This is a genomic window from Streptomyces sp. NPDC003300 (assembly GCF_040610915.1).
In the GTDB taxonomy this organism is placed as follows: Bacteria; Actinomycetota; Actinomycetes; order Streptomycetales; family Streptomycetaceae; genus Actinacidiphila.
The window spans coordinates 1-113,655 of the sequence record NZ_JBEXNE010000020.1; the positions used below are offsets into that span (position 1 = coordinate 1).

Here is a 113,655-nt window from a genome sequence, read left to right on the forward strand (position 1 = left end):
GGCGGGGGGGCCCGTGGCCCTTTACCCCCCCTCCCCGCCCCACGCCCCCGGGGGCTGGCCCCCCCGCGCCCCCCCGGGGGGGCCCCCCGGGGGGGGGGGGGGGGGGGTGAGCCGGTCTTTTCAGGGGCGCGGGGAACCGCGGACCGGCCGAATGGCTCCCGCGGGTCACCACCGGCCCCAGAGGGGCGGGATCGGTATGTCCTCGGACCACCGGCCCGGCGGGAGCTTGTCGCGCGGTTCCCCGCGCCCCTGAAAACGAGGCACCGCCTCACGTGAGGCGGTGCCTCGCCCCGCACGGGGTACCGCACCTCGCCGGGAGGCGGCATGGCACGATGAACGTCATGTCCGCGTTGACCGATCTCTCGTCGTTCTCGGCGTATCCGATCATTCAGGCGCCGATGGCCGGAGGCGCGTCGAATCCGCAGCTCGCCGCGGCCGTGGGGGCGGCGGGCGGCCTGGGCTTTCTGGCCGCCGGGTACAAGACCTCCGAGGCGATGTACGAGGAGATCCGGCAGGTCCGGCATCTCAGCTCGCACCCGTTCGGGGTGAATCTGTTCATGCCGCAGCCCGCGACGGCCGATCCGTCCGCGGTCGCGGTGTACGCCGAGCAGTTGGCGGGGGAGTCCGCCTGGTACGGGACGCCGCTGGGCGACCCGGACAGCGGGACCGACGACGCGTACGACGCGAAGATCGCGATCCTGCTGGAGGACCCGGTGCCGATGGTGAGCTTCACCTTCGGGTGCCCGGAGCGCTCGGTGCTCGACGCCTTCGCGAAGGCCGGTACGTACACCGTCGTGACGGTCACCTCGCCGTCCGAGGCGCTGGCCGCCCAGTGGTCGGGGGCGGACGCGGTGTGCGTCCAGGGCGTGGAGGCGGGCGGCCACCAGGGCACCCACCGCGACGACCCGCAGCTCGACGGCGCGGGTTTCGGGCTGCTGTCGCTGGTGCCGCAGGTACGCGAGGCCGTGCAGCTGCCGCTGATCGCGGCGGGCGGGCTGATGCGCGGCGGGCAGGTCGCGGCGGTGCTCGCGGCGGGCGCGGACGCGGCGCAGCTCGGCACGGCGTTCCTGGTCTGCCCGGAGTCCGGGGCGAGTCCGCTGCACAAGCGGGCCGTCACCGATCCGGTCTTCGCCCGCACCGAACTGACCCGCGCCTTCTCCGGGCGGCCCGCGCGCGGACTGCTCAACCGCTTCATCCGCGAGCACGGGCCGTACGCGCCGCCCGGGTACCCGCAGATCCACCACCTCACCTCCGGGCTGCGCAAGGCCGCCGCCGCGGCGGGCGATCCGCAGGGCATGGCCCTGTGGGCCGGTCAGGGCCATCGGCTGGCCCGTGACGTCTCCGCCGGGCGCCTGGTCGAACTCCTCGTCGAAGAACTCCACGCCGCCCGGGAGGCGCTCGCATGACGGCCCCCGTCTTCCTCGTCGAACCCGCCGTGCTGGACGGCTCCCCGTCCACCGTCACCCTCACCGGGTCCGAGGGGCGGCACGCGGTCTCCGTGCGCCGCCTCACGCCCGGCGAGGCGATCGTCCTCACGGACGGGGGCGGGCGCGGTGCGTACGGGGTGGTCGCCGCCGTCTCCGGCAAGGACGTGCTCGACGTCGAGGTACGCGAGACGCGGGTCGAACCCGAGCCCGCCGTGCGGATCACCGTCGTCCAGGCGCTGCCCAAGGGGGACCGCGGGGAGCTGGCCGTCGAGACCATGACGGAGGCCGGGGTCGACGCCGTCGTTCCCTGGGCGGCGGCCCGCTGTGTCACCCAGTGGCGCGGTGACCGGGGCGCCAAGGCCCTGGCGAAGTGGCGGTCCACCGCGCGGGAGGCCGCCAAGCAGGCGCGGCGCCTGCGATTTCCCTCCGTGGCGGACCTGATGACGACCCGTCAGGTCGCCGGGCTGTTGGCCGGCGCCGAATTCGCCGGGGTCCTCCATGAGGAGGGCTCGGCCGCGCTGGCCTCCGCCGCGCTGCCCGCGTCCGGGTCCGTCGTGCTCGTCGTCGGGCCGGAAGGCGGGGTCTCCGCCGAGGAGATCGCCACGCTCGCCGCCACTGCCTACCGCCTGGGCCCCACCGTCCTGCGCACCTCCACCGCCGGGGTGGCCGCCGCCTCCGTCCTCCTCGCCCGCACCGGCCGCTGGTCCTGACCTTCCGACCCACCCGGCCTTACGGGCGGGGCAGCCACCCGTAAGGGGAAGGTCCTGCCTTCGGGGGATTTACGGGAGGGCGGTCGCGGGCGGAGGTTGGGGGGATGGGACGAATGGGGACATGGGGAGCCGGGGGGATGGCCGTGACGGCAGCCCTCATGGCGATGACGATCAGCGGATGCGACCCGGCGGACGGGCTGGGGGCGAGCGCGGTGTCGGCGACGACCGACCAGTTGGCGACGCGGGCGCTCAAGAAGGACAACGTTGACGTGAGTTGGCTGTCGTGCAGCGCGACGACGGGCAGGACCGAGGACGACGTCGACTGCCTCGGCCGGACCGACCACGACGAGAAGATCACCGTAAAGGGCACGGTGACCAAGCAGTTGGACGACAAGTGCGTCCAGGGCCACCTGACCGCGGTGGTCGGAAAGAAGACCGTCTTCGACGTACGAGGTCTCGGAAACTGCTCGGCGAAGACATGATCGCCGTCGCTAGGCTGGCGTGGTGACCGACCACGACCAGCACGTGACGCGGCAGCCGCGCCCGAGCGCGCCGCAGCCCTCCTACCTCCGACACCCGCACCCGCACGGCGACTTGCTCGCGTTCGCCGCCGAGGACGACGTGTGGGTCGCGCCGCTGGACGGCGGCCGGGCGTGGCGGGTGAGCGCGGACAACATGCCGGTCGGACGGCCCAGGGTCTCGCCCGACGGCGAGTGGGTGGCGTGGACGTCGACCAGGGACGGGGCGCCCGAGGTGCACGCCGCGCCCCTGGAGGGCGGCCAGGCCAGCCGGTTGACGTACTGGGGCAACGTACGGACGGCCGTGCGGACGTGGACGCCGGACGGCGAGCTGGTCGCGGTCACGCCGTACGGCGAGGCGTCCTCGCGGCGGACATGGGCGCGGGCGGTGCCGCTGGACGGCGGGCCCGCGCGGACCCTGCCGTACGGTCCGGTCGGCGATCTCGCGTACGGCCCGGACGGCGCGGTGCTGATCCAGTCGCCGACGATGAGCAGGGAAGCCGCGCACTGGAAGCGCTACCGCGGCGGCACGGCGGGCAAGTTGTGGATCGACCGTGCGGGCGACGGCGCCTTCGAGCGGGTGCACCAGGACCTCGACGGGAACATCGAGTGCCCGATGTGGGTCGGCGACCGCATCGCGTTCCTGTCCGACCACGAGGGCGCCGGAGCGCTCTATTCGAGCCTGCCCGACGGCACCGGCCTGCGCCGCCACACCCCCGCGGACGGCATCGACGGCTTCTACGCCCGGCAGGCCGCCACCGACGGCGCCCGCGTGGCGTACATGGCCGGGGGCCGCGTCCACCTGCTGGACGATCTGACCGACGCCGACGCGGCACCGCGCGAGATCGAGGTACGCCTCGGCGGCCAGCGCGCCGACCTGCGGCCATACCCCGTACGCGCCGCCCGGTACCTCGGGGACGCGCGCCCCGACCACACCGGCCGGGGCAGCGCCCTGGAGATCCGCGGCACCACGCACTGGCTGACCCACCGCGGCGGCCCGGCACGGGCGTTGGCGGCAGACCCCGGCGTCCGTACCCGGATGCCGCGGGTGTTCGGGCAGGGCGGCGCCGACGGCGAGCAGCAGGTGGTGTGGGTCACCGACGCGGACGGCGAGGACGCCCTGGAGGTCGCCCCCGCCGTCGGCCTGCCGGCCGGCGCCGCGCCGCGCAGGCTCGCCGCGGGCCGCCTGGGCCGGGTGCTGCACATGGAGGTCTCGCCGGACGGGCACCGCATCGCCGTCGCCTCGCACGACGGCCGGGTGCTGCTGGTCGAGACGCAGACCGGCGAGGTGCGCGAGGTGATCGCGGGCGACTCGGGCGACGCGTCCGGCCTCGCCTTCTCGCCCGACTCGGCCTGGCTCGCCTGGTCGCAGCCGGGCCCCGGCGAACTGCGGCAGGTGAAGATCGCCGCCACCGCCGACCTGTCGGTGGCCGACGCGACCCCGCTGCGGTTCAACGACTTCGCGCCCGCCTTCACCGCCGACGGCCGCCACCTGGCGTTCCTGTCCGAGCGCGCCTTCGACCCGGTCTACGACGCGCACGTCTTCGACCTGTCCTTCCCCAACGCCTGCCGCCCGCACCTGATCACGCTGTGCGCGACGACGCCCTCGCCGTTCGGCCCGCAGCGCCACGGCCGCCCGTACGACGCCGACGAGGACGACCAGGACGGCCCGGCCAAGGAGGAGCAGGACGGCGCGGGGAAGGAGAGCGGCGGCGAGGGCAAGAAGGACGACCGGCCGCGTACGCCCGTCACCCGCGTCGACCTGGAGGGCCTGGCCGACCGGATCGTGCCCTTCCCCGTCGAGGCCGGGCACTACTCGGGGCTGCGCGCCGCCAAGGGCGGTGTGCTGTGGCTGCGCCACCCGCTGGTCGGCGCGCTCGGCGCGGCCCTGGCCACCCCGGACGCCCAGCCGCCCAACACCGTGCTGGAGCGGTACGACCTGGCGCAGCTCCGTATCGAGGAGATCGCCGACGACGCCGACGCCTTCGCGGTCACCGGCGACGGCGCCAAGGTGCTGCTCACCAACGGATCGCGGCTGCGGATCACGCCCGCCGACAGCAAGTCCGACGCGGACGACGAGTCCGGCGGCTCCATCACCGTCGACCTGACCCGGGTCCGGGTCACCGTCCGCCCGCAGGACGAGTGGCGGCAGATGTACGACGAGACGCACCGGCTCATGCGCGACAACTTCTGGCGCGCCGACATGGGCGGCGTCGACTGGGCGGCGGCGGGCGAGCGCTACCGGCCGCTGCTCGACCGGATCGCCACCCACGACGACCTGATCGACCTGCTGTGGGAGCTGCACGGCGAGCTGGGCACCTCGCACGCCTACGTCATCCCGTCCGGCGGCCACTTCGACCCGCTGCACCGGCAGGGTCTGCTCGGCGCGGACATCTCCCGTACGGAGGACGGCGGTTGGCGGATCGACCGGGTGCTGCCCGGCGAGTCCTCCGACCCGTACGCCCGCTCCCCGCTGGCCGCGCCGGGCGTCGCCGTCCGCGCGGGCGACCTCCTGCTGGCGGTGGACGGCCACCGGGTCGACCCGGTGACGGGACCGGGGCCGCTGCTGGTCGGCACCGCGGGCAAGCCGGTGGAACTGACCGTCGCCCCCGCCGCGGGCGGCCCCGCACGCCATGTCGTGGCCGTACCGCTCGCCGACGAGGAACCGCTGCGCTACCACGACTGGGTCGCCGACCGCCGCGCCCACGTCCACCGCGCGTCCGGCGGGCGGCTGGGCTATCTGCACGTGCCCGACATGGTCGGCAGCGGCTGGGCGCAGCTCCACCGCGACCTGCGCGTCGAGGTCGCCCGCGAGGGCCTGGTCGTGGACGTCCGCGAGAACCGCGGCGGCCATACGTCGCAGCTCGTCGTGGAGAAGCTGGCCCGCCGGGTCGTCGGCTGGGACCTGCCGCGCGACGCGCACCCGGTCAGCTATCCGCAGGATGCCCCGCGGGGGCCGATTGTGGCTGTCGCCAACGAGTTCTCCGGGTCCGACGGGGATATCGTCAACGCCGCGATTCGGGCTCTCGGCATCGGGCCTGTGGTCGGTACCCGCACCTGGGGCGGGGTCATCGGCATCGACAACCGGTACCACCTGGTCGATGGGACGGCTGTCACGCAGCCGAAGTACGCCTTCTGGTTGGAGGGGTACGGCTGGGGCGTCGAGAACCATGGGGTTGATCCGGACGTCGAGGTTGTTCACGCTCCGCAGGATTCGGTTGGCGGGCGGGATCCGCAGCTTGACACTGCCGTGGGCATGGCGCTTGCCGCGCTGGAGGAGTCTCCGGCCAAGAGGCCGCCGGCGCTGCCGGGTATGGGCGGTTGATCGGGTCGGCGGTGGTTGGCCCTTCGGGCCTGGTTTTGCCCGCCCGCCCACCCGTGCGGGTGTTTGTTCGTCTGCGGGTGCCGCTTGTGCCTGGTCGGTGCCGGGCCGGGGCACCTCCTCGAAATGCGGCTACCTGGTCCCGCGTATCCGGTGCCCTTCTTGTCACCGCATTTCTGCGGGGGCACCCCGGCCCGTCCCCTTCCGGTACGTCGGCGTCCGCCTGCCGGTGGGGGTTGCCGGGGGAGGGGGGCCCAGGAGGGGAGGACCCGAGGTCCCCCTACGCCTCATCTGTCCGTGCCGGTCCGTATGAAGGGAGCCTCGATGTCTCAGCCTGGCGACCGACCCCCGGCGCTGCCGCCCGCTGTCGACTCCATGACGTTGCTCGTCGCGGCCGTCATCGTCCACGACACCGTTGCCGACCGGGTCCTGCTGCTCCAGCGCGGTGAGCGGTCCAAATTCGGCCAGGGCATGTGGGACCTCCCGGTCGGCAAGAGCGACCCGGGGGAGCCGGTCACCGCCACGGCCGTCCGGGAGCTGTACGAGGAGACCGGCCTCACCGTCGACCCCGGCGACCTGACTCTCGCCCACGTCGTGCACGGCGCGTGGGGCGTGGAGTCCCCGGCCGGATTCCTCACCGTGGTCTTCGCCACCCGCACCTGGCACGGCCAGCCGGAGAACCGCGAGCCCGGCAAGCACAGCCAGGTCCGCTGGACGCCCGTCACCGACCTCCCCACCCCCATGGTCCCGTCCACCGACCTCGCCCTCCGCTCCTACCTCGACGGCGGCCTGGCCATCTCCCTCCACGGCTGGCCCCCGACACCCCCACCCGTTCCCCGTCCTCCCTCATAACCCTCCACCCCTCCCCGCCCGGCCCGCACCCCCCGCCTGCCCTGGGCGGACGGCCAGTCGCGCAGGGCCCGGACCCCACCCAGAGGTACCGACGAAATGGGCCTTACCGAGTGACGAAACGCAGGCATGGGCCGGTCGTTGGTGCGGCTCGCCGGTTGCGAGGACTCTTCCCACGTCGTGGCGGGTGGCGATGGTGCTGTTCTTCGAGGCAGGAGGGCGTCCTGGTCCTGGTCGGGTCGGTTTGGGTGCACGGGGCAGCTCGCCGTCGTGGTCGAGCCAGGCCGCCCGTTTCGTGAGGCGGGGATGGAGCCGGTCCCAGGCCCGGGCGGTGGCCTTCCCGTAGAGTCGGGTCTCGGTGACGGTCACCGCGTGTTCCTGGCCCCAGGTGTCGGGCTGTCCGAAGACGAACTCACCACCATGTTTGGGCGGTCGCCCGGCTGTGACCAGTTCCTCCACGACTCGGCGGAGCTGGGCGACCGTGACGGCGCAGACGTCGGCGCCGGGTTCGAGGCGGACCGCGTCCAGAGGTGCGGTCCACGAGGTCCGGCCGCTCTCCAGGGCGACGACGATCGAGTAGCCAGCCGGGGATCATCCGGTGCTCGTCCTTGCCCCGTCCGTAGGTGTGGCAGAACGAACGGTCCGGCGCGGTGCCGGCGTCCGGCCGCAGCCACGGGCTCACGTCCACCGCCAAGATCAGGCGGCCGTCGGCCGCCCGCGGCAGCTCGGCCAACCGCCGTCGCAGCCGGTCCCGTCGACTGCACCGTTGTTCAGCGCGGCATAGGGGGAGCCGTGTCCGCGTCGGTGCTCGGGCGCCAATGACAGGTCCACCAAGGTCTTGACCGGTCCGTCCGTGCACAGCAACGCGTCCGCCAGCTCGAACAGCGCGTCACCCCGCGCGGTGAGGGAGTCGTAGAAATCGCCCCGAAAGCGTGACAGTCTCGCGAATGCCTGCTGGCGGGCGTCCTGGTGGAGCAGACCCGGCACTGCGGCCTCCATGTCGAACCCTGTTCCCCGTAGCTGAGTTCAGGATTATGCGAAGGCCGACCTTTCGTCCGGAGAATCGCCGTTTGGGTGGAAGCCGCCCCTCTTGAAGCGCTCAGGCGCTGACGTCCTCAACCACCTCGCAGTCCCCAGTCGTCCAGGCCCGAATAGATCAGCGCGGTGCGTGCTCTGGGAAAGGAGAGGGATTCAGCCTCACCCGTGTACATCGCCACCAACGATTCGCTTCCCCGCCACCACGTGTCGGCCAGGCCCCGCACCTCTATTACCGGCTCGTAGGCGTCCAGGTCGATGCCGTCGACATCATCGCCCGTGACCTTGGTGATCTGCTTTGCCCACATGGATGCGTGGTGAGTCAGCGCGAGCGACTCCACCCAGCCCTCGACGGTCGCGTGGAGTGGCGTCCAACGGTCCGCATGGATGCCGAATTCATCATTTGGTCCGATCATGAACGAGTAGGGGACGGCGGTACGCTGCGGTCCGGCTTCGAACCACCACCCTTCGGAGGCAGAGCCTTCCGGCGAGTCCGGATCGAAGAACTTGGGGCCGCCGTCGTACTGCGATGCAGGCGGCAGGAGCAGACCGCCCCAACGTTCTTGACACGCCGCCATCCGGTCGATCGTCGCTGCTGGAATAGCTCGCTCCAGCCACCACTGCCTGTGCGCCTCGACGGATCGGAGGTCTACTTTGACGCCGTGCGAGCTGACGAACGACCGGGCGCGTGGCGTCAGGCCATTGGGCACGCTGTTGAAAAGATTAAGGTCCACCAGGGTGACGCTACCGAGCCGCGATACAGGATCCGGGCCCAGGGCCCGCCCGCCAGCAGTAGCGATGCCCACTGGCGTGACCACAACACTCTCGGGCACACCGCAATACCGGTTCGAGCTTCCGGGACACCGACTCGATGATCCCCCGGACATTAAATGGCAAGCTCAGCTTGTTCTTTATGGTCTGAGCCGCTTTGAGAGTGCGTGACACGACTCGTTCAGCTGCTGAGTAGGGTTGTGGTCATGGCCAAGGGGATGGGGCGGCGGCCCAAGGCGGATCTGGACAGCGGCATCGAGGACGTGACGCTGTCCATCCTGGAGTGGCTTGGCGAGCAGGGAGTCGGTGCCATGATCCGGGTCGACGCGGAGCGCATGCGTGACGGTCAGCCGGCGTGGACGTTCGCTGCTTCAGGTGGGCCGCTGGGCGGTGGGATGAGGGCGGACGGGGCCTCGGTCGCCGAGTGCATGGACGTGGCACTGCTTCGATTGCGCGAGGCCGGGCTGGCTGTTCCATTCTGACGTTGTACTCCGTCTCTGAGCTGATCGCGTTCGATGATGCTTTCGGGGCGTCTGGTGGTCTTGCCCACGTCGTAGCGGGTGGTGGGGTGCCGGTTTTTCGAGCCGGGTGGCCTGCCGGGGCCCGGCTGGCTTGGTTTGGGTGCATGCGCCGGGCAAGGCAGGTTCGGGCGGAGGTTCCTGAACCCCCGGCGGACTTGGGCCGGGGTGAGTCGGCCGGGCCCGGCGGGCTTCTCCCAGGGGTGGCGTAAGTCGGCGGCGGCCTCGCGCAGGAGGCGGATCTGGGTGTGGGCGGCGATGATCAGCCAGGTCCAGTGCTCGCCGGCCTCGGGGGTTCGCAGCTTCGGACGGGTCCACCCGAGGGTCTGTTTCATCAGCCTGAGGAGGTGCTCGATGTCGAACCTCCTCAGGAACGCCTGCCAGCGCACGTCGACGTCCTCGCTGTCCAGGCCGGTGGCGGACGACCAGAGCCAGAGCGGGAGTGGGTCGCCTCCGCCGGGCAGGCGGTCGACCTGGAGGCGGATCAATGTGCCTTCGATGACGGGGAGTTCGCCGGTGTAGTCGATCCAGGCGGAGCGGGTGGTCAGACGGGGGTGGATGCGGTCCCAGGCCATCGCGCGGGCGGTGCCGTACCGGTCGGTGACCTGCTCGGTTGCCGCGTCCGGCTCGCCCCAGGTCTCCGGCTTGGCGAAGCGGAGCTCCTTGCCGTGCTTCGGCGGTCGCCCGCCATGGGGGTAGGACAGGGCGTACTTCTTGAGCGAGGGCGTCGGCCGTCGCATGACGCGGTCGGAGCGCATCCGCCCCAGCACCTCGACCGGGAGGCCGGCCAGGAGGTGGGCCATGCGCGGGGCGTCGTAAGCGGCGTCGAAGACGATGAGGATGTCGCGATCGCCGAAGTGCCAGCGGCTTATCTCGATCAGGTCCGTGACGACCCGGCGGAGTTGGGCGGCGGTGACCTCGGCGACGTTGTCCTCGGGTCCGAGACGGACGGCGTCCAGGAGCTGGCACCAAGACGTCCGGCCCGATTCGAGGGCGGCGACGAAGGAGTACGGCCAGCCGGGGATGAACTGGTCCGAGGACCGTCCCACGCCGGTGTTCGGCCGTCAGCGTCCGGCCCGTCCGCGCACAGCACCGCGTCGATCGGTCGGCCCCGCGCGCGGTCAGACAGTCGAAGAAGTCGTTCCGGAAGTGTGATGCCACCGCGTACGCTTCGCGCCGGACATCGTGATGCAACAGACTCATTCCCCCCATGGCCTTCTTACTGGTCAAGTGCCTCTTTGGTCGGAGCACATGATCAGACGGAGGCCGTGTTCACATCCCCAGAATCCCTGTATGAGTGATCACGTTCGGGGCACTGTTCGAGGTCAGACCATAAAGAACAAGCTCAGAGCCTGTTTCCGATCCCGGGTTCGGCTGCCCGGTCCTGAGGCCCAGCGGTGACCTGTGGCGAGGACTCGAAGTCTCACTGCGAGTAGGGTCGCGATCACGACAATAAAAGGTGCGCTGTTCGACGCGTCCGGGACCCTGCTACGGATCGAGTCGGCGTAGAGCTGGCTTCGTGGTGTGCTCGACGACCGTGGCATCGAGGCTTCCGACACGGAGGTGCGCCTGTACGGGGAGCGGCTCGACGTAGCAGGGGCTGTACCTGGCGGCACTCCGCCTCGGGCGGTGCCGGATCAGCTGGCCGCGGTGTGGCAGGCGCGCGACCGCAGCGAGGAGGCGCATCGCGCCGCGTTCACCGGTCTGGCGCGGCAGGCAGAGCTGCCCCGGGTGGGTCTGTACGACGCGCTGTACGGGCGGACGTTCCAGGCCGCCGCGTGGCGGCTCTGTCCGGATGCACTCGACGTGGTGCGGCGCCTGCGTGAACAGGGTGTACGGATCGCGGTCGTCAGCAACGTCGGCTGGGACCGGCGGCCGGTCTTCGACGCGCTCGGCCTCACGCCGGACATCGACGCAAACGTCTTCTCGTACGAGGTGGGCGTGGACAAGCCCGATCCGCGGATCTTCCAGCTCGCCTGCGACCGGCTGGGAGTCGACCCGAGGGGCTGCGGGCTGTGATCGAGATGGTGATGTAACCCTGCCGCGCGCGGCGACTGCGAATGTGAGCCAGCCCAGCGCCCGCGGTGGAACAGTGGGATCAGCCGGGCTCCGGCGAGGTAGTGGTCAACACGCCGACCGGCGTGTTGAAGATGATCAGTCGCGTGAGGCTTTGCGAGAAGCTGGCTGTCCGCTTCCTTGGGAGCTTCGGCGGGTGATGCGCCTGGTCATGAGCGTGATCGCGGCCCAGGTGATCAGCGATTCCGTCGGCCCCGACGATGGTGATCTCGGGACGCATGAGCCGCAGCCGAGAGAGGACTTCCTTGGCCGCGTTGCGGTCGGTCATGTCGGCCGGGGTGGCCATCACGAACACGGTTCCTTTCGCGCCCCCCCAGGTTCGTGTCACACACCGCCGCGAGCAGTAGATCGCGTTCGAACGGCGATCCACCCCCACGACCCACGTCGCCCCGCCCTCCACGCACTCAGCCCGGTCGGCCCCGCTCAACTCCGCGGCCACACGCTTCCGAAACCGCTGATCCTGCCGCCACTTCCTACCGCGGCAGGCCGACGAACGGAACCTCGTCCAAGCTGGAGCCACCGACGGCAACCGTCTCCCGCAGCCCCAGCCCAGGACCCAGAGCTACCCAAAACCGAGGCTCAGACACAAGCGCTAACCTGCGCGGAACTCCATGCGTCGGAGGTCACGTCCCTGCAGGTCAACAAATCTGTCGGGTGTCCGGGACCGCGAGCTTCGCGGACATCCTGCATCGCGGCATGCCCCCACGGTGACGCACCGGCAGCACACTGCGGGCGGGCTACGTCATCAACTCGATGTGCGGATGCTCGGCATTCGCCGTGCAGACGAACAGATGCTGCCGGTAGCCGCTGCCTATCTGGACCCCGGTCGCGTTGTAGCCGCGGTGGCCCGGGTACGGTCCGGCACCGGGGTGGGGGTGCGGAGACCAGCTGTTCCCGGCGTCGTCCCCTTCCTCGAACGTGGCGACGGTCATCAGGACCTCCATACGGGTACCGCACTCGGAGCAGCGTTCCGGGTCGGGGTCGGTGGAGTCCCAGGCGGGCCAGCCGCCGACCTTCCAGCCGGGTGCGTTGGACAGCGCGCAGTCGTAGTACGTGTCCGGGTCCATGTCCTCCTCCGCCGCCTGCGGCACATTCCACTGCCTGATCCGCTCCCGCAGTTCTTCGCTCAGCTCCAGATGGTCGGGATACTCGGTGATCTGCTCCGGTTCGAGCACGCACGGCTCCGGCAGATAGCCGTCGAACTGCACTGCGGGCGGCTCGGGGGGCGTGTCGAGGACGTCGGTGACAGCGGCTGCCGAACGCCAGACGAGCAGGGTCCTGGGCATGATCGGATGATCGAAGGGGCACCACAGCACCTGCAGAAGGTCCTTGCCCTCCGGCGGCCGCAGATCGGGCACGTCGCGTGCGTACAGTTGCGCGACGGGCAGCATCTCTATGGGGCCGTCGTACGACTGAACCGCCAGCCACACTGGACGCGTCCGAGGGGGCCGGATCCGTTCAAGGGCCTCCCGTTCCTCGGCGTTCAGGTCCCGGCCGTACGCGCCGGCGAAGATCCGGCGTTCCTGCCGCAGATCCGCTGGGGACCGGACCGGGTTGACGCCGTCCACCACATGCGGTTCCTCGCAGTACGGCCACGGCTCGTCGGCGGGCCACAGCAGCGGCCCGCCGATCGAGCTGTCGTGCCGCGTCGGCGCACCGGGACGGGGGTGCAGGCGGGTCGCCGCGCGGGCCAGTGGGGCCAGTTCGGGAAAGACCGCGACAACGTCGATCGGCCGTGGCGGAGTGACGGGAGCGACATTCATGGCCGCAATCTTGCCAATCTCCTCTGACAATGGCCTTCGCGGCCCGCCCCGCGAAGAGCTCCGGCACGGGCGCCACCCGGGAGAAGCCCTACCGCCGGTCCGCCGCCGGAAGATGGCCCGCGAACAGGTCCACGATCGCCGCGTGGCTGTCCGTCTTGCGCGCGTGATTCGTCGCCACGTACCACTTCCATTCGGGTGCTATGAGATACCTTGGCGCACCGCAAACCCGGCCGGGAGCTGCATCCACAGAGTTCGGGCTCCCACCCACCCCCTCGGCCCACCCCCGCCGGAGGGTCGGACGCCGACGTACCCGAGGCCACCCACCCCCCTTCCCCGGCCACCCCCACCGGACAGGCGGGCGCCGGCGGACCGGAGGGGTCGGTGCGGGGTGCCCCCGCAGGGGGACGAACGGGCAGGGGCAGAAGCAGGCGCAGGTGGCCGCAGGTTCGTCGCCCGAGGAGGTGCCCCGGGCCGGGACCGACGAGGCACGGGCGGCACCCGCAGACGAAGAAAGCACCCGCACGGGTGGGCGGGCGGGCGGGAAAGACAAGCCGCACAGCGGCGACCCGCAAGCGGCGGATAGCATGCACACGACCCGTATCCGTACGAAAAGGGGGCCGCCACCATGGCGGGAGAGCCGCAGGCCAACTGCCTGTTCTGCAAGATCGTGGCCGGCGAAATCCCCGCGACGATCGTGCGTGAGACCGAGACCACCGTCGCCTTCCGCGACATCAGCCCCCAGGCCCCGACCCACGTCCTGGTGATCCCCCGCGTGCACTACCCGGACGGCGCCGCCCTGGCGGCGGCCGAACCCCTGGTGGCCGCCGACGTGCTGCGCGAGGCGGGCGAGGTCGCGGCGCAGGAGAAGGTCGACACGACGGGCTACCGGATCGTCTTCAACACCGGCCCCGGCGCCGGACAGACCGTCTTCCACGCGCACGCCCACGTGCTCGGCGGGCGCGACCTCCAGCGGCTGGTCTGAGGTCCGGCCTTTGTCGGTACGCGAACTGGTCGTCCTCGGCACCGCCAGCCAGGTGCCGACCCGGCACCGCAATCACAACGGGTACGTCCTGCGCTGGGACGGCGAGGCGATCCTCTTCGATCCCGGCGAGGGCACCCAGCGGCAGATGCTGCACGCGGGCGTCGCGGCGCACGACCTCACCCGGATCTGCGTCACGCACTTCCACGGCGACCACTCGCTGGGCCTGGCGGGTGTGCTCCAGCGGATCAGCCTCGACCGCGTCCCGCACCCGGTCACCGCGCACTACCCGGCCAGCGGGCAGCGCTTCTTCGAGCGGCTGCGGTACGCCACCGCCTACCACGAGGCCGCCGACCTGCGCGAGGAGCCGGTCGCGGCCGACGGGGTGCTCGCGACGACCCCCGCCTTCACGCTGGAGGCGCGCCGGCTCTCCCACCCGGTCGAGTCGTACGGCTACCGGCTCGTCGAACCCGACGGCCGCCGGATGCTCCCCGAGCGGCTGGCCGAGCACGGTGTCGCGGGTCCCGACATCGCCCGGCTGCAACGCGACGGCGGTCTCAACGGCGTCACGCTCGACCAGGTCAGCGAGGTGCGGCGCGGCCAGCGCTTCGCCTTCGTCATGGACACCCGGCTGTGCGACGGGGTCCACGCCCTCGCCGAGGGCTGCGACCTGCTGGTCATCGAGTCGACCTTCCTGGACGAGGACGCGGGACTGGCCGCCGACTACGGCCATCTGACGGCCGGTCAGGCCGCCGCCGTCGCACGGGACGCGGGCGTACGGCACCTCGTCCTCACCCACTTCTCGCAGCGCTACGGCGATCCCGCCGTCTTCGAACGGCAGGCGAGGACGGCCGGTTACCAGGGCGAGCTGACCGTCGCCCACGACCTGATCCGCGTCCCGGTCCCGCGCCGCCGCTGAGCCCGAACCCCCTGAAAGCGAACCCCGCCATGCCCCCCATCCCCAAGGCCGAACTGCACCTGCACATCGAGGGCACCCTGGAGCCCGAGCTGGCCTTCGAGCTCGCCGCGCGCAACCGGGTCGCGCTGCCGTACCCGACGGCCCAGGCGCTGCGGCAGGCGTACTCCTTCACCGACCTCCAGTCCTTCCTCGACCTGTACTACGCGCTGATGGCCGTCCTGCGCACCGAGGAGGACTTCGCCGAGCTGATGGGCGCGTATCTGGCGCGGGCGGCGGAGCAGGGCGTACGGCACGCGGAGGTGTTCTTCGACCCGCAGGCGCACATCGCGCGCGGGGTGCCGATCGGGACGGTCGTGGAGGGCCTGGCCGGGGCGCTGGAGCGCGAGGGGCGGCGGCACGGGATCAGCGGCGGCCTGATCATGTGCTTCCTGCGGGACGAGTCCGAGCGGTCGGCGCTGGACACCTTCGAGGCGGCGCGCCCGTACTTCGGCTCGGGCGCCGGCCCCGGCCTCATCACCGGCGTCGGCCTGGACTCGGCGGAGGTCGGGCACCCGCCCGCGAAGTTCCGCGAGGTGTACGAGCGGGCTGCGGCGGCCGGGCTGCGGCGGGTCGCGCACGCGGGGGAGGAGGGGCCGCCCGCGTACATCGGCGAGGCCCTCGACGTGCTGGGCGTGGAGCGGATCGACCACGGCATCCGCTGCCTTGAGGACCCGGCGCTGGTGGCCAGGCTGGTCCGCGAGCAGGTGCCGCTGACGGTCTGCCCGCTGTCCAACGTCCGCCTGCGCTGCGTCGGTTCACTGGCCGCCCACCCGCTGCCGCGCATGCTCGCGGAGGGCCTGCGCGTCACCGTCAACTCCGACGACCCCGCCTACTTCGGCGGTTACGCGGACGACAACTTCGCGGCGGTGCGCGCCGCCCTCGCTCTCACCGAGGAGGACGAGCGCACCCTGGCCCGCAATTCGTTCCTCGCCGCCTTCCTCGACCACGACGAGCCGCGCAGGGCGGCGTGCCTGGCCGAGGTGGAGGCGTACGCGTTCGGCTGACGCCTCTTCGCGTCCTACGGCAGGAAGTACATCGGGTTCGGCAGCTTGAAGGACTTGTCCGCGTAGCCGCCGGTCAGGTCGCTGTACTGGTCGCCGAAGTTGCCGACGATGTTGTAACCGAGCGACTCGATGTGCTTGCGGGTACCGGACTTGTACTCGATGGTCGTGCACGTCGAGCCGCACGGCAGGTACGACGGCGGGCTGGCCGCGTTCTTCAGGTAGAGGTGCGCGGCGTCGGCGGTCGGCTTGTAGCCGACGGCGGCCAGATTCCGTACGGTGTCGGCGCGTTGGGCCTCCGGGCGGCCGGTGACCCAGAAGACCGTGATGCCCTGGTCCGCCGCCCAGTTGGTCAGCTTCTCCATGCCGAAGACGGCGTCCATGTTCTTGTTCGCGATGTACGCCGAGTTGCTGGCGGGCGTGTAGGCGAAGCCCACCTCCAGCTCGTAGTTGTACGTGTTCAGGCTGGTGTCGTCGACGTCCAGCACGATGGCGGGCTTGGCCGCGTGGCCGCCGCGGCCTCCGTGGCCTCCGTGGCCGACCTCGTGGGCCAGATACTGCTTGGCCTTGGCCTCGATGCCCGCGACCTGCTTGGCGTAGTTGCTGCTCGGCGACGCGAAGTGCTCGCCCGAGGCGTCCACGGTGTCGCCGTAGTACGCCTTGATCTCACTGACCACGTCGGTGAGGTTGGGGATCTGCTTGTCGCTGCGCGGCACGGAATCGTGGGCGCCGGCGACGCCGACTCCGTAGACCGTGGCGCCCAGCGACGCCGCGACCACGGCGACGGCCAAGGTGCGGGTGCGGGCGGAGAGTCGGGCTCGGGGCATGACGGTGCTCCTTCAACGCTCGGTTGGTGCCGGTGAACCTAGACCCGTCGATCCTGGCTGGTCAAGGGAGGTCTACGCGCGTGGCACCGAGCGCGGGTTCCGTCAACTCGTTTCCCTTGAGTTAACCCGCAGTTCAGAGGCCGTTGCGCCGGGCGGCCCGGATCGGCCGGGCGGCCCGGATGGGGCCGGCCGGGCGCCCGCCCGTCAGCGTCGGCCGTCGTCGGGGAGCGCCGCCGCCAGGATTCGCGCCGCGACCGCCGGGGAGTCCACCAGCGGGTGCAGCGCGAGCGCCCGCAGCGCGGCCCGGCGCGAGCCGGTGGCCGCCGCCTCGATCGCCGCCCGCTCCACGGCCTTCAGCTCCAGCATCAGCCCCGCCTGGTGCTCGTCCGGCGCCGCCACCGGCAGTGGCCTCGCCCCGAACGCCCCGACCTCGCACGGCACTTCGACCACGGCCTCCGGGTCGAGGAACGGCACCGCCCCGCCGCCCGGCACATTGAGGATCAGCGTCGTCCGCTCGTCCCGCGCGATGGCCCGCATCAGCGCGAGCGCCACCCGGTCGTAACCGCCGCCGTCCAGATCGTGCGGGTCGCGCTCCCAACCGCCGGACGCGGCACGGCTGTCCGCCATGTACGTCTCCTCGCGCTCCAGCCGGGTCCGCTCCCACAACTCCTGCGCCCGGCCCGGCTGTTCATCGGCCGCGACGAAGAACGCGCTCTGCTGCCGGTCCAGGAACTCACCGCGCGTGGCGTCCGCGGCGCGCACCGCGGCCAGCGACTCGCGCCGGAAGTAGTAGTAGTGCAGATACTCGTTGGGCAGCGAGCCCAGCGCGCCCAGCCACTCGGGGCCGAAGAGCCGGCCCTCCTCGAAGGTGCCGAGCGCCGCCGGGTCGGCCAGCAGGCCCGGCAGCAGGTCCGTACCGTCGACCGTCAACTTCCGCAGCCAGCCGAGGTGGTTGAGGCCCACGTAGTCGTAGCCGAAGCCCGGTCCGTCCGGGTCCGCGCCCGCCGCCCGCGCCGCCCGCCGCACCAGCCCCACCGGCGAGTCGCAGATCCCGATCACCCGCGGGCCCAGCACCCGGCTCATCGCCTCGGTCACCATCCCGGCCGGATTCGTGAAGTTGATGACCCACGCGTCCGGCGCCACCGCCTTGACCCGTTCCGCCACCGCCGTCGCGACCGGCAGCGTCCGCAGCCCGTACAGCACCCCGCCCGCGCCGACCGTCTCCTGGCCCAGCACGCCCTCGGCCAGCGGCGCCCGCTCGTCCGAGACGCGGCCCGCGGTGCCGCCGACGCGGATCGCCGAGAAGACGAACCGCGCTCCGCGCAGGGCGTCGTCCAGGTCCGTCGTCGCCCGCACCGGCGGGCCGCCCGGCATCGTCGCCAGCACCGCCGTGATCACCCGCAGCCGCCGCGGGTCCGTGTCGTACAGCACGACGTCACTGACCGTGGGGTCGTCGAGCAGGGCTCGGTACACGAGGGGGACGCGGAAGCCGCCGCCTCCCAGAATCGTCAGGCGCATGCGCGGTGACCTTCCGTCCTGCCTGGCTGATGTCGTCCCCCGGATCTTCCCCCGGCGGGGGCTCGCCGCGCCCACCGGCCCCGCGGTGCGGCAACCGACATCAGGTGGCGGTACGTGCAGCCCCGGGCGCGGACGCCGTGGCACAGTGACGGGATGGACGACATGCCCGTTCTCGACCCCCTCGGCACGCTCCGCGCGGCGGGCGACCCGGCGACCGACGTCTACCTGACCGGCACCGTGTTCCTGGACATCATCTTCACGGGACTGGACAGCGCGCCCGTACGCGGCACCGAGTCGTGGGCGCGGGGGATGGGTTCGAGCCCCGGCGGGATCGCGAACATGGCGACGGCGCTGGCGAGGCTCGGGCTGCGGACGACGCTGGCGGCGGCGTTCGGGGACGACGTGTACGGCGACTACTGCTGGGACAGCCTGTCGTCGGGCGAGGGCATCGACCTGGCGCCGTCGCGTCGCATCCCCGGCTGGCACTCGCCCGTGACGGTGTCGATGGCGTACGAGGGCGAGCGGACGATGGTCAGCCACGGGCACGAGGCGCCGCCCGCGCAGGAGTCGGTGCCTGCCTGCCCGCCGCCCGCGCGGGCGGCGGTGGCGTCGCTCGGGCACCACGGCAGGGCGGGCGACCAGGAGCGGGACCAGGAGTGGATCGGGGCCGCCGCCGCCTCGGGGACGAAGGTCTTCGCGGACGTCGGCTGGGACGAGACCGGCCGCTGGGACCCGGCAGACCTGGATGGGCTACGGCACTGCGCCGCGTTTCTGCCGAACGCCGAGGAGGCCATGCGGTACACCCGGACGGCCTGCCCGCGCGAGGCCGCCAGGGCCCTGGCCGAACGGGTGCCGCTCGCGGTGGTGACCCTCGGCTCCGAGGGCGCCTTCGCCGTGGACTCCGGCAGCGGAGAGACGGCCGAGGTGCCCGCCCTGATCGTGGAGGCCCTGGACCCCACGGGCGCGGGCGACGTCTTCGTCGCCGGATTCGTGACCGGCACGCTCGCCGCCTGGCCGCTGGCCGACCGGCTGGCCTTCGCGTCGCTGTGCGCGGCGCTGTCCGTGCAGGAGTTCGGCGGCTCGCTGTCCGCGCCCGGCTGGGCCGAGATCGCCGCCTGGTGGCAGCAGACGAAGGCGCGGGCGCGGGCCGCCGCGGACCCGGGCCCCTGCGACCCCGCCTCCCCGCTCGGCCGCTACGCCTTCCTCGACGCCCTGCTGCCCACCGACCCCCGGCCCTGGCCGCTGCGCCGCGCCGTCCCCACCGTCGGCTTCCGCCCCGCCTGAGCCCCGGCCCGCGAGCCGCTCCCCGCACCCCCGCCCGGACCCTCGCCCGCGCCCCTGCCCACGCGGCTCCCCGCGTGGCTCCCCGTGCCCCTTCCGCCGCGGGCACACCGCCAAATCCCCTCGGCGGGCGCGGCGCGGCGTCGTACGCTTGGAACCCCCAGGCCCCTCCGGGCCTGCCGATCAGCAGAAAGCGGGATGAGCAGGCCCTAGCGCCGGCCCATGACTCAGACACCGACCAAGCAGCAGCCGCAGCCGCCGCAGCAGGCGCGCGCCCACTTCGTCGTACCGGCCAAGCACCCCATGGTGACCGTCCTGGGATCGGGAGACGCTCTCCTCCGCGTGATCGAGCAGGCGTTCCCGGCCGTCGACATCCACGTCCGAGGCAACGAGATCAGCGCCGTCGGCGAAGCCCCCGAGGTGGCCCTGGTCCAGCGGCTCTTCGACGAGATGATGCTGGTGCTGCGCACCGGCCAGCCGATGACCGAGGACGGGGTGGAACGCTCCATCGCTATGCTCAGGGCCAACGGCACGGCGGTCGACCCGGACGCGGAGACGCCCGCCCAGGTCCTCACGCAGAACATCCTGTCCAGCCGCGGCCGCACGATCCGCCCCAAGACGCTCAACCAGAAGCGGTACGTGGACGCGATCGACACCCACACCATCGTCTTCGGCATCGGCCCTGCGGGCACCGGCAAGACCTACCTGGCCATGGCCAAGGCCGTCCAGGCCCTCCAGTCCAAGCAGGTCAGCCGGATCATCCTCACCCGCCCCGCGGTCGAGGCCGGCGAACGCCTCGGCTTCCTGCCCGGCACCCTCTACGAGAAGATCGACCCGTACCTGCGCCCGCTCTACGACGCCCTGCACGACATGCTCGACGCCGACTCCATCCCCCGCCTGATGGCAGCGGGCACGATCGAGGTCGCCCCGCTGGCATACATGCGCGGTCGCACGCTCAATGACGCGTTCATCATCCTCGACGAGGCGCAGAACACCAGCGCCGAGCAGATGAAGATGTTCCTCACCCGGCTCGGCTTCGACTCGAAGATCGTCATCACCGGTGACGTGACGCAGGTCGACCTGCCGAACGGGACGAAGAGCGGGCTGCGGCAGATCCAGGACATCCTCACCGATATCGAGGACATCCACTTCTCCCGGCTGACGAGCACGGACGTGGTGCGCCATAAGCTGGTCGGACGCATCGTGGACGCCTACGAGCGCTACGACGACAGCATCGCCGGCGCGACCGGTGCCAACGGAAAGTAACCACTTCACCATCATGGCGATCGACGTCAACAACGAGTCCGGCTGGGAGATCGACGAGCGGGCGGTCCTGGACGCCGCCCGCTACGCCCTTCAGCGCATGCGAATCCACCCGCTCTCCGAACTGTCGGTGATCGTGGTGGACGCCGACGCCATGGAGCAGCTCCACATGCAGTGGATGGACCTGCCGGGGCCGACGGATGTCATGTCCTTCCCGATGGACGAGCTGCGTCCGGGGAAAGAGGACGAGGAGCCGTCGCAGGGGCTGCTCGGCGACATCGTGCTCTGCCCCGAGGTCGCCAAGAAGCAGGCGGAGGAGGCGCCGACGAAGCACTCCATGGACGAGGAGCTGCAACTGCTCACCGTCCACGGCGTCCTCCATCTGCTGGGCTACGACCACGAGGAAGCCGACGAGAAGGCCGAGATGTTCGGTCTGCAGAAGGCCATTCTGGACGGCTGGCGCGACGAGCAAGGGGCCGAGGGCCCGTCGCCCGCGCCCACCACCCACTGACGCCGACGGTGACTTCCGCATGATCGTCTCCGCTGTTGTCCTGGTCGTCGTCGCCTGGCTCGCCGCCTGCGCCGAGACGGCCATCGCCCGCGTGTCCCGCTTCCGCGCCGAGGACGCGCTGCGTTCCGGCCGCAAGGGCGCCGCCAATCTGCTGGCCGTCGCCTCCGACCCGACCCGTTACCTCAATGTCGCCCTGCTGCTGCGGGTCGGCTGCGAGACGGCCGCGGCCGTCCTGATCACCGTCGTGTGCGACCGGCACTTCGACAGCACCTGGGAAGTCCTCGTCGTCGCGATCGGCGTCATGGTGCTCGTGTCGTACGTGGCCGTCGGCGTCTCACCGCGCACCATCGGCCGCCAGCACCCGATGAACACCGCGACCGCCGCCTCGTACGTCCTGCTGCCGCTGGCCCGCGTCATGGGCCCGGTGCCGGGGCTGCTGATCCTGCTGGGCAACGCGGTGACGCCCGGCAAGGGCTTCAAGCGCGGCCCGTTCGCGAGCGAGGCCGAGCTGCGCGCGATGGTGGACCTCGCGGAGTCCGAGTCGCTGATCGAGGACGAGGAGCGCCGGATGGTGCACTCGGTCTTCGAACTGGGTGACACCATCGTCCGCGAGGTGATGGTGCCGCGGCCCGAACTGGTCATGATCGAACGGTTCAAGACGATCCGTCAGGCCATGACGCTGGCGCTGCGCAGCGGCTTCTCCCGTATCCCGGTGACCGGGGAGAGCGAGGACGACGTCGTCGGCTTCGTCTACCTCAAGGACCTGGCGCGCCGGGTGCACATCAACCGGGAGTCGGAGTCCGAGCCGGTCTCGACGCTGATCAGGCCCGCGTCCTTCGTGCCCGACACCAAGAACGCCGGGGACCTGCTGCGCGAGATGCAGCAGGAGCGCAACCACGTGGCCGTGGTGATCGACGAGTACGGCGGGACCGCCGGGATCGTCACCATCGAGGACATCCTGGAGGAGATCGTCGGCGAGATCACCGACGAGTACGACCGCGAGACGCCCCCGGTCGAGGAGTTGGGCGAGGGCTCGTACCGCGTCACGGCCCGCCTGGACATCGGCGACCTCGGTGACCTGTACGGGGTGGAACTCGACGACGACGATGTCGAGACAGTGGGCGGGCTGCTCGCCAAGTCCCTCGGCCGGGTCCCGATCCCCGGTGCCACCACGGTGGTGCCGCTGCCGGAGGACGGGTCGGGCGACCGCGGTACGGCCGCGCTGCGGCTGACGGCCGAGGCGCCCGCGGGCCGCCGCAACCGTATCCACACCGTCCGGGTCGACCCGGTCGCGGAGGTCCCGGCCTCCTGAGACACCCGGGCTCCTGAAACCCCCGGGCCCTGAGATCCCCGGGCTCCTGAGACCCCCGGGCTCCTGAGGACGGTCGGCCCGTCAGGGGCGGGTGCGCTCGGCGAGGAAGCGGCGGGCGTGGGCGAGGAACGCCTTGGCGGCGGGGGACGCGCCCGCGTGCTCCCGCCAGGCGAGCGCCAGCCGGGAGCGGACCGCGGGCCGGGTCAGCGGCAGGACGCGCAGGCCGGGGCGTGAGGCGGCGAGACCGGCCGGCAGGAGCGCGACGCCGAGGCCGCGCTCCGCGAGGGCGGCGAGGACTTCCGGGTTGCCCGCCTCGAAGGCGATCCGGGGCGTGAAGCCCGCCGCCGCGCACGCGGTGTCGACGGCGGCCCGCAGCCCGGTGCCGGTGGGCAGGACGATCAGGGGCCGCCCGTCGAGCGCCTTGACGGGCATGGTCCGGCGCCCGGCCAGCGGGTCGCCGGGCGCGACGGCCGCCACCAGCGCGTCGTCGATGACCGTCTGCGTCCCGATGCCCTCGGGCGGTTCCCCGGCGATCCCGGCGAAGGCCAGGTCGTAGCGCCCGTCGCGCAGCCCGGCCAGCAGCCGGTCCGAGGTGTCCTCGCCGAGCGTGATCTCCACGCCCGGATACGCGTCGTGGAAACCGGCGAGCATCCCCGGCACGTCCATGTCGGCGCCCAGCGAGGTGACGGTGCCGATGGCGACCCGGCCGCGTACCAGCCCGGTCAGCTCCTGCGCCGCCAGCCGCGCCCCGGCGACGGCGTCGAGCGCGGCCCGCGCGTACGGCAGCACCGCGCGCCCGGCCTCGGTGAGCCGCACGGTACGGCCCGAGCGGTCGAACAGCGGCTGCCCCAGCTCCCGTTCGAGCTGTCTGACCTGCGCGCTGATCCCCGGCTGCGCCACGTGCAAGGCGGTCGCCGCCCGGGTGAATCCCGCCTCGTCGGCCACCGTCACGAAGTATTCGAGCTGCCGCAGTTCCATAACCGGACATGCTAGCTCGCAGAAGATCCAGATCTTGGACTTATGGACGGGGGCCGTCGAGAATGGACAGCGGGGGAACCGAGGAGCACACCAGGGAGCGCCACACCATGACCGAGAACCGCGCTTGCGCCACCCACCCGGAGGACATCGCCCGGCTGTTCGTGGAGCGGGTCAACTCCGGTGACCTGGAAGGGATTCTGGAGCTCTTCGAACCGGACGCGGTGGTCGCCTTCCCGATCGACCGCCCGTCGCGGGGCACGGCGGCGCTGCGCGAGCTGTACGCGGGGCTGCTCGCCGCCAAGCCGGTCTTCGAGGTCGAGGAGCCGCTGCCCACCTTGATCAGCGGTGACCTCGCGCTGACCTCCACCCGCCCGAAGGACGGCACGGGCGGCCGGGTCCAGGTCGCCCGCCGCCAGCCGGACGGCCGCTGGCTGCGCGTCCTGGACCGCCCGGAGAGCTGAGCCCTGGCCGCTCAGACCCCGGCTGTACGGCCGCGGCCGAGCCCCACCGCGACCATGACCGCCACCGCGAGCAGCACGGCCGCGTCCACCGCCAGCGCCAGGTGGATACCGGACAGCAGGTGCGCCCGGCTGGACGCCAGCGCGGAGAGCAGCGGGATGCCGACCGTCAGACCGATCTGCTGACTGCTCGTCACCAGTCCGGTGGCCAGGCCCTGTTCGTGGTCCGGCAGTCCGGACGTCGCGGTGATCCCGTACGAGACGATCACCCACAGGTGGCCGACGCACGCCAGCGTGACCCCGGCCATCGCCAGCCACGTGCCGGAGGAGCCGGGGCCGAGCAGGACCAGCACGGCGGTCAGCGCGCCCTGCACCACCAGACCGGCCAGCAGCGTGCCGCGGGTGCCGATCCGGCCGATCACCCGCGCCGCGGTCATCCCCGTGACGGCCGCGGCCACGCCCTGGACACCGAAGACCAGGCCGGTGCGGAACGCCGACAGGCCGCGGATCTCCTGGAGGTAGAGGGTGAGCAGGAAGACCACCGTGCTCATCATCGAGAAGGTGGCGAGCCCGGCCAGATTGCCCCAGGCCACCGTGCGTCGGCGCAGCATCGGCAGCGACACCAGCGGCTCGGCGGCCCGCGACTCCACCGCCACGAAGGCGGCCAGCAGCGCGACGCCCAGCACCAGGGCGGCGATCACGTCGGCGCCGCCGAAGCCGCGCTGCGCGGCCGTGGACAGCGCGTAGATCACCGCGAGCAGCCCGCCGGTCACGGTGACCGCGCCGGGTACGTCGATCCGCGGGCGGCGCGGGTGCCGCGACTCGGTGAGCAGCGCGGGCGCGGCGGCCAGGACGAGGACGCCCGCGGCGGCCAGCAGCGCCATCGTGGACCGCCAGCCGAAGGCGTCGGTGAGCGTGCCGCCCATCACCATGCCGATGGTGAAGCCCAGCGACAGCAGCGTGCCGCTGATCCCCAACGCCCGCTCCCGCAGCGGCCCTTCGGGGAAGGTCGTGGTCAGCAGCGACATGCCGGTCGGCACCACGGCCGCCGCGCCCAGGCCCTGCACGGCCCGCGCGGCCAGGAAGGCCGCCGGGTTCCAGGCGAGGGTGGCCAGCAGCGAGGCGGCGGCGAAGACCGCGAGACCGGTCAGGAACAGCCGGCGCCGCCCGTACAGGTCGGCGATCCGGCCGAAGAGCAGCAGGAATCCGCCGGACGGCAGCGCGAAGGCGGTCACCGCCCACTGGAGATTGGCCCTGCTCATACCGAGGTCGGAGCCGAGGACGGGCAGCGACACGTTCAGGATGGAGAAGTCCAGGGAGATCATGAACTGGGCGGCGCAGAGCACGAGGAGCACCAGCTTGGCGCGTATGCCGAGGTGTTGGGGAGCCGGGGCGCGCAGGGCGCCCGTCGTGCCCGAGGCGGGGCCCGAGGCGGACGTGCTCGAAGAGGCGGGGCCCGAGGCGGACGTGCTCGAAGGGGACGCGGTGGTGTCGGTTGCCATGCGACCACCTTCCGGCGATCCACGGGCCGGTGGGGAGCCGCCCTTTATGCTGGTGGCCGGACCACCAGCCAGGCCGCAGGCCGAGGGGGAGCGAGTGGAACAGACCGTGTCCGCGCCGTTGTCGTCGAAGCCGCACCGCCGCCGGGAACTGCGGGACTTCCTGATGGCCCGCAGGGCCCGGATCTCGCCCGCGCAGGCCGGACTCCCGGACGGCGGCGCCCGGCGCCGCACACCGGGGCTGCGCCGCGAGGAGGTCGCCGTGCTGGCCGGGGTCGGCGCGTCCTGGTACCAGTGGCTCGAACAGGGACGCGACATCACCGTCTCCCCGCAGGTCCTCGACGCGGTCGCGCGCGTGCTGCGCCTGACCGGTCCGGAGCGGCGCCATCTGTACGTGCTCGCCGGGCTCAATCCGCCGCTGCCGGAAGCGGTGCCCGACGCCGACTTCTGCGAGGGGCTCTACCGGCTGATCGAGTCCTGGTCGCCGTTCCCCGCGCACATCATGGACGCCTACTGGAACATCCTGGCGTTCAACGAACCGGCCCGGCAGACCTTCGCCTTCACCGCGCGCGACACCAACTGCCTGGTCAGCTTCTTCACCGACCCCGTCTACCGGGGCCGCGCCGACCGGCACGCGACGCTGGCGGCGACCATCGTCGCCCAGTACCGCGCCGCCGCCTCGGAGTACCCGGACGACGAGGGCTTCCACCGGATCGTCTCCGAACTGGCGGCGGTCAGCACGGAATTCGCCGAGCTGTGGGCGCTCGGCGACGTCCAGCCCAGCGGCCAGCTCGTCAAGGAGCTGAGCCACCCGCTCGTGGGCGACCTCCACTTCGAGAGCACCCAACTGCGCATCCCGGCCCGCCCCGACCTCACCATCGTGATGCACAATCCGCTGCCGGACACCGACACGGCCGCCAAGCTCCAGTGGCTGGCGTCACCGGAGCAGCGGCGCGGGTCGTTCCGCTCGGTGGACGAGCAGGCGAGCTGACCGCGGGGGCCTCAGGATTTCCGGGCCCGCGGGTCCCCCGGACGGGCCCGGATCGCCGGGGTCTCGGGACCTCGGGCTCTCAGGCACTCAGGCTCTCGGGACCTCAGGCACTCAGGCTCTCGGGCTCTCGGGACCTCAGGTGCCGAAGGTGCCGATCATCGAGACCAGGTTGGCGCTGGCCGCCTGGATCGACGTGGCCAGGCTCGTGTCCGCCAGATAGAACCCGAAGGCACCGCAGACGAGAGCGTGGGTCGCCTTCATCGAGCCCTTCCGCTTCAGGAAGAAGGCCGCGACGGCGAGGACGATGACGAAGGGCAGGTGCAGAAGCATCGAATCACCTCAGACGAGGAGGACTGCACGACCCACGCTAAGCGCGGTTCGCTGTCCGCGCATCTTCGGCCACCCAGGGTGACGACACCGGGAGCCACCTCCGCGAAGGCGCGTGCGGCGCGGCGGATAAGGTCGGCGCATGAGCGATGCGACCGTGGACCCGGAAGACCGGAAACTCATCACGTTGGCCCGGTCGGTCCGTGCCCGTAACGGCGCGCCGGAAGGCGCGGCGGTACGGGACGAGATGGGCCGGACCTATGTGGCGGGCCCCGTGGCGCTGGCGTCGCTGAATCTCAGCGCGCTCCAGACGGCGGTGGCGATGGCGGTGGCGAGCGGGGCGACCTCGCTGGAGGCGGCCGTCGTGGTCACGGCGGAGACCGCCGCCGCGGACCGGGACCGCGCCGTCGTCGGGGACCTGGGCGGCCCGGCCACGCCGGTGATCCTCGCGGCCCCGGACGGCACGGTCCGAAGCACGGTCACCGCGGGCTAGGAGTCGAAGGGGCCGTTCGTGATCCGCCGGACAGGCCCTGGGGCCTGTCCGGCGCGGCGGGACGCACCCTAGAGCGCGTCGGGTCCGCGCTCCCCGGTCCTGACCCGTACGGCCGTCTCGACCGGCACCGCCCACACCTTGCCGTCACCGATCTTGCCGGTGCGGGCCGCGGCCACGAGCGTCTCGATGACGGCCTCGACGTCGGCGTCCTCGACCAGCACCTCCACCCGGGCCTTGGGGACGAGGTCGACCCGGTACTCCGCGCCGCGGTAGACCTCGGTGTGGCCGCGCTGGCGCCCGTAGCCGCTGGCCTCGGTGACGGTGAGGCCGTGCACGCCCATCTCCTGGAGTGCGGTCTTCACGTCGTCCAGTTTGAACGGCTTGATGACCGCGGTGACCAGCTTCATCCGAGGGTGCTCCTGTCCGGGACGTGAGCAGCGGCCTTGTGCGCGGGGAGCGACGTGCCGTGCGTCAGTACGCCGTGATCGTAGGCGGTCTCGGCGTGCACGGTCAGGTCGAGGCCGGTCCGTTCCTCCTCCTCGCTCGCCCGGAAGCCCATCAGCCGGTCGATCGCCCGCCCGATGCCGTACGTCACGGCGAAGGCGTACGCCCCGACCGCCGCGACCGCGACGGCCTGTCTGCCGAGCTGGCCGAGGCCGCCGCCGTACAACAGGCCCTCGGGGCCGCCGGTCATGGTGGCGGTGGCGAGCAGGCCGATGAGCAGGGTGCCGACCACGCCGCCGACGAGATGGACGCCGACCACGTCGAGCGAATCGTCCACGCCCCAGCGGAACTTCCAGCTCACGGCGTACGAGCAGAGCACCCCGGCGCAGAGCCCGACGACCAGCGCGCCCACCATGTCGACGCTGCCGCAGGACGGGGTGATGGCGACGAGACCGGCGACCGCGCCGGACGCGGCGCCCAGGGTGGTGGCGTGCCCGTCCCTGCGCTTCTCGACCAGCAGCCAGCCGAGCAGCCCGGCGCAGCCCGCCGCCTGGGTGTTGACGAAGGCGGCGGCGGCCAGGCCGTTGGCGCCGAGCGCGGACCCGGCGTTGAAGCCGAACCAGCCGAACCAGAGCAGGCCCGCGCCGAGCAGCACCAGCGGCAGATTGTGCGGGCGCATCGAGTCCTTGCGGAAGCCGAGCCGGGGCCCGAGCACGATCGCCAGCGCGAGCCCGGAGGAGCCCGAGCACACCTCCACGACGGTGCCGCCCGCGAAGTCCAGCGCGCCCAGTTCGCCGACGATCCACCCGCCGGTGCCGAACACCCAGTGCGCGACGGGTACGTATACGGCCAGCGTCCACACCAGGACGAACACCACCCACGCGCCGAACCGCGCGCGGTCCGCGACGGCGCCGCTGATCAGCGCGGCGGTGACGATCGCGAAGGTGAGCTGGAAGGCGGCGAAGAGCAGGGTCGGCACATGGCCGGTGACGGTCGTCGGGGTGATGCCGTGCATCCCGAGGTGGTCCAGGCCGCCGATCAGGCCGAGGCCGCCCGCGTCGGGGCCGAAGGCGAGGGTGTAACCGGCGGTCAGCCAGACCACGGTGACCAGCGCGATCGACACGAAGCTCATCATGAACATGTTGAGGACGCTCTTGCTGCGGACCATGCCGCCGTAGAAGAGCGCGAGGCCGGGGGTCATCAGCAGGACCAGCGCGGTGGCGGCCAGCAGCCAGGCGGTGTCGCCCGCGTCGACCGCGGGTTGACCGGCGGACAGGAGCAGCACGGGGGAGTCCCTTCCATGGACGGCTGGGGAAGAGCGTCACGGGCGCGTATTTCCGGTTGTGGGCATACGTGTTTCCGCCGTGTTTCGTGTTGCGCGAGGGTTTCCGGCGGATCACCGTGCCGTCACCCGCGGGCCGCCGGAGAAGGGCCCCGGCGGGTGCCGTACGGGCGGGGGCGGGCTCAGGCACCCCCGTCTTCGGGGAGAATGGGCGCATGAGCGCTCGTACCCAGCCCGCAGACACCCCGCACCGGTCCGGTTTCGCCTGTTTCGTCGGCCGCCCCAACGCCGGGAAGTCCACCCTCACGAACGCTCTGGTCGGCCAGAAGGTGGCGATCACCTCCAACCGGCCGCAGACCACCCGGCACACCGTGCGCGGCATCGTGCACCGGCCGGACGCCCAGCTCGTGCTGGTCGACACCCCGGGGCTGCACAAGCCGCGCACGCTGCTCGGCGAGCGGCTCAACGACGTGGTGCGCACCACCTGGTCGGAGGTCGACGTGATCGGCTTCTGCCTGCCCGCCGACCAGAAGCTCGGCCCCGGCGACACCTTCATCGCGCGCGAGCTGGCCGGGATCAAGAAGACGCCGAAGGTCGCCATCGTCACCAAGACCGACCTGGTCGACGGACAGACGCTGCGCGAGCAGCTGCTCGCCGTGGACAAGCTCGGCCGCGACATCGGCATCGAGTGGGCCGAGATCGTGCCGGTCTCCGCGACCGGCGGCGACCAGGTCGAGCTGCTGGCCGACCTGCTGGTGCCGCTGCTGCCGGAGGGCCCGCTGCTCTACCCCGAGGGCGACCTCACCGACGAGCCCGAGCAGGTCATGGTCGCCGAGCTGATCCGCGAGGCCGCGCTCGAAGGCGTACGCGACGAACTGCCGCACTCCATCGCGGTCGTCGTCGAGGAGATGCTGCCGCGCGAGGGCCGCCCCGAGAACCGGCCGCTGCTCGACATCCACGCCAACCTCTACATCGAGCGGCCCAGCCAGAAGGGCATCATCATCGGCCCCAAGGGCGCCCGCCTGAAGGAGGTCGGCATGAAGTCCCGCACCCAGATCGAGGCCCTGCTGGGCACCCCGGTCTTCCTCGACCTCCATGTGAAGGTCGCCAAGGACTGGCAGCGCGACCCGAAGCAGCTCCGCAAGCTCGGCTTCTGACCCGCGGCCGGCTCGCGGTTCGCCGACCGTAGGCCGCCCGCGGCGGGTCAGGTGCGGTCGGCGTCCGCCAGGCGGGTCCTGGCGCTGGGGGCGGGCAGGGGGCTCGCGCCCTTGATCGTGCGGTGCAGGGGCGAGGTCTCGGTGCGCCGGATGCCGGGCAGCTCGGCGACGGGCCCGGTCAGATAGCGGTAGAGCGCGCTGGCGTCCTGGCAGTTCACGGAGGCGTAGACGTTGGCCGTGCCGGTGGTCGCCGCCGCGAAGGCGATCTCGTGGTGGGCGGCGAGCGCCGCCCCCACCTCGGCCAGACGGGCGGGCTCGACCTCCAGCCACAGCCCCGTCCGCAGCGCGGGCTGGAGCGCGCGCCGGTCGAAGTCCAGGTCGTAGTAGAGGACCCCGGCCGCCCGCAGCTCCGACATGCGCCGCCGTACCGTCGTCTGCGACCAGCCGGTGACCTCGGCCAGTTCGGCGGCGGGTGTCCGGCCGTCCACCGCGAGCGCGTCGAGCAGCGGCTGGTCGTCGGGGGCCAGCGGATACGGCGCCGTGCTCTCCGGGGCCGGGGCCTGCGCGTCCGCCACGACCAGCGCCCGCGCCTCGTCCGCGCTCAGCCAGCCCGCCTTGGTCACCGGGCTCAGATCCTGCCCGAAGAAGACGTGCAGCATCGCCTGCGCGGTCACCTGCACCACGCGCGGTGTGCGCGGCAGCTTCTGGAGCAGCAGCGAGTCGTCCCCCTGGGGGAGCGCGGCCTGCACCAGGCAGAAGATCTCGGTGCCGCCCGAGATGAGGCTGACCCAGCGGGTGTCGGTACGCCGGGCCAGCGCCTCGCTGACCGAGGCCGCCGCGTCCGGGGTGCACCGCACCCGTACGAACCACGGCGTCACACCGATCCGGTGCGGGTCGGTCAGGCCCACCACCCGCAGCAGTCCGCTGGAGCGGAGGCGGCCGTAGCGGCGGGCCACGGTCTGGTCGGAGACGCCGAGCACCTCGCCGATCCGGCGGAACGGCGCCCGGCCGTCGATCTGGAGGGCGTGCACGACCCGGTGGTCCAGCTCGTCGAGTCCCTCCAGCATGTCCCATGTCGTGTCGGATTCCATCGGTCAAGGCTAGGAGATGTCGGATTCCACCGCCAAGGTGTCGCTGACTGTGGCGTGGACCGGCCGTCACGGATCGTGGGAACCGCTGCACCCCACGATCCGCACGATCCGCCGGACTCGCGGACCCCATGAGGTCCGTCAGGCCCGCGAGGTCCGCTCCCGAACGGAGTTCCACCCATGCGCAAATGGCTGCCCCTCGTGGCGATCTGCCTGGGCGCCTTCATCCTGCTGGTCGACGTCACCATCGTGAACGTCGCCCTGCCGAGCATGGCGTCCGACCTCGACGCGTCCTTCACCTCCTTGCAGTGGGTGATGGACATCTACGCGCTCGCCCTCGCCGCCCTGCTGATGGTGGCGGGCTCGCTCGCCGACCTCTTCGGACACCGGCGGATCTACGCGGCCGGGCTCGTCGTCTTCGCCCTCGCCTCGCTGGCGGCGGCCCTGTCGCCGAACACCGCCGCGCTGATCACCGCGCGGGCCGTGCAGGGCGTGGGCGGCGCCGCGATGTTCGCCACCTCGGCCGCGCTGGTGTCCGCGACCTACCACGGCCGCGACCGCGGCACCGCCTTCGGCGTCTGGGGCGCGGTCAACGGCGCCGCCGCCGCTGCCGGGCCCATCCTCGGCGGCCTGCTCACCCAGGGCTTCGGCTGGCAGGCGATCTTCCTGGTCAACCTGCCGATCGCGGTCGTCGCCGTCGCGCTCACGCTGAAGGTGCTGCCCGCCGGGCGGCGCGGCGCCGGACGCCTGGACCTGCCGGGCGCCGCCGCCTTCACCCTCGCGGCGGCCTCGCTCACGTACGCGCTGATCCGCGGCGGCGAGCACGGCTGGACCGAGTCGCTGACCCTGACCGCCTTCGCGGTCGCCGCCCTGGCCGTCGTCGGCTTCGTCGTCGCCGAGGCCAGGTCCGCGCACCCCATGCTCGATCTGGCGCTGCTGCGCCGCGCCAGCTTCTCCGGCCTGCTCGGCGGCGCCCTGCTCTACCAGGCGGCGGCCTTCAGCGGCCTGGTCTACCTCTCGCTGTGGCTCCAGAACGTCCTCGGCCTCAGCCCGATCCGCGGCGGTCTGGCCCTGATGCCGCTGGCCGGGGCGTCCTTCCTGGCAGCGGCCGTCGCGGGCCGGCACATGCACCGCGTCGCGCCCCGGCTGCCGATCGCCGGCGGTCTCGTCCTGATCGCGGCGGGCTGCGCGGTGCTGTGGCTGTCCGTGCACGCCTCGTCCGGGCAGTCCGCCCTCTTCGCGGGCCTGGCGGTCGTCGGTGTGGGCGCGGGGCTGGCCACCCCGGTCCTGGTCTCGGCCGCCGTGGAGGCCGTGCCCCCGCAGCGCGCAGGCATGGCGGGCGCCGCCGTCAACACCTTCCGCCAGCTCGGAATGACGCTCGGCATCGCGGTATTCGGCGCCGTCTTCACCTCGCGGCTGCGCGACACGACCGCGGGCGGCGGCTCGCTGCGGGCCGGATACGCCTCGGGCCTGGACCGCATTTCCCTTTACGCGGCGGTCGCCGCGCTGGCCGGAGCCGTGCTCGTCCTGGCCACGCTCCGCCCCGCCGCTGCCGCCTCTGCTCCCGCTCCGGCCGCTGACGGTGACGCCTCGGCCGAGGCTGAGGGAAAGCCCCAGGTCAGCGCGGTGGAGGAGGTCGCCACCGGCCGGAAATGACGGCTGGCGACCGCTTCATCCGATTCACCCGCTTTTGAGTGACCGGCGCCACATATGACGGACACATAAAGTGCCCCCTCTTTCACGCACCGCGACAGAGGGGGCACCCCTTTGTGATCCCCTCGATAGGACGCAGGTCACATACGAAGCCGCTTAGTACACCGCGCCTCCCGTATTGACGGGAAAACGCCTCCTCCCGACCCCGTCTACGAATGCAATCCGTAGACGGGGTCTTTGACCTCTGAATTGCCCGCCTCTAACAATTCACTGGTCCGCTACGGAGGAAGAGGTAATTCCCGAATGCAGCTCCCCACGATCCCGAAGAAGCTCCCTACGTTCACCGCGTTCAACCGGATGCCGAAGAAGCACAAGATCACGGCCGCCGGCGCTGTCGCCGCTGCCGCGGTCGTGCTGACCGTGACCGGTCTGGAAGCGACCGCAGGTGCCGGTTCGGCGACCGCGGCGAGCAACCCGGCCGGGTTCTCGGTCTCCACCGGTACGCAGGTCAAGGACCTGAACGCGCAGACCGGCCTCGCGTCGCAGAAGTCCATCAGGGACGCCGCGCAGAAGAAGACCGACCAGGCCAACGCGGCGAAGAAGGCCGAGGCCGCCAAGCAGGCCGACGCCGCGAAGAAGAAGGCGGACGCCGAGGCCGCCAAGAAGAAGGCCGCGGCCGACGCCGCCGACCGCGCGAAGCAGAAGTCCGCCGCGAACCGCTCGACCAAGCGCGCCCCCGTCGCCGCGCCGAAGAAGGCCGCCGCCGCCACGCCCGTGAAGGCCGCCGCCAAGTCCTACTCGAACAACCTCGACGGCTGGATCAAGCAGTCGCTGGACATCCTGCACTCCAAGGGAATTCCCGCCAGCTACAACGGGATTCACAAGAACATCATCCGCGAGTCCAGCGGTAACCCGAAGGCCATCAACAACTGGGACATCAATGCCCGGAACGGCATTCCCTCCAAGGGCCTGCTCCAGGTGATCGACCCGACCTTCAAGACCTACCACGTGTCCGGTACTTCGTGGGACATCTACGACCCGGTCGCCAACATCACCGCCGCCTGCAACTACGCGGCCGACCGCTACGGCTCGATGGACAACGTGAATTCCGCGTACTGATCGCGCACTTCACCACCCACCGCACCCCGGAAGGGCGGCGAGGCCCCACGGCCCCGCCGCCCTTCCGGCGTCAGCGGCGCCCGCCGGTCGGCCAGGTGCCTAGACGCCCGTGAGAAGCAGCGGGACGGTCACCGGGATTCCAGGTCTTCGGACGGGGGCGGCCTACGCGCCCTCGCCCAGGACCGCCTCGATCAATTCGCGTTGGGCGGGGGTCAGGTGGGGGTCGGCGCAGTGGGCGGTGCGGCCGTCGGCGGTGATGGCGTAGGTGAAGCCGTCGGGGACCGGGGGGCCCGAGGGCGGCGGAGCGGCCAGGACGGCCTCGGCCAGGGAGGTGAGGCGGCCCGCGTCGGGGCGGCCCGCCGTGTCGAGGGCGGCGTGGCGGGGGATGCCCGCGAAGCCGCCGGAGCGGACCACCTCGATACGCATGGGCTGTGTCACGCCTCCTGCGGCTGGCCGGGCTGCTGGCGGGGGACCTCGGCCGCGGGGGCGGCGGCCGGAGCGACGCCCACCCGGGACCAGGACGAGAGCACCGCCTGGTGCTGCTCGCCTTCACCGTAGCGGGCCTTGGCCGCCGCGGCGGTGGCCGCGGCGAAGTCCGCGAACTGGGCGTGCGGCGACAGCGAGCCGCCGGTGAGGGTGTCGTACCAGATCTGCCCGGCCTGCTCCCAGGCGTTGCCGCCCAGCTCGGCCGCCAGGAGGTAGAAGGCGTGGTTGGGGATGCCCGAGTTGATGTGCACGCCGCCGTTGTCGCGCGAGGTGGTGACGTAGCCGTCCATCGTGCCGGGCTGCGGGTCCTTGCCGAGCCGCGGGTCGTCGTAGGCGGTGCCGGGCTCCTTCATCGAGCGCAGCGCGTGGCCGTCGACGCCCGGTGCGAGCAGCCCGGCGCCGATCAGCCAGTCGGCCTGCTCCGTGCTCTGCCCGAGCGTGAACTGCTTGATGAGGCTGCCGAAGACATCGGAGACGGACTCGTTGAGCGCGCCGGACTGCCCGAAATAGTCCAGGTTGGCGCTGTACTGGGTGACGCCGTGCGTCAACTCGTGGCCGATCACGTCCAGCGGAAGGGTGAAGTCCAGGAAGATCTCGCCGTCGCCGTCCCCGAAGACCATCTGCCGGCCGTTCCAGAAGGCGTTGTTGTAGCCCTGGAGGTAGTGGACGCTGGCCACCAGCGGCAGGCCCGCGTCGTCGATCGAGTGACGCCCGTACGCCTTCAGATACGTCTCGAAGGTCGCGCCGAGCGCGTCGTACGCCCGGTTGACGCTCGCGTCCTTGGACGGCTTGGCTCCCTCGGCGCGCACCTTGCGCCCCGGCAGCGTGTCCTGGTGCTTGGCGTCGTGAACGGTCCGTCGCGGCTGGTCGGAGGCGGCGGCCCCGGTGACGGCGGTGGCGCCGATCACCGTGGTCAGGCGGCGCCTGGTGCGTTGCAGCGCGTCCTGCTCCAGGGTGCGGCGAGCGGGTCCCGAGACCCCGGAGTCCTCGGAACGGGACAGCTTGTCGAGCACGTGCGGCGGCACGATCGTGCAGAAGACGGCGTTGGGCGCATGCGTGGCAGTCATGGCGGCAATGTGGCACGCGTCACAGTCGCTGTCACGGGTTGCGACGATGATTGACGAAAAGGAGCGAAGGATCATGGTTTGAGTGGACAGAACCGTGCATCTTGCATGCTGAGAGGATCTTCGTACCGGCTACGTGATTCCGTCCGCCTCGGTTATGGTCGTCCCATCATGCGTTTCGGGCTGCTTCTCCTTAGCTGCCGCGGCGAGGGCCTGTAGTCGTAGGCCGACCCCCTCCCCGCGGAGTTCAGGCGTGCCATCGCCGTCGGCCGACTTTCAGCCGGACCCCCGAGGAGCCAGAGCCCCATGACAACCCCCAATCGCGTCGGCCGTCCCACGCCCATCACCACGGCCACCGCGCGCCAGCGCCCCAGCGTGATGCCGGTCCACAAGTACGGCCACTACGAGGCCGTGGACATCGCCGACCGCACCTGGCCGAACGCCCGCATCACCCAGGCGCCCCGCTGGCTCTCCACGGACCTGCGCGACGGCAACCAGGCGCTGATCGACCCCATGTCGCCCACCCGCAAGCGCGAGATGTTCGACCTGCTGGTCCGCATGGGCTACAAGGAGATCGAGATCGGCTTCCCGTCCTCGGGCCAGACCGACTTCGACTTCGTACGCTCCCTGATCGAGGGCGACGCGATCCCCGAGGACGTGACGGTCTCCGTCCTGACCCAGGCGCGCGAGGAACTGATCGAGCGCACCGTCGAGGCCCTGCGCGGCGTACCCCGCGCCACCGTCCACCTGTACAACGCGACCGCGCCGGTCTTCCGCCGCGTCGTCTTCCGCGGCAGCCGTGACCAGGTCAAGGCGATCGCGGTGGACGGCACCCGGCTGGTGATGGAGTACGCCGAGAAGATCCTGGGCGACGACACCGTCTTCGGCTACCAGTACAGCCCGGAGATCTTCACCGACACCGAGCTGGACTTCGCCCTGGAGGTCTGCGAGGGCGTGATGGACGTCTGGCAGCCCGAGCCGGGCCGCGAGATCATCCTCAACCTGCCCGCCACCGTGGAGCGTTCCACCCCCTCCACGCACGCCGACCGCTTCGAGTGGATGTCGCGGAACCTGTCCCGCCGCGAGTACGTGTGCCTGTCCGCGCACCCGCACAACGACCGCGGTACGGCCGTGGCCGCCGCCGAACTGGCGCTCATGGCCGGCGCGGACCGGGTCGAGGGCTGCCTGTTCGGGCAGGGCGAGCGCACCGGCAACGTCGACCTGGTGACGCTGGGCATGAACCTGTTCAGCCAGGGCGTCGACCCGCAGATCGACTTCTCGCAGATCGACGAGATCCGTCGTACCGCCGAGTACTGCAACCAGATGGAGGTCCACCCGCGCCACCCCTACGCGGGCGACCTGGTCTACACCTCCTTCTCCGGCTCCCACCAGGACGCCATCAAGAAGGGCTTCGAGGCGATGGAGGCCACCGCCGCCGCCGAGGGCAAGACCGTCGACGACATCGAGTGGGCGGTGCCGTACCTGCCGATCGACCCCAAGGACGTCGGCCGCTCGTACGAGGCCGTCATCCGCGTCAACTCGCAGTCCGGCAAGGGCGGCGTCGCGTACGTGCTGAAGAACGGCCACAAGCTGGACCTGCCGCGGCGCATGCAGATCGAGTTCTCCCGGATCATCCAGGCCAAGACCGACAGCGAGGGCGGCGAGGTCACCCCCGCGCAGATCTGGTCGGTCTTCCAGGACGAGTACCTGCCCACCAGCGACAACCCGTGGGGCCGGGTCGCCCTGCGCTCCGCCCAGACGTCCACCTCCAGCGACGGCACCGACGCCCTCACCGTCGAGGCCGTGGTCGACGGCGTCGAGACCACCCTGAGCGGTACGGGCAACGGCCCGATCTCGGCCTTCGTCGACGCGCTGGCCGGGGTGGGCATCGACGCCCGCGTCCTGGACTACTCCGAGCACACCATGAGCGAGGGCGCCTCCGCGCGGGCCGCCTCGTACATCGAGTGCGCGATCGACGGAAAGGTGCTGTGGGGGATCGGCGTCGACCCCAACACCACCCGCGCGTCGTTGCAGGCGCTGGTCTCGGCCGTCAACCGGGCCGCGCGCTGACGGGATTGACCCGGTTCACCCGGTCCGTCCGAGGGGCGAAATCCCCCGGGCGGACCGGTTCGAGCACCCTCGCAAGGCAATTGCCCCTTACGCGGTACTGACTGCGACCGCCGACTGTGGCTAACATCACGGCAGTGCGGCAGCGTTGCCGAACGGCCGGAGGGTGCAGCGTGATGAAGCTGAGGCTGTGTATCTGGGGTGTGCGAACGGCGTGGCACACCGAGGACGACGGTGAGTTCTTCTGCCCTGATTGCGGCGGCGACCGTGCCTACCACCGCAGAACCGGCACCCGCAGACTGACCGTGCTCAATGTGCCGGTCCTGCGCCGGGGCCCCGCGGGCACCGTCATCGAGTGCACCGCCTGCCACCGGCAGTACGCCTCCGACGTCCTGCTGCGGCCCACCACCACCCGCTTCTCCGCGATGCTGCGGGACGCCGTGCACACCATCGCGCTCGCCGTCCTCACCGCGGGCGGCGCCACCGGCCGCCCGGCCCGCGAGGCCGCCGTCGGCGCCGTGCGCTCCGCCGGGTTCTCCGACTGCACCGAGGACCAGTTGCTCGGGCTGCTCGCCGCCATCGTCGCCGACGAGGGCCGGTACGGCGCCTCCGGCTCGGGGGGTGCCCCACTCGGGCCCGACTCCTTCGCCGACGAGGTCGACGGGTGCGGGAGCTGGCTGTCCATCGAGCTCCACGAGGCGCTCGAGCCCCTGGCCGACCACCTCGACCCGCTCGGGCGCGAGCGGGTTCTCCTCCAGGGCGCGCACATCGCCCTCGCCGACGGGCCCTACCTTCCTGCGGAACGCGAAGTCCTCGAAGCCGTCGGCCGCTGTCTCTCCCTGCCCCTCACCGACATCGACCGCCTCCTCGCCGGAGCCGCCGCGGCCCTCTGACCTGCGGTCCGCCCGCGCGTGGGCGCCCTGGCGCGCAGGGCCTGTTCTCAAGGTGCCCCCCCCAGCGCCCCTGGCAGGGCACAGGCCCTGCGTGAAGGGGGGCGTACTCCTGGGGGAGTAGCCCCCGGATCGGTCCTGGGCGGGACGAGGAAGCCGAGCCCGGCGGAGGAAGCTGACGGTAGGAGAAGACCTCGGCTTTCGGAGGAGCCCATGAACGTCACCACACGTCCGTGGGCGGTACCGCGGCTCAGGGCCGTACCGCTGGCCCGTCTGCGCCCCGCCGCGACCCCGTGACCTGGCTCGGCGCACCCCGCGTCCGGGAGGATGGGTCCGTGGCGCTCACCATGGACCTTCTGCGCGCCCCGCGCATCCCGGCGGCGCCGGGACCGCGGGTCGCCCCCGCCGACGTGGCGTTCGCCGCGCTCGTGTTCGCCGTGGAGGCGTTCCTGGCGTGCTGTCTGCCGGAGGAGCCGGCCAGCGGGCGGCCGGACCTGGCGGGCTGGGCGCTGCTGGTGGGCAGCGCGCTGGTGCTGGTGTGGCGGCGGCGTTCGCCGCTGGTGTGCATGCTCGGGATGCTGGCGTTCGTGGCGCCGTACCACTACCTGGAGAACATCCAGGTGGCGCCGATCCCGTCGAGCATGGTGGCGCTGTACGCGCTGGCGGTCGCGGGGCCGCCCGTGCGTACGTTCCTGCTGCTGCCGACGGTGATCGCGCTGATGGCGGCCATCATGTCGACGATCAGCGCGCCGCACGCGGGCACCGACATGCTCAAGAGCGCCGGCTGGATCGTGGCGGTCGCGGTGGCGGGCGAGGTGGTGCGGATGCACCGCAACTACGTGGCCGCGATCGTCGGGCGGGCCGAGCGCGCCGAGCGCACCCGCGAGGAGGAGGCGGCCCGCCGGGTCGCGGAGGAACGGCTGCGGATCGCCCGCGACCTGCACGACCTGCTCGCGCACAGCATCACCCTGATCGGCGTGCAGACGTCGGTGGCCGCGCACATCCTGGTCGCCGACCCCGACCGGCTCGACCGTACGGCGGTGGCCGCCGCGCTCGACACGATCGCCGACACCTGCCGGGAGGCCCGCGCCGAGCTGCGGACCACGCTGCGGGTGCTGCGCGCGGACGGCGACGGCCCGCTGCCCGACCTCGCGGGGATACCGGCCCTCGCCAAGGCCGCCGAGGCGGCGGGGGCCAGGGTGGACCTGGGCGACGCCGTGGGCGTCGCGCCGGTGCCGCCCGCGGTGGGCGCCGCGGCCTTCCGGATCGTCCAGGAGTCGCTCACCAACGCGGTACGGCACGCGGGGGTCCCGAGCCCGCTGATCACCGTACGGGTGGACCGCCGGGAGACGGCCCTGCACCTGCTGATCGAGGACGACGGCTCCTGCGGCGGCCCCGCGCCCGCGAACCGCGCCGAGGGGCGTACCGAGGGCTTCGGCATCGCCGGTATGCGCGAGCGCGCCCGCAGCGTCGGCGGCACCCTCACCGCGGGGCCGCGCCAGGACCGTACGGGCTTCGCGGTCAGCGCCGTGCTGCCGCTCACCGTCGATCACCAGGGAGACCACAGATGACCTCGCCGCCGCCGATCCGCGTGCTGCTCGCCGACGACCAGACGCTGGTGCGGGCCGCGTTCGCGATGCTGGTGGAGTCCGCCCGCGACATGGAGGTGGTCGGGCAGGCGGCGAACGGCCTGGAGGCGGTCGAGCAGGCCCGCAGCGCCCGCGCCGACGTCATCGTGATGGACATCCGCATGCCGGAGCTCGACGGCATCGAGGCCACCCGGCGGATCGCCGCCGACGACGACCTGGCGGGCGTACGCATCCTCGTACTGACCACCTACGACGACGACCAGCACGTGGTGTCGGCGCTGCGCGCGGGCGCGTCCGGCTTCCTGGTCAAGGACACCAGGCCCGCGGAGCTGCTGGACGCGATCCGTACCGTGGCGGCCGGGGACTCGCTGCTGTCGCCCGGCCCCACCGCGCGGCTGATCGCCCGGGTGCTGCGGCTGCCGGACCGGCCGCTGGTCAGCGCCCCGGCCCCGGCCGGGCTCGGCGGGCTGTCCGAGCGCGAGCGCGAAGTCCTCACGCTGGTCGCACGCGGCCTGAACAACGCGGAGACCGGTGAGGCGCTGGGCCTGAGCCCGCTCACCGCCAAGACGCACGTGAGCCGGATCATGGGCAAGCTCGGCGCCCGCGACCGCGCCCAACTCGTCATCACCGCCTACGAGTCCGGCCTGGTCGCGCCCGGCGCCGACCGCTGAGCCGGGGCCCGGCGGCGGCCGGTCGGCCGTCCGTCGCCGTACCGCTCCCGCCGTACGCGAGAATGGGCCCATGAGTCTGTTCCGCGACGACGGCATCGTGCTGCGCACCCAGAAGCTGGGTGAGGCGGACCGGATCATCACGCTGCTCACCCGGCGGCACGGACGGGTACGGGCGGTGGCCCGCGGTGTGCGCAGGACGAAGTCGAAGTTCGGCGCGCGCCTGGAGCCGTTCAGCCACGTCGACGTGCAGTTCTTCGTCCGCGGCGGGGAACTGGTCGGCCGCGGTCTGCCGCTGTGCACACAGGGCGAGACGATCGCGCCGTACGGCGGCTCGATCGTCACCGACTACGACCGCTACACCGCGGGCACCGCGATGCTGGAGACCGCGGAGCGCTTCACCGACCACGAGGGCGAGCCCGCCGTGCAGCAGTATCTGCTGCTGGTCGGCGCGCTGCGGACGCTCGCGGCGGGCGACCACGAGCCGCGGCTGGTGCTCGACGCCTTCCTGCTGCGGTCGCTGGCCGTCAACGGATACGCGCCCAGCTTCGACGACTGCGCCAAATGCGGTATGACCGGTCCCAACCGGTTCTTTTCGGTCGGCGCGGGAGGAGTCGTCTGCGGCGACTGCCGGGTGCCGGGAAGCGTCGTACCCTCACGGGAGTCACTGGAACTGCTCGGCGCGCTGCTGGGCGGCGACTGGGAGACCGCGGACGCCTGCGAGCCGCGCCACTGCCGTGAGGGCAGCGGGCTGGTGGCGGCCTACCTCCAGTGGCACCTGGAGCGCGGACTGCGCTCCCTGCGGTTCGTCGAGAAGACCTGAGCCGAGAAGGCATGAGGAGAAGTACCACCATGGCACGTCACGGGATTCTGGCCCGTTCCCGAAGCTCGTACCGGACACCCGACCCGCACCCGTCGGGGGCGCGTCCGCCGAAGCTCCAGAGCGAGCTGGTGCCCAAGCACGTGGCCGTCGTCATGGACGGCAACGGCCGCTGGGCCAAGGAGCGCGGCCTGCCGCGCACCGAGGGCCACCGGGTCGGCGAGGGCGTCGTCCTGGACGTGCTGAAGGGCTGCCTGGAGATCGGCGTCAAGAACCTCTCGCTGTACGCCTTCTCGACCGAGAACTGGAAGCGCTCGCCCGAGGAGGTGCGCTTCCTGATGAACTTCAACCGGGACGTGATCCGGCGGCGCCGCGACGAGATGGACGAACTCGGCATCCGCATCCGGTGGGTCGGGCGCATGCCCAAGATGTGGAAGTCCGTCGTGCAGGAGCTCCAGGTCGCCCAGGAGCAGACCGTCGACAATGACGCGATGACGCTGTATTTCTGCGTCAACTACGGGGGGCGCGCCGAGATCGCCGATGCGGCGCAGGCCATCGCCCGTGATGTCGCCGACGGGCGGCTCGACCCGTCCAAGGTCAACGAGAAGACCTTCGCCAAGTATCTCTACTACGCCGACATGCCCGACGTGGATCTCTTCCTGCGTCCCAGTGGTGAGCAGCGCACCTCCAACTATCTGCTCTGGCAGAGCAGTTACGCCGAGATGGTCTTCCAGGACGTGCTGTGGCCCGATTTCGACCGGCGCGATCTGTGGCGGGCCTGCGTCGAATACGCCTCGCGCGACCGTCGCTTCGGCGGGGCCATCCCCAACGAGGCCCAGCTCGCCGGCGACCAACGCGCCTAGGGCCTGTCCGGCGGATCACGAACGGCCCCTTCGACCCCTGGCACGCACGCCCGCCGCGTTGCCGGAATACCCGAATAGCTCCGCTATGAGGCTATCCCGGCGCCTTGCGCTCGCACGCGCCAGGCGCCGCCTGGACCGCCCATGATCCGCCGGACAGGCCCTAGCCCCTCCCGGGCGGGGTGACCCGATCCTTCCCGGGGCCGCCCCCGGACGGTTCCTCCGCCCCGGACGGCGGTCCGGCCTTCCCGGCCGCCGGGTGCCCTTGCGCAGGGCCTGCTTTTTTGGGGGCGCGGGGAACTGCGCGACCAGCCACGGCGGTGGCGCGCCGTTGAAAACCGGCCCCAGCGGGGCAGTTGCTGTGTGTTTTCGGGCTGAAAGCCCGGTGGTGGCTGAGCGCGCAGTTCCCCGCGCCCCCAAAGACACGTGGCCGGCGCCCCGGTGGAAGAGCCGTCCGGGGGTCGCGCCCGGGAAAGACCGGCCTACCGCCCCGGTGGAAGAGCCGTCCGGGCGGGGTCGGGGAAGGGCGGGGGACGCCCTTGGGGGTGGGCTAGGGCTGGGGGTGCTCGACGCAGTCGGAGCAGGTGCCGAAGATCTCCATGGTGTGGGCGACATCGGCGAAGCCGTGCTCGGCGGCGACCGCGTCGGCCCACTTCTCGACGGCGGGCCCCTCGACCTCGACGGCCTTGCCGCAGACGCGGCAGACGAGGTGGTGGTGGTGGCCGCCGCCGGAGCAGCGGCGGTAGACGGACTCGCCCTCACCGGTCCGGAGGACATCGATCTCGCCCGCGTCGGCCAGCGACTGAAGGGTCCGGTAGACCGTGGTGAGCCCGACGGAGTCGCCGCGGTGCTTCAGGATGTCGTGCAGATCCTGCGCGCTGCGGAATTCGTCGACCTCCGAGAGAGCGGCCGACACGGCGGCCCGTTGCCGGGTGGAGCGGCCACGTACGGGATGGGTGGTCACCGGTGCCTCCTTCTGGGTCGCTTCGTGCACCTGTCCGGACGGCCCATTGTGCCAGGCCGTTCCGTTCAGGCGGGTACCTCGTCGGCGGCGCCGCGGGCGGCGGGCACCTCCACCTCCAGGGTGCACCGTTCCCGCTCCGCCGCGGCCCGCCTGGCGCGTTTCCTGGCCAGCGGAGTGGCGAGCGCGGTGAGCACGATGAAGAGCCCGATGGTGATCAGGACGATCGTCGCACCGGACGGCACGTCCACGTAGTACGAGGTGACGGTGCCGGACAGTGTCACGGTGACGCCGATGGCCACCGCGCTGACGAAGGTGACCAGGAAGCTGCGGGTGACCTGCTGCGCCGCCGCGACGGGGATCACCATCAGCGCGCTGACCAGCAGCAGCCCGACCACGCGCATCGCGACCGTGACGGTGAGCGCGGCCGTGACCGCGACCAGCAGATTCAGCAGCCGCACCGGCAGCCCGGTGACCCGCGCGAACTCCTCGTCCTGCGACACCGCGAAGAGCTGCCGCCGCAGGCCCACGGTCACCAGCATGACGAAGCCCGCCAGCAGGCACATCGTGGTGATGTCGGACGGCGAGACGGTGGTGATCGAACCGAACAGGTACGTCTCCAGGTTGGCGTTGGAGCCGTTCGGCGCGAGGCTGGTCAGCATCACACCGCCCGCCATGCCGCCGTAGAAGAGCATGGCCAGCGCGATGTCGCCGCGCGTCTTGCCGTACCAGCGGATCAGCTCCATCGCGACGGCGCCCGCCACCGAGACGGCGGTGGCCATCCAGACCGGGTTGGACTGGAGGAGGAAGCCGAGGCCGACGCCGGTCAGCGCGACATGGCCGATACCGTCGCCCATCAGGGCCTGCCGTCGCTGCACGAGGTAGATCCCGATGGCCGGCGCGGTGAGGCCGACCAGCGCGGCGGCGATCAGGGCCCGTTGCATGAAGGCGTAGTCGAGGAATTCCATCAGCTCAGCAGTCCCGTCCTGACCGGCGCGGCCGAGGTGTCCGCGTGCGGGTGTACGTGGTCGTGGCCCGGCAGGGCGTGCTGTCCCAGTGCCCGCGGCGGCGCGCCCTCGTACGTCACGCAGCCGTCGCGCAGCACGACCGCGCGGTCGATCAGCGGTTCCAGCGGCCCCAGTTCGTGCAGGACCAGCAGGACGGTGGTGCCCGCCGCGACCTGGGCGCGCAGGGTCGCCGCGAGGATGCGCTGGCTGTCGAGGTCCACGCCCGCCATCGGCTCGTCCATGATGAGCAGGTCCGGCTCCCCGGCCAGCGCGCGGGCGATCAGCACCCGCTGGTGCTGGCCGCCGGAGAGCGCGTCCACGGAGTCGCCCGCGCGGTCGGTGAGGTCGACGACGGCGATGGCCCGGTCCACGGCCGCCCGGTCGGCGCGGCGCATCGGCCGCAGCCGGGTACGGGCCAGCCGCCCGGCCGAGACCACCTCGCGTACGGTCGCGGGCACGCCGCCTGCCGCCGTGGTGCGCTGCGGCACGTACCCGATCCGCGCCCACTGCCGGAAGCGGCGCAGCGGCGTACCGAACAGCTCCAGCGAGCCGCCGGTCAGCGGCACCTGGCCGATGACCGCGCGCACCGCCGTGGACTTGCCCGAGCCGTTGGCGCCGAGGAGCGCCACGACCTCGCCGCGCCCGACGGTCAGGTCGATGCCGCGCAGCACGGGGCGAGCGCCGAGGGTGGCGGTGGCGCCGCTGAGCGCGATGACCGGGTCCGTGACCGCGCCGGCGTCCCCGGCCGCTTCGACGGCTTGCTGGTCCATGGCGGTGACCTCCGTCACTTCGCGCCGAGCGCCGCGCGCAGGGCCGTCAGATTGCTCCGCTGCACCTGGAAGTAGTCGGTGCCCTTGGACTTGTCGGTGATGCCCTCGATCGGGTCGAGGACGTCGGTGCGCAGCCTCAGGTCGCCCGCGAGGGTCTTCGCGGTGGCGTCGCTGACCAGCGTCTCGAAGAAGACGGTCGACACGTGCTTGCTCTTCACCAGGTCGTGCAGCGCCTTGACCCGCGCCGCGCTGGGCTCGCTCTCCGGGTCGATGCCGTTGATGGCCTCCTCGACCAGCCCGTACCGCTCGGCGAGGTAGCCGAAGGCGGCGTGCGTGGTGACGAAGGTGTCGGAGGCGCGGTTCTTCAGGCCGTCGCGGAATGCGGTGTCCAGGGCGGTGAGCCGGGCGACCAGCGCGTCGGTGTTCTTGCCGTACGCCGCCGCGTTCGCCGGGTCGGCCTGCTCCAGCGCCTTGCCGACGCCCTTGGCGACCTCGGCGTACTTCACCGGGTCCAGCCAGATGTGCGGGTCGGCGCCCGCGCCTTCCTCGCTGCCGCCGCCGGTGCCGTTGTCGCCGGTCGTGTGGTGCGTGCCGTCCACCTCGGTGCCGTGGGACTCCAGCGGGGTCAGCGACGCGGCGTCGACCTTGTGCTTGACGCCGGAGAGCTTCACGGCGTCGTCCACGGCGGGCTGGAGGCCCTTGAGGTAGACGATCACATCGGACTGGCCGAGCCTGCCGGTCTCCTTCGGCGTCAGCTCCAGGTCGTGCGGCTCCACGCCCGGCTTGGTGAGGTCGGTCACCGCGACATGGTCGGCGCCGATCTGCGCCGCCAGGTACTCCAGCGGGTAGAAAGCGGCCGTGACCTTGAGCTTTCCGCCGCTCTTGGAGTCACCCGAGGTGTTCTCGGAGGCGTCGGCACCGGAGCAGGCCGACAGTGCCAGCAGGCCGAGCACGGCCGCGGCGGCGACGGAGACGGCGGATATCGGGCGGCGATGGATGTTCATGACTGTCATTTTCATCTGATGTGGAAACGATTGTCAATATCCGTAGGGCGGGGTCCGCGATCCGCTCCCGGCCGGGTTCCTGGAGCCGGGTTCCGGAACGGATTTGATAAGGGGACCGCACCCGCCGGTAATCTGAGGCAACTGACCGCTTCGTCGTACTGAAGAGAGCACCGTGGCCGCCGACAAGATCGACACCATCGTCAGCCTGAGCAAGCGCCGTGGCTTCGTTTTCCCGAGCAGTGAGATCTACGGCGGCTCCAAGGCCGCCTGGGACTACGGGCCGCTGGGCGTCGAGCTGAAGGAGAACATCAAGCGCCAGTGGTGGCGCGCCATGGTGACCTCCCGTGAGGACGTGGTGGGAATCGACTCGTCGGTGATCCTCGCCCCCGAGGTCTGGGTGGCCTCCGGCCACGTCGCCACGTTCTCCGACCCGCTCACCGAGTGCACCTCCTGTCACAAGCGCTACCGCGCGGACCACCTGGAGGAGGCGTACGAGGCCAAGCACGGCAAGCCCCCGGCCAACGGCCTCGCCGACATCAACTGCCCGCACTGCGGCACCAAGGGCGCCTTCACCGAGCCCAAGCAGTTCTCCGGCATGCTCCAGACCCACCTCGGCCCGACCCAGGACGCGGGCTCGGTGGCGTACCTGCGGCCCGAGACCGCGCAGGGCATCTTCACCAACTTCGCCCAGGTGCAGACCACTTCGCGCAAGAAGCCGCCGTTCGGCATCGCCCAGATGGGCAAGTCGTTCCGCAACGAGATCACGCCGGGCAACTTCATCTTCCGCACCCGCGAGTTCGAGCAGATGGAGATGGAGTTCTTCGTCAAGCCCGGCGAGGACGAGAAGTGGCACGAGTACTGGATGCAGGAGCGCTGGAACTGGTACACGGGCCTGGGCATCCGGGAGGAGAACATCCGGTGGTTCGACCACCCCAAGGAGAAGCTCTCCCACTACTCCAAGCGCACCGCCGACATCGAGTACCGCTTCAACTTCGGCGGCCAGGAGTTCAGTGAGCTGGAGGGCGTCGCCAACCGCACCGACTACGACCTCTCCTCGCACTCCAAGGCGTCCGGCCAGGACCTCTCCTACTTCGACCAGGAGGCGGGCGAGCGCTGGTTCCCGTACGTCATCGAGCCCGCGGCCGGTGTCAACCGCGCGATGCTGGCCTTCATGCTCGACGCGTACAACGAGGACGAGGCGCCCAACGCCAAGGGCGTCATGGAGAAGCGCACCGTGATGCGGCTCGACCCGCGCCTCGCGCCGGTCAAGGTCGCCGTCCTGCCGCTCTCCCGCAACCCCGAGCTGTCCCCGAAGGCCAAGGGCCTGGCCACCGCGCTGCGCGCCAACTGGAACATCGAGTTCGACGACGCGGGCGCCATCGGCCGCCGCTACCGCCGCCAGGACGAGATCGGCACGCCGTTCTGCGTGACCGTCGACTTCGACACGCTCGAGGACAACGCGGTGACGGTCCGCGAGCGCGACACGATGAAGCAGGAGCGCGTGTCGCTCGACCAGGTGGAGACCTACCTGGGCAGCCGACTGCTGGGCTGCTGACGCCGGTTGCACACGGGCGGGGCCGCGCGAGCCGGACGGACCGGATCGCGCGGCCCCGCCCTCGTCGTCCCGTGCGTCAGTCCGCGCGCAGGCCGCGCAGCACCAGCTCGCACACCGCCGTGAACTCGGCGTCGACGCCCGGCAGGGTCCACTCGGCCGCGTGCGCCGGGTCGTGGAAGCGGCAGGTGGCGTCCCAGACGGCGCGGGCGGTGGCCGCCCGGTCGCAGGGGGCGAACTCACCGCGCCTGACGCCGTCCGCGACGATCCCGGCGAGCTGGTCGATCGTCTCCTGCACGTGGCGGCTGACGGCGCCGCTGTTGTCGCGCGCCAACGCCTGGAAGGTGGCGAAGAGTTCCGGGTCGAGCCCGGCCTTGCGCCGCTTGGCCGCGAAGAGTTCGGCGAGCCAGCGCGGCAGCCGCTCGGGCGCCGGCCCGTCCTCCGCGGCGATGTCCGCGAGCGCCGCGTGCGCCTCGGCCAGCCACTTCTGGGTGACCGCCTCGCGCAGTTCCGCCTTGCTGCGGAAGTGCCGGTAGACGCTGCCGTGGCTGACCCCGAGCGCCCGCGCCACATCGACCACCGTGGCCTTCGCGGGGCCGTAGCGGCGCAGCACGTCCTCGGTGGCTTCGAGGACGCGGTCACGGGTCAGGGGCTCCGGCGGCATGGGAGAGGCGGCCTTTCGGCGGGTCGGGACACGGCTTCTGCGACGGCGACGGCCGCCGAGATCGCCGCAGCCGTCGCCGTCCAGTGTGCGGCAGGGCGCCGCCGGCTCAGCGCTCGCTGTCCAGATGGGTCATCTGCCGGGGGTCGTAGCGGGTGCCCGCGACCTCCGCGGCCGGGACGGCCCGCTCGATGTCGGCGATGTCCGCGGCGTCCAGCGTCAGGTCGAGCGCGGAGAGCGCCTCGGTGAGCCGGTCCCTGCGGCGGGCGCCGATCAGCGGCACGATGTCGTCGCCGCGGGACAGCACCCAGGCGATGGCGGCCTGCGCGACCGTGACGCCCTTGCCGTCCGCGACCTCGCGCAGCGCCTCGACCAGGCCGAGGTTGCGCTCCAGATTCTCCCCGGAAAAGCGCGGGTTGTAGCTGCGGAAGTCGCCCGCCTCCGTGCCGCTGCCCCGGGTCCAGTGGCCGCTGAGCAGCCCGCGCGAGAGCACGCCGTACGCCGTCACGCCGATGCCGAGGTCGCGGGCGGTGGGCAGAATCCGGTCCTCGATGCCGCGCGAGAAGAGGCTGTACTCGATCTGGAGATCGGCGATCGGGGCGACGGAGGCGGCCCTGCGCAGCGTCTCCGCGCCGACCTCGGACAGCCCGATGTGCCGGACGTGCCCGGCCTGGACCAGCTCGGCGATCGCGCCGACGGTCTCCTCGATCGGCACGTCCGGGTCGACGCGGGCGATCCGGTAGATGTCGATGTGGTCGGTGCCGAGCCGGTTCAGGGAGTACGCGAGGAAGTTGCGGATCGCGACCGGGCGGCCGTCGTAGCCGCCGAAGCCGCCCTCGACATCGCGCAGCGCGCCGAATTTGACGCTGATGACGGCCTGGCCGCGGCTGCCGGGGCGGGCCCGCAGGGCGTCGCGGATCAGCAGTTCGTTCAGGCCCATGCCGTAGAAGTCGCCGGTGTCGAGCAGGGTCACGCCCGCGTCCAGCGCGGCGTGGATGGTGGCGACGGACTCGGCGTCGTCGGAGGCGCCGTACGCGCCGGACATGCCCATGCAGCCGAGGCCGAGGGCGGAGACGACGGGTCCTGTGGTGCCGAGGGTGCGGGTGCGCATCGGTGGGGGTCCCCTTCGGGGTCGTCGGCGGGACGGGTGTGCGTTCCCACCGTCACATGTGGACTGACAGATATCAACATCTGTCAGTCCACATGTCGTGCGGCCGTGCCCCCGGGGGCCGTCCTCGGCCCGGGGCGGTGGGCCGGTCCTCTCGGGGGCGCGGACCGGGGCCGGTTCGGGGCGGGGACTTCGGGCCGAGGTGCCCGTCGCTAGACGATCCTGCGCGGCAGCCGGGTGCTCAGCGCGACCGTCGCGACCACCGCCGCGAGCTGCGCGACCAGCACCCAGACCAGGGCGTCCCGTACGCCGATCGAACCGGACAGGGTCAGGAACAGCGTGCCGAGAGTGGCCACGCCCAGCGCGAGGCTGGACTGCTGGGTGGTCGCCATCGCGCCGCTGCCGACCCCGGCCTGCGCGGCCGGCACCTCGCTGAGCACGATCCGGAGCACCACCGGCAGGACGAAGCCCTGGCCGAAGCCGATCACGGCCATGCTCGGCGCCAGCTCCGCGATGCTCAGACCCGTGCCGCCGTAGTGGAAGGTCGCGGCCAGCGCCACCAGGCCGACGCCCTGGACCAGCGAGCCCGCGGTCACCACACGGCGGCCGAAGCGGGCCACCATCCGCGGACCGAGCAGCGAGGCGGCGAAGAAGGCGGCGCACAGCGGGGCCAGCGCGGCCCCCGCCTCCAGCGCCCCGAAGCGCAGCCCGTCCTGCATGGCCACCGCCACGACGAACATGAAGCCGCCGAAGCCGAGGCAGAAGGGCACGATGAGCAGCAGACCGCTGCGCACGCTGTGGACGCGCAGCAGCGACGGCGGGATCAGCGGATTGCCGCCGTCGCGCTCACCGCGCCGCTCGACCGCCACGAAGGCCGCCGCAGCGAGCGGGAAGACCGTGAGCAGCACCCACGACCACAGCGGCCAGCCGGCCGCCCGGCCCTCGGTGAGCGGCAGCAGCAGGGTGATCAGCGTGACCGCGAGCAGTGCGGTGCCGGGCTTGTCGATACGGGCCGGGTGCGCGGACCGCGTCTCCGGCACCGACTTCAGCGCCAGCGCCAGCGCGACGGCCGCCACCGGCACGTTCACCAGGAAGATCGCCCGCCAACCGCTGCCCGCGATGTCCGCGGAGACCAGCACGCCGCCGAGCACCTGGCCGACGACGCTGGCGATGCCCGCGGTCGCGCCGTAGTAGCTCAGCGCCTTGCCGCGGGCGCCGCCCGAGGTCGCGGACTGGATGGTGGCCAGCGCCTGCGGCAGCAGCAGCGCGGAGGCGGCGCCCTGGGCGACGCGGGCCGCCACCAGGGTCCAGGCGGAGGGGGCGACACCGCAGGCCAGCGAGGTCACGGCGAATAGGCCGAGGCCCCACAGGAAGAGATTGCGGCGGCCGAACATGTCGCCGAGCCGCCCGCCGAGCACGAGCAGCACCGCGTAGGCGACGCCGTAGCCCGCGACGACCATCTCCAGGACCGCGGGTCCGGCGTGCAGGTCGCGGTCGATGGTGGGCAGGGCCACGTTGACGATGAAGAAGTCCACCATCGGCAGCGCCGCGCCGAGCAGCACGGTCAGCAGGCCGAGGGAGCTCAGGCCGGGGGCCGGGGCGGGGGAGTGCGAGCGGGTGGGGACGGAAGAGTTCCGGGCGGGCGCCCCGATGCGGGTCACGCGGGGGAGCACCTGAGCCCGGGAGGTCATGGTGGGTTCCATTCGGTCGGTCACATGGTCCACACTGGACCCGTTCTCAGGGTGGTACCAGAGAGCGTTTATCCAGGTATACGCACCACCTGGCAACCGGCTGCCGGATCGGGCACTCTGGGAATATGACCGCAGACGCCAGCGCTTTCCCGCCGAGCAGCGTGACCCCGAGCGCGGGCACTGTCGCCCCGGATTCGGGCGCCGTTTCCCCGGATTCGGTCCCCGTTCCCGCGGGGACGGGGACCGTGTCGCCGGACTCGGCCGCCGCCCCGTCGGGTCAGGGGAACGTCTCGCTGGACGTCTCCGGGGCCGATGTGCCCGAGGCCGCCGCCGCGGAGAGCCGCCGCCAGGAGCTGGCGTCCTTTCTGCGCAGCCGCCGGGAGCGGATCTCGCCGGACCAGGTCGGGCTGCCGCCCGGCCGTCGGCGCCGGACGCCCGGACTGCGCCGCGAGGAGGTCGCACAGCTCGCCGCCGTCGGGGTCACCTGGTACACGTGGCTGGAGCAGGCGCGGGAGATCCAGGTCTCCGGGCAGGTCGCCGACGCCATCGCGCGCGCCCTGATGCTCGACCACAACGAGCGCAAGCACCTGTTCACCCTCGCCGGGACCGCCGACCCGCACCCGCACCTGGAATGCCCCGGCATGTCACCCGCGCTGCTCGCCATGGTCGACCAGCTCGCGCCGCTGCCCGCCGCGGTCGTCAACAGCCGGTACGACGTGATCGCGTACAACCGCACCTACGGCCGGCTGGTCAGCGACCTGGACGCGCTGCCCGTCGAGGACCGCAACGTCATGTGGCTGTCGTTCACCGACCCGCTGTGGCGCGAGCGGATGGTCGACCGCGAGGAGAGCATCCGGCTGATGGCCGCCAAATTCCGCGTCTCGATGGCCCAGCACCTGGCGGAGCCCGCCTGGCGCGAGCTGCTCAAGCGGCTCCAGCAGAGCTCGCCCGACTTCCGCGAGATGTGGGAACGGCACGAGGTGCTCCAGCCCGACGGCCACATCAAGCGCTATCTGAACCCCGAAGTCGGCCTGCTCTCCTTCGACTTCACCCACCTGTGGCTCGGCCCGCAGCAGGGCCCCCGCCTGACCACGTACACCCCGGCCGACGACCTCACCCGCGAGCGCCTCAACCGGCTGCACGCGCTGGTCTCCGCGCGGGAGCGGCAGCCGATCGCGGGCTGATCCGCGAGCGAGCCCCGGCCTTCCGGCCGCCGGCTGACCCGCTTTCCGGCCCCCCTTCCGGACCCCCTCCGGCCCCCCGTGCCTCCTCGGCACGGGGGGCCGGACGCGTCTGCAGATTTGGAATATCCACACAGACCCATGCCGGGTGTGGCGTTTCCATAGGGAGCCTATGGGAGGGAATGCCCGCTTCCTGCTCCTCTGAGTGATCTACTCATCACTCTGTGGTCATATGTGGTCGCTCATCGGCCACGGAATGTCTCATTCGGACACTCTTCCTCGCGCAGCCTCTTGTGGCATTGCGTGGATACAGGTATGAATTCCACACGAAGTAAAAGTGAGGTTGGCACGGAAGGGCCCGCGATGAGCGTTAACGGCACATCCGCGCACTTCGCGGAGGAACGTCGGCGAGCGCTGCTCGACCAGCTCAAGGCCAACGGGCGGCTCGAAGTCGTCGCCGCGGCCGACCGGCTGGAGGTGACGTCGGAGACGATCCGCCGCGATCTGGTGCTGCTGGAGCGCCGCGGTCTCGTCCAGCGGGTGCACGGCGGAGCGATCCTCCTCGACCGTGAGCACCTCGTCCCCGACCTCCAGTCGCGCAGGCGGCTGATGGCGGTGGCGAAGGACCTGATCGCCCACGCCGCGGTCAAGCACATGCCCGACGAGGGCGCGGTGATCATCGACGCCGGGACCACCACCGGCCGGATGGCCGAGATATTTCCCGGCGGTCCCTCGCTGGTCGTCATGACCAACAGCCTCCAGGCGGCGATCGCGCTCGCGGGCAAACAAGGACTCAGCGTCCACACCCTCGGCGGCCGCGTCCGGGCCAACACCCTGGCCGAGGTCGACGCCCCCGCGCTCGGCGCCATCGCGCGCGTCCACGTCGACGTCGCCTTCATCGGCACCTACGGGGTCTCGCCCCGGCACGGCTTCTCCACCCCCGACCCGGCCGAGGCCGCGGTCAAGGAGGCGATGATCCGCGCCGCCAAGCGGACCGTCGTCCTCTGCGACAGCAGCAAGATCGGCAAGGACCACTTCGCCCGGTTCGCCGACACCTCCCAGCCCGATCTCCTGATCACCGACGCCGACGCCCCACCGGAACTGCTGCGGGCCCTGGAGACCTCCGGGCTGGCGATCGAAGTGGTTCCGATCCCATGACAAGAGATCCCGCAGACACCGCCGCCACGGCGACGTGTACCACCGCAAAGGAGCGAGGTATGCCTTCCACAGTCCTCACGTCAAGGGCGAGGGCAGCGGTCATCGCTGCCGCGTGCATCGGGCTCGGGCTCGCCACCGCGTGCGCGCCCTCCAACGACGGCTCCGGCGGTGACAGCGGCGCGGCCGACTCCGGGCAGAGCCAGGACGTCAGCCAGTTCGTCACCGCGGTGCAGGCCGCGCAGAAGGGTCCCGAGTCCTTCGCGGGACCGACCGACAAGCCGGTCACCGTGCCCAAGAACATCAAGGTCGCGATCATCCCGTGCGGTGTCGCCATCGGCGGCTGCAACACCCCCGCCGAAGCGGTCAAGGGCATCGTGAAGACCCTCGGCTGGAAGCCCACGATCTACGACGGCCAGTCCAACGCCCGTACCCAGAACAACATGATCCTCAACGCCGTCTCCAACCGGGCCGATGTGATCGCCACGGTCTCCATCGACTCCAAGCTCGTCCAGCAGGGCCTGGAGGCAGCCAAGAAGGCCGGGATTCCGGTGATCTCGATGAACAACGGCACCGGCTCCCCCAACCCCAAGCCCGAACTGGAGCCCGGCCAGATCGACTTCGACCTCGACGTGGCACCCGACTACGGCGCCAACGGCCGGATGCAGGCGGACTGGGTGATCGCCGACTCCAAGGGCACCGCCGTGGTCCAGCCGGTCATCACCAGCGAGTACCTGTCCAACACGGTCACGTACAACGCCTTCGTCGCCGAGATGAAGAAGTGCGCGGCGTGCAAGGTGCTCAAGCCGGTCAACTTCACCACCGACGAGATCGCCTCGGGCGCCCTGGGCACCCGTACCGTCTCGACCCTCCAGCAGCACGCGAACGCCACCTACGTCTACACCGGCTTCGACGCCGCCGCCGCGGCGGAGGTCAACGCGATCAGGCAGGCCGGTCTCGGCGCCAAGGTCAAGCTGGTCAGCGCGGTCGGCGACCCGATCAACCGGCAGTTCATCCGCGAGGGCGACATCCAGGGCGCGACTGTCATCGAGATCCCCTCGCTGTACGGCTACGCGACCGTCGACCAGATGATCCGCACGGTGCAGAAGCAGCCCGCCGTCGAACCGGCCAACGAGGGCGCGATCACGGTCCTGCTCACCAAGGACAACATGATCGGCAACAACGACCAGTGGAAGCTGCCGTTCGACGTCGCCGCCGAGTACCACAAGCTCTGGGGCACGAAGTGACCACCCGGGCAACCGATGAGGTCATGGCGGCGCGCTCGCTGTGCAAGACCTTCGGTGCCACCCAGGCCCTGTGGGACGTCTCACTCGGCCTGGTCCCCGGCGCGGTGCACGCGCTGGCCGGGGCGAACGGCTCGGGCAAGTCCACCCTGATCAAGATCATGAGCGGGGTGTTCGGCCCGGACAGCGGCCACCTGCTGGTGGACGGCGCCCCGCAGGAGTGGTCGTCGCCGATGGACTCCCGCGCGGCGGGCGTCGGCGTCGTCCACCAGGAGGCGCCGCTGGTCGACACGCTCAGGGTCGCGGACTGCGTCGCGCTGCTCGGCGGCTTCGAGGGCGTCCCCGCCCTCGGGCTCAGCCACCGGGCGCTGGTACGGCGCGCGCAGCGGCTGCTCGACGAGCACGAGGTGCCGGTCGACGCCCGTACCACCTGCGCCGAACTCGGCCCCGCCGACCGGGCGATGGTGTCCCTCGCCGTCGCCACCGGACAGGGCAGCCGCATCCTCATCCTCGACGAGGTCACCGCCTCGCTGCGGCAGGACGACGCGGAACAGGTCCTCGGCCTGGTCCGCAGGCTCGCCGACCGGGGCACGGCGGTCCTCATGGTCACCCACCGGATCGGCGAGATCACCCAGTACGCCGACCGCCTCACCGTGCTGGCGGCCGGCCGTACGCAGTACGAGGGACCGTCCGCCGAGGTCAGCGCGGCCCGGATCATCGAGTACATGCTCCCTGAGCAGCGGCTGGCCGCCGAGCAGGCGGCCGGGGCCGGGCACCGCAAGGAGCCCGCCGCCCCCGGCTCCCGCGAGGCGTACGGCGAGGGGGCGCCGCCCGTGGACGGCGCGGACCGGACTCTGATGGAGGTCCGCGGGCTGACCGGCCACCGGCTCGACCCGCTGGACCTCGACATCCGCGCGGGCGAGATCGTCGGCGTCACCGGCCTGCCCGACTCCGGCGTGGACGAACTGCCGTATCTCCTCGCGGGCGGCGTGCCGCCCCGCTCGGGCACCGTCCGCTTGCGGGGGTTCGAACCCACCCGCGCCTGGACCGCTTCCACCGCCCGCAGGCAGGGCGTGGCGCTGCTGCCCAGGGACCGGCTCTCGCACGGCGGCGTCGCCGTCCTGAGCGTCGCCGACAACATCGCGCTCCCCTCGCTGCGCCGCTTCTGGCACCGCGGGTCGGCGCTGCGCGAGGCGATCGGCCGGGTGATCCGCGAACTCGACGTACGGCCGCGCGACCCCTCCGCCTCCCTCGGCAGCCTCAGCGGCGGCAACCAGCAGAAGGTGCTGCTCGGCAAGTGGCTGTCGACCGACCCGAAGGTCCTGGTGCTCGACGAACCGACCAACGGCGTCGACCCGGGCGCGCGGCTCCTGATGTTCGAAGCGGTCAGGAAACGCGTGGACCAGGGCATGGGCGCGGTCCTGTTCTCCTCGGAGTTCGAGCAGCTCACCGCGTACTGCGACCGGATGGTGGTGCTGCGCCCCGGCGCCGGGGCGCAGGAGATCCCCGTCCCCGACAACCCCGTCAAGCTGGCCAGGATCGTGGCGAGTCCACAGGAGGACGGTCCGAGATGAGCAGAGAAGATCTCGACACAGCGAAGCCCGACGCGCTGACCGGGGGCGCCGTGACCGCCGACCGGCAACCGGCCGTCGACCGGCAGCCGATTGCCGGGCGGTCCCACGGCGCCGGCCTCCTGCGTACGATCGGCGAAGCCCTCATCCAGCGCTACGCCCAGATCGTGCTGCTGGTGGTGCTGATCGTGGTGTTCAGCATGGCCACCCCCAACTTCGCCACCCGGCAGAACTGGACCTCGCTGCTGGTCAGCCAGTCCGTGATCGCGCTGATGACGCTGGCGGTGCTCTTCCCGCTGATCGTCGGCGAGTTCGACCTGTCGGTCGGCTATCTGCTCGGCTTCTGCGCGATGCTCGGAGCCTATCTGACCGGCCAGGGCTGGCCGGTGACCGCGGTGTTCCTCGCGATGGCCGGCTGCGGGGTGGTGGCCGGTGCCTGGAACGGTGTGCTCAACGTGGTGTTCGGCATCAACTCGTTCATCGCGACCCTGGGCATGGGAATCGTGCTCTCCGCGATGACCCTGATGCTCAGCAACGGCGCCATCCTCACCACCGTTCCCGGCCTGGCCAAGACCCTCGGCCGCGGCTACGCGGTGCAGGTCGCCTGGGCGGTGTGGATCGTCGCGATCGTGGCCGTCATCTGCTTCTACCTGCTCCAGCACACCCCGGTCGGCGCCCGGCTGTACGCGATCGGCGGCTCCGAGCGCGTGGCGTTCCTGGCCGGTGTGCGCACCGGCCGGTACAAGATCCTCGCCTTCGGCTGCGCCGGCGGGCTGGTCTCGCTGGCCGCCGTGCTCCAGCTCGGCCAGGCCGGTTCCGTGACCCCCAGTCTCGGCCCCGACCTGCTGCTGCCCGCCTACGCCGCCGCGTTCCTGGGCGTCACCACCTACCGTCCGGGCTTCTACAACGTGCCCGGTGTGATCGTCGCGATCCTGCTGCTCGCCGTCGGTTTCAACGGCTTGAGCCTGCTCGGCGTCCCGTTCTGGGTGCAGCCGCTCTTCAACGGCCTCGCCCTGCTGGTCGCCGTCCTCGCCGCGCGCTTCGTCGCCCGCCGCAGGACCGGTGAACGCCGGGGTCCGGCATGACCCGCCCGTCCGGTCGGCCGCTGCCCCACCCCCTCTCGAAAGGACACACGATGACTGACGTCCCCCATCCGCTCCTGGTCCTGGCCATGGACCACCGGGCGGTGATGCGCGGGCTGTTCGGTGACGCGGTGCCGGCCGCCGAACGCCGGGAGGCGTTCGGCCGGGTGAAGGACCTGGCCTTCGACGCGCTGGTCCGCACGATCGCCGAAGGCGGCACCGACCCGGCCAACCTCGGGGTGCTGATAGACGAGGAGTACGGCGAACGGACCATCCCCCGCGTACGGGAGGCCGGTTGCTGTTTGGTGCTGCCCGTCGAGGAGAGCCGGTCCTCGGTCTTCGACATCAACACCGGCGAGTTCGTCCTCACCGGCGGCGACGACTTCGCCGCCCGCCTGGACGCGCTCGGCCCGGACATGGTCAAGGCGCTCATCGTGCACAACCCCGAACTGCCCGCCGGGCGCAGGGCCCGGCAGACCGCCCGCGCCCGCCAGGTGCTCGACTGGTGCCTGGCCAACCGGCGGCCCTTCATGCTGGAGATGCTGGTCCCGCCGACCGACGCGCAGCTCGCCGCGGAAGGCGGCGACAAGGAGTGCTGGCAGCGCGCGCACCACACGGAACTGCTGCTGCGGACGGTCTCGGAGTACCAGGACGCGGGCGTGTGGCCGCACGTGTGGAAGCTGGAACCGCTGGCCGCCGAGGCCGACTACGCGGTGGTCGCCGGCCACTGCCGGGCCGGGGCGCCGTACCCGACCTCCCTGGTGCTGCTCGGCGGCGGCGCGGACATGGACGCGGTGGCGGAGTGGGTGCGGCAGATCCGCGGGGTGGACGGCTACATCGGCTTCGCCATCGGCCGCAGCCTGTGGATCGACGCCTTCGACGGCTATCTCCGCGGGGACCTCGACGAGGAGCAGGTGGTCGCCTCGATCGCCGGCCGGCTGCGACGGCTGGTCACCGCGTACTCCCTCGGAGAGGACGTGCCGAGCGCGGCGCGCTGACCGGACCGTGCCGTGGCCGTACGGACGGGCGCGCGACCGGTAGACAGGACAAAGCGGCGGATTCCGGATCTTCGGCTGAGGAGGCTGTGATGGCAAGGACGGCATGCGTCGTCGGCGTGGACATCGGCACCACCACGGTGAAGGTGTGCGCCACCGACGAGCGCGGCCACGAGCTGGCGGTGGTCAGGGCCGACACCCCGTGGCGGCTCGCCGCCGGGACGACGGTGCTCGGGCACGAGGACCTGTCCGGCGCGCTGGACGGCCTCTTCCGGCAGCTCGCCGACCGCCTGCCCGGCCGCCACGCGCTCGCCGTCGGCTTCGCGGGCATGGCCGAGGCGGGGTACGCGCTCGCCGCCGACGGCACACCCGTCGCACCGGCCGTGGCCTGGTTCGACACCAGCGGGGCGGACGAACTGGCCGCTCTCCTCGCTGAACAGGGCGACGGCTTCACCGCCACCACCGGCCTGCGGCCCACCACCCGCGCCTCGGCCGTCAAGGTGGCGTGGCTGCTGCCCCGGCTGGACGGACGGTCGGCGTCGTCCGCCGGGCCCCGGACGGTTACGTCCACCGCTTCCGGTACGAGGTCCGGCCCGGCCGGGAAGGCCGTGAGCTGGTTGAACGTACCGGAGTGGGCCGCCCATTGGGCGGGCGGCCGGGCCACCGCCGAGTGGTCGCTCGCCGCGCGCAGCGGCTTCATGGACGTCACCGCCCGCGAGTGGTGGAAGCACGGCGTGGACCGGGCGGGGCTCGACCCCGCCGCGATGCCGGAACTGCTGCCCGCCGGGTCGCCCACCGGCACCGCGCGGGCCGGTCTGCCGCTGGTCGGCGGCGCGGTCGTCACCGTCGCGGGCCACGACCACCTGGCGGGCGCGATCGGCGCTGGGGCCGTACACCCCGACGACTGCTTCGACAGCCTCGGCACCGGGGAGGCGCTGATCCGCTCCCGGCCCGCCGCCAAGGACCCCGGCCCGCTGACCCGGGCGGTGGCCGCCGGATTCGAGCGCGGCCCGCACATCGTCCCCGGCCGCGACTACCTCTTCGGCGTCCTCGGCACCGGACGCCTGCTGCGCGCCCTGCTCGACGACCGGCTCGGCGCCGAACGGACCCTCGCCGACGTCGACGCGCTCGGCAGGGCCGCGGCCCGCCTGCCCGCGACCGGCCGCGCGGCCGAATTCGCCGTCACCCTCGGCAGCGCGGCCCGGCCGATGGCCCCGCTCGACCCGGCCGCCGTGGTGGCCGCCCTCCACGGACTGCCGGACGCCGAGGCGTGGGCCGTCCTGGTCGAACTGACCTCCTGGCGCTGCCGCGACGCGATCGGCCTGCTCGACGCGCTCGGCGGCCCCGGCAACGCGCTGATCGCCGCGGGCGGCTGGTACACGTCCGGCTACATCAGGGCCGTCCGCGCCCGCGTGCTCGGCTCGGTCCGGCTGCCCGTCGGCGCCGAGGCCGGCGCCTGCGGCGCCGCCCGGATGGCGGCGCTGGCCTGCGGACTCATCCCCGACCTCGGCACCTGGATCGACGACTGGACGGAGTTCACCGCATCATGAAGTCCCACCCCATCACCGGGCACACCCGGATCTACGCGCACTTCGCCGACCCGGTGGCCCATGTGCGCACGCCCGAGGTGATGAACCGCTTCTTCCGCCAGCGCGGCATCGACGCGGCCGTGGTGCCGTACCAGGTCGGGGTCGAGGACCTGGCGCAGGCGGTCGCCGCGGCGCGCGCCTGGAAGAACCTGGCGGGCATCGGGGTCACCATGCCGCACAAGGAGCACATCGCCGGGCTGCTCGACGACCTCACCGAGGACGCCGTCAGGGCCGGGGCGAGCAACGTCATCCGCAGGCTGCCCGACGGGCGGCTGCTCGGCGGGCAGTACGACGGCCCCGGCCTGGTCGCGGGGCTGCGCGCGCACGGGGTGCGGCTGGAGGGCGCGCGGGTGCTGCTGCTCGGCGCGGGCGGCAGCGCGCGCGCCGTCGCCATGGCGCTGGCCGCCGCGGGCGTCTCGCACCTGGCCGTCCGCAACCGGACCACCGCCCGCGCCGTCGCCCTGGCCGAGCAGGTCGGCCGCCACTACCCGGCCGTGCGCTGCGAGGTGCGCGAGCGGGACTCCGCCGCCGACGTCGACGTCCTGGTCAACACCACCTCGGTCGGCATGCACGCCGCCGATCCGCTGCCCGTCGACCTCGCCGCGCTCAGCCCCGCCACGGCCGTCAGCGACATCATCATGAAGCCCGCCAGGACCCGGCTGCTCGACCACGCGCGGCGCGCGGGATGCACGGTCGTGCCCGGCGTCCACATGCTCCTCCACCAACTCGGGCCGACCGCGGACTTCCTCGGCCTCGAACCGACCCTCGAACCCTCCGGCGAACCCGATCCGCCGGACCTCACCGATCCGCTCGCGCACGCGAGCGATGCCGCGGAGGTGGCGTGATGCGTGCTCTCACCCTGCGGGGCGCCCATGACGCGGCGCTCGGCGAGACCGACGAGGAAGCGCTCGGCGCCGACGACGTACGCGTCGCGGTCGCGCGGGTCGGCCTCTGCGGCTCGGACACCCACTTCTACGCGCACGGGCGGATCGGCGCCTTCCGGCTCACCGGGCCGCACGTGCTCGGCCACGAGGCGTCCGGCACCGTCCTGGAGACCGGTGACCGGGTGACCGACCTCGCCCCCGGCGACCTGGTCGCCGTCGAACCCGGCCTGTGGTGCGGCCGGTGCCGCGAGTGCCTGGCCGGTACGTACAACCTCTGCGCGCGGATGCGCTTCCTCGGGATGCCGCCGCACGCCGGGCTGGCGCGCGAGCGCGTGGTGCTGCCGCGCCGCGCGGTGCACGCCGTCCCCGCCGCGATGACCGCGACCCGGGCGGCCCTGCTCGAACCGCTGTCGGTGGCCGTATGGGCCGTCGGCCGGGCCGCCGTACTCCCCGGCGAGCAGGTGCTCATCGCGGGCGCGGGCCCGATCGGCACCCTGGTGGCGCGGGTGGCCCTGGCCGAGAAGGCGGGCCGGGTGATCGTCGCGGACGTCGACGAGCGCCGACTGGCCCGGCTCGCGCACTCCACGCCCGGTGTGGAGACCGCTCACGTCGGCGCCGACCCCGGCACCGCCTTCCAGGACGTGGCCGCCGACCTCGACTGCTACCTGGAGTGCTCGGGCGCGCCCACCGCGCTGGACGACGGGATGACCCGGCTGCGGCCGCGCGGCCGGGCCGTACTGGTCGGAGTGCCCGCCGCGCCGACGATCACACTGTCGTCCACCCTGATCCGCTACCGCGAACTCACCCTCACCACCGTCCACCGCTACGCCCACACCTGGCCGCGCGCCATCGAGCTGGTCTCCAGCGGCGCGGTCGAGGTCGACGACCTGGTCTCCGACCACTACGCGCTGGAGGAGGGGCCGAAGGCGCTGGCCGACGCGGCGGCGGGCAGGGTGGCCATGAAGGCCATGATCTCGGTGGACGCGTCATGACCGGCACGCGGGGCGAGGAGCCCGACGGGGGCCGGGCGGACGGGACATCCGGTGCGGCCTCGGCTTCGACGGCCGGGGTTTCCGGTACGTCGGACGCGGCCGACTCGGTTTCCGGTGCGTCGGACGCGTACGACTCGGCTTCGGGTACGTCGGCCCTCACCCGCACCGCCGAGGCCGTCGTCGGCGAACTGGGCGCCGTGGCGCGGCAGACGCCCGAGCGGGTCAGGGACGCTGCCGCGCTGGTGACCCGGGGCCGGGTCTTCTCGCTCAACTGGGACCTGGCCCTGCCCGACCCGCCGATCCTCGGCAGGGGCCGCCACACCCACACCCGTATCGACCTCGGCAACGGCTTCGACGACCGCCTCGACTCCTTCTACCCGCAGGGGTCCTCGCAGTGGGACGGGCTGGCGCACGTGCGCGGCCCCGACGGCACCTATTACGGCGGCCACCGGGCCGCCGACATCGCGGCGGCGGCGGGGCCGCTGGGCATCGAGCACTGGGCGCGGCGCGGCATCGCGGGCCGCTTCGTCCTGGCCGACCTGGTCGGACATGGGCGGCACGGCGGCGACTGCTCCCGCCGGGTCGCCTACACCGCGGCCGACGTGACGGCCGCGCTCGCCGCGCAGGGCACCCAACCGCGGCCCGGCGACGTCCTGTTGCTGCACTTCGGCTGGACGCGCTGGTACGAGGGGCTGGACCGGGCGGCGCGCGAGGCGCTGGCGGCGGAGGGCTTCTTCGCCTCGCCGGGCCTGGCCGTCGATCAGGAGACCAGACGGTGGCTGCGTGGCCTGGAGCTGTCCGCGGTCGCGGCCGACTGCCCCGCGGTGGAGGCCATGCCGTTCGACATGAGCGGGCCCGAGACCTTCCTGCACCACACGCTGATCGCCGAACTGGGGCTCGCGGTGGGCGAGTTGTTCGACCTCGCGGCCCTGGCCGAGGACTGCGCCCAGGACGGCGTCCACGAGGGGCTGTTCACCGCGGCCCCGCTCCACCTCACCGGCGCGGCGGGCTCCACCGCCAACGCCCTCGCGCTGAAGTGACGCGGGGACCCGTACGACCCGAAGGAGCTGACGGCGCCGGGGCCACCGGGGCCACCGAGGACCTGACGCCACCGACGATCCGACGTCACCGAGGACCCGACGCCACCGACGACTTCCGACGGCCCCAACGGCCTTGAGAACCACAGGAGATGACCGACAGCATGGACGTCCTGGAGATTCAGTCCCTGGTGGGCGGGCGATGGACCGGTGACCCGACGGCGGTACGGGACAATCCGGCCGTCCCCGGTCAGCGGGTCAGCCTCAGCGCGGACCTCGACGCCGCCACCGTGGAGCGCGCGCTGGACGCCGCCCACGCCGCCGCCCGCGACTGGGGACGCACCCCGGCCCCCGCCCGCGGCCGGATTCTGGAGCGGGCCGCCGCGCTCCTCGACGACCGCGCGGACGAGGCCGCCCGGGACATCACCCGCGAGGAGGGCAAGACCCTCGCGGAGGCGCGCGGCGAGGTCGCGCGGGCCGCCGACATCCTCCGCTTCCACGGCAGCGAGGGCTGGCGGATCGGCGGCACGACGTACCCCTCGGCCGCGGGCACCGACCTGGTCTACAGCCGACGCGAACCGCTGGGCGCGGTCGCGGTCATCACCCCCTGGAACTTCCCGATCGCCATCCCCGCCTGGAAGTCCGCGCCCGCCCTGGTCAGCGGCAACGCGGTGGTGCTCAAACCCGCCCAGATAGCCCCCGCGGGCGCCTGGCACCTGGCCAGGGTGCTCCAGGAAGCCGGCCTGCCCGACGGGGTGTTCACCCTGCTGACCGGCTCCGGCGCCCGGATCGGCGCCCAACTCGTCGCGTCGCCGCGGATCGACGCGGTCACCTTCACCGGCTCGGTGGGCGTCGGCGCGGGCATCTACACCGCCGCCGCGCCGCGCCGCATCCGGGTGCAGCTCGAACTCGGCGGCAAGAACGCCGTCGTGGTCTGCGACGACGCCGACGCCGCGGTGGCCGCGCGCATCGTCGCGGCGGGCGGCTTCGGCCTCACCGGCCAGGCGTGCACCGCGACCAGCCGGGTGATCTGCCTGCCGGGCGTCAAGGACGCCTTCCTCGACGCCCTGCGGGAGGAGGCCGCGGCCTACCGGCCCGGCGACGGACTGACCGACGGCGTACGGATGGGCCCTGTGGTCAGCGGCGCCCAACTCGCCACCGATCTGGGCTACGTGGACAAGGCCCTGGCCGAGGGGGCCAGGACCGTGGTCGGCGGCGCGGCCCCGGACGGCCTGCTGCTCGGCCCCACGGTGCTGACCGGCGTGCGGCCCGCCGACACCGTCGCCCAGGAGGAGGTCTTCGGCCCGGTGGTCGCGGTGCTCGACGCCACGGGCCTCGACCAGGCCATCGACCTGGTCAACGACTCCCGCTTCGGCCTGACGGCCGGTGTGGTCACCAACGACCTGGACACCGTGCACCGGTTCAGCTCCGAGGTGCGGGCCGGAGTGATCAAGGTGAACCGGCCGACCAGCGGGGTCGAGCTGAACGTCCCCTTCGGCGGGGTCGGCGACTCCTCCACCAACACCTACCGTGAGCAGGGACAGACCGCTGTGGACTTCTTCACCTGGACCAAGAGCGTGTACCAGGCGTCAGCGCCCGGCAGCGCGTCATGACCGGCCCGCGGGCGGGCGCGGAGGGGAAGCCGCCACGTCCGCGGGCCCGGGGGGAGGCCGACCGGCCGCACCAAGGGGGGAGCGGCCGGTCGGCCCAATGTCCTGGCCAACGAATGACCTGGCCGACGAATGACCTGGCCGACGAGTGACCGGACGCGCGTGCGCCGCCGCGCCCGACACGGCGCGCACCGGCGAAAACGCGCGGCCGACCGCGCAGGCGACGGCGCGCGGGCGCCGTACATCCACTCGGACGAGCGGGTGCACCGCGGCGCGTGGGAGCCGGTCTGCCCGGCCGAGGCGGTCTACTACGAGGACGGGCCGCCCGACGACCGGGACTCCGCCGCGTGACGGGGTCGCCGGGTGGCGCCGAAGAGGTGGGCGGGACCGGTACCGACGCCCCGCCGGCCGCGGGGTGCCGCCGTCGTGGTGACGGCGGCGGGACACGACCTCGCGGCGACGACCTCGTGGCCCCGCCGTCCGGACGCGGCGGGGAAGCGACGACAGGAACGGAACGAACGCGATGGACAAGCCGAACGCACCCCACGGGCCGGGCGACGCGGCGGGCGGCGCCCGCCGCCTGCGCGAACTGCTCGGCCCCAGCGTGCGGTTGGACGCGGGCACCCGTGCGCTGTACTCCTCCGACGCGTCCAACTACCGGGTGCCCCCGGTCGCCGTCGTGCGCGCGGAGTCGGCGGCGCACGCCGTCGACACCGTCGCCCACTGCCACCGGCTCGGGCTGTCCGTGGTGGCACGCGGCGCCGGAACCTCGGTCGCGGGCAACGCGATCGGCCCCGGCGTCGTCCTCGACCTCACCGCGCTCGACGCGGTCGCCGAGATCGACCCCGAGCGCCGTACCGCGACCGTGGGCGCCGGTACCGTCCAGGCCCGCCTCCAGCGCGAGGCCGCGCCGCACGGCCTGCTGCTCGGACCCGACCCGTCGACCGCGGACCGCTGCACCATCGGCGGGATGATCGGCAACAACGCCTGCGGCGCACACGCCGTGGCCTGGGGCAACACCCGTGACAATGTGGTGTCCGCCCGGCTGCTGCTGGCCGACGGCCGCCAGGTGACGGCCGATCAGCACGGTACGTCGGACGCGGAGTTGAACACCCGGCTGCGGCAGACGGCCGACGCGCACCTGGCCGTCCTGCGGACCGAGTACGGCCGCTTCCCGCGCCAGGCGTCCGGCTACGCGCTGGACGCGCTGCTGCCCGAGCGCGGCTTCGACGTGATGAGTTCGCTGGTCGGCTCGGAAGGCACCCTGGCGCTGGTGCTCGACGCCACCGTACGGCTGGTGCCCGGGCCCGCCGCCCGCGCGCTCGCGGTGCTCGGCTTCCCCGACATGCCCTCCGCCGCCGACGCGACCCCGGCGCTGGTGGCCCTGGGCCCGCTGGCCGTCGAGGGCATGGACCGGCGGCTGGTCGAGGTCGTGGTCCGCCGTAAGGGAGCCGCCGCCGTGCCCGCGCTGCCGCGCGGCGCGGGCTGGCTGCTGGTGGAGACCGGCGGCGCGAGCCTCGCGGAGGCGGAGCACGCGGCCCGCGCCGTACTGGCCGCGTCCGGCGCGGTGGACGGCCAGGTGGTGACCGACCCGGGCCGGATCGCCGCGCTGTGGCGGATTCGTACCGACGGGGTGGGCCTGGCGGGCCGCACGCCCGGCGGGGCCGACGCCTGGCCCGGCTGGGAGGACGCCGCCGTACCGCCGGAACGGCTCGGGGCCTACCTGCGGGACCTGGACGCGCTGCTCGGGCAGCACCACTACGACGGCCTGCTGTACGGGCACTTCGGCGACGGCTGTGTGCACGGCCGCTTCGACTTCGGTCTGCGGGACGAGGGCGGCGCGGCCCGGATGCGGGCGTTCCTCGAGGACGCCGCCGACCTGGTGGCCGCGCACGGCGGCTCGATGTCGGGCGAGCACGGCGACGGCCGCGCCCGCGGCGAACTGCTCGCCCGGATGTACTCGCCCGCCGCGCTGGGCGCCGCCGCCGCGGTCAAGGCGGTCTGGGACCCCGGCGCCCTGCTCAACCCCGGTGTGCTGGTCGACCCGGCGCCGCTCGACGCCGACCTGCGGGTCCGGCCGCAACTGCCCGTCGTCACCGGCGCGTTCGCGTACCCGCACGACTCCGGCGACCTCACCCGCGCCGTCCACCGCTGCGTCGGGGTCGGCAAGTGCCGCGCCGACCTCACGACCTCGGGCGGCGCGATGTGCCCGTCGTACCTCGCGACGGGGGAGGAGCGGCACTCCACCCGCGGCCGGGCCCGGCTGCTCCAGGAGATGATCAGGGGCGACCTGGTGGACGGCGGCTGGGCCGACCCGGCGGTGCACGAGGCACTGGACCTGTGCCTGTCGTGCAAGGCGTGTTCGAGCGACTGCCCGGCGGGCGTCGACATGGCCACGTACAAGGCGGAGGTGCTGCACCAGCGCTACCGGCGCAGGCTCCGCCCGGTGACGCACTACTCGCTGGGCTGGCTGCCGCGCACCGCCGGGCTCGCCACCCGGCTGGCCGGTGTCAGCAACGCGCTGCTCGGCAACCGGTGGGTCGGCGCGCTGGTCAAGCGGCTCGGCGGGATCGACGGACGGCGCGGGCTGCCCCGCTTCGCCCGCCACACCTTCCGGGCGTCCTTCCGCGCCGACCGCGACGCCCGCGCCGACCGCGACGCCCGAGGCCCGCGCACGTCCCGCCCCCGCGTGCTGCTGTGGGTGGACAGCTTCACCCAGTCGTTCTCGCCCGAGGTCGGCACGGCGGCCGTTCGCGTACTGGAACAGGCCGGATACGCCGTTGAGTTGACCGGCCGTCAGGTCTGCTGCGGACTGACCTGGATCTCCACCGGCCAGCTCGACGGCGCACGCCGACAACTGCGCCGTACGTACACGGCACTTGAACCGGCCGTCGCCGACGGTGTGCCCATCGTCGGCCTCGAACCGTCGTGCACGTCCGTGCTGCGCCGGGACGGCGTCGAGCTGCTGCCCGACGACCCCAGGGCGCGGCGGGTGGCCGATCTCACCGTCACCCTGGCCGAGTTGCTGATCCGTACGCCCGGCTGGAGCCCCCCGGACCTGTCGGGCGTCCGGACCGTCGCCCAACCGCACTGCCACCAGCGGGCGGTGATGGGCTGGCGGGCGGACGAAGAACTGCTGCGCACGGCGGGCGCCGACGTCACGGCGGTCGGCGGCTGCTGCGGGCTCGCGGGCAACTTCGGTGTGGAGCGCGGCCATTACGACGTCTCGGTGGCCGTCGCGCGGACCGCGCTGCTGCCCGCGCTGGAGACGGCGGAGCGCACCGGCCCGGTGCTGGCCGACGGATTCTCCTGCCGCACCCAGATCGACGACCTCGCGGCCGGCGCCGGAGCGGTCCACCTGGCCCAACTGCTCGCGTCCGCGCTCGACGAGTCCGACGGCCGGGCGGTGAAGGACGGCGACGACGGTTAAGACGGTTAAGGGGGGACGGTCAGGGGGGCGACGGTTGTGCGGGCGACGCCGTGACGACGTCAGACCGGCTCGGCCACCTGCACCTCAAGGCCGGCGCCGCGCAGTTCCGCGAGCTGCGTGGCGCTGATTCCCGAGTCGGTGATCAGCAGGTCGGGGCCGTCCACGGGCGCGAAACGGGAGAACAGCGCGGTGCCGATCTTCGAGTGGTCGCACAGCACCACGACCCGCCGGGCGGAGGCCATCATCGTCCGCTTGACGGCGCTCTCGGAGACGTCCGAGGTGGAGAAGCCGTGGTCCACCGTTATCCCCGAGGTGCCCAGGAACGCGACGTCGACCTTGACCTCGTCCAGCGCCCGCAGCGTCAGCATCTCGACCTCGGCGAGCGTGTCGTTGCGGACGCGCCCGCCGGTCGTGTAGACGGCCGCGCCCGGCTTGCCGGTCATCGTGACGGCGACGGGCAGTGAGTTGGTCATCACCACCAACTGCGGCCCGCCTGCGTAGAGATCGGCGAGCCGTCCGGTGGTGCTGCCCGCGTCGATGAGCACCGCGCCGCCGGTCGGCATGTGCGCGAGCGCCGCCGCGCCGATCGCCGTCTTCTCCTCGGCCATGATCCGGGTGCGCTGGGCGAGACCGGGGATGCCGTGCTCGTTGTCCAGCAGGATCGCGCCGCCGTGCACCCGGCGCAGCGCGCCGGTCTGCTCCAGCTCCACCAGGTCCCTGCGCACCGTCTCCGCGGTGACCTGGAACCGCTCCGAGATCTCCACGACGGTCAGCCTGCGCCGCTCCCTGAGCAGTTCCACCAGGGCCCGTCGGCGCTCGGTGGGGAACGCGGGCCTGGCCTCCTCGGCAGCGCGGTCATCGGCTTCTGGCGTCACCGTCCAGACCTTAGACCATCACCCCCTCGGGGACAGGGACAGCCGGCCGGTCGAGGCGGCGGCTGAAACGGTGGCCGCGGCGGCGGCTGAAGCCGCGGTCGAAGCGGTGGTCGAGGCGGGCTCAGTCCTGGGCCGCCAGGGCCGCCACGATGCGGTCGAGCGCCGTCAGATCGGCGGCCGACAGAGCGCTCAGCGACTCCGGCGGGGCGCCCATGATGGCGTTGGCGCGATCCGCGGCGGCGTGGCCCTCGGCGGTGGCCGTCACGATCTTGGAGCGCCGGTCCGCGGGGTGTTCGTGCCGCTCGACCAGACCGCGCTTGGCGAGGTCGTCCACCACCAGCGTCGTGTACGGGCGGTCGGAGGAGAGCTCGGCCGCCAACTCGCTGAGCCGGGCGGGAGAAGCGGCGACCCGGCGCAGCACCTTGACCCGGAAGAAGCTCATGCCCAGCGCTTCCGAGGTCTCCTTGCGGCGCTCGTTGCGCTCCAGTACGTAGGCGCGCAGATTGCGCCAGATCCGCTCGGCGGTGGCATCGGCCGCGTCCGCCGGGCCGGTCGCGTCCGTACGGCCGGTCTCCCCGCCGCCGGAGACAGCGTCAACGGTGACAGCGTCGGCCGAGACAGCGTCAACGGAGACAGCGTCGGCGGAGGCCGTACGACCGGCGGAGACCGTAGGACCGGAGACCGTACCGACGGAACTCGTGGCTTCTGGCGTCGTCGTCATGAGGTGCTCACCGGGATTCGGGGGGTGTCGTCTTCTTCGGGCACGAGCAGATCGGCCGCGCGTTCGGCCGTACCGCGGGCCCAGCGTCCGGTGGTGAGCGTACCGATGAGCAGGACGGAGGCGCCGCAGCCCGAGATGATCCACCAGGCGGTGGTCGGCATTCCGGCGGCCAGTGCGGCACCGATCACGGCGACGCCCAGCGACTGGCCGATCTGGCGGCTGGTGGACGCCACGGCCGCCGCGACCCCGGCCTGGGCGCGGGGCATGCCGGACACGGCGGTGTTGGTGATCGGGGCGTTGACCAGGCCGAAGCCGATGCCGAACAGGACGTAGGAGGTGAACAGCAGAGCGTTGGACGACTCGGCGTCCAGCACCGCGAAGATCACGCCGCTGGCCGTCATGGTGAGACCGGCGAGCACCAGCGGCAGGCGCGGGCCGCGCGAGGCGACCAGCCGCCCGGACAGCGGCGCGAAGACCAGGCACATCACGGCCATCGGCAGCATGTAGAGCCCGGCGTCGAGGGCGGACAGGCCCCGGTCGTCCTGGAGGTAGAGGGTGTTGAGGAAGAGGAAGCCGCCGAGCGCGGCGAAGCCGCTGACCGCGATGAGGGTCGCGCCGCTGAAGGGCGCGCTGCGGAAGAAGCGCACGTCGATCAGCGGGTCGGTGCGCCGCTTCTCGTACCGCGTCAGGCCGAGCAGCGCGAGCATCGTGACGACGAAGCAGCCGACGATCAGCGGGGAGGTCCAGCCCGCGCCCGAGCCCTCGATGATGCCGTAGGTGAGCGAGCCCAGCAGCGCGATGACCAGCACCTGGCCGACCGGGTCGACGCGGCGCGGCCGGGGCGCGCGGGACTCGGGGATGTAGCGCGAGGTGAGGATCAGGGCGAGCACGCCCACCGGCAGGTTGATCCAGAAGATCGACCGCCAGCCGACGGTCTCCACCAGCGCGCCGCCGACGATCGGTCCGGCCGCCATGCTGATCCCGACGACACCGCCCCACACGCCGATGGCGCGGGCCCGTTCGCGGGCGTCGGTGAAGGTGTTGGTGATGATCGACATCGCCACCGGGTTGAGCATGGAGCCGCCGACCGCCTGGATCATCCGGAAGGCGATCAGCCAGCCGAGACCGGGCGCGAGGCTGCACAGCAGCGAACCGAGCGTGAAGAAGACCAGCCCGATCCGGAAGATCTTCTTCCGGCCGAGCCGGTCGGCCGTGGAGCCGGAGAGCAGCAGCAGTGAGGCGATCACCACCAGATACGCGTCGATCGTCCACTGGAGGCCGGAGACGGAGGCGTGGAAGTCCCGCCTCATCGACGGCAGCGCCACGTTCAGGATCGTGTTGTCCAGGCTGACGATCAGCAGGCTCATGCAGCAGATCCCCAGGATGAGCATCCGACGCCGGTGCGTCAGCTCAGGCATGCGTCCGGGCTCCTCTTGTCGGTTCTTGGCGCTCGTCGCCGGTACGGGGGCGGCGTCATAGGTGCTGACACCAACGATTGTACGACCAGAATCATTTTGATCGTACAACCAATCTCGGCCGAGGGCCGTGCGCGAGTACGCGACAATGGACGGCATGACCGCTGACGCCGCCACGCTCACCCGCCCGGAAACCCTCCGGATCGGCCCGCACGCCGTGTGGCCGCCGGTCGTGCTCGCCCCGATGGCGGGCATCACCAACGCGCCCTTCCGCACGCTCTGCCGCGAGTTCAGCGGCGGAAAGGGGCTGTTCGTCAGCGAGATGATCACGACGCGCGCGCTGGTCGAGCGCAATGAGAAGACCATGCACCTCATCCACTTCGACGCCTCGGAGACACCGCGCTCCATCCAGCTCTACGGTGTCGACCCGGCGACCGTCGGCAAGGCCGTGCGGATGATCGTGGACGAGGATCTGGCCGACCACATCGACCTCAACTTCGGCTGCCCGGTGCCGAAGGTGACCCGCAAGGGCGGCGGGTCCGCGCTGCCGTTCAAGCGCAATCTGCTGCGGGCGATCCTGCGCGAGGCGGTCGGCAACGCGGGCGACCTGCCGGTCACCATCAAGATGCGCAAGGGCATCGACGACGACCACCTCACGTATCTCGACGCGGGCCGGATCGCGGTGGAGGAGGGTGTGACGGCGGTCGCGCTGCACGGCCGCACGGCCGCCCAGCACTACGGCGGCACCGCCGACTGGGACGCCATCGCGCGGCTCAAGGAGCACGTGCCCGAGATCCCGGTGCTCGGCAACGGCGACATCTGGTGCGCGGACGACGCGGTGCGGATGATGCGGGAGACCGGCTGCGACGGTGTCGTGGTCGGCCGGGGGTGCCTCGGGCGGCCCTGGCTCTTCGGCGACCTGGTCGCCGCCTTCGAGGGTGGCGCCGCGCCCGCCACCCCCGACTTCGGGCAGGTCGCGCGGGTGATGCGGCGGCACGCGGAGCTGCTGGGGGAGTGGAGCGGGGATGAGGCACGCGGTGTCGTCGACTTCCGCAAGCACGTGCCCTGGTACACCAAGGGCTTCTCGGTCGGCTCGGACGCGCGCCGGGCGCTGGCCACGGCCTCGTCGCTGGCCGAGATGGACGAGCACCTCGGCGGCCTCGACCTCACCCAGCCCTGGCCCGCGCACGCCGACGGCCCGCGCGGCCGTACCGCCCCCGGCAAGCGGGTCGTCCTCCCGGACGGCTGGCTCAACGACCCGTACGACTGCGCCGTGCTCACGGAGGACGCCGAATCCGACACCTCGGGCGGCTAACCGTCCGGGAACGCCGGCCGCGCACGGCCGGAGCGGGCCCTGGCCGCCGTCCGGCATGTGAGACGCGAGGCGTGATTCGCGCCACGGTTGATAGGGCTTGCGCTCAAACGAGCGCGAAGAGGGGTGTCGCACCTTCCGAAAGCATGGCACGCGGTGCCACCCCCGCTGTGTCCACGCGGCACGGCGCCACGTGACGCTCCGTAGACCGAGTCGCCGAAGCGACCACCGGAGTGAAACCGTCCGTTCGACTCGTGAACGGAGCGCGAACACCGGCCGGCGAGCCCCCCGCCCGGGAGACACCGGCAGACGGGCGGTTACCGCCGTGTGTCGAGGTCATGGACGCACTGCGGCGCCTTCGACCTGGGTACGCTCCCCGCCGTCAGGGCATCCCGGTCGCGAGGAGTCGAGTCCCGTGTCGGCACGACAGAAGAAGCAGAAGTTCGTCTACGACTTCACTGAGGGCAACAAAGACCTCAAGGACCTGCTCGGCGGCAAGGGAGCGAACCTCGCCGAGATGACCAACCTCGGTCTGCCCGTCCCTCCGGGTTTCACCATCACCACCGAGGCGTGCAGGGTCTATCTGGAAACCGGCGCGGAACCTTCCGCGCTGCGCGACGAGGTGAGTGCGCACCTCGACGCGCTGGAACAGCGGATGGGCAAGAAGCTCGGCCAGCCGGACGACCCGCTGCTGGTCTCGGTCCGCTCGGGCGCGAAGTTCTCCATGCCCGGCATGATGGACACCGTCCTCAACATCGGCCTGTCCGACGCGTCGGTCGCCGGGCTCGCCCAGCAGGCGGGCAACGAGCGCTTCGCGTGGGACTCCTACCGGCGCCTTGTGCAGATGTTCGGCAAGACCGTGCTCGGCGTGGACGGCGACCTCTTCGAGGACGCGCTGGACGAGGCCAAGCGGCACAAGGGCGCGGACAGCGACCTCGGTCTGGACGCGGCCGATCTGCGACAGCTCGTGGACGACTTCAAGGCGATCGTCGCCAAGGAGGCCGGCCGGGACTTCCCGCAGGAGCCGCGCGAGCAGATGGACCTCGCCGTGCGCGCGGTCTTCGACTCCTGGAACACCGAGCGCGCCAAGCTCTACCGCCGCCAGGAACGTATCCCCGGCGACCTGGGCACCGCCGTCACCGTCTGCTCGATGGTCTTCGGCAACCTCGGCCCTGACTCCGGCACCGGCGTCGCCTTCACCCGCGACCCGGCCAGCGGCCACCAGGGCACGTACGGCGACTATTTGCAGAACGCCCAGGGCGAGGACGTCGTCGCCGGTATCCGCAACACCGTGCCGCTCGCCGACCTCGAAGGCATCGACAAGGCGTCGTACGACCAGCTCATCTCGATCATGGAGACGCTGGAGACGCACTACCGCGACCTGTGCGACATCGAGTTCACCATCGAGCGCGGCAAGCTGTGGATGCTCCAGACCCGGGTCGGCAAGCGGACCGCGGCGGCGGCCTTCAGGATCGCCACCCAGCTCGTCGACCAGGGCCTGATCAGCGAGGCGGAGGCGCTGCAACGGGTCAACGGCGCGCAGTTGGCGCAGCTCATGTTCCCGCGCTTCGACGACACGGTCGCCGACAGCGGGAACGTACGCCGGATCGGCTGGGGCATCGCGGCCTCGCCCGGCGCCGCCGTCGGCAAGGCGGTCTTTGACTCGTACACCGCCGTCAAGTGGTCGCGGTCCGGCGAGAAGGTCATCCTGATCCGCCGCGAGACCAACCCCGACGACCTCAACGGCATGATCGCCGCCGAGGGCATCCTCACCAGCCGCGGCGGCAAGACCTCGCACGCCGCCGTCGTCGCCCGCGGGATGGGCAAGACCTGCGTGTGCGGCGCAGAGGAGCTGGAGGTCGACACCAAGCGGCGACGGCTGACCGCGCCGGGGGGCGTGGTGATAGAGGAGGGCGACCTCATCTCGATCGACGGCTCCTCGGGCAAGGTGTACGTCGGCGAGGTGCCCGTCGTACCGTCCCCGGTGGTCGAGTACTTCGAGGGCCGCATGCACGCTGGGGCCGACGAGGCCGACGGACTCGTCCAGGCGGTGCACCGGATCATGGCGTACGCCGACCGGGTCCGCCGGCTGCAAGTACGCGCCAACGCCGACAACGCCGAGGACGCCAACCGCGCCCGCCGCTTCGGCGCGCAGGGCATCGGCCTGTGCCGTACCGAGCACATGTTCCTCGGCGAGCGCCGCGAGCTGGTCGAGCGACTGGTCCTCGCCGACACCGACACCGAGCGGGAAGAGGCGCTCGGCGCGCTGCTGCCGCTGCAAAAGGCCGACTTCATCGAGTTGTTCGAGTCGATGGACGGACTGCCGGTGACCGTAAGGCTGCTGGACCCGCCGCTGCACGAATTCCTGCCCGACATCACGGAGTTGTCGGTACGGGTCGCGCTCGCCGAGTCCCGCAGGGACGCCAACGAGAACGACCTGCGGCTGCTCCAGGCCGTTCACAAGCTCCATGAGCAGAACCCGATGCTGGGCCTGCGCGGCGTACGCCTCGGCCTGGTCATCCCCGGCCTGTTCGCCATGCAGGTACGGGCCATCGCGGAGGCGGCGGCGCACCGCAAGTCCGTCAAGGGCGACCCGCGCCCCGAGGTGATGATCCCGCTGGTCGGCACCGTGCAGGAACTGGAGATCGTCCGTGAGGAGGCCGACCGCGTCATCGCCGAGGTCGAGGCGGCCACCGGCGCCTCGCTCGGCATGGCCATCGGCACGATGATCGAGCTGCCGCGCGCCGCGCTGACGGCCGGTCAGATCGCGGAGGCCGCCGAGTTCTTCTCCTTCGGCACCAACGACCTCACGCAGACCGTGTGGGGCTTCTCCCGCGACGACGTCGAGGCGTCCTTCTTCACCGCCTACCTGGAGAAGGGCATCTTCGGCGTCTCCCCGTTCGAGACCATCGACCGCGACGGCGTCGGCGCGCTGGTCCGCTCCGCCTGCGAGGCCGGCCGCGCCACCCGCCCCGGCCTCAAGCTCGGCATCTGCGGCGAGCACGGCGGCGACCCCGAGTCCGTCCACTTCTTCCACGACGTCGGGCTCGACTACGTCTCCTGCTCGCCCTTCCGCATCCCCGTCGCCCGCCTGGAGGCCGGCCGCGCCGCCGCCCGTCCCCCCACGCCGACCACCTGACCGGGCCGGGCCCGGACCGCCGCCGGACGCCCCTTGCCCTGGGGGCACCCTCACCGACCGGCGACCCGATCCCGACCCCACCCCGCCGGGGGCGACGCTTCGTGCGGAAGCGCCGCCCCCGGCTTTTCTGCTTGCATGGTTGCCCCTGTGAAGCTCCTGACCTGTGAAAAGCACTGTCAGTAGTTGCCATCGTTTCACAGCGTAAGACAGCGTCCAGTGCCCCCGATGTGCCCCGGGCGTGCCCCCGTGCGAAAGGACTCCGGGGCACGCAAAAACGCCTCGGCCGCCGCGACGGGACGCGGACGGCCGGGGCCGTATGAGGGGGATCAGCGCGCTGGTACCGCCAGGAGGCGGGTGCGCAGCGGCTCGGCGGTGACCGTGTCGGTGAACTGCCAGGAGTAATCCAGGACCTCTTCGAGCTGGAGGCCGGAGACGTCGGCGTCCGTGCGGAAGAGGAACCGGAAGTCGAAGTGCTGGTGGTCCGCCTCGTCCTTGGCGAGGTTGGCCGGGATGGGGTGCACGTCGATGTGCAGGGGCACCGGGCTGACGGGGGTGACGAGGGCCGGGTCGATGCCGGTCTCCTCGGCCAGCTCCCGCAGAGCGGCCCTCATGAGGGTCTCGTCCTCGTCCTCCAGGTGCCCGCCGGGGAAGAGCCACCTCCTGAGGGCCTTGTGCTCGATGAGCAGGACGCGGCCGTCGGGGCGCAGCAGCAGGGCTCCGGCGGTGACGTGGCCCCGGAACTCCTTGCGCGACGTGATCGTTTCGGCCCAGGTTTCGAGGCCGTCGATCAGGGCCGAGAGGGAGTCCTTGTCCTCCGGGCGCTGGTCCAGGTACGCGGTCAGGGTGTCGCGGATGTGCTGGGCGGTGATGGGCACTGGGCTCCTCAGCGGTTGAAGTAGGTCAGCCAGGTATCGGCGATGACGCCCCGGTCTGCGGCGGACACCTCGTGCATACCGGCCGCGAGGTCGCCACGGGTGAGCATGCGGATGGCCGCGAGTATCTCGGCCTGCACGAGGAAGATGAACGGCCCCACGCTGGCGCCGTGCAGGAAGTTGACGGCGTTGCCGCCGTTGAGCAGGTAGAAGTAGTGGCCCGTGGTCTGGTACCGGGTGATGTGCGCTCCGTCGGCGTTGCGCTGGTAGACGGCCGGGAGGGCGGCCAGGTCGAGTTCGTCCTCGCTGCTGGTGACCGTGGCGAGGAAAGCACCGTTGCGGAGTGTCGAGAAGTCCTCGGCTCGAAGGGAGAGCGACCCCGTGGCGCAGAGGACCAGTCCCGCGTTGTGCAGGGCCTTGTCCCGGTCGCGGGCGACGGTGAAACCCTGGGAGAGGGCCTGGGTGCGCCTGATGGGGTCGATGTCGTACACGGTGACCTGCACGCCCTTGGCGTGGAGCAGGCGAGCGATGGAGGAGCCGAGCTTGCCGAAGCCGATAACGAGCGCGGGCCGGCCATGCAGGATGTCCCCGCGTCCGCGCATGATGGCCTCGGTGGAGAAGACCACGGACTGACCGACGAGGAAGTCCTCCGGGTCCTTCAGCGGAGACCGGGCCACTGAGATGACGAGGCAGGGGAGCTTGTCCAGCTCGGCATACCGCTTGTGGCCGTTCTCGGTGTCCTCGACCACGCCGAGGATCGTCCCGGAGAACCGCTCGTGGAGGGCGTTCAGCGTGGGGGCGAAGTACCCGCCGACGTCGAGCAGGACCAGGCGCTCGTTGGCGGCACGGTTCTCGAAGTACTCGACGGTCTTGTCCGCGTCGGCGAACAGCTCCCGGCTGAGGTCGTCGCACTGGGCGATGGTCTCCACCTCGCGCTTGGCGGCCGGGGCGATGGACTTGGGCTTGGGGAGCACGGCCTTCAGTGTGGAGGCGGCGTTGACCGCGCGGACAAAGCTCGGTCGCTCGGGGAGCAGGTGCGTGACCAGGATGGACGCGGGCAGTTCGTCCGGGCGGAAGCGCGATGTGATCTTGCTGAAGTAGGTGTCTAAGCGGGCGACTTCAAACGACTCCACGGGTTCACCTCTCTGGCGGGATGCTGTGCTGGCGGTCCTCACGCGGCACGGTGATGGTGAGTTGGTCGTCCGAGTTGGCCGTCCACTCGGGTGCCGTTCCGTGGAGGGGGCGGAGCACGTACGTGCCCTGCCGGACGTCGGTCACGATGCCCTCGCGCTTCACGGTTTCGTCTCTGACCTGGTCACCGATCCAGGCCCGGCCGTTGAGGGTCATACGACCCTCTCCTCTGCCAGGACAGCCCAGACCCGCTTGCCGAACGGCAGCAGGTCGGTTCCCCAGTGATCGGTCAGCACCTCGATCAAGAACAGACCGCATCCCCGCTCGGAGTAGTCGTCCGCGTTGCGGCGCTCGGGGCGGATCTTGGAGCGGTCCACGACCTCGATGCGTACGAGCCCCGGGGCTGGTCGGCTGACGGACACCCGGATGAGGTGGCCCTGGGTGTGCTGGACGGCGTTGGCGACCAGCTCTGTGACGACGAGGGCGCCGTCGTCCTCCAGGCCCCAGGTGCATAAGGCGGTACGGACGAGTTGGCGGGCAGGATCGGCGCTCTCCACCGTGCACGGCATGGTCTGGGAGTAGCCGGGATGACCCGTAGTGCGAACGACGCTGCTCACAGGCATCAAGACCTCGGTCAGTGCGAGTCGGTGTCTGCTGACCGTAGGGATGACACTGTCAGACCCTCAATGAATTTCTACGGATTTCTACGCGGGCTACCCGAGGGAGTTAATGGCCACGGTGATCAGTTCGCGCGCCGCGCTCCCGAAGACCGCCCCCGTGCCCAACTCCCGGTATGCCCTGATGTATTGCTCCACTTCGCTCGGCGCGGTCACCTTCACCGCGGCCGACAGCAGCTCGACGTGAACGCGGACATCGTCGAAGACGTTGAAGGTCTCCAGCGGCCAGACCGGCCTGGAGGCCGTGAAGGGGATGATGCCCAGGCTGACGGAGGGCACAGACATCAGCGTGAGCAGGTACCCAAGTTGGCCGGCCATCGTCTCGGGGGCGCCGATCCTGTACCGCAGGACGGACTCCTCGATCAGCACCGCGAAGCGCCTGCCGCCAGTGAACAGCACCCTGGAGCGCTCCATACGGGCCGCCACGGCCTCCTCGATGTCGTTCGGGGCATGGTGGAACTCCGAGATGGAGGACAGCAGCGCTGTGGCGTAGGCGGGCGTCTGGAAGAGCCCGGGGATGACGTTCGAGCAGTACACGCGGAAGAAGCTGGTGCGCTCGTACAGTTCGGCCCGCTTCTCCTGGAGCTGCCGGAGCCCGGTGCGCTGTACGCGCCTCCACTCGACGTACAGGGAGTCGGCGGACTGGGCCGAGGCCACCAGGTCGTCGGTCTCGTTTGTGGCGTCACAGGCCCCGCACCAGGCCCGGATGTCGGTCACCGACGGTGGGGTCCTGGCGTGTTCGATCCGGGAGACCTTCGAGGGGTACCACTCCAGCCGTCGTGCAAGCTCGGTCGCAGTCAGGCCCGCGGCCTTCCGGATTTCCCGGAGACGGACGGCAAGCTGACGCCGAGCGGCTTGGACGGCGGCTGACGGCGATTCGGACATGTCGGTGCTTCAGCAGGTCAGACCGTGAACCGCTCGTGGGGGATGGCTCGTTCCCACACGTCCTCGAAGGCGCCGTTCACGTTCTTGATGACGTCCGGGTCCTGGGACAGGGTGTGCCCAACGAACGCGCCATTGCCGGAGAACAGGCCGAAGCGGACCAGGGCGTTGTCGAAGACCCAGAAGTCGTTGCCAGGGATCAGCAGGTCCGAGGCCAGGCGGCGCGGTAGCCAGCGGACCTTCTCGCCCGCAATCACGTTCTGGAAGGTGCAGGAGTGCTCGTACTGGATGTACTCGGTGACGGGCTCGGAAACGATCCTGGCCCGGCGGATCGAGACGCCACGGGCGACGGCCTGGAAGATCGAGTCGTGGAAGGAATTCCACCACTGGTCGCGGGTCTCCGGCGTGTGCCTGCGGCCCGCCTTCCAGGCCGCGAAGTCCTGGTCCTCGTCCGCGACGCCGTACACGTCCCGGGTTTCCAAATGCACGGCCGACGAGCGGCACTCCGCCAGCAGATCAGCGAACGGCGGCACCGTCTGCGACATCACATGCCTCCCTGATGGCGGCCACCATGCGCGCGGGCAGCCGCACGACGGCCTCGGTGTCGGGGATCGTGCCCGTCTCCAGGCACTCCCGCTCCGTCTCGTCGTCCGCGCGCCAGCCCTGGATGACGAGGTCGTTCGTCTCGGCGTCTACCCACACGGTCGGGCAGTTGTCGCCGTTGGTGTTCGGGTCCTTAGCGATGAACCGTAGCGTCATGGATCTCCCCAATCCCCTTGGTTTCTACAGACTTCTACGACAGTCACCCATCGGAAGCGGTCGGGTCAACACCACGCGAGATGTCGTTCCCGTCGTCTTCCAAGGCACGGCGGGCCGCAGCGGCGAACGCCCGCACGGGGGCGATGGTGTCAGTGTGTTCGGCGTGATCGTCCCGGCCGTGACGGAAGAGCGCCAGGGTGAAGGTATCGATGGCGGTCTGTGCCGCTTCCGCAACCGCCTCCGGTCCGACCACCGCGACGGTTGCTCCCCGCTGAGGCAGTTCCCGCCAGAGGTGCTTGTGGACCGACCACTCAGGCAGGTCTTCGAACAGCTCCTCGATCCGATGACTGATGTCGAGGAAGTCCTCATACGCCTTCTGTCGTGGCACTCGCCGTTCGGTAATCGCCTGAAAGCGACGTTCTCGTGCAGCTTCTAACTGCTGAGCCTGGCTCTGGACCTTCGCCATCCGAAGCTGGAACCAGCTTGTCCCGACGGCCGTGATCACGGCGAGACCGCCACCGATAGCCGCTCCCAATACGCCTGCTACTCCCGCATCCACGGTGGAATTCTTGTCCTTCGGACAGAGAAGTGCCGGTGGAACGAGAAAAGCGCCCCCTCACCTCCCAGCGGAGGTGAGGGGGCGCGGCTGGTCCTGCCAGAGACCGGGGGGAGCCCGATGCTACGGGGCGTCGGGGGATCGAGGGGTGTGCTTCGCGGCGTAGCCCGCGAGGAAGGTGACGGCCGTCGGCGCCACGGCCAGGATGACGAACTGGAGGGCGCCCGGCAGGGAGCCCAGCAGCGCGTGGTTGTCCTGGATCTGGTTGAGCAGACCCACGGCCACCGAGACGACGAAGGCGGCCGTCGTGGCCGCCCACACCTTCGCCTCGACCTTGAGCTTGGCGAACAGTCCGGCCACGGTCACACCGCCTTCGGGACCTGGAGCTTGGCCCAGGAAGTCGGACCGGGCGGCCAGGTGGCGGCCGAACCGGTATAGCCCAGTTTCCGCTGGAACGCCTGGTACGAATCCACGTCCGCCTGGCCGAACTTCGAGCCGGGGCCGACCTTGTAGTGGCCGCAGCCCTCGGCGACCAGGCGCTTGCCCATGGCCGTGAAGATGGCGCTCGTCTTGCCCAGGGCGGCCCCGGAGCCGTTCGTGAAGAACGCGGTGCCCGGGAACGGCTGGAGGGCCTTGGCGGGCGCGCTGGGGCCCGTGGCGGGCTTAGGCAGCGCCGGGAAGGCGAACCAGCTCCCCGGATCGGTGTGGGAGTTCTCGGGGACCTGGGCGTGCGCGTACCAGCCCGCCTTCGTCTCCCAGATGTGCTCGTCGCGGTGATCGGTGAAGCCGTTCGGTGCACCCATCGGCCAGACGTCCGGCACTCCCCAACTCTTGATCCAGGCGTGCAGCTCGGACCAGCCCTTGCCGGGCGTGTCCGACAGGTGCTCGTACGCCTTGCCGTCGTACCGGCACCAGGGGAAGAACAGGACCTCGATCTGGAGCACGACGGAGCCCGCCCGATTGGTCCGGGTGCCGCCGGGGTGGTCCTCTACGGAGAGGGATCGGCTGTTCGCCGGGAGGAACTGCGAGAAGCGGCCGGTGAACGGGTCCCAGAGGATATGGGCGCGACGCCCTTGCCGCTGTCGGTGAAGTACGCCCGCAGGTCCTCGTTCGGGACGAGAATCGGCTCCGCGAACTGCTCGAAGCCCGCCTTGATCCTGCGGAGCGTGGACTCCGCGAGGGGCCGCTTGCGCTCTCCGAGGGTCCTGGCCGGGAGAGTCCAGTCGATGGCCTCCGAGGCCGACCGGACCTTGGGCTCCAGGATCTGGCCCGCGCAGGCCGTGTGCGGGCACCGATAGACGTACCGGGAGCGGTACTTGCCGTACCGGCGGGCCGGGTTCTTGAAGTGCTGGATGCCCCTCACACGGCCGTGCGTGGGGCACTCAGCCGAGGGCCTCAACCACTTGTTGAAGTCAGGGGCACGGTCTCCGCTTTGCCAGAAGATCGCGTAGAGCCTGTCCCGTGACTGCGGAGCACCCGGGCCGAGGGCCTGGGCGAACATCGAGTTGAGGAAGATCAGCCAGTGCTCGTATCCCCACGCCCGCATCGCGGCCAGCCAGGAGTCGAAGACGGCACCGGGATTGGTGGGAGGTCCCCACATCATGACCTCGACGACGTTCTCGACGATCATCGCGCGGTAGCGATGGGTCTCCGCGAATCGGACGGTGTCCCACCTGGTCGCGCGGGCCGCGATGGCGGCCTCGTCTACCCCGCTGGTGGCCTTCACACCACCGTCCCACTCGCCGTGGCCGAGCTTCTTGCCGGAGGCGAAGGTGTGCGCGGTGCAGGCCGGGCTGGCCCACATGAGGTCCGTCCGGGGGTACCGGGTGGCCGCGACCTGGCTGATGTCGGTCAAGTCGTGCTCGGTATCGGGGTGATTGGCCTGGTGGCTGTCGATGGCGTCCCGGGCGCGGTTCGCGGCGAAAAAACGATCTGTACGCCCGGGACCATCGCGGCACCCGTGGAGGACCCGCCCGCTCCGCAGAACAAGTCGATCATGCTCACGGTCACCGCGACCTCCGCAGGTCGCGGATGGTCAGGACGATCCAGGTGATCACGATCACGGCGGCGAGGAGCCAGAGGCCGGTGGTCAGCACCGCTCCTCCGTGTCCTCGATAGCCGTCCACAGCACGTGGATCCGCCGAGCCCATCCGTGCTCCTCCAGGGACTTGAGGGCACGCCAGGCGGTGTTGGTGCCGATGCCGAGCGACTCGGCGATCTCGGCGGTGGTCTGCGGGTTCGGCCTCGTCGCGGATGTGCAGGCCGACCAAGCGGACGGTCGGCAGGAGTTCGGTCTCGTGGACCAGCCGACGGACGTAGCTCACGCGGCCACCGCCAGCTCCAGGGCGCCCTTGCGGACGCCGATGAACTCGACGGCCCGGCCGCCGGAGCGGCAGGCGGAGCAGTACCTTCGGGTCATGCCGGACGGGTCGGTGTACAGGTGCCCGAACTCGGAGTACGAGTGGCCGCTCGGGCATGCGACCTTGTTGCGCTGGTGCTCCCCGCTCCGCCCGGCACGGACGTTGGCCGAGTGGCGGAGCAGGGAGAGGTGCTCCGGGTTCACGCACCTGCGGTGCTGGCAGGTGGGTCCTCCGGCGCACGAGGCATCACTGTCGTGGCAGTCGTGCGAGACGTCCACGCGCTCCCAGCCGCGAAGGCCGTGCACGTAGGCAGCGGGGTTGCCGTACACGAAGCCCCAGGCGACGTGGTGGGCCCGGACGGTGCGACCGCCGATCGAGAAGGTCCCGTACCCGTCCGTGGCGGTGGACGCGGACCACGTCCAGCAGTCCGTCGAGACGGTGGGGCTGCCGAGGTCCTGGAAGACGAGACGGTTCCAGCGGTCCAGCAGTTCGTCGCCCTGAGCGGCTCGGATTGCGTCGTACCAGGGGCGCTCGGGGACCAGGACGTCGGCGAGCAGGCCGTCCACCACGGCGCGGGAGGGGGCGTAGCGGGTGATGTTGACGAGCTTCATCGCGCACTCCGAAACGGAGCCCAGAGGACCTGTTCCCCTCGGGCAGTTGCCCGTAGGGGCCTCCAGAGGAGTCACAGGCCGCATCTGGCGGCGATGGGTCCAATTTAACGGCGTGGGCTCCGTGAAGCAATTCCTGAGAGCGTTCCTGGAGTGCCACAGATTCTAAAATAATGGCTCTCAGACAGCTCCTTCATAAGGATTGTTGGAGAGAGATTGGCGGTCCGAGCTATCGCTCTAAGGATTCCCGTAATAACGATCTCGCATACGTCCAGAGGGCGCCTCTGGTGGTCATCGCCCGCCGTATGCTGGAGCACTGAACATGACGAAGCCCCCGGCTCCACACCGGGGGCTCAGTCGAAGGGATTGATTTTAGAATCCCGATGCTCGGAGGGGTCAGGAGCCCCTCACCACAACGACTCCTCTGGAGGCGCTATGCGCGCGTACCCATCCGCCTCGGCCAGAGGAACAACAAGATGCAGCACGCTCCCGCAGATTCTAACGCTTCTGGGCGCATAGCACGTCCCCTCGCTGCCAAGTGGCGCGACGTGCTCGTCACGGGTGAGCACGGGTACGGGTCCCGCTCCGAGGCCGTCTCCGCCGTCACCCTGGCCATGGTCAACTGCGGATGGACCTGGGACCAGTTCTACGCGGCGATGACCGATACCCACCAGCACCGGTTGGCCGCATGGTCTCTTTCCGCGGCGGCAAGTACGCCCACAGGGCCAGGTCGTCCTCGGACACCTTCGCCCGTCTGGAGAACACCTGGAACCGTGCGGTCTCCAAGGCCAAGGAGTCCCCGGCCATCCAGGACCCTCAGCAGGCCCGTCAGGAGATAGGTCTCATCCGGGGCTCCTTCCGCTCGGTCGGTCTCACCGGTCGTACGGCCCTCACGGACACCCTGGTCCTGGAGCACCTCCACAAGGAGGCCACCCGCAGGGGTCTGATGGTCCTGTACGCCTCGGTCCGCGACATCTCCGAGGTCACCGGTATCGGCAGGTCCACCGTCTCCAGGTCCCTCGGTCGTCTCGTCAAGGCTGGATGGCTCCGTCACCAGGGCCGGGAGCTGGTCTCGGACGCCTCCTCCTACCGTCTCACCCAGCCCTCCGTGTTCCGGGAAGACCGGTCTCGCAATGGGACACAGACCCGAAGGGTCTCCACCGGGCGTGAGGACTGTGTCCCATTGCGAGACTCTGCCCTGGGACATGTCTCGGAGGACCTGTTCTTGCGTCTCGGCCGGCACTCCGCTCTGGTCTACGCGGTGACGGGTGAGGATCCGTTGACCGCGAAGCAGGTACAGGACCTCAGCGGGGTGTCCAAGGCCACGGTTTTCCGGCACCTCAGGACGTTGGTCGAGTTGGGTCTGGTGGAGAAGACGGCGACCGCGTACATGCGTACGCACCGGGGCCTGGCGAAGGCTGCTGCCGACATCGGGGCTGTAGGGCTGGGTGAGGAGAGGACCGCGAAGATCGCCTCTGAGCGCAAGCTCTGGTCCAAGGTGGCCGAGGGGGTCCAGTTCAAGCGAGACCTGGACCGGTGGGGCAAGCGCGTGGCTGTGGAGAACGCTCTGAGGCGTCGGGGAGAGCCGATCCCCGCAGGCGTGGACCTGGAGACCGGGGAGATCCTGGAAGTTCTGGAGGAGGGCAGATGTGGCCGGGAACTCACCGACCCGGAGGTCGAGGAGGCGATGAGCCCGGCGCAGTTCGACCCCGTCGAGTACCAGATCGCCTTGATCCGGTACCGGGAGTTTTCCCTAGCGGCTTGATCTACTGGGCCACCTCGACGGAGCACTCCTCGATCCAGCGGGCGATGACGCTCAGGACGGCGAGGTGCTCCAGGGCCTCCTGCTCGGTCCAGGCCACCTCGTCCTCGTGGGCCGCGAGGTTGCGAAGTGCGAGGAACGCCCCGGCTGAGAGGTACTTGGAGCCCTCCTGGCGGGCCCGCCAGGTGGGCGTCGCCCGATCCCCCGGAAAGCGGAGGCGGGGCTTGCCCTCCACCGGATCCTTCAGGTCGAAGCTCTGCATGCAGAGGTCGGTTTCGCCGATGTCATGGCGGTCCAGCTTTTGTTGTAGGCGGCGGTTTAGCGTCCGGGCGGCGGCGAGAACGGCGTCCTGGCGGGCCTCAGCGGCCCACAGGGGAGCGGCCGGCTCCCAGGCCCAGGAATGGAGCCCGTCGGCTGCGATAGCGGGCGAGGTGGGGCGGAGGAAGTCGGCGATCTCCTCTGCGAATGTGGCCCGGCCCAACGCCTCCACGGAAGCAGCCCGCACGCGGAACCAATAGCGAGCGTCACCGTCTTCCTCGTCAAAGGTGTCACCGAGCCCTGGCACGTAGGCGTTCATGATCTGGCGCGCGCGGACGAGTTGGAGATTCAGTTCCTCAGGCCAGTCCGGCCACGGGGCGCCGATGTCTGGGCTCGTGGCGGCTTCAAGCTCGCCGAGGTGGCCGTTGACGTCCTCTATGAACTCGGTCAGTTTCTCGACGGCGTAGGCGTGATCCACCCTTGGACACTATGACGAAGAGTGCGCCAAGGTCTGTCGGTTCGAGAAGGTGGACATGGTGACCCCCAGGAAGCGTGAGGCCCTGCTGGCCGAGCACGGCCTGACCGAGGATGAGTACGGCTTCGGGCTGACCCTCCGTGGCCTCCAGAGGGGCCTACGGAGGGCGTACGAGCTGCGGGAGCAGGGGAATGTCGAGTGCGGCCAGATCCTCGCCCTGGACGCCGCTGACGAGCGCCGTGCCTGGCTCGCGCTCGCCATTCAACTTGAGGCGTTCCATGAGGAACTCCAACAATTCCAAGGGTACCCATAAGGTAGTTATGGACGGCCTCTCCAGAGCCGTTAGGGTGTTCCCCGCAAGCCCCCTCCGTGCCCCCATGCGGAGGGGGCTGTGGCGTTCCATGGGGGCAATAGATTTTAAAATCATGGGGAGGTCACGTGGACTGCGTCAGGTGTGAGGATGGGCGATTCAACTGCCCTCCATCGTGCGACGTCATCGCGCCCGGAAGCCTGAGCGACCAGGCGTATCACGAGCTGCTGGCGCCCGAGGACGTCTCCGACGTGGACGGGCGGCTCTGACCATGCAGCGTGAATTCGACGAGCAGGCGCATTACGAGATCACCGACGGCGACCGCGTCAGCCTGCTCAGGCTGGACGACGAGTGGATGGTGCTCTGGTCGTACGCCAATCCGCACCACAACACCCAGCTCATCCACTTCGGCAGTGCCGGGCCGGAGGCGATGTAGTGGAACCGCGATGCGCCGAGTGCGGGGAGCAGGTCCAGGAGGAGCCGCCCACGTCCTGGAACCGGACGTGGGGTCCTGTGCCCGAGTGGTCGCACCTCGACGGCGAACCGTTGTGTCCGATCGTCGGCGACGGCGGGTACGAGCCGGCTCAGGTGATCTTCCCGTGAAGCCCTCCCCGGATGCCATACCGATCCCCGAGTCCCGTCGTCCCCTCGCCACCCCACAGCAGGTGGCGGACTACCTGGGCGTCCCGCTCGGCACGATCTACCAGTGGAGCAGCCGTGGGGGCGGCCCCAAGTTCATCCGAGTGGGCCGCCACCTGCGCGCACATTGGGACGATGTCGACCAATGGCTGGATGCCCAGGTCATCTCCGCGTGAACAGCCCGAGTTGACAGCAGTGGGCATGCGTTGTGATCACTACGCACGATCTGCCACGCTGACATGAGAGGCGCGGATACGTCCCGCGCGGGCCGCCGTGTTGAGGCGGCAGATCGCCGGGGACTTGGGGCGGACAATGGCTGAGGTTTACGACCGATGGCACCTATCGCGCCCCGGTGAGGGCGCTGAGCTGTGCGTCGAGCACAGCACCAAGACGAAGCCCGCCGTGGCGGGCAAGGATCACGGCCGGGGCAAGCGGTGGCTGGTGCGCTGGCGTGACCTGAACGGCAAGCAGTGCAAGGAGTTCTTCGCCAAGCGCGCTGAGGCCGACACCCGACGCCGACTTCGCCCGTGGCCAGTACGTCGATCCGTAGGCGGCCAAGGAGTCCTTCCGGGCGGTTGCTGAGCGCTGGCGGACGTCAGCCGTCCACGGCGACACGACCGTGCCGAAGGTGGAGCGCGCCCTGCGGTTGCACATCTATCCGACCTTCGGTGACCGCCCCATCGCGAGCATTCGGCGGTCGGAGGCGCAGGCATGGGTCAAGGACCGGTCGCGGGTGCTTAAGCCGGGCAGCTTGCGCGGGCCGTACAACGTCCTGTCGGCCGTCTTCCGGACGGCGGTCTACGACGAGGCGATGCGTGCTACGCCCTGTCACGACATCACGCTGCCGGACGACCGTAAGCCGGATCTCATTCCGCTCGAACCCGAGGCGGTCAATGCGCTCGTGGCCGCCGCGTCCTCGCGGTACCGGGCGGCGGTGCTGCTCGCCGCCGCTTCCGGGCTGCGACAGAGCGAGGTGTTCGGTATCGAGGTCGAGCACATCAACTTCCTGCGTCGCACGGTGCGGGTCGCCCAGCAGCTCGTCGGCCCCGATAAGGGCGTGCCGTATTAAAGGTGAGCCCAAGACCCACGAGTCCTACCGGACGGTGCCGCTGGCGCAGTCGGCCGTCGATACCCTCGCCGCGCACCTCGCGCAGTACCGCGCCCGCGGGGTGCGTTTAGAGGACCGTACGGACCCGGTGAAGCCGAAGCAGCGGACGGCTCGGCTTGTGTTTCCTTCGGAGGGTCCGACACGATCCGCTGGGGGTCGTGGGCGAAGGTCTGGGCGCGCGCGATCAAACGTGCGAATGCGGCGTTGGAGACGGCGGGCTCCGAAACGCGGGTGCCGGAGGCCGCCACCATGCACGACCTCCGGCACTTCTACGCCTCGCTGCTGATCGCGGACGGGCAGACGCCGAAGACTGTGCAAAAGCCGCTCGGCCACTCCAAGCCGTCGATCACCCTCGACACCTACACGCACCTGTGGCCGAAGGAGGAAGATGCCACCGCCGCCGCGGTGGAGGCGGCCCTCGGCAATGTGCCCCCGTTGTGCCCCATGGGGTCGGTGAAGCGATGAACCCCATGGTCAGCGCGGTGAATCAGCGCTTCGTGCGGAAGCGCCGCCCCCGGCGCTTTCACGTACGCCGGGGCACGGCCCGGCCATGCCGGCGCCACGGCGTCCCACGCCCACGATCCGAGGCGCGCACCCGCGATGAGCACAAAGAAGGTCGCCAGGGCCGCACCGTAGCGGTGCGGCCCTGGCGACCGTTTGAGACGGGGTCAGGAGGACGTGGGGCTGGCCGTGGTGGGAGTCGCACTGCCGCTGGGCGTCGGGGCGGTCTTCGGGGGCGGGCCGAAGACGACGTTCACGTGCTCGAAGCCGAGCGAGGTCAGCAGGTGCTCCAGCATGAATTTGGTGTTGGTCTCGGCCCGCGCGCCCAACTCGGTCTGCTTGGCGGCGTCCTGGATCTTCTGCGCGGCCAGCTCGTTGAGCTGCTGGGCGTTGCCCGGGTTGTCGCCGAAGAAGTCGCCGATCCGGTCGAAGAAGCCGCGCTGCTGCGAGACGACGTAGGAATGCTTGGTGTCCAGCGAGGTCCGTTCAAGTGCCGCGTGCGGCAGGCGGATCGTCGCGGACTTGCGGTCGGCGGAGACCTTCACCGCGTCGTTGCCGACGGAACCGAGATCGACGTACGCGTCGACGCTGCCCGCGCCGACGTACAGCGTGCGCTTGCCGCGCACCGCGGACGGCAGGAATTTGGCGTCCTTCTCCAGGTCGACGACGACCTCGAAGTTGCCGCTCGCGCCCTCGAAGCGGTTCATGTCCTGGATGGACTTCAACAGGACGGGACCGCTGCGGTCCTTGTCCTTCTCCGCGAACGGATTCGGTATACCGGGCAGCAGATTGGCCTTGCCGAGCAACAGGAACAGCAGCGCGAGTACGACCACTCCGATAGCTGTCCGCGCCCACCAGGGCATACGTCCCGCAGCACCACTGATCGCCATGACCGCGTCACCTCCTGAAGTGCCGGGTACCCGCGCTCGGCGATTCCATGAGCCGAACATGCGCTCGACATAGGTGAGTTGGCACGGCCGGTCCGGGGTCGTGCCCGGCGGCTCACAGGGCGTATGTGACCCCCGTCAGCCGCTCCGACGCCTCCCACAGCAGCTCGCCGGTCACGTCGTCACGGGTCCTGGGCAGCCGCCAGGCGCGGGCGGGCGCGCCGCGCAGGCCCGGCGCGCGCGGGCCGGTGAAGGAGTCGGGGGCGACACCGGGCGCCGTCGCCGCGTAGAGCGTGGGCAGCGCCCCCCGCTCGGCCGACTGCGCCAGCAGCCGGTTGCCGAAGACGTAGACACGCTCCACGCCCTTGCGGCCCTCCATCAGCGCCCCGCGCGTGTGCAGGTCCGTCGCCGCGTAACCGGGGTGCGCCGCCGCGGCCACGATCCCCGAACCGGCCGCCGCGAGCCGCCGCGACAGCTCGTGCACGAAGAGCAGATTCGCGCTCTTCGACTGGCCGTACGCCGTCCAACGGCGGTACCCGCGGGTCGCGTTGAGGTCGCCGAGACGCACCCCGGCCAGCACGTGCGCCACGCTCGACACCACGACGATCCGGGCCCCGCGGTCCGCCGCCCGCAGCCGTGGCAGCAGCAGGCCCGTCAGCGCGAAGTGCCCCAGGTGGTTCACCCCGAACTGCTTCTCGAAGCCGTCGTAGGTCAGGCCGTACGGCAGTGCCATCACCCCGGCGTTGTTGACCAGCAGGTCCAGCGACGGCTCCTCGTACGCCTCCGCGAACGCCCGCACGCTTTCCAGGTCGGCCAGGTCCAGCGGCCTGAACACCGCCTGTGCGTTGGGCACTTCGGCCTGGAGGCGCTTCAGCGCCGCCGTCGCGCGCTCCGCGTCCCGGCACGCCAGCGTCACGCGGGCGCCGCGGCGGGCCAGTTCCCTGGCCGTGCAGTAACCGATGCCGGTGTTCGCGCCCGTCACCACGGCCGTCCTTCCGGACTGGTCCGGAACGCTCTCCGCCGTCCAGCTCATGACGTCCCCCTCCCTCACACCTGACTACCCGTCAGGGTAGGGCCCTTCGCGGCGTACGGTGCCCCCGTAGGGTCCCGTCCTGGACGGTTCCTCTGCGGTGGGTGGTGGGCCGATCTTTTAAGGGGCGCGGGGAACTGCGCGACCAGCCACCGCGCTCCCGCAGGTCACCACCCGCCCCGGCGGGGCAGTTCGGTTGGTCCCGGACCACCGGCCGGTGGTGGGTAGCCCGCGCAGTTCCCCGCGCCCCTACGGGGCACGAGTCGTGCGCAAGGCCAGCGCGAAAGGGGCCGCCGCCTCACGCGGAGGCGAGGTCCGGGCGCCGGCGGGCGCGGAGGCGCCGGAGCATGCGGGCGTCCTGGAAACCAACGGCGCGGGCCGCGGCTTCGAGCGTGGCCCCCTGCCCGATGAGATGCTCGGCGCGCTCGATGCGCAGCTCCTGTTGGTAGCGGAGCGGCGTGAGCCCGGTGGAGGCGGTGAAGCGCCGCGTGAGGGTGCGCTCGCTGAGCCCGGTGGAGGCGGCGAGGTCGGCGAGGGCGAGGTGGTGGGCGAAGCGGGCGTCGATCAGATCCTGGGCCCGGTGCACGGCGTCGCTGAGGTGCCCGCGGTGCCGGAGCATGGCGCTGGTCTGGAGCTCGTCGCCGTTGCGCCGGGCGTAGACGACCATCTGCCGGGCGACGCGGGCAGCGGCGCCCGGCCCGTGGCGGACGGCGACCAGGTGCAGCGCGAGGTCGATGCCGCTGGCGATCCCGGCGGAGCTGACGACGCGGTCGTCCACGACGTAGAGGACGTCGCGTACGACGGTGGCCCGCGGATAGTCGCGGGCGAGTTCGTCCTGCACGTCGTGGTGGGTGGTGCAGCGGCGGCCGTCGAGCAGCCCGGCCCGGCCGAGCGCGTCCGCCCCCGCGCACACGCTGGCGACGGTGCCGCCGCCCGCGTGGTGCGCGCGCAGCCACTCCAGGGTCGCGGGTGTGAGCGCGCCGTTCTCGTGCAGCGTGTGGGCCCGCCAGCCCGGTACGACGATCAGGTCGTCGGCCGTCAGCGCGGGCGGCTCGGTGGCCGCGCGCAGCGCGACCCCTTGGGCGGTGGGGACGTCTTCCCGCTCGGCGACGTAGTCCAGCCGGTACCCGAGGCCGTAGTCGGCGGCCGTCGAGAACACCTGGGCGGGACCCGCGAGGTCGAGCAGATGCAGGTGGGGCACGAGCAGGAAGACGACCCGGGTCACGATCCGGTCAGCTCCTTGACGGTCGAGACGGTGGCGAAGCGGCCCGCGAGAGCGTACTCGGTGCGCGCGATGATGTCCGCCGGGAGCAGCGTGCGCGGGTCGGCCAGCACCTCGGCGAGCGGGCGGCCCGCCGGCGCGTCGCGGTGCTCGATCGGCTCGGTGGCGGTCGCGTCCACCACGAAGGTGACGTCGTAGCCGAGGTCGGAGGCCAGCCGCGTCGTGGTCTCCACGCACTGCTCGGTGCGGATGCCGCAGGTGATCAGCGAGCGGATGCCGCGCGCGGTGAGGATCTGCTGGAGATTCGTGGTCGTGAAGGCGTTGTGCGCGGTCTTGACGAGCAGCGGCTCGCCCTCGGCGCGGGTCAGCCCGTCGATCAGCCGTACATGGCCGCTCTCCGGGTCGAAGACCGTGTTCGAGCCCGGCTCGGAGTGCAGCACCCAGATCACCGGGTGCCCCTGCTCGCGGGCGTGGTCGACCAGCCGCGCCACCCGCGTGGCCACCTCGGGGTCGGACGCGGCCTGCCAGCTTTCCCGCTGCCGGAAGGACTCCTGGACGTCGATGACGATGAGCGCGGTCGCGCTCGCGGGGTTCGTGTTGTCAGCCATGACTCGATCGTGCCTCCGGCGCGGGCCCGCGGGTAGACCCGATCATGCCCCGCTGCGGAACGATCCGGTCACGCGGCGGGGCACCGGGGTACGCCCCCGCGTCGGACTCGCCCGCGGACCGCCCGACGCCGCCCCGCCCCTCGACATCGCCGCGTTCGGCGAGCGGGCGGTGTCTCGACGACGACGCGGTGGCGGTGCCGGTGCATCACGTCGTCGAGGAGTAGCCGCCCGCTCGCCCGGCTCTCAACTCACCGTGCAGGCGGTGCCGTTGAGAGTGAAGCCGGTCGGCTTCGGGTTACTGCCCGACCAGTTGGCGTTGAAGCCGAAGTCCACCGTGCCGCCCGCCGCGATCGTCCCGTTGTAGGACAGATTCGTGGCCGTCGCCGCGGTGCCGCTCTGGGTGACCGTCGCGTTCCACGCCTGCGTGACCGTCTGGCCCGGCGCGAAAGTCCACTTCAGCGTCCAGCCGTTGACCGGCGCGGAGCCGTTGTTCTTCACCGTCAGATTCGCGGTGAAGCCGGTGTTCCACTGATTGACCCCGTATGTCACCGCGCAGCCGCCACCGCCGGGCGGTGTGGTGGGCGGAGTGGTCGGGGGCGTGGTGGGCGGTGTGGTCGGCGGTGTGGTGGTCGTGCTGCCGCCGAGCGCCGTACGCACCGCGGTGTAGGCGGGCTTGGGCTGGTAGTTGTCGTCGTACAGCAGAGCCGCGCCCTGGCCGGGGAAGACGCCCGGGATCCACGAGGTCGCGTCGGAGACGCCCCACACCGTGATGCCCACACAACGCGACACGCCCAGGCAGGCGTTGACCACCGAGGTGTAGTCATTGGCCTGCTGCTGGAGCCTGGCGGCGTCCGACGGGGTCTGCATCCGGATGTCCAGCTCGGTGATGGCCACGTCCACGCCGAGGTCGGCGAAGCGCTGGAGGTTGGCCTTGAAGGTCGACGGCACCTGGCCGAGGATCAGGTGCGCCTGGAAGCCGACGCCGTCGATCGGAACGCCCTGCTGCTTCAGCGACTTGACCAGGTTGTACATGCCGTCGCTCTTGGGGCCCGTGCCCTCGACGTTGTAGTCGTTGAGGTAGAGCTTGGCGCCCGGGTCGGCGGCGCGGGCGGCCGTGAACGCGTCCGCGATGTACGACGAGCCGAGCTGGTTGTACCAGAGGTCCTGGCGGAAGGTGCCGTCCTCGTTGAACGGCTCGTTGACCACGTCCCAGTGGACGACCTTGCCCTTGTAGTGCGTGGCCTCGTCGGTGACGTGCTTGATCAGGATGTTGTGCAGCTCGGTGTTGCTGAAGCTGCCGGAGGTCAGCCAGTTGGGGAGCTGGCTGTGCCACACCAGATTGTGGCCGCGGACCTGCATGTTGTGCGCCTGCGCGAAGTTGACGATCGAGTCGCCCGGCGCCCAGTTGTACGTGCCGCGGCTCGGCTCGACGGTGTCCCACTTCATCTCGTTGCCGGGAGTGACCATGCCGAACTGGGCGCCCGCGATGGGCCCGCTGGCACCCGTGGCCTCGCTCGCGGTCAGGGCGGTGCCCATGTAGATGCCCTTGGCCGCGGCCAGGTCGCGCAGCGGCGGGTCCGCGGCGTGCGCCGACGGCACGGTGACGGCGATCAGCGCCGCCGTCGCCGCCAGCAGCGCCGCGCCGGATCCGCCGATGGCGGATCTGAGGGCTCGCTTGGAGAACATGTGTGAATACCTCTTCCAAGTGGGGGATTGGAGCAGGCAGTTCGGTACGCGTGGTTGCGAGCGATGCGCGTGGGACGAGGGAGGAACACATCGAATGTTTCGATACGAATTCCGACTGCGGCGCAGACCCTACGGGCACCCCACCCGGCCGTCAACACCCCCGGCAATCACCGCACTTCGGACGGGGCGGTGCGCGTACGCCTCGGCGGGCGTGCGGGCGTGCGGCCTCGCGGGTGGGTGAGCGCGCGGGGGCGCGAGGACGCCTAGGCGGGGGACTGCGTGCTGCTGCGCTCCACCAGCCGGGTCGCCAGATCCACCCGCAGGGTGCTCGGCTGCTTGCCGCGGCTCAGGTCGAGCACCAGCCGGGCGGCGGCCTCCGCCATCTCGGTCAGCGGCTGCCTGACCGTGGTCAGCGGCGGGCTGATCCAGCGCGACAGCGGCAGGTCGTCGAAGCCGATCACGCTCACGTCGCCCGGAATGCTCAACCCCAGTTCGCGCGCCGCCTCGTACAGTCCGAGCGCCTGGAGGTCGTTGCCGGTGAAGACGGCGGTGGGCCGCTCCGGCAGCCGCAGCAGCTCGAGTCCCGCGGTGTAACCGGCCTCGTGGTGGAAGTCGCCCGCCCTGACCAGCGCCGGGTCGAAGGCGACCCCCGCGGTCTCCAGCGCGGCGCGGTACCCGTCGATCCTGGCCCGGCTGCACATCATCCCCGCCGGGCCGCCGATCACACCGATCCGCCGGTGCCCCAGCTCCAGCAGGTGCCGGGTGGCGGCCACCCCGCCCTGCCAGTTGGTCGCCCCGATCGCGGGCACGTCCTCGCCGGGGTCGCCCGCCGGGTCCATCACCACGAACGGGATGTCCCGGCTGGTGAGCTGCGCCCGCTGGGCCGGGTCGAGCCCGGACAGTACGAGGATGACGCCGGTCGGACGCCGGGCCAGCACCCCGTCCACCCACGTCTGACCGGGGCTCAGGCGGCCCGCCGACTCCGAGAGCACCACGCTCAGGCCCTCGACCCGCGCCACGTTCTCCACACCCCGGATGACCTCCATCGCCCACGCGCTCTCCAGCTCGTGGAAGACCAGGTCGAGCAGCGGCGCGGGCTGCGCGTTGCCGCGCCGCCGCTGGTAGCCGTGGAGGCGCAGCAGCTCCTCCACCCTGCTCCGCGTGGCGGGCGCGACATCGCCGCGGCCGTTGAGCACCTTCGAAACAGTCGGAGCCGAGACGCCCGCGGCCCGGGCGATCTCGGCGAGGGTGGCCGCGCCGGCGCTGCCGCCCGCGTTTCCGCCCGCGCTCGCGCGGCCCGCCGCTCCCGCCGCGCCGTTCGACGGCGTGTCGGGCTGGTCGGCTGTCCTGGACGGTACGTCTGCGGCGCTCATGCCTGCGATCGTAGCCCGCCGCCGCCCCATCCGTCCGACCCCGGGGTGCCCCCTGTTTTCCCGGCAACGATCGGTAACCGACTCGAATCATTCTCCGTGTGGTCCCTCACCGCTTGCCTGTGCCCCTCGGGGCGCGGGGAGCCGCACGGCCAGCCGTGACGCCCGCGCGGCCGGAAACGGGGGTGGCATGGCCGATTCCGGGCGGGCGGCAGGGGGAGGGAGGGTGCGACGGTGACGGGATGAGCTTCTTCCAGGACGTGCCAGAACCGCCGACCGTGCCGGAGCCGGAGCCCCGGCCGCGTCCCCCGTGGGAACGGTCCGTCTACGTGCTTCCCGCGTCGGTGCCGGGTGACGTGGTGCTGCTGCGCTCGGACCGGGCGGCGGTCTGGATCGGCGGGCTGCGGGCGTACCCCAACGGTTTCGTATTCCACCTGCGCGCGGTCCTGCGAAGGACCCCGGCCAACGGAGCCTGGTTGGGCAATCCCCTCGACGGCCGGTCCAACCCGCTGCGTCCGCCCGAGCCGCAGAGCAATCTGCGGCTCGGCCTGCGGTACGCGGACGGCCGACGGGTCGCGACGCAGGGCGGGATGCCGGTGCCCTGGCCGGGCGACGACGACACGGAGGCGATCCGCCTGATCAGCCAGGGCGGCGGCGGCAGCGGTCTGACATGGGAGGCGAGCTTCTGGACGTATCCGCTGCCGCCGGACGGCCCGGTGACCGTCTTCACCTCGTGGCTCGACGCCGGGGTGCGTGAAGCGTCGGTGGAACTGGACGGCGCGGCGATCCGGGCGGCGGGCGGCCGGGCGGTCCGCCTGTGGCCGCAGGACGAGGACCCCGAGGACGAGGACGGCTACAGCTACGTGACGAGGACGCTGACGGTCGGCGACGCCGAAGCGGACGGGGACGGGGACGGGGACGGGGATCCCGAGGCCGCACCCGAGGCCGCACCCGGCACCGTACCGGGCGCGTAACCGGACGCTCATGGGGCCGAGACCGTCACCGACGGCTCGTGCCGCACCGGGAAGTTCACCGAGTTGGCGATGAAGCACAGCCGCTGGGCCTCCTCGTGGAGGGCCTGGGCGGCGGCGGCCATCGCGGGGGAGGCGACCTCGACGGCGGGCCGGAGCACGGCTTCGGTGAAGTGGCCGCCGCCGTCGCCGGTCTCCCGCATCGTGCCGGTCGCGTGGTCGGTGTAGCCGGTGACGACCACGCCGTTGACGGCGCAGACGTGGAGGTACGACAGCAGGTGGCACTGGGAGAGCGCGGCGAGGAGCAACTGCTCGGGGTTCCAGCGGCCGGCGTCACCGCGGAAGGCGCGGTCGGCGGAGCCGGAGATGGCGGGGAGTCCGGCCGCGGTGACCTCGTGCGTACGGTCGTAGTCGCGGTAGGAGCTGGTGCCCGTGCCGCGGTTGCCGGTCCAGACGACCTCGGTCTCGTAGGAGTGCTGACGGGCTGACGGCATGGCTCGATGTCCCTTCGGGTCGCTCAGTCGGTGAATCGGGCGCCGCAGGTGTCCAGAACGTGGCGGCGGGCCGCCTCGGCCGCCTCGCGGGCCCGGCCCCCGGTGATCGCGGCCAGCAGCTCCCGGTGCTGGGCGTTGACCTGGGCGGGCCGGTGGGGCGGGTCGAGTGAGGCGCGGGTGGAGACGAGGATCTGGTCCCACAGCCGGTCGAGCGAGGCGAGCGCCACGGGGTTCGCGGCGAGTACGGCGATCCGGCCGTGGAAGCGGCGGTTGTGGGCGACGGCCTCGGCGAGGCGCCCGGCCAGCGTGGCCTCTTCCGTACGGTCCGCCTCGCGGACCAGCTCGGCCAGGTCGGCAGGGGCGATCCGGCCCTCGGCCTGGCGCCCGGCGGCCAGCTCGGCGGTGAGCGCCTCCAGGGCGGCCCGCACCTGGTAGGCGTGGCGCAGCGCCTCCGCGTCCAGCGCGACCACCCGCACACCGCGCCCCGCCGAGTGGACCAGCCCGTCGGCGACCAGCGCGCGGAACGCCTCGCGCACCGGCGTCCTGCTCATCTCCAGCGACAGCGCGACCTCGGTCTCGGTGAGCCGCTGGCCCGGCGCGTAGGCACCGTCCAGGATCAGGTCACGCAGCCGCGCGCGGGCGGCATCGGTCTGCTGCACCCGGCCGAGGCTAGCCTCTGTATGCATTGCATGCAATGCATACAGAGGGCCGGGGCGTACTTCTCCGCCCGGACCCGCAGCGGCCCCGCCGCGACCCGGTCCAGCGCCTCTTCCCAGTTCGCGGGCGCCGACTCGCCGTCCGCGCCCCGTACCAGCGGCCCGGTCAGCCGCACCGCCGTGGACAGCACCTCGGTCGAGGCGCGGCCCTTGCCGCACCACGCCCCCCCCGGTCAAGGCGCGGCCCTCCCCGGTTCACCGGGAACGCCGTCCGCTCCACCACCTCCGGCCCGTCCGCCTCAGCGCACGGCCCCGCCCGCGGTGAGGGCGCGTGCGACCCCCGGCTCGCGCGGCCCCAGGAAGTGCGGGTTCGGGCGAATCACCACGTCCGCCGCCGCCTTGCCCGCGGCCAGCAACTCCCGTACGCCGCCCGCGTACCAGGTGGCGTCGTGCGGCTCGTCGACGGCGATCCCGTAGGCGTCGATCCCGGCGGCCTCGCAGAGCGCCAGGGCCCTGCGTATGTGGAAGTCCTGGCTGACCAGGACGGCCCGGTCGACCCCGAAGACGCGCTTGGCGCGGCTGCACGAGTCCCAGGTGTCGAAGCCCGCGTAGTCCAGGACGACCTTGTCGGCGGGCACGCCGTGCGCGGCCAGGTAGGTGCGCATGGCACCCGGCTCGTTGTACGACGTACGGCTGTTGTCGCCGGTGACCAGCACCACGCGTATCCGGCCCGTCCGGTACAGCGTCGCCGCCGCGTCCAGCCGGTGCGCCAGATACGGCGACGGCTTACCGTCCCAGAGCCCGGCGCCGAAGACCACGGCCACCGGCTCCTTCGGCACGTCGGCAAGCGTCCGGACGCGCCCGCCGTCGGCCAGCCGCAGCCACGTCGCGGGCAGCAGCGCCAGCACGCACACGGCCACGCTCCACCGCAGCAGCCGCCGCCACCCCCGCCGCGTGCGCGGCAACCGCGCCCATGACGGCTTCCACCCCCGGACCCGCGCCCCCCACGTCCGCGCCCACGTCATACCGTCCACCCCCTGACCCGCCATCGCACCCGCCCCTCGCCGACCCGTGCCCCCTCCGTGACCGACGCCGGACACCCCCGCCCGGTTGCGTCATGGATCACAGTAGGACCCACCACTGACAACGCCCCCGGAGCGCCCGCGTGACCGACCCCCGCCTCCCCTTCTTCCTCTACGGCACGCTGCTGCCCGGCGGGCGCAACCACGGCGTGCTGCGCGGCCGGGCCCTGACCTGGACACCGGCCGAACTGCCCGGCGCGCTGCTCTTCCACGGCCCCGGCTACCCGTACGCCGTCCCCGACCCGGCGGGCGAGGGCGTCGTCCACGGGGCGCTGACGGCGGTCGGCCCCGAGGGGTACGCGGACGTCCTCGCCGACCTCGACCGGCTGGAGGAGTACGCGCCGGGCGCCCCCGCCAACCTCTACGAGCGCCGCCGTACGTACGTGCGCACGGCGGGCGGACCGACCCCCGCCTGGGTGTACTTCGCGGCCGACCGCACCGCCCGTGAGCTGCTGCTCTCCGGCGAGCGGGTCTCCGGCGGAAGGTGGCCTCACAGCGGACCCGCGGCCGGGTGAGAGCACCGAAACCGGCTCTCGCGCCCGCGCGAACGACGAGGCAATCCGGCGCGCGCCTCGTACTTCACCGCACCCGGCCGCTTCGCCGCGCAGACCTCGGCCGCCGCGCCCTGGATCGCCGCGGCCCCGCTCGGCGCGCACGACGTGATGGCCGAGCTCGTACTGCGCCGGTACGACGAAGCCCTCCGGTACGACGAAACGCTCCTGGGCGCCGACGCCCGCCGTCGGGGCAGGTCAGCGCGGGCCCCGGCGGCCCGGCCGCCGGTCGCGCGCCCGGTCCGCCACCCGCGCGTACGCCGCCGGTCACCGGGGCCGGTTACCGTCACGGGTATGGAAGAGAAGGACCGGTCACAGCGGGCGGCATCCGCGCACCTGGGCCCGTACGAGCGGTACGGGCCCTACGGCGAGGCCGATATGGAGCGGTATGTCGCGGAACCGGACAAGAGGCCGGGCCGTACGGCGTTCCAGCGCGACCGGGCGCGGGTGCTGCACTCGGCGGCGCTGCGCAGGCTGGCCGGGAAGACGCAGGTCGTGGACCCGGGCGTCAACAGCGCGGCGGCGATCGACACCAGCCCGCGCACCCGGCTGACGCACTCGCTGGAGTGCGCGCAGGTCGGCAGGGAACTGGGCGCGGCGCTCGGCTGCGACCCCGACCTGGTGGAGACGGCGTGTCTGGCGCACGACCTCGGGCACCCGCCGTTCGGGCACAACGGCGAGCTGGTCCTGGCCGAATTCGCCGAGGACTGCGGCGGGTTCGAGGGCAACGCGCAGAGCCTGCGGCTGCTGACCCGGATCGAGCCGAAGAAATTCGTGCCGGACCCGGCGGGCGGCGACGCGCTGGTCAGCGTCGGCCTCAATCTCACCCGCGCCGCGCTGGACGCGGCGACCAAGTACCCGTGGGCGCGCGGCGGCCACCCCACCACGCCCGGCAGCCCCAAATTCGGCGCGTACGAGGACGACCTGCCGGTCTTCGGCTGGCTGCGGAAGGACGCGCCCGACGGCCGCCAGTGCTTCGAGGCGCAGGTCATGGACTGGGCCGACGACGTCGCGTATTCGGTGCACGACGTGGAGGACGGCCTCCAGGCCGGGCACATCGACCCCGGCGCGCTGACCTCCGCCGCCGAGCGCGCCGAGGTGTTCGGCTGCGCCGCCGCCCGCTATGTGCCGCCCGGCACCGACCCGGCCGAGCTGGCCGCGGCCCTCGACCGGCTCCTCGACCAACCCTGGTGGCCGCACGGCTACGACGGCACCGCCCTCGCCCAGGCGCGGCTCAAGGACGCCGCCTCCCAGCTCATCGGCCGCTTCTGCCTGGCGGCCGAGAGCGCCACCCGCGAGCGCTACGGCACCGGCCGCCTCACCCGCTACCGCGCGGAGCTCGTCGTGCCGCGCGAGCAGCGGCTCGAATGCGCCGTTCTCAAGGCGGTCGCCGACCGGTACGTCATGCAGCGCGCCGCGCAGGCCAAGCGCCGGGCCGAGCAGCGCGTGGTGATCGGCGAGCTGGCGCAGCGGCTGCTGGAGCGGGCCCCCGAGGGCCTTGACCCGCAGTTCCGCGGGATCTTCGACGCCGCCCCCGACGACCGCGCCCGCCGCCGCGCCGTCGTCGACCAGATCGCCTCCCTCACCGACGCGGCGGCCACCGCCCTGCACGCCCGGCTGCACGCGTAACCGCCGGAAACGGGGCGTCCGGTACGCCGGGATACCCGCCCGGCATATGGCCGGATGCTCACTGGGCAGAAGAAGCACGAGGGGAAGGACGGCGCGGCGCTCTTCCGGACGGCCCTGACGTGCGGGACGCTCGTATGTACGCACAAGCAGGACGCACGAGCACGACGCGCCCTTAGCCGCACCGCACGACGCACGAACAGAACGCACAAGCACCACGCACAAGCACCACGCACGCAACACCGCACGACACGTACACGTACGCTCGCACACGTACCGATCGCCGACCCGCCTGGAGGGCCACCGTGGTGGACGCACACGAAACCTTCGTGATCGTCGGAGCAGGGCTCGCCGGGGCGAAGGCGGCCGAAACGCTCCGGGCCGAGGGTTTCACCGGCCGGGTGATACTGATCGGCGACGAGCGCGACCACCCCTATGAACGCCCGCCCCTGTCCAAGGGCTATCTGACCGGCGCCGACGAGCGCGACTCGGTCTTCGTGCAGAACACCTCCTGGTACGCCGAGCACGACATCGAGCTGCACCTGGGCCAGCCGGTCGTGCACCTGGACCCGGCCGCCAAATTCGTCCGCCTCGGCGACGGCACGACCCTGATGTACGACAAGCTGCTGCTCGCCACCGGCTCCGAGCCGCGCCGCTTGGACATCCCGGGCACCGACCTGGCCGGGGTGCACCACCTGCGCAGGCTCGCGCACGCCGACCGGCTCAAGCACGTGCTGACCAGCCTCGGCCGGGAGAACGGCCACCTGGTGGTGGCGGGCGCGGGCTGGATCGGCCTGGAGGTCGCCGCCGCGGCCCGCGGCTACGGCGCCGAGGTCACCGTCGTGGAGTCCGCGCCGACCCCGCTGCACTCGGTGCTCGGCCCCGAACTGGGCGCGGTCTTCACCGACCTGCACGCCGAGCACGGCGTCCGCTTCCACTTCGGCGCCCGGCTCACCGAGATCACCGGCCAGGACGGCATGGTGCTCGCCGCCCTCACCGATGACGGCGAGGAGCACCCGGCGCACGACGTGCTCGCCGCGATCGGCGCCGCCCCGCGCACCGCGCTGGCCGAGAGCGCGGGACTCGACCTGGTCGACCCGGCCGAGGGCGGCGGCATCGCCGTGGACGCCTCGCTGCGCACCTCGAACCCCGACATCTTCGCCGCGGGCGACGTCGCCAACGCCGAACACCCGCTGCTCGGCGGCAGGTTGCGCGTCGAGCACTGGGCGAACGCGCTGAACGGCGGCCCCGCCGCGGCCCGCGCCATGCTCGGCCGGCCGGTGTCGTACGACCGGGTTCCGTACTTCTTCTCCGACCAGTACGACCTGGGCATGGAGTTCTCGGGGAACGCGGCGCCCGGCTCGTACGACCAGGTGGTGTGCCGCGGCGATGTGGGCAAGCGGCAGTTCATCGCCTTCTGGCTGAACGAGGGGCGGGTGCTGGCGGGGATGAACGTCAATGTGTGGGACGTCACCGAGCCGATCCAGCAGCTCATCCGCTCCGGCCGCGCGGTCGACCCCGAGCGGCTGTCCGACCCGGCGGTGCCACTAACCTCGTTCCTGGACTGACCAGGAGCTTCCTTCCTGGACCGGCCGGACCGACCAGGAAGGGACACCCCGCCGTGCCCGTCACCCGTACCGCCGTCGTGCCCGTCGAGGAGATCTTCGCCCTGCGCTGGGCGGTGCTGCGGACCGGCCTGCCGCGCGAGACCGCCGTCTATCCGGAGGACTCGCGCGACGGCACGTTCCACATCGCCGCCTACGACGAGGAAGGCGCGGTACGGGGCTGCGCCACCTTCTTCCCCGAGCCGCTGTCGGGGGACGACGCCCTCGCGGACGCGGATACGGCCGGGGCGTCCGCGTACCGCTTCCGCGGCATGGGCAGCGCGCCCGAGGTCCGCGGCCAGGGGTTCGGCGGCGCGGCCCTGATCGCGGGCCTGCGCGAGGCCGCGGCCCGCGGCGCCGAACTGGCCTGGTGCAACGGCCGTACGTCCGCCGCCGGTTTCTACGAGCACTTCGGCTTCACGGCGATCGGCGAGGAATTCGTCGTGGAACCGATCGGCCCGCACTACGTGTTCGTCACCAAGGACCTCGCGCGGGGTCCCGCGTAGGCCGACGCCCAGCGCCTCTCCGCCTGTTGCCGAACGCTACTTCGACAGGTAGAAGGCCAGCAGCCCCGACGCGTCCATGTCCAGCGCCGGCTCCGAGCTCTGCCACGACCGCACGTCGTCCACGTACCGGCTGCCGCGCCCGTTGAAGGCGCTGTACGGGTCCGCGCCGCCGGGCGGGCACGGCCGCATGCCGTCCAGGTAGTCGCCGAGGCCGTCGCTGAACTGCTCAGCGCCGTTGGGCCCGTTGACGATCGCACCCACCTCCAGCGGTCGTGAACCGGTCAGGCTCCCCGCGAGGTTGCCCAACTCGCCCGCCGTGCAGCGCGGGAAGGTCTGCCCCTGGCCGACCATGAAGGACGTGCCCCAGGCGTTCGCCCCCAGCAGCCAGTCGAGTTGCTGCACCGCGAAGCGGTCGAACGAGGTGTCGCCGGTCACCGAGCGGTACAGCCGCGTGGTGGCCGCGAGACCCAGCGTGTGCGAGTCCGCGTCGAAGTCGTCGTAGACCGCGCCCGCGTGGAACGGGTCGGCCGCCGCCCGCCGTTGCCCGGAGGCGATCTGGCCCTTCACGTAACCGACCAGGTCGGCGTACGTCACCGCGAGGCCGCGCGGGTGCCCGGCCGCCCTGATCGCCCGCGCCAGGTCGAGGTCGGCGAGCGCGCTGGTGTCGTACATGTTCAGCGTGTCCGCGCCCGCCTCGCTCTGGTGCGCCTTCGCCCAACTCGCCGCCTGCTTCAGCCAGTCCGCGCCGCGCCGGTCGTGCAGCCGCTGCGCCGCCAGCGCCAACTCGGCCCCGCCGAAGGCCAGATCGTCCTTCCAGCTCGTCTCGGGGTAGTAGCCGTACGGCACGGTGGTGACGAGCGTGCCAGGGCGGGTGTCGGCCAGGCCGTAGATCTGCGCCGCGGTGTTGAGATACGCGCGGGCCTTGGCGGGCGCGGTGGCCGCGTACCGCTGGGCGGCGAGCGCGAAGTCGGCGGCGAGCCGGCCCGCCTGGTTGGGGCTGAGCTTCGCGCCGGGGGCGCCCGCCCTGAACACCGGGCGGTTCTTCAGGAACGGGTGCGCGGAGTCCTTGTCGTCCTTCTCCGGCAGCCGCCACACGTCGTGGTCGCCGACGACGCTGCCGCTGTCCGTACCGGAGCCGAGGCCGACCTGGATGTACAGCGTCTTCGTTGTGCCGTCCCACATCTTGTCGAGCCAGTCCAGGCCGTGCTGCGCCTCGCCGCCGAGGGCCGAGGCGGGGCCCGCGCCGGTCTGCCGGGCGGCGATCTGGAGCGCGGCGACGGCGTACGAGGTGGTCTCGGTGAACTTCAGGTAGTCGCCCGCGTCGAACCAGCCGCCGGAGACGTCCACCGGGGCCGCGCCCGCGATCTTCTTCGGGGCGGCCTTGATCGTGTCGCCGTCGGGGTCGGTGAACGACGGCCACGCGTAGACGGCGGCGTGCGCGTCGTTGAGATGCGACGGCTTGCGCCGCAGCTGCCCGGGGATCGTCCTCGCGCCGTCGCGCTGGGCCTGGAAGAAGGCGGTGGCGTCGGCGGCGGGACGGCCGAAGACGGCCTTCGCCGAGCCGATGGTGAAGGCGGGGGAGGAGGCGGTGGCGGTGCCGCCGACCACCAGCCGGTAGGTGCCGGGCGTGCGCACCGCGCTGAAGTCGATCAGGTAGACGGCCGGATACGCGCTGTTCCAGCGGCCCAGGTTCGCCCCCGTGCTGCCGTGCGCGACGACCCGGCCGCCGCGCCCGACCAGCTTCCACGACGCCTCGCCGACCGCGCTCTTGGCCAGCAGGAACGCTTCTTTGGCGCCGCTTCCCGCGTAGCCGACCTGGTTCACCCGGACCTCGCCGGTGGTCGCGGCCTGGGCGGTGTCCGCGCCGCCCGCCAGCGACAGCGCCGCCAGCACGGCGGTCGCGGTGACAGCCGTCGCCGCGGCGGTGGTCCATCTGCGGAGCGGCCTTCTGCGAAGCTCGGGCATGCGGCTGTGTCTCCCCACGACTTCGGAACCCCAATAGGAAAGGTTCCTAACGATTGGCGAAGCTAGTCCTCACCCCCGCCCGGGTCAAGACCTTCGTCGCCACCCACCGCCCGGCGCTCCGCTGTCCCACCAGCGCCGTAGACTTGCGCGAGTGGCGGGCAGGATCAGGGACGAAGACGTGAAGGCGGTACGGGACGCGGTCCCGATCGACGCCGTCGTCTCCGAATACCTCCAGCTCAAGAACGCCGGCGGCGGCAATCTCAAGGGCCTGTGCCCCTTCCACGACGAGAAATCCCCCTCCTTCCAGGTCAGCCCCTCCAAGGGCCTCTACCACTGCTTCGGCTGCGGGGAAGGCGGGGACACCCTCGCGTTCGTCATGAAGCTCGACCATCTGTCGTTCACCGAGGCCGTCGAGCGCTTGGCCGGCCAGGCCGGGATCACGCTGCGGTACGAGGAGGGCAGCCATGTCCCCGGGCGGCAGCAGGGCGAGCGGATCCGGCTGGTCGAGGCGCACAAGGCCGCCGCGCAGTTCTATGTGGAGCAACTGGGCGGGGCGGAGGCGGAGATCGGCCGGAGGTTCCTGGCCGAGCGCGGCTTCGACCAGGCGGCGGCGGAGCACTTCGGGGTGGGGTACGCGCCCGCCGGGTGGGACCACCTGGTGCGGTATCTGCGGGGGAAGGGCTTCACCGACAAGGAGCTGATCACCGCGGGGCTGGCCTCCGAGAGCCGCAGGGGCGGGGCGATCGACCGCTTCAGGGGGCGGCTGATCTGGCCGATCCGGGACATCACCGGCGAGGTGATCGGCTTCGGCGCGCGCAAGCTGCGCGAGGACGACCAGGGGCCGAAGTACCTGAACACCTCCGAGACGCCGCTCTACAAGAAGTCCCAGGTGCTGTACGGCATCGACCTGGCCAAGAAGGAGATCGCCAAGACCGGGCGGGCGGTGGTCGTCGAGGGGTACACCGATGTGATGGCCTGCCATCTCGCCGGGGTCACCACGGCCATCGCCACCTGCGGCACCTCCTTCGGCGGCGACCACATCAAGATCCTGCGCCGGCTGCTGATGGACAATTCGACCGCCGAGGTGGTCTTCACCTTCGACGGCGACGAGGCGGGCCAGAAGGCCGCGCTGCGGGCGTTCGAGGACGACCAGAAATTCGCCGCCGAGACGTCGATCGCGATCACGCCCGGCGGGATGGACCCGTGCGAACTGCGGCTCGCCGAGGGCGACGCGGCCATCCAGCGGCTGATCGACGGCCGCACCCCGCTGTTCGCCTTCGCGCTGCGCTCCATCGTGTCCCGCTACAACCTGGACACCGACGAGGGCCGGGTCGCGGCCGTGGACGCGGGGGTCGCCGTGGTCGCCGCGATCAAGAACCAGGCGCTGCGCGACCGTTACGCGATCCGGCTGGTCGGCATGGCCGGGATCGGCACGCAGTCCGAGGAGCAGTCGATCATCCGCCGGGTCCGCGCGATGGCCAGGGCCCGCGCGGCGGGCGGCGGCAGCACCGACAACCGCCCGCAGTACGGCCGCCAGGGCCAGGGCGGTCCGTACGCGGGCGGCGACCGGCAGTCCTCCGGCGTCCCCGCGCAGAACGCGCCGCGCGGCCCCCGCCTGGACCTGCGCAGCCCCGCCCACCGCGTCGAGCGCGAGCTGCTCAAGCTCGCCCTCCAGTACCCGAAGCTGGTCTCCCCGGCCTTCGACGCGTACGGCGAGGACGAGTTCACCGGACCGCCCTACGCCGCCGTGCGCCGGGTGATCGCCGAGGCGGGCGGCGTCGAGGCGGCCGACGGCGACTATCTCGTACGGGTCCGCGAGGCCGCGCCCGACGACACCGTACGGATGATGGTCACCGAACTGGCCGTCGAGCCGGTGATGCACAAGTCGCCCGAGTTCTACGCGGGCGAGGTGCTGGTCCGGGTGCGGATCAACGCGGTGGAGCGGCGCGTGGCCCAGGTGCACGCCACGCAGGCGCGGTTCGCCGCCCAGGGCGTCCCGCAGGACTCGCCCGAGGTCACCGCGTCGCTGGGCGAGCTGTGGGCGCTCCAGCAGTACGGCCAGCGGCTGCGCGAACAGGGCGCGGCGGGGCTGTAGCCGCCGCGGGCGTACACCCGGGCATATGCCTTGCGTCACCGCACGGACCTGAGCGGTGACCTTGTGTGAAAAAGGGAGCGCACGCCCCTCGTAGCGGAGCCGCGTCGTGGGCCACACTGGGTGACGGCGCCCAGGGCCTGTCCGGCAAGACGCGCTGCGAGCCCGAGGACGCGCTCACTTCTGGAGGTCGCTTCCGTGCAGACCCAGACCCAGATCCACACCCAGATCCAGACCCTCACGACCGCGGCCGAGGTGGTGGCGATGGAGCCCCAGGCGGAACCGCCAGGGAACCTCACGGGGTCGCGGGTGCCGGAGCAACGCGTGGTCACCGACGAGCGGGACGACGAGGACGCGGTGCCGGTACGGCCGCCGCGCGAGGAGTCCGCGGGCCCGTCCGCCGACCTCTTCCGGCAGTATCTGCGCGAGATCGGCCGTATCCCGCTGCTCACGGCGGCCGAAGAGGTGGACCTGGCCCGCCGGGTGGAGGCCGGACTCTTCGCCGAGGAGAAGCTCGGCGCCTTCCCCGACCTGGACTCGCAGCTCGCCGTCGACCTCGACCGCCTGGTGGTGCTCGGCCGGATGGCCAAGCGCCGCCTCATCGAGGCCAATCTGCGGCTGGTCGTCTCGGTCGCCAAGCGGTACATCGGCCGCGGCCTGACCATGCTCGACCTGGTCCAGGAGGGCAATCTCGGGCTGATCCGGGCGGTGGAGAAGTTCGACTACGCGCGCGGCTACAAGTTCTCGACGTACGCGACCTGGTGGATCCGCCAGGCGATGTCGCGGGCGCTGGCCGACCAGGCCAGGACGATACGGGTCCCCGTGCACGTGGTGGAGCTGATCAACCGGGTGGTGCGGGTGCAGCGGCGGCTGCTCCAGGAGCGCGGCTACGAGCCGAGCACCGAGGAGGTCGCCGCCCAGCTCGACCTGCCGGAGGAGCGGGTCAGCGAGGTGCTGCGGCTGGCCCAGGAGCCGGTGTCGCTGCACGCGCCGGTCGGCGAGGAGGAGGACGTCGCGCTCGGCGACCTCATCGAGGACGGCGACGCCGCCTCGCCCGTGGAGTCCGCGGCCTTCCTGCTGCTGCGCGAGCACCTGGAAGCGGTGCTGTCCACGCTCGGCGAGCGCGAGCGCAAGGTCGTCCAGCTCCGCTACGGCCTCGCCGACGGCCGCCCCCGCACCCTGGAGGAGATCGGCCGCATCTTCGGCGTGACCCGCGAACGCATCCGCCAGATCGAGTCCAAGACCCTCAACAAGCTCCGCGACCACGCCTTCGCCGACCAGCTCCGCGGCTACCTCGACTGAGACCCCCCGGAGCCCCCCGGGCCCTAGCCGTCCCTGCGCAGCCGCGCCAGCGGCCTCGGCGCCACCACGAACCCCTCGGCGCGCGCGCTCGCCAGCCCGATCCGCGGCAGATGCGCGCTCTTGGCGAAGAGCAGGAAGCGCGGCTCCCAGATAGGCCGGTACTTGGCGTTCGCGCGGTACAGCGACTCCAGTTGCCACCAGCGGGAGAAGAACATCAGGGCCGAGCGCCACAGCCGCAGCACCGGGCCCGCGCCCAGCCGGGCGCCGTCCTCGAACACCGACCGGAACATCGCGAAGTTGAGCGACACCCGCTCCACGCCGACGTCGGCGGCGCGTTCGATCAGGTCGAGGACCATGAACTCGACCAGGCCGTTCTCGCTGTCCCGGTCGCGCCGCATCAAGTCCAGCGACAGCCCCTTCGGGCCCCACGGCACAAAGCTGAGCAGCGCCTTCAACTCGCCCTCGCCGTCGAGGCATTCGATCATCACGCAGTCGCCGTCGGCCGGGTCGCCGAGCCTGCCCAGCGCCATCGAGAAGCCGCGCTCGGTGGCGCCGTCCCGCCAGCGGTCCGCCGCCTCGATCAGCGCGGCCGTCTCGTCGGCCGGGATGTCGCGGTGCCGCCGGATACGGGTGGTGTAACCGGCGCGCCGCACCCGGTTGTACGCCTGCCGCACGCCGCGCATCGCCCGGCCGTCCAGGGTGAACTCGTCGGTCTCCACGATGGCTTCGTCGCCCAGTTCCAGCGCGTCCAGGCCGTGCCGGGCGTAGACGGTGCCGCCCTCCTCGCTGGCGCCCATCACCGCGGGGATCCAGGCGTGGTCGCGGGTCTCCACCAGCCAGGCGTCGATGGCGCCCGGCCATGCCTCGACGTCGCCGATCGGGTCGCCGGAGGCCAGGGCCACACCGCCGACCACGCGGTAGGCGACGGCGGCCTTGCCGCTGGGCGAGAAGATGACGGACTTGTCGCGGCGCAGCGCGAAGTAGCCGAGCGAGTCGCGGGCGCCGTGCCGGGCGAGCAGTTCGCGCAGCCGGTCCTCGTCGTCGCGGCTCTGGAGGTCCCGGCCGCGCGGGGAGCGGAAGAGCGCGTAGAGCACGGCGAGCAGCAGGCCGAGGCCCGCCAGGTTGAGGCCGCTGCTGACCCACGGGCTGATGTGCAGATTCGGCTCGATGTCGGAGTCGCGGCTCAGCGTCGTCAGCCGCAGCGCCACGTACCAGACGCGGTCGCCGACGCTGGCGCGCTCCGGGCCGACCGCCGTGACCAGGGTCGTGCCGACCAGGACCGACAGCAGCGCGCCGACGCCGAGGACGGCGAGCGCGAGCTGCGGGTTGGTGCGGTCGCCCTTGCCGTGGAATTCGCGGCGGCCGAGCGCGCCGAAGCACAGCACGGTCAAAGTGAGCGCGGTGGAGACCCAGTTGAACGGGTGCCGCCGCAGGTCGTCGTAGCACAGCGCCCACACCGACAGGGCCGCGTAGCCGCCGCACAGCGCCATGAAGACGATCCAGGCCACGCGCTTGTGGCGGGCCAGCATCATGGCCATGAAGAGCGTCGCGGCGGCCGAGCCGAAGCCCGCGAAGAGCATGAACGGCGTGAACAGCTCACCGGTGTTGTGGTTCGACATCTCCTGACGGATCGTCAGGGATACGGCGGACAGCAGATCGACGACGCCGATCACCCGCAGGTACCAGATCGGCACCCGCGCACTGCGCCGCGCCAGCGTCGAGGTCTCGCGCCGCGCGGGGCAGCGCACCGGGTCGGAACCGCCCGGTCGCCCCTGCCGCGGCCCCTCGGCCGTACTCGTACCCGTACCCGAATCCGTGCTCGTACCCATACGGGTACTCGTACCCGCCCGCGTGCCGGTACCCGCGACCGACGCCGCGGTGGTGGCGCTGCTCATCACTTCTGCCCTTCCGGAGGTACGGCGGCACAGGCTACCAACGCCGCGCGCCGCCGTACCCGCTGGCTCCTCGGGTTTTCCGGCCCCCCGCTCCGGCCGGTCGGCCGGGACGGAACACCCGTCCCGGCCGGCCCTCGTACCTCAGTCGACCTCCGCCACGGCCTGCGCGAACTGCGCCGCGTACAGCCGCGCGTACGCGCCCTTGGCCGCCAACAGCTCCTCGTGCGTGCCCTGTTCGACGATCGCGCCGGACTCCATCACCAAGATGACGTCGGCGTCGCGGATCGTGGACAGCCGGTGCGCGATCACGAAGCTGGTACGGCCGTGGCTGAGCTTGGCCATCGCCCGCTGGATCAGCACCTCGGTACGGGTGTCGACGGAGCTGGTCGCCTCGTCCAGTACCAGGATCGTCGGATCGGACAGGAACGCCCGCGCGATGGTGATGAGTTGTTTCTCACCCGCGCTGACCCCCGCGCCCTCGTCGTCGATCACCGTGTCGTAGCCCTCGGGCAGCGTGCGGATGAAGCGGTCCGCGTGCGCGGCGCGCGCCGCCTCCTCGATCTGCTCGGCGGTCGCCCCCTCGCTGCCGTAGCCGATGTTCTCCGCGATCGTGCCGCCGAACAGCCAGGTGTCCTGGAGGACCATGCCGATCGAGGAGCGCAGCTCCTCGCGGGAGAGCGTGGCCACATCGGTGCCGTCCAGGGTGATCCGGCCGCCGGACACCTCGTAGAACCGCATCAGCAGATTGACCAGCGTGGTCTTGCCCGCGCCGGTCGGGCCGACGATCGCGACGGTGTGGCCCGGCTCCACCTTCAGCGACAGGTGGTCGATCAGCGGCTTGTCCGGGTCGTAGCGGAAGCTCACGTCCTCCAGCGCTACCCGGCCCCGCACCGGCACCCGGGGGACGTCCCGCTTCGCCGGCTCCGCCGACTGCTCCTCGGCGTCGAGGAGTTCGAAGACCCGCTCGGCCGACGCGATGCCGGACTGGATCAGGTTCGACATGCTCGCCACCTGCGTCAGCGGCTGGCTGAACTGCCGCGAGTACTGCACGAACGCCTGGACGTCACCGATGGACAGCGCGCCCGACGCGACCCGCAGGCCACCGACGACGGCCACCAGCACGTAGTTCAGATTGCCGATGAACATCATCATCGGCTGGATCGTGCCGGAGATGAACTGCGCCTTGAAGCCCGAGCGGTACAGCGCCTCGTTCTGCTCCTCGAAGGCCGCCGCCGACTCCTCCGCGCGCCCGAAGACCTTCACCAGCGAGTGGCCGGTGTACATCTCCTCGATGTGCGCGTTGAGCTTGCCGGTGGTCTTCCACTGCTGGATGAACTGCGGCTGCGCGCGCTTGCCCACCCGCGTGGCCACCAGCAGCGTCACCGGCACGGTGACCAGCGCGATCAGCGCCAGCAGCCAGGAGATCCAGAACATCATGGCCAGCACGCCCACGATGGTCAGCAGCGAGTTCACCAGCTGGCCCATGGTCTGCTGCATCGTCTGGCCGATGTTGTCGATGTCGTTGGTGGCCCGGCTCAGCACCTCGCCGCGCGGCTGCCGGTCGAAGTACGACAGCGGCAGCTTCGCCAGCTTGTCCTCGACGTCGGAGCGCATCCGGAACATCGCCCGGTTGATCACCTTGGTCGCGGTGCGCATCTGGAAGACGCTGAAGACGGCCGCGGCCACGTACACCGCGAGGACCACCAGCAGCACCTTGCCGATGGCGTCGAAGTCCATGCCCTGGCCCGGCGTGAAACCGATGCCCTTGAGCATGTCGGCGACCCGGCCGTCACCGTGCGCGCGCAGCGCGTCGAGCGCCTGCTGCTTGGTGCCGCCGGGGAACCGCCGTCCGATCACCCCGGCGAAGATCAGGTCGGTGGCGTGACCGAGGATGCGCGGCCCGGTCACCGCGAGCGCGACGCTCGCCGTGCCGAGGACCAGCACCAGGCAGAGCAGGAAACGGTCGGGACGCATCAGACCCAGCAGCCGCTTCAGCGACCCGCCGAAGTCCATCGGCTTCTCGACCGGGCCTCCGCTCATGAAGCGCGCGGGCCCGCCCATCGGCCGCGGCGGGCGCTGCGCGGCGGCGGGCTTGTGCTCGTCGTCGCTCATCAGGCGGCCTCGGCTTCCGTGAGCTGGGACAGGACGATCTCCCGGTAGGTCTCGTTGTCGGTCATCAGCTCGGTGTGCGTGCCGGTGCCGACGACCCGGCCCTCGTCCAGGACGACGATCCGGTCCGCGTCACGGATGGTGGACACCCGCTGGGCGACGATCAGCACGGTCGCGGCGGCGGTCTCGTGCAGCAGCGCGCGGCGCAGCGCCGCGTCCGTCGCGTAGTCCAGCGCCGAGAAGGAGTCGTCGAAGAGGTAGATCTCCGGCTTGCGGACCAGGACCCGCGCGATGGCGAGGCGCTGCCGCTGCCCGCCGGAGACATTGCTGCCGCCCTGCGCGATGGGCGCGTCGAGCCCGCCGTCGAGCCGCTCCACGAAGTCCTTGGCCTGCGCCACCTCCAGCGCGTGCCACAGCTCCTCGTCGGTGGCGTCCGGTTTGCCGTACCGCAGGTTGGTCGCGACGGTGCCGGAGAACAGATACGGCTTCTGCGGTACGAGGCCGACGGTCTCGGCCAGCAGCGCGGGGGCCAGCTCCGCGACGTCCTCGCCGTCGACCAGCACCCGGCCGCCCGTCGCGTCGTACAGCCGCGGGATCAGGCCGAGCAGCGTCGACTTGCCGCTGCCGGTGGAGCCGATGATCGCGGTCACCTCACCGGGCCTGGCGACCAGGTCGACCCCGCGCAGGACGGCCGCCTCCGCGCCGGGGTAGGCGAACTCCACGCCGGTCAGCTCCAGGTCGCCGTGGCGGCGCAGGGTCAGCACGGGCGCGGTCGGCGGGACGACGCTGGACTCGGTGCCCAGCACCTCCTCGATGCGCTCGGCGCAGACCTCGGCGCGCGGCACCATCATGAACATGAAGGTGGCCATCATGACCGACATCAGGATCTGCATCAGATAGCTCAGGAACGCCGTCAGGGCGCCGATCTGCATCCCGCCGCTGTCGATGCGGTGCGCGCCGAACCACAGCACGGCGACGCTGGAGATGTTCACCACGCCCATCACCAGCGGGAACATCAGCGCCATCAGCTTTCCGGTGGCCAGCGACACATCGGTCAGACTGTCGTTGGCCTCGGCGAAGCGGCGCTGCTCGTAGTCGTCCTTGACGAAGGCGCGGATCACGCGGATGCCGGTGATCTGCTCGCGCAGCACCCGGTTCACGGTGTCCACGCGGGTCTGCATCGTGCGGAACAGCGGGCGCATCCTGCGGATGATCAGGCTGATCACGATGCCGAGCAGCGGCACCACGGCCAGCAGCAGCGACGACAGCGGCACGTCCTGGCCGAGCGCCATGATGATGCCGCCGACGCACATGATCGGCGCGGACACCATCAGCGTGAACGTCAGCAGCACCAGCATCTGCACCTGCTGCACGTCATTGGTGGTGCGGGTGATCAGCGACGGCGCCCCGAACTGCCCGACCTCGCGGGCCGAGAAGCTCTGCACCCGGTCGAAGACCGACGCGCGGATGTCACGGCCGACCGCCATCGAGGTCCGGGCGCCGAAGAAGACCGCGCCGATCGCGCAGCAGACCTGGACGACGG

The 113,655-nt window shown here is 71.7% G+C and carries 102 protein-coding genes and 5 pseudogenes (1 of these 107 only partly in view); 54 read left to right on the top strand and 53 right to left on the bottom strand.

The features are described from left to right. Nucleotides 1-332 precede the first annotated feature (332 nt). From ABZX65_RS25715 to ABZX65_RS25735, 5 genes are all read left to right on the top strand, one after another. Nucleotides 333-1,406 (top strand): nitronate monooxygenase, encoded by a 1,074-nt coding sequence (locus tag ABZX65_RS25715; protein WP_355344467.1) that lies wholly within the window; start codon nt 333-335, stop codon nt 1,404-1,406. After that, on the top strand, nt 1,403-2,137 hold the full coding sequence (locus tag ABZX65_RS25720; RefSeq protein ID WP_355344470.1) for a 16S rRNA (uracil(1498)-N(3))-methyltransferase: 735 nt from the start codon (nt 1,403-1,405) through the stop codon (nt 2,135-2,137). The genes ABZX65_RS25715 and ABZX65_RS25720 overlap by 4 nt, the downstream gene beginning before the upstream one ends. Before the next feature lie 137 nt (nt 2,138-2,274). Beyond that, on the top strand, nt 2,275-2,619 hold the full coding sequence (locus ABZX65_RS25725) for a hypothetical protein (protein ID WP_355344473.1): 345 nt from the start codon (nt 2,275-2,277) through the stop codon (nt 2,617-2,619). A gap of 22 nt (nt 2,620-2,641) precedes the next feature. Then, nucleotides 2,642-5,980 (top strand): PDZ domain-containing protein, encoded by a 3,339-nt coding sequence (locus ABZX65_RS25730; protein ID WP_355344476.1) that lies wholly within the window; start codon nt 2,642-2,644, stop codon nt 5,978-5,980. A 321-nt stretch (nt 5,981-6,301) separates the two neighbouring features. After that, on the top strand, nt 6,302-6,829 hold the full coding sequence (locus ABZX65_RS25735) for an NUDIX domain-containing protein (protein WP_355344479.1): 528 nt from the start codon (nt 6,302-6,304) through the stop codon (nt 6,827-6,829). A 252-nt stretch (nt 6,830-7,081) separates the two neighbouring features. Here ABZX65_RS25735 and ABZX65_RS25740 read toward each other — a convergent pair. From ABZX65_RS25740 to ABZX65_RS25750, 3 genes and pseudogenes are all read right to left on the bottom strand, one after another. Next, nucleotides 7,082-7,825, bottom strand: a pseudogene (locus ABZX65_RS25740) (transposase); the annotation flags it as partial. A gap of 116 nt (nt 7,826-7,941) precedes the next feature. Beyond that, nucleotides 7,942-8,595: a hypothetical protein gene (locus tag ABZX65_RS25745; RefSeq protein ID WP_355344482.1), complete on the bottom strand. Its 654-nt coding sequence runs from the start codon at nt 8,593-8,595 to the stop codon at nt 7,942-7,944. 533 nt (nt 8,596-9,128) lie between these two features. After that, nucleotides 9,129-10,353: pseudogene (locus ABZX65_RS25750) on the bottom strand (transposase); the annotation flags it as partial. Nucleotides 10,354-10,674: 321 nt separating this feature from the next. On the opposite strand from ABZX65_RS25750, the gene ABZX65_RS25755 reads away from it, so the two are divergent. Beyond that, a complete protein-coding gene (locus ABZX65_RS25755; protein WP_355344485.1) occupies nt 10,675-11,169 on the top strand; it encodes an HAD family hydrolase in 495 nt (164 codons plus the stop codon). A gap of 79 nt (nt 11,170-11,248) precedes the next feature. Here the strand turns inward: ABZX65_RS25755 and ABZX65_RS25760 are convergent, their stop codons facing one another. Together ABZX65_RS25760 and ABZX65_RS25765 are read right to left on the bottom strand one after the other, a co-directional pair. After that, nucleotides 11,249-11,521 (bottom strand): hypothetical protein, encoded by a 273-nt coding sequence (locus ABZX65_RS25760; protein ID WP_355344873.1) that lies wholly within the window; start codon nt 11,519-11,521, stop codon nt 11,249-11,251. A 442-nt stretch (nt 11,522-11,963) separates the two neighbouring features. Beyond that, complete coding sequence (locus ABZX65_RS25765) at nt 11,964-12,989, bottom strand: hypothetical protein (RefSeq protein WP_355344488.1); 1,026 nt, start codon at nt 12,987-12,989, stop codon at nt 11,964-11,966. Between the two features lie 625 nt (nt 12,990-13,614). On the opposite strand from ABZX65_RS25765, the gene ABZX65_RS25770 reads away from it, so the two are divergent. From ABZX65_RS25770 to ABZX65_RS25780, 3 genes are read left to right on the top strand one after another with little or no spacing between them, the layout of a single operon-like run. Next, nucleotides 13,615-13,971, top strand: coding sequence for a histidine triad nucleotide-binding protein (locus ABZX65_RS25770; RefSeq protein WP_355344491.1), 357 nt, complete (start codon nt 13,615-13,617; stop codon nt 13,969-13,971). A gap of 10 nt (nt 13,972-13,981) precedes the next feature. Then, entirely contained in the window at nt 13,982-14,887 is a 906-nt protein-coding gene (locus ABZX65_RS25775) for a ribonuclease Z (protein ID WP_355344494.1), read from the top strand. A gap of 29 nt (nt 14,888-14,916) precedes the next feature. Next, the gene (locus ABZX65_RS25780) at nt 14,917-15,930 is read left to right on the top strand and encodes an adenosine deaminase (protein ID WP_355344496.1); all 1,014 of its coding nucleotides are present in this window, start codon (nt 14,917-14,919) and stop codon (nt 15,928-15,930) included. Between the two features lie 14 nt (nt 15,931-15,944). Here the strand turns inward: ABZX65_RS25780 and ABZX65_RS25785 are convergent, their stop codons facing one another. Together ABZX65_RS25785 and ABZX65_RS25790 are read right to left on the bottom strand one after the other, a co-directional pair. Next, nucleotides 15,945-16,754 (bottom strand): HAD family acid phosphatase, encoded by an 810-nt coding sequence (locus tag ABZX65_RS25785; RefSeq protein ID WP_355344499.1) that lies wholly within the window; start codon nt 16,752-16,754, stop codon nt 15,945-15,947. A gap of 204 nt (nt 16,755-16,958) precedes the next feature. After that, on the bottom strand, nt 16,959-18,272 hold the full coding sequence (locus tag ABZX65_RS25790) for a 6-phospho-beta-glucosidase (protein ID WP_355344502.1): 1,314 nt from the start codon (nt 18,270-18,272) through the stop codon (nt 16,959-16,961). Between the two features lie 162 nt (nt 18,273-18,434). Here ABZX65_RS25790 and ABZX65_RS25795 point away from each other — a divergent pair, with 162 nt between their 5' ends. The 4 genes from ABZX65_RS25795 (at nt 18,435) to ABZX65_RS25810 (ending at nt 22,639) form a co-directional block, all read left to right on the top strand. After that, complete coding sequence (locus ABZX65_RS25795; protein ID WP_355344831.1) at nt 18,435-19,556, top strand: PfkB family carbohydrate kinase; 1,122 nt, start codon at nt 18,435-18,437, stop codon at nt 19,554-19,556. Nucleotides 19,557-19,775: 219 nt separating this feature from the next. Continuing rightward, nucleotides 19,776-20,819 carry a PhoH family protein gene (locus ABZX65_RS25800; protein ID WP_188280805.1) on the top strand — a complete coding sequence of 348 codons (1,044 nt, stop codon included), beginning with the start codon at nt 19,776-19,778 and terminating at the stop codon, nt 20,817-20,819. 13 nt (nt 20,820-20,832) lie between these two features. Beyond that, entirely contained in the window at nt 20,833-21,327 is a 495-nt protein-coding gene (gene ybeY, locus ABZX65_RS25805; protein ID WP_355344834.1) for an rRNA maturation RNase YbeY, read from the top strand. 19 nt (nt 21,328-21,346) lie between these two features. After that, on the top strand, nt 21,347-22,639 hold the full coding sequence (locus tag ABZX65_RS25810) for a hemolysin family protein (protein ID WP_355344506.1): 1,293 nt from the start codon (nt 21,347-21,349) through the stop codon (nt 22,637-22,639). A gap of 81 nt (nt 22,640-22,720) precedes the next feature. On the opposite strand, the gene ABZX65_RS25815 is transcribed toward ABZX65_RS25810, so the two are convergent. Beyond that, entirely contained in the window at nt 22,721-23,617 is an 897-nt protein-coding gene (locus tag ABZX65_RS25815) for a LysR substrate-binding domain-containing protein (protein ID WP_355344509.1), read from the bottom strand. Between the two features lie 107 nt (nt 23,618-23,724). Between ABZX65_RS25815 and ABZX65_RS25820 the strand changes: the two genes are divergently transcribed. After that, nucleotides 23,725-24,078: a nuclear transport factor 2 family protein gene (locus tag ABZX65_RS25820; protein ID WP_355344512.1), complete on the top strand. Its 354-nt coding sequence runs from the start codon at nt 23,725-23,727 to the stop codon at nt 24,076-24,078. Nucleotides 24,079-24,089: 11 nt separating this feature from the next. Here ABZX65_RS25820 and ABZX65_RS25825 read toward each other — a convergent pair whose 3' ends face one another. Further along, nucleotides 24,090-25,577, bottom strand: coding sequence for an MFS transporter (locus ABZX65_RS25825; RefSeq protein WP_355344515.1), 1,488 nt, complete (start codon nt 25,575-25,577; stop codon nt 24,090-24,092). Nucleotides 25,578-25,740: 163 nt separating this feature from the next. Here ABZX65_RS25825 and ABZX65_RS25830 point away from each other — a divergent pair, with 163 nt between their 5' ends. Next, entirely contained in the window at nt 25,741-26,565 is an 825-nt protein-coding gene (locus ABZX65_RS25830; RefSeq protein ID WP_355344837.1) for a helix-turn-helix transcriptional regulator, read from the top strand. Nucleotides 26,566-26,700: 135 nt separating this feature from the next. Here the strand turns inward: ABZX65_RS25830 and ABZX65_RS25835 are convergent, their stop codons facing one another. Next, entirely contained in the window at nt 26,701-26,895 is a 195-nt protein-coding gene (locus ABZX65_RS25835; RefSeq protein WP_355344517.1) for a hypothetical protein, read from the bottom strand. A gap of 139 nt (nt 26,896-27,034) precedes the next feature. Here ABZX65_RS25835 and ABZX65_RS25840 point away from each other — a divergent pair, with 139 nt between their 5' ends. Continuing rightward, entirely contained in the window at nt 27,035-27,385 is a 351-nt protein-coding gene (locus ABZX65_RS25840; protein ID WP_355344520.1) for a cytidine deaminase, read from the top strand. Between the two features lie 68 nt (nt 27,386-27,453). On the opposite strand, the gene ABZX65_RS25845 is transcribed toward ABZX65_RS25840, so the two are convergent. Together ABZX65_RS25845 and ABZX65_RS25850 are read right to left on the bottom strand one after the other, a co-directional pair. Next, nucleotides 27,454-27,792, bottom strand: a complete 339-nt coding sequence (locus ABZX65_RS25845; protein WP_355344523.1) for a P-II family nitrogen regulator — start codon at nt 27,790-27,792, stop codon at nt 27,454-27,456. Then, on the bottom strand, nt 27,789-29,111 hold the full coding sequence (locus tag ABZX65_RS25850; protein WP_355344840.1) for an ammonium transporter: 1,323 nt from the start codon (nt 29,109-29,111) through the stop codon (nt 27,789-27,791). Before ABZX65_RS25850 ends, ABZX65_RS25845 begins: the two co-directional genes overlap by 4 nt. Nucleotides 29,112-29,326: 215 nt before the next feature. On the opposite strand from ABZX65_RS25850, the gene era reads away from it, so the two are divergent. Beyond that, entirely contained in the window at nt 29,327-30,268 is a 942-nt protein-coding gene (gene era / locus ABZX65_RS25855) for a GTPase Era (RefSeq protein WP_355344525.1), read from the top strand. A gap of 47 nt (nt 30,269-30,315) precedes the next feature. Here era and ABZX65_RS25860 read toward each other — a convergent pair whose 3' ends face one another. Next, nucleotides 30,316-31,359, bottom strand: coding sequence for an Lrp/AsnC family transcriptional regulator (locus tag ABZX65_RS25860; protein WP_355344528.1), 1,044 nt, complete (start codon nt 31,357-31,359; stop codon nt 30,316-30,318). Between the two features lie 177 nt (nt 31,360-31,536). Here ABZX65_RS25860 and ABZX65_RS25865 point away from each other — a divergent pair, with 177 nt between their 5' ends. Together ABZX65_RS25865 and ABZX65_RS25870 are read left to right on the top strand one after the other, a co-directional pair. Beyond that, nucleotides 31,537-33,012, top strand: coding sequence for an MFS transporter (locus ABZX65_RS25865; protein WP_355344531.1), 1,476 nt, complete (start codon nt 31,537-31,539; stop codon nt 33,010-33,012). Between the two features lie 300 nt (nt 33,013-33,312). Then, nucleotides 33,313-34,128, top strand: a complete 816-nt coding sequence (locus ABZX65_RS25870; RefSeq protein WP_355344534.1) for a transglycosylase SLT domain-containing protein — start codon at nt 33,313-33,315, stop codon at nt 34,126-34,128. Between the two features lie 162 nt (nt 34,129-34,290). Here the strand turns inward: ABZX65_RS25870 and ABZX65_RS25875 are convergent, their stop codons facing one another. Together ABZX65_RS25875 and ABZX65_RS25880 are read right to left on the bottom strand one after the other, a co-directional pair. Further along, complete coding sequence (locus ABZX65_RS25875) at nt 34,291-34,554, bottom strand: protealysin inhibitor emfourin (RefSeq protein ID WP_355344843.1); 264 nt, start codon at nt 34,552-34,554, stop codon at nt 34,291-34,293. Nucleotides 34,555-34,562: 8 nt separating this feature from the next. Then, the gene (locus tag ABZX65_RS25880) at nt 34,563-35,681 is read right to left on the bottom strand and encodes a M4 family metallopeptidase (RefSeq protein WP_355344537.1); all 1,119 of its coding nucleotides are present in this window, start codon (nt 35,679-35,681) and stop codon (nt 34,563-34,565) included. A 303-nt stretch (nt 35,682-35,984) separates the two neighbouring features. Here ABZX65_RS25880 and leuA point away from each other — a divergent pair, with 303 nt between their 5' ends. From leuA to ABZX65_RS25910, 6 genes are all read left to right on the top strand, one after another. Further along, nucleotides 35,985-37,748 (top strand): 2-isopropylmalate synthase, encoded by a 1,764-nt coding sequence (leuA, locus tag ABZX65_RS25885; RefSeq protein ID WP_355344540.1) that lies wholly within the window; start codon nt 35,985-35,987, stop codon nt 37,746-37,748. A gap of 173 nt (nt 37,749-37,921) precedes the next feature. Next, nucleotides 37,922-38,638 (top strand): TerB family tellurite resistance protein, encoded by a 717-nt coding sequence (locus ABZX65_RS25890; RefSeq protein WP_355344543.1) that lies wholly within the window; start codon nt 37,922-37,924, stop codon nt 38,636-38,638. Between the two features lie 332 nt (nt 38,639-38,970). Further along, nucleotides 38,971-40,206, top strand: coding sequence for a histidine kinase (locus ABZX65_RS25895; protein ID WP_355344546.1), 1,236 nt, complete (start codon nt 38,971-38,973; stop codon nt 40,204-40,206). Then, on the top strand, nt 40,203-40,895 hold the full coding sequence (locus ABZX65_RS25900; protein WP_355344548.1) for a response regulator transcription factor: 693 nt from the start codon (nt 40,203-40,205) through the stop codon (nt 40,893-40,895). Before ABZX65_RS25895 ends, ABZX65_RS25900 begins: the two co-directional genes overlap by 4 nt. Before the next feature lie 70 nt (nt 40,896-40,965). After that, on the top strand, nt 40,966-41,715 hold the full coding sequence (gene recO / locus ABZX65_RS25905) for a DNA repair protein RecO (protein WP_355344550.1): 750 nt from the start codon (nt 40,966-40,968) through the stop codon (nt 41,713-41,715). 29 nt (nt 41,716-41,744) lie between these two features. Beyond that, nucleotides 41,745-42,575: an isoprenyl transferase gene (locus ABZX65_RS25910; protein ID WP_188280782.1), complete on the top strand. Its 831-nt coding sequence runs from the start codon at nt 41,745-41,747 to the stop codon at nt 42,573-42,575. A 547-nt stretch (nt 42,576-43,122) separates the two neighbouring features. On the opposite strand, the gene ABZX65_RS25915 is transcribed toward ABZX65_RS25910, so the two are convergent. The 4 genes from ABZX65_RS25915 to ABZX65_RS25930 all read right to left on the bottom strand — a co-directional run bounded on the left by ABZX65_RS25915 (nt 43,123) and on the right by ABZX65_RS25930 (nt 46,314). Then, nucleotides 43,123-43,536 (bottom strand): Fur family transcriptional regulator, encoded by a 414-nt coding sequence (locus ABZX65_RS25915; RefSeq protein ID WP_355344554.1) that lies wholly within the window; start codon nt 43,534-43,536, stop codon nt 43,123-43,125. A 65-nt stretch (nt 43,537-43,601) separates the two neighbouring features. Further along, on the bottom strand, nt 43,602-44,501 hold the full coding sequence (locus ABZX65_RS25920) for a metal ABC transporter permease (protein WP_355344557.1): 900 nt from the start codon (nt 44,499-44,501) through the stop codon (nt 43,602-43,604). Then, complete coding sequence (locus ABZX65_RS25925) at nt 44,501-45,310, bottom strand: ATP-binding cassette domain-containing protein (RefSeq protein WP_355344560.1); 810 nt, start codon at nt 45,308-45,310, stop codon at nt 44,501-44,503. Before ABZX65_RS25925 ends, ABZX65_RS25920 begins: the two co-directional genes overlap by 1 nt. A 14-nt stretch (nt 45,311-45,324) precedes the next feature. Beyond that, entirely contained in the window at nt 45,325-46,314 is a 990-nt protein-coding gene (locus ABZX65_RS25930; protein WP_355344563.1) for a metal ABC transporter substrate-binding protein, read from the bottom strand. Nucleotides 46,315-46,486: 172 nt separating this feature from the next. Here ABZX65_RS25930 and ABZX65_RS25935 point away from each other — a divergent pair, with 172 nt between their 5' ends. After that, the gene (locus ABZX65_RS25935; RefSeq protein ID WP_355344566.1) at nt 46,487-47,869 is read left to right on the top strand and encodes a glycine--tRNA ligase; all 1,383 of its coding nucleotides are present in this window, start codon (nt 46,487-46,489) and stop codon (nt 47,867-47,869) included. 76 nt (nt 47,870-47,945) lie between these two features. On the opposite strand, the gene ABZX65_RS25940 is transcribed toward ABZX65_RS25935, so the two are convergent. The 3 genes from ABZX65_RS25940 to ABZX65_RS25950 form a co-directional block, all read right to left on the bottom strand. After that, nucleotides 47,946-48,530 carry a TetR family transcriptional regulator gene (locus ABZX65_RS25940; protein ID WP_355344569.1) on the bottom strand — a complete coding sequence of 195 codons (585 nt, stop codon included), beginning with the start codon at nt 48,528-48,530 and terminating at the stop codon, nt 47,946-47,948. Nucleotides 48,531-48,636: 106 nt separating this feature from the next. Further along, a complete protein-coding gene (locus tag ABZX65_RS25945; RefSeq protein ID WP_355344572.1) occupies nt 48,637-49,638 on the bottom strand; it encodes an aldo/keto reductase in 1,002 nt (333 codons plus the stop codon). A 209-nt stretch (nt 49,639-49,847) separates the two neighbouring features. Beyond that, nucleotides 49,848-51,326, bottom strand: coding sequence for an MFS transporter (locus tag ABZX65_RS25950; protein ID WP_355344575.1), 1,479 nt, complete (start codon nt 51,324-51,326; stop codon nt 49,848-49,850). Between the two features lie 293 nt (nt 51,327-51,619). On the opposite strand from ABZX65_RS25950, the gene ABZX65_RS25955 reads away from it, so the two are divergent. From ABZX65_RS25955 to ABZX65_RS26015, 13 genes and pseudogenes are all read left to right on the top strand, one after another. Beyond that, on the top strand, nt 51,620-52,510 hold the full coding sequence (locus ABZX65_RS25955) for a helix-turn-helix transcriptional regulator (RefSeq protein WP_355344846.1): 891 nt from the start codon (nt 51,620-51,622) through the stop codon (nt 52,508-52,510). Between the two features lie 360 nt (nt 52,511-52,870). Next, nucleotides 52,871-53,665 (top strand): DeoR/GlpR family DNA-binding transcription regulator, encoded by a 795-nt coding sequence (locus tag ABZX65_RS25960; RefSeq protein ID WP_355344578.1) that lies wholly within the window; start codon nt 52,871-52,873, stop codon nt 53,663-53,665. 59 nt (nt 53,666-53,724) lie between these two features. Continuing rightward, on the top strand, nt 53,725-54,909 hold the full coding sequence (locus ABZX65_RS25965) for a substrate-binding domain-containing protein (RefSeq protein ID WP_355344581.1): 1,185 nt from the start codon (nt 53,725-53,727) through the stop codon (nt 54,907-54,909). Then, nucleotides 54,906-56,480: a sugar ABC transporter ATP-binding protein gene (locus ABZX65_RS25970; RefSeq protein ID WP_355344584.1), complete on the top strand. Its 1,575-nt coding sequence runs from the start codon at nt 54,906-54,908 to the stop codon at nt 56,478-56,480. Before ABZX65_RS25965 ends, ABZX65_RS25970 begins: the two co-directional genes overlap by 4 nt. Continuing rightward, on the top strand, nt 56,477-57,562 hold the full coding sequence (locus ABZX65_RS25975; protein ID WP_355344587.1) for an ABC transporter permease: 1,086 nt from the start codon (nt 56,477-56,479) through the stop codon (nt 57,560-57,562). The genes ABZX65_RS25970 and ABZX65_RS25975 overlap by 4 nt, the downstream gene beginning before the upstream one ends. A gap of 50 nt (nt 57,563-57,612) precedes the next feature. After that, entirely contained in the window at nt 57,613-58,557 is a 945-nt protein-coding gene (locus tag ABZX65_RS25980; protein ID WP_355344590.1) for a 2-deoxy-5-keto-D-gluconate 6-phosphate aldolase domain-containing protein, read from the top strand. An 89-nt stretch (nt 58,558-58,646) separates the two neighbouring features. Beyond that, on the top strand, nt 58,647-60,104 hold the full coding sequence (locus ABZX65_RS25985) for an FGGY family carbohydrate kinase (RefSeq protein WP_355344593.1): 1,458 nt from the start codon (nt 58,647-58,649) through the stop codon (nt 60,102-60,104). After that, entirely contained in the window at nt 60,101-60,988 is an 888-nt protein-coding gene (locus ABZX65_RS25990) for a shikimate dehydrogenase (RefSeq protein ID WP_355344596.1), read from the top strand. The genes ABZX65_RS25985 and ABZX65_RS25990 overlap by 4 nt, the downstream gene beginning before the upstream one ends. After that, complete coding sequence (locus tag ABZX65_RS25995) at nt 60,988-62,019, top strand: alcohol dehydrogenase catalytic domain-containing protein (RefSeq protein WP_355344599.1); 1,032 nt, start codon at nt 60,988-60,990, stop codon at nt 62,017-62,019. Before ABZX65_RS25990 ends, ABZX65_RS25995 begins: the two co-directional genes overlap by 1 nt. Beyond that, the gene (locus ABZX65_RS26000; protein WP_355344602.1) at nt 62,016-63,059 is read left to right on the top strand and encodes a cyclase family protein; all 1,044 of its coding nucleotides are present in this window, start codon (nt 62,016-62,018) and stop codon (nt 63,057-63,059) included. Before ABZX65_RS25995 ends, ABZX65_RS26000 begins: the two co-directional genes overlap by 4 nt. 149 nt (nt 63,060-63,208) lie before the next feature. Then, nucleotides 63,209-64,669 carry an aldehyde dehydrogenase family protein gene (locus ABZX65_RS26005; RefSeq protein ID WP_355344605.1) on the top strand — a complete coding sequence of 487 codons (1,461 nt, stop codon included), beginning with the start codon at nt 63,209-63,211 and terminating at the stop codon, nt 64,667-64,669. A gap of 219 nt (nt 64,670-64,888) precedes the next feature. After that, nucleotides 64,889-64,999, top strand: a pseudogene (locus tag ABZX65_RS26010) (ferredoxin); the annotation flags it as partial. Between the two features lie 190 nt (nt 65,000-65,189). Continuing rightward, nucleotides 65,190-68,096 (top strand): FAD-binding and (Fe-S)-binding domain-containing protein, encoded by a 2,907-nt coding sequence (locus ABZX65_RS26015; protein ID WP_355344608.1) that lies wholly within the window; start codon nt 65,190-65,192, stop codon nt 68,094-68,096. Nucleotides 68,097-68,155: 59 nt separating this feature from the next. Here the strand turns inward: ABZX65_RS26015 and ABZX65_RS26020 are convergent, their stop codons facing one another. From ABZX65_RS26020 to ABZX65_RS26030, 3 genes are all read right to left on the bottom strand, one after another. After that, a complete protein-coding gene (locus ABZX65_RS26020; RefSeq protein WP_355344611.1) occupies nt 68,156-68,971 on the bottom strand; it encodes a DeoR/GlpR family DNA-binding transcription regulator in 816 nt (271 codons plus the stop codon). 121 nt (nt 68,972-69,092) lie between these two features. Continuing rightward, complete coding sequence (locus ABZX65_RS26025; RefSeq protein ID WP_355344614.1) at nt 69,093-69,692, bottom strand: MarR family transcriptional regulator; 600 nt, start codon at nt 69,690-69,692, stop codon at nt 69,093-69,095. Continuing rightward, nucleotides 69,689-71,110, bottom strand: a complete 1,422-nt coding sequence (locus ABZX65_RS26030) for an MFS transporter (protein WP_355344617.1) — start codon at nt 71,108-71,110, stop codon at nt 69,689-69,691. Before ABZX65_RS26030 ends, ABZX65_RS26025 begins: the two co-directional genes overlap by 4 nt. Before the next feature lie 154 nt (nt 71,111-71,264). On the opposite strand from ABZX65_RS26030, the gene dusB reads away from it, so the two are divergent. Together dusB and ppdK are read left to right on the top strand one after the other, a co-directional pair. Beyond that, entirely contained in the window at nt 71,265-72,422 is a 1,158-nt protein-coding gene (dusB, locus tag ABZX65_RS26035; RefSeq protein WP_355344620.1) for a tRNA dihydrouridine synthase DusB, read from the top strand. Between the two features lie 412 nt (nt 72,423-72,834). Continuing rightward, on the top strand, nt 72,835-75,558 hold the full coding sequence (gene ppdK / locus ABZX65_RS26040; RefSeq protein ID WP_355344623.1) for a pyruvate, phosphate dikinase: 2,724 nt from the start codon (nt 72,835-72,837) through the stop codon (nt 75,556-75,558). A gap of 326 nt (nt 75,559-75,884) precedes the next feature. Here the strand turns inward: ppdK and ABZX65_RS26045 are convergent, their stop codons facing one another. From ABZX65_RS26045 to ABZX65_RS26105, 13 genes and pseudogenes are all read right to left on the bottom strand, one after another. Then, nucleotides 75,885-76,433 carry an NUDIX domain-containing protein gene (locus tag ABZX65_RS26045; protein ID WP_355344626.1) on the bottom strand — a complete coding sequence of 183 codons (549 nt, stop codon included), beginning with the start codon at nt 76,431-76,433 and terminating at the stop codon, nt 75,885-75,887. Between the two features lie 8 nt (nt 76,434-76,441). Continuing rightward, on the bottom strand, nt 76,442-77,563 hold the full coding sequence (locus tag ABZX65_RS26050) for an adenosylhomocysteinase (RefSeq protein ID WP_355344629.1): 1,122 nt from the start codon (nt 77,561-77,563) through the stop codon (nt 76,442-76,444). A 4-nt stretch (nt 77,564-77,567) separates the two neighbouring features. Next, nucleotides 77,568-77,777, bottom strand: a complete 210-nt coding sequence (locus tag ABZX65_RS26055; protein WP_355344632.1) for a hypothetical protein — start codon at nt 77,775-77,777, stop codon at nt 77,568-77,570. Next, complete coding sequence (locus tag ABZX65_RS26060; protein WP_355344635.1) at nt 77,774-78,184, bottom strand: ATP-binding protein; 411 nt, start codon at nt 78,182-78,184, stop codon at nt 77,774-77,776. The genes ABZX65_RS26055 and ABZX65_RS26060 overlap by 4 nt, the downstream gene beginning before the upstream one ends. A gap of 90 nt (nt 78,185-78,274) precedes the next feature. Next, nucleotides 78,275-79,123 (bottom strand): helix-turn-helix transcriptional regulator, encoded by an 849-nt coding sequence (locus ABZX65_RS26065; RefSeq protein WP_355344638.1) that lies wholly within the window; start codon nt 79,121-79,123, stop codon nt 78,275-78,277. 17 nt (nt 79,124-79,140) lie between these two features. Next, nucleotides 79,141-79,665, bottom strand: coding sequence for a DUF6879 family protein (locus ABZX65_RS26070; protein ID WP_355344641.1), 525 nt, complete (start codon nt 79,663-79,665; stop codon nt 79,141-79,143). After that, nucleotides 79,637-79,879, bottom strand: a complete 243-nt coding sequence (locus tag ABZX65_RS26075) for a hypothetical protein (RefSeq protein ID WP_355344644.1) — start codon at nt 79,877-79,879, stop codon at nt 79,637-79,639. Before ABZX65_RS26075 ends, ABZX65_RS26070 begins: the two co-directional genes overlap by 29 nt. Before the next feature lie 43 nt (nt 79,880-79,922). Next, entirely contained in the window at nt 79,923-80,438 is a 516-nt protein-coding gene (locus ABZX65_RS26080; RefSeq protein ID WP_355344647.1) for a hypothetical protein, read from the bottom strand. A gap of 120 nt (nt 80,439-80,558) precedes the next feature. Then, a complete protein-coding gene (locus ABZX65_RS26085) occupies nt 80,559-80,795 on the bottom strand; it encodes a holin (protein WP_355344650.1) in 237 nt (78 codons plus the stop codon). A gap of 2 nt (nt 80,796-80,797) precedes the next feature. Further along, on the bottom strand, nt 80,798-81,379 hold the full coding sequence (locus ABZX65_RS26090; RefSeq protein ID WP_355344653.1) for a peptidoglycan-binding protein: 582 nt from the start codon (nt 81,377-81,379) through the stop codon (nt 80,798-80,800). Between the two features lie 44 nt (nt 81,380-81,423). Beyond that, nucleotides 81,424-82,419 (bottom strand): DNA cytosine methyltransferase, encoded by a 996-nt coding sequence (locus ABZX65_RS26095; RefSeq protein WP_355344849.1) that lies wholly within the window; start codon nt 82,417-82,419, stop codon nt 81,424-81,426. Nucleotides 82,420-82,524: 105 nt separating this feature from the next. Beyond that, nucleotides 82,525-82,674 (bottom strand): annotated as a pseudogene (locus ABZX65_RS26100) (helix-turn-helix domain-containing protein); the annotation flags it as partial. 81 nt (nt 82,675-82,755) lie between these two features. Continuing rightward, the gene (locus ABZX65_RS26105) at nt 82,756-83,406 is read right to left on the bottom strand and encodes a hypothetical protein (protein ID WP_355344656.1); all 651 of its coding nucleotides are present in this window, start codon (nt 83,404-83,406) and stop codon (nt 82,756-82,758) included. Nucleotides 83,407-84,091: 685 nt separating this feature from the next. Here ABZX65_RS26105 and ABZX65_RS26110 point away from each other — a divergent pair. Next, nucleotides 84,092-85,168: a helix-turn-helix domain-containing protein gene (locus tag ABZX65_RS26110; RefSeq protein ID WP_355344659.1), complete on the top strand. Its 1,077-nt coding sequence runs from the start codon at nt 84,092-84,094 to the stop codon at nt 85,166-85,168. A 1-nt stretch (nt 85,169) separates the two neighbouring features. Here the strand turns inward: ABZX65_RS26110 and ABZX65_RS26115 are convergent, their stop codons facing one another. Then, nucleotides 85,170-85,901, bottom strand: coding sequence for a TIGR02391 family protein (locus tag ABZX65_RS26115; protein ID WP_355344662.1), 732 nt, complete (start codon nt 85,899-85,901; stop codon nt 85,170-85,172). Nucleotides 85,902-85,956: 55 nt separating this feature from the next. On the opposite strand from ABZX65_RS26115, the gene ABZX65_RS26120 reads away from it, so the two are divergent. From ABZX65_RS26120 to ABZX65_RS26140, 5 genes are all read left to right on the top strand, one after another. Beyond that, nucleotides 85,957-86,211 (top strand): hypothetical protein, encoded by a 255-nt coding sequence (locus ABZX65_RS26120; protein ID WP_355344665.1) that lies wholly within the window; start codon nt 85,957-85,959, stop codon nt 86,209-86,211. 268 nt (nt 86,212-86,479) lie between these two features. Continuing rightward, nucleotides 86,480-86,644 (top strand): hypothetical protein, encoded by a 165-nt coding sequence (locus ABZX65_RS26125; protein ID WP_355344668.1) that lies wholly within the window; start codon nt 86,480-86,482, stop codon nt 86,642-86,644. A 229-nt stretch (nt 86,645-86,873) separates the two neighbouring features. Next, nucleotides 86,874-87,023 carry an excisionase family DNA-binding protein gene (locus ABZX65_RS26130; protein WP_355344671.1) on the top strand — a complete coding sequence of 50 codons (150 nt, stop codon included), beginning with the start codon at nt 86,874-86,876 and terminating at the stop codon, nt 87,021-87,023. A gap of 452 nt (nt 87,024-87,475) precedes the next feature. Continuing rightward, the gene (locus tag ABZX65_RS26135; RefSeq protein ID WP_355344674.1) at nt 87,476-87,916 is read left to right on the top strand and encodes a tyrosine-type recombinase/integrase; all 441 of its coding nucleotides are present in this window, start codon (nt 87,476-87,478) and stop codon (nt 87,914-87,916) included. Nucleotides 87,917-88,204: 288 nt separating this feature from the next. Further along, nucleotides 88,205-88,420 (top strand): tyrosine-type recombinase/integrase, encoded by a 216-nt coding sequence (locus ABZX65_RS26140; protein WP_355344677.1) that lies wholly within the window; start codon nt 88,205-88,207, stop codon nt 88,418-88,420. A gap of 203 nt (nt 88,421-88,623) precedes the next feature. On the opposite strand, the gene ABZX65_RS26145 is transcribed toward ABZX65_RS26140, so the two are convergent. The 6 genes from ABZX65_RS26145 to ABZX65_RS26170 form a co-directional block, all read right to left on the bottom strand. Next, complete coding sequence (locus tag ABZX65_RS26145; protein ID WP_355344680.1) at nt 88,624-89,346, bottom strand: DUF4230 domain-containing protein; 723 nt, start codon at nt 89,344-89,346, stop codon at nt 88,624-88,626. Nucleotides 89,347-89,458: 112 nt separating this feature from the next. Continuing rightward, nucleotides 89,459-90,376 (bottom strand): oxidoreductase, encoded by a 918-nt coding sequence (locus tag ABZX65_RS26150; RefSeq protein ID WP_355344683.1) that lies wholly within the window; start codon nt 90,374-90,376, stop codon nt 89,459-89,461. Between the two features lie 295 nt (nt 90,377-90,671). Further along, the gene (locus tag ABZX65_RS26155) at nt 90,672-91,598 is read right to left on the bottom strand and encodes a DJ-1/PfpI family protein (protein ID WP_355344686.1); all 927 of its coding nucleotides are present in this window, start codon (nt 91,596-91,598) and stop codon (nt 90,672-90,674) included. Beyond that, on the bottom strand, nt 91,595-92,203 hold the full coding sequence (locus ABZX65_RS26160) for an isochorismatase family protein (RefSeq protein ID WP_355344689.1): 609 nt from the start codon (nt 92,201-92,203) through the stop codon (nt 91,595-91,597). Before ABZX65_RS26160 ends, ABZX65_RS26155 begins: the two co-directional genes overlap by 4 nt. Nucleotides 92,204-92,446: 243 nt before the next feature. After that, nucleotides 92,447-93,889 carry an endo-1,4-beta-xylanase gene (locus ABZX65_RS26165; protein WP_355344692.1) on the bottom strand — a complete coding sequence of 481 codons (1,443 nt, stop codon included), beginning with the start codon at nt 93,887-93,889 and terminating at the stop codon, nt 92,447-92,449. 263 nt (nt 93,890-94,152) lie between these two features. Beyond that, on the bottom strand, nt 94,153-95,262 hold the full coding sequence (locus ABZX65_RS26170; RefSeq protein WP_355344695.1) for a LacI family DNA-binding transcriptional regulator: 1,110 nt from the start codon (nt 95,260-95,262) through the stop codon (nt 94,153-94,155). A 239-nt stretch (nt 95,263-95,501) separates the two neighbouring features. Here ABZX65_RS26170 and ABZX65_RS26175 point away from each other — a divergent pair, with 239 nt between their 5' ends. Beyond that, nucleotides 95,502-96,233: a hypothetical protein gene (locus ABZX65_RS26175; protein ID WP_355344698.1), complete on the top strand. Its 732-nt coding sequence runs from the start codon at nt 95,502-95,504 to the stop codon at nt 96,231-96,233. An 8-nt stretch (nt 96,234-96,241) separates the two neighbouring features. On the opposite strand, the gene ABZX65_RS26180 is transcribed toward ABZX65_RS26175, so the two are convergent. The 4 genes and pseudogenes from ABZX65_RS26180 to ABZX65_RS26195 form a co-directional block, all read right to left on the bottom strand. Beyond that, complete coding sequence (locus tag ABZX65_RS26180; RefSeq protein ID WP_355344704.1) at nt 96,242-96,724, bottom strand: OsmC family protein; 483 nt, start codon at nt 96,722-96,724, stop codon at nt 96,242-96,244. A 23-nt stretch (nt 96,725-96,747) separates the two neighbouring features. Next, the gene (locus ABZX65_RS26185; RefSeq protein ID WP_355344707.1) at nt 96,748-97,383 is read right to left on the bottom strand and encodes a GntR family transcriptional regulator; all 636 of its coding nucleotides are present in this window, start codon (nt 97,381-97,383) and stop codon (nt 96,748-96,750) included. Between the two features lie 83 nt (nt 97,384-97,466). Beyond that, a pseudogene (locus ABZX65_RS26190) lies at nt 97,467-97,666 on the bottom strand (hypothetical protein); the annotation flags it as partial. 13 nt (nt 97,667-97,679) lie between these two features. Continuing rightward, nucleotides 97,680-98,405 carry an ElyC/SanA/YdcF family protein gene (locus tag ABZX65_RS26195; protein WP_355344852.1) on the bottom strand — a complete coding sequence of 242 codons (726 nt, stop codon included), beginning with the start codon at nt 98,403-98,405 and terminating at the stop codon, nt 97,680-97,682. 140 nt (nt 98,406-98,545) lie between these two features. On the opposite strand from ABZX65_RS26195, the gene ABZX65_RS26200 reads away from it, so the two are divergent. From ABZX65_RS26200 to ABZX65_RS26215, 4 genes are all read left to right on the top strand, one after another. Beyond that, the gene (locus tag ABZX65_RS26200) at nt 98,546-98,977 is read left to right on the top strand and encodes a gamma-glutamylcyclotransferase family protein (protein ID WP_355344710.1); all 432 of its coding nucleotides are present in this window, start codon (nt 98,546-98,548) and stop codon (nt 98,975-98,977) included. Between the two features lie 330 nt (nt 98,978-99,307). Next, nucleotides 99,308-100,642, top strand: coding sequence for a deoxyguanosinetriphosphate triphosphohydrolase (locus ABZX65_RS26205; protein ID WP_355344713.1), 1,335 nt, complete (start codon nt 99,308-99,310; stop codon nt 100,640-100,642). 302 nt (nt 100,643-100,944) lie between these two features. After that, nucleotides 100,945-102,207: an FAD-dependent oxidoreductase gene (locus ABZX65_RS26210; protein ID WP_355344716.1), complete on the top strand. Its 1,263-nt coding sequence runs from the start codon at nt 100,945-100,947 to the stop codon at nt 102,205-102,207. 53 nt (nt 102,208-102,260) lie between these two features. Then, entirely contained in the window at nt 102,261-102,749 is a 489-nt protein-coding gene (locus ABZX65_RS26215; RefSeq protein ID WP_355344719.1) for a GNAT family N-acetyltransferase, read from the top strand. Nucleotides 102,750-102,785: 36 nt separating this feature from the next. Here the strand turns inward: ABZX65_RS26215 and ABZX65_RS26220 are convergent, their stop codons facing one another. Further along, nucleotides 102,786-104,714: a glycoside hydrolase family 9 protein gene (locus ABZX65_RS26220; RefSeq protein ID WP_355344722.1), complete on the bottom strand. Its 1,929-nt coding sequence runs from the start codon at nt 104,712-104,714 to the stop codon at nt 102,786-102,788. A gap of 151 nt (nt 104,715-104,865) precedes the next feature. Here ABZX65_RS26220 and dnaG point away from each other — a divergent pair, with 151 nt between their 5' ends. Both dnaG and ABZX65_RS26230 read left to right on the top strand, forming a co-directional pair. Then, on the top strand, nt 104,866-106,809 hold the full coding sequence (gene dnaG, locus ABZX65_RS26225) for a DNA primase (RefSeq protein ID WP_355344725.1): 1,944 nt from the start codon (nt 104,866-104,868) through the stop codon (nt 106,807-106,809). Between the two features lie 261 nt (nt 106,810-107,070). Beyond that, nucleotides 107,071-108,108, top strand: a complete 1,038-nt coding sequence (locus tag ABZX65_RS26230; RefSeq protein WP_355344855.1) for an RNA polymerase sigma factor — start codon at nt 107,071-107,073, stop codon at nt 108,106-108,108. Between the two features lie 23 nt (nt 108,109-108,131). Here ABZX65_RS26230 and ABZX65_RS26235 read toward each other — a convergent pair whose 3' ends face one another. From ABZX65_RS26235 to ABZX65_RS26245, 3 genes are all read right to left on the bottom strand, one after another. Beyond that, the gene (locus ABZX65_RS26235) at nt 108,132-110,003 is read right to left on the bottom strand and encodes a phosphatidylglycerol lysyltransferase domain-containing protein (RefSeq protein ID WP_355344728.1); all 1,872 of its coding nucleotides are present in this window, start codon (nt 110,001-110,003) and stop codon (nt 108,132-108,134) included. Nucleotides 110,004-110,144: 141 nt separating this feature from the next. Further along, on the bottom strand, nt 110,145-112,064 hold the full coding sequence (locus ABZX65_RS26240) for an ABC transporter ATP-binding protein (RefSeq protein ID WP_355344858.1): 1,920 nt from the start codon (nt 112,062-112,064) through the stop codon (nt 110,145-110,147). A gap of 50 nt (nt 112,065-112,114) precedes the next feature. Continuing rightward, a protein-coding gene (locus ABZX65_RS26245) for an ABC transporter ATP-binding protein (RefSeq protein ID WP_355344731.1) crosses the window boundary here: on the bottom strand, nt 112,115-113,655 show its 3' portion. It continues 193 nt past the right edge of the window; only the last 1,541 of its 1,734 coding nucleotides appear in the window; the start codon falls outside the window, past its right edge — the gene reads right to left on this strand; its stop codon occupies nt 112,115-112,117.

Bases quoted from the DNA above. Each gene is read 5' to 3' on its own strand.
- ABZX65_RS25715 (WP_355344467.1), top strand. From the start codon at position 333: ATGAACGTCATGTCCGCGTTGACCGATCTCTCGTCGTTCTCGGCGTAT.
- ABZX65_RS25720 (WP_355344470.1), top strand. From the start codon at position 1,403: ATGACGGCCCCCGTCTTCCTCGTCGAACCCGCCGTGCTGGACGGCTCC.
- ABZX65_RS25725 (WP_355344473.1), top strand. From the start codon at position 2,275: ATGGCCGTGACGGCAGCCCTCATGGCGATGACGATCAGCGGATGCGAC.
- ABZX65_RS25735 (WP_355344479.1), top strand. From the start codon at position 6,302: ATGTCTCAGCCTGGCGACCGACCCCCGGCGCTGCCGCCCGCTGTCGAC.
- ABZX65_RS25765 (WP_355344488.1), bottom strand. From the start codon at position 12,989: ATGAATGTCGCTCCCGTCACTCCGCCACGGCCGATCGACGTTGTCGCG.
- ABZX65_RS25770 (WP_355344491.1), top strand. From the start codon at position 13,615: ATGGCGGGAGAGCCGCAGGCCAACTGCCTGTTCTGCAAGATCGTGGCC.
- ABZX65_RS25780 (WP_355344496.1), top strand. From the start codon at position 14,917: ATGCCCCCCATCCCCAAGGCCGAACTGCACCTGCACATCGAGGGCACC.
- ABZX65_RS25785 (WP_355344499.1), bottom strand. From the start codon at position 16,754: ATGCCCCGAGCCCGACTCTCCGCCCGCACCCGCACCTTGGCCGTCGCC.
- ABZX65_RS25790 (WP_355344502.1), bottom strand. From the start codon at position 18,272: ATGCGCCTGACGATTCTGGGAGGCGGCGGCTTCCGCGTCCCCCTCGTG.
- ABZX65_RS25795 (WP_355344831.1), top strand. From the start codon at position 18,435: ATGCCCGTTCTCGACCCCCTCGGCACGCTCCGCGCGGCGGGCGACCCG.
- ABZX65_RS25800 (WP_188280805.1), top strand. From the start codon at position 19,776: ATGACTCAGACACCGACCAAGCAGCAGCCGCAGCCGCCGCAGCAGGCG.
- ybeY (WP_355344834.1), top strand. From the start codon at position 20,833: ATGGCGATCGACGTCAACAACGAGTCCGGCTGGGAGATCGACGAGCGG.
- ABZX65_RS25810 (WP_355344506.1), top strand. From the start codon at position 21,347: ATGATCGTCTCCGCTGTTGTCCTGGTCGTCGTCGCCTGGCTCGCCGCC.
- ABZX65_RS25815 (WP_355344509.1), bottom strand. From the start codon at position 23,617: ATGGAACTGCGGCAGCTCGAATACTTCGTGACGGTGGCCGACGAGGCG.
- ABZX65_RS25820 (WP_355344512.1), top strand. From the start codon at position 23,725: ATGACCGAGAACCGCGCTTGCGCCACCCACCCGGAGGACATCGCCCGG.
- ABZX65_RS25825 (WP_355344515.1), bottom strand. From the start codon at position 25,577: ATGGCAACCGACACCACCGCGTCCCCTTCGAGCACGTCCGCCTCGGGC.
- ABZX65_RS25830 (WP_355344837.1), top strand. From the start codon at position 25,741: ATGGCCCGCAGGGCCCGGATCTCGCCCGCGCAGGCCGGACTCCCGGAC.
- ABZX65_RS25835 (WP_355344517.1), bottom strand. From the start codon at position 26,895: ATGCTTCTGCACCTGCCCTTCGTCATCGTCCTCGCCGTCGCGGCCTTC.
- ABZX65_RS25840 (WP_355344520.1), top strand. From the start codon at position 27,035: ATGAGCGATGCGACCGTGGACCCGGAAGACCGGAAACTCATCACGTTG.
- ABZX65_RS25845 (WP_355344523.1), bottom strand. From the start codon at position 27,792: ATGAAGCTGGTCACCGCGGTCATCAAGCCGTTCAAACTGGACGACGTG.
- era (WP_355344525.1), top strand. From the start codon at position 29,327: ATGAGCGCTCGTACCCAGCCCGCAGACACCCCGCACCGGTCCGGTTTC.
- ABZX65_RS25860 (WP_355344528.1), bottom strand. From the start codon at position 31,359: ATGGAATCCGACACGACATGGGACATGCTGGAGGGACTCGACGAGCTG.
- ABZX65_RS25865 (WP_355344531.1), top strand. From the start codon at position 31,537: ATGCGCAAATGGCTGCCCCTCGTGGCGATCTGCCTGGGCGCCTTCATC.
- ABZX65_RS25870 (WP_355344534.1), top strand. From the start codon at position 33,313: ATGCAGCTCCCCACGATCCCGAAGAAGCTCCCTACGTTCACCGCGTTC.
- ABZX65_RS25875 (WP_355344843.1), bottom strand. From the start codon at position 34,554: ATGCGTATCGAGGTGGTCCGCTCCGGCGGCTTCGCGGGCATCCCCCGC.
- ABZX65_RS25880 (WP_355344537.1), bottom strand. From the start codon at position 35,681: ATGACTGCCACGCATGCGCCCAACGCCGTCTTCTGCACGATCGTGCCG.
- leuA (WP_355344540.1), top strand. From the start codon at position 35,985: ATGACAACCCCCAATCGCGTCGGCCGTCCCACGCCCATCACCACGGCC.
- ABZX65_RS25890 (WP_355344543.1), top strand. From the start codon at position 37,922: ATGAAGCTGAGGCTGTGTATCTGGGGTGTGCGAACGGCGTGGCACACC.
- ABZX65_RS25900 (WP_355344548.1), top strand. From the start codon at position 40,203: ATGACCTCGCCGCCGCCGATCCGCGTGCTGCTCGCCGACGACCAGACG.
- recO (WP_355344550.1), top strand. From the start codon at position 40,966: ATGAGTCTGTTCCGCGACGACGGCATCGTGCTGCGCACCCAGAAGCTG.
- ABZX65_RS25910 (WP_188280782.1), top strand. From the start codon at position 41,745: ATGGCACGTCACGGGATTCTGGCCCGTTCCCGAAGCTCGTACCGGACA.
- ABZX65_RS25920 (WP_355344557.1), bottom strand. From the start codon at position 44,501: ATGGAATTCCTCGACTACGCCTTCATGCAACGGGCCCTGATCGCCGCC.
- ABZX65_RS25925 (WP_355344560.1), bottom strand. From the start codon at position 45,310: ATGGACCAGCAAGCCGTCGAAGCGGCCGGGGACGCCGGCGCGGTCACG.
- ABZX65_RS25930 (WP_355344563.1), bottom strand. From the start codon at position 46,314: ATGAACATCCATCGCCGCCCGATATCCGCCGTCTCCGTCGCCGCCGCG.
- ABZX65_RS25940 (WP_355344569.1), bottom strand. From the start codon at position 48,530: ATGCCGCCGGAGCCCCTGACCCGTGACCGCGTCCTCGAAGCCACCGAG.
- ABZX65_RS25945 (WP_355344572.1), bottom strand. From the start codon at position 49,638: ATGCGCACCCGCACCCTCGGCACCACAGGACCCGTCGTCTCCGCCCTC.
- ABZX65_RS25950 (WP_355344575.1), bottom strand. From the start codon at position 51,326: ATGACCTCCCGGGCTCAGGTGCTCCCCCGCGTGACCCGCATCGGGGCG.
- ABZX65_RS25960 (WP_355344578.1), top strand. From the start codon at position 52,871: ATGAGCGTTAACGGCACATCCGCGCACTTCGCGGAGGAACGTCGGCGA.
- ABZX65_RS25965 (WP_355344581.1), top strand. From the start codon at position 53,725: ATGCCTTCCACAGTCCTCACGTCAAGGGCGAGGGCAGCGGTCATCGCT.
- ABZX65_RS25975 (WP_355344587.1), top strand. From the start codon at position 56,477: ATGAGCAGAGAAGATCTCGACACAGCGAAGCCCGACGCGCTGACCGGG.
- ABZX65_RS25980 (WP_355344590.1), top strand. From the start codon at position 57,613: ATGACTGACGTCCCCCATCCGCTCCTGGTCCTGGCCATGGACCACCGG.
- ABZX65_RS25985 (WP_355344593.1), top strand. From the start codon at position 58,647: ATGGCAAGGACGGCATGCGTCGTCGGCGTGGACATCGGCACCACCACG.
- ABZX65_RS25990 (WP_355344596.1), top strand. From the start codon at position 60,101: ATGAAGTCCCACCCCATCACCGGGCACACCCGGATCTACGCGCACTTC.
- ABZX65_RS25995 (WP_355344599.1), top strand. From the start codon at position 60,988: ATGCGTGCTCTCACCCTGCGGGGCGCCCATGACGCGGCGCTCGGCGAG.
- ABZX65_RS26000 (WP_355344602.1), top strand. From the start codon at position 62,016: ATGACCGGCACGCGGGGCGAGGAGCCCGACGGGGGCCGGGCGGACGGG.
- ABZX65_RS26005 (WP_355344605.1), top strand. From the start codon at position 63,209: ATGACCGACAGCATGGACGTCCTGGAGATTCAGTCCCTGGTGGGCGGG.
- ABZX65_RS26015 (WP_355344608.1), top strand. From the start codon at position 65,190: ATGGACAAGCCGAACGCACCCCACGGGCCGGGCGACGCGGCGGGCGGC.
- ABZX65_RS26025 (WP_355344614.1), bottom strand. From the start codon at position 69,692: ATGACGACGACGCCAGAAGCCACGAGTTCCGTCGGTACGGTCTCCGGT.
- ABZX65_RS26030 (WP_355344617.1), bottom strand. From the start codon at position 71,110: ATGCCTGAGCTGACGCACCGGCGTCGGATGCTCATCCTGGGGATCTGC.
- dusB (WP_355344620.1), top strand. From the start codon at position 71,265: ATGACCGCTGACGCCGCCACGCTCACCCGCCCGGAAACCCTCCGGATC.
- ABZX65_RS26055 (WP_355344632.1), bottom strand. From the start codon at position 77,777: ATGACCCTCAACGGCCGGGCCTGGATCGGTGACCAGGTCAGAGACGAA.
- ABZX65_RS26060 (WP_355344635.1), bottom strand. From the start codon at position 78,184: ATGCCTGTGAGCAGCGTCGTTCGCACTACGGGTCATCCCGGCTACTCC.
- ABZX65_RS26065 (WP_355344638.1), bottom strand. From the start codon at position 79,123: ATGTCCGAATCGCCGTCAGCCGCCGTCCAAGCCGCTCGGCGTCAGCTT.
- ABZX65_RS26070 (WP_355344641.1), bottom strand. From the start codon at position 79,665: ATGTCGCAGACGGTGCCGCCGTTCGCTGATCTGCTGGCGGAGTGCCGC.
- ABZX65_RS26075 (WP_355344644.1), bottom strand. From the start codon at position 79,879: ATGACGCTACGGTTCATCGCTAAGGACCCGAACACCAACGGCGACAAC.
- ABZX65_RS26105 (WP_355344656.1), bottom strand. From the start codon at position 83,406: ATGAAGCTCGTCAACATCACCCGCTACGCCCCCTCCCGCGCCGTGGTG.
- ABZX65_RS26110 (WP_355344659.1), top strand. From the start codon at position 84,092: ATGGTCTCTTTCCGCGGCGGCAAGTACGCCCACAGGGCCAGGTCGTCC.
- ABZX65_RS26120 (WP_355344665.1), top strand. From the start codon at position 85,957: ATGGTGACCCCCAGGAAGCGTGAGGCCCTGCTGGCCGAGCACGGCCTG.
- ABZX65_RS26125 (WP_355344668.1), top strand. From the start codon at position 86,480: ATGCAGCGTGAATTCGACGAGCAGGCGCATTACGAGATCACCGACGGC.
- ABZX65_RS26140 (WP_355344677.1), top strand. From the start codon at position 88,205: ATGCACGACCTCCGGCACTTCTACGCCTCGCTGCTGATCGCGGACGGG.
- ABZX65_RS26145 (WP_355344680.1), bottom strand. From the start codon at position 89,346: ATGGCGATCAGTGGTGCTGCGGGACGTATGCCCTGGTGGGCGCGGACA.
- ABZX65_RS26150 (WP_355344683.1), bottom strand. From the start codon at position 90,376: ATGAGCTGGACGGCGGAGAGCGTTCCGGACCAGTCCGGAAGGACGGCC.
- ABZX65_RS26160 (WP_355344689.1), bottom strand. From the start codon at position 92,203: ATGGCTGACAACACGAACCCCGCGAGCGCGACCGCGCTCATCGTCATC.
- ABZX65_RS26165 (WP_355344692.1), bottom strand. From the start codon at position 93,889: ATGTTCTCCAAGCGAGCCCTCAGATCCGCCATCGGCGGATCCGGCGCG.
- ABZX65_RS26170 (WP_355344695.1), bottom strand. From the start codon at position 95,262: ATGAGCGCCGCAGACGTACCGTCCAGGACAGCCGACCAGCCCGACACG.
- ABZX65_RS26175 (WP_355344698.1), top strand. From the start codon at position 95,502: ATGAGCTTCTTCCAGGACGTGCCAGAACCGCCGACCGTGCCGGAGCCG.
- ABZX65_RS26180 (WP_355344704.1), bottom strand. From the start codon at position 96,724: ATGCCGTCAGCCCGTCAGCACTCCTACGAGACCGAGGTCGTCTGGACC.
- ABZX65_RS26195 (WP_355344852.1), bottom strand. From the start codon at position 98,405: ATGACGTGGGCGCGGACGTGGGGGGCGCGGGTCCGGGGGTGGAAGCCG.
- ABZX65_RS26205 (WP_355344713.1), top strand. From the start codon at position 99,308: ATGGAAGAGAAGGACCGGTCACAGCGGGCGGCATCCGCGCACCTGGGC.
- ABZX65_RS26220 (WP_355344722.1), bottom strand. From the start codon at position 104,714: ATGCCCGAGCTTCGCAGAAGGCCGCTCCGCAGATGGACCACCGCCGCG.
- ABZX65_RS26230 (WP_355344855.1), top strand. From the start codon at position 107,071: ATGGAGCCCCAGGCGGAACCGCCAGGGAACCTCACGGGGTCGCGGGTG.
- ABZX65_RS26235 (WP_355344728.1), bottom strand. From the start codon at position 110,003: ATGAGCAGCGCCACCACCGCGGCGTCGGTCGCGGGTACCGGCACGCGG.
- ABZX65_RS26240 (WP_355344858.1), bottom strand. From the start codon at position 112,064: ATGGGCGGGCCCGCGCGCTTCATGAGCGGAGGCCCGGTCGAGAAGCCG.